This window comes from Nocardioides panacisoli, assembly GCF_039537325.1.
Lineage (GTDB): Bacteria > Actinomycetota > Actinomycetes > Propionibacteriales > Nocardioidaceae > Nocardioides > Nocardioides panacisoli.
The window spans coordinates 1-89,418 of record NZ_BAABAH010000018.1; the positions used below are offsets into that span (position 1 = coordinate 1).

The 89,418-nt window shown below is 72.2% G+C and carries 88 protein-coding genes and 1 pseudogene; 37 read left to right on the plus strand and 52 right to left on the minus strand.

Features of this window, described 5'->3' with window-relative positions:
• The first annotated feature begins 195 nt into the window (after positions 1-195).
• Complete coding sequence (locus ABD709_RS18785) at positions 196-531, plus strand: helix-turn-helix domain-containing protein (RefSeq protein WP_344778312.1); 336 nt, start codon at positions 196-198, stop codon at positions 529-531.
• On the opposite strand, the gene ABD709_RS18790 is transcribed toward ABD709_RS18785, so the two are convergent.
• Both ABD709_RS18790 and ABD709_RS18795 read right to left on the minus strand, forming a co-directional pair.
• On the minus strand, positions 497-1,120 hold the full coding sequence (locus tag ABD709_RS18790; protein WP_344778314.1) for a ClpP family protease: 624 nt from the start codon (positions 1,118-1,120) through the stop codon (positions 497-499). The genes ABD709_RS18785 and ABD709_RS18790 overlap by 35 nt on opposite strands.
• Positions 1,117-1,740 carry an ATP-dependent Clp protease proteolytic subunit gene (locus ABD709_RS18795; protein WP_344778316.1) on the minus strand — a complete coding sequence of 208 codons (624 nt, stop codon included), beginning with the start codon at positions 1,738-1,740 and terminating at the stop codon, positions 1,117-1,119. Before ABD709_RS18795 ends, ABD709_RS18790 begins: the two co-directional genes overlap by 4 nt.
• A 151-nt stretch (positions 1,741-1,891) precedes the next feature.
• Between ABD709_RS18795 and ABD709_RS18800 the strand changes: the two genes are divergently transcribed.
• Positions 1,892-2,233: a cupin domain-containing protein gene (locus ABD709_RS18800; RefSeq protein WP_344778318.1), complete on the plus strand. Its 342-nt coding sequence runs from the start codon at positions 1,892-1,894 to the stop codon at positions 2,231-2,233.
• A gap of 3 nt (positions 2,234-2,236) precedes the next feature.
• On the opposite strand, the gene ABD709_RS18805 is transcribed toward ABD709_RS18800, so the two are convergent.
• Complete coding sequence (locus tag ABD709_RS18805) at positions 2,237-3,118, minus strand: LLM class F420-dependent oxidoreductase (protein WP_344778320.1); 882 nt, start codon at positions 3,116-3,118, stop codon at positions 2,237-2,239.
• A gap of 105 nt (positions 3,119-3,223) precedes the next feature.
• On the opposite strand from ABD709_RS18805, the gene ABD709_RS18810 reads away from it, so the two are divergent.
• The 4 genes from ABD709_RS18810 to ABD709_RS18825 are packed head-to-tail and all read left to right on the plus strand — an operon-like array spanning position 3,224 to position 5,528.
• The gene (locus ABD709_RS18810) at positions 3,224-3,550 is read left to right on the plus strand and encodes a WXG100 family type VII secretion target (protein ID WP_344778322.1); all 327 of its coding nucleotides are present in this window, start codon (positions 3,224-3,226) and stop codon (positions 3,548-3,550) included.
• A 1-nt stretch (position 3,551) separates the two neighbouring features.
• Positions 3,552-3,845, plus strand: a complete 294-nt coding sequence (locus ABD709_RS18815; protein ID WP_344778324.1) for a WXG100 family type VII secretion target — start codon at positions 3,552-3,554, stop codon at positions 3,843-3,845.
• A gap of 2 nt (positions 3,846-3,847) precedes the next feature.
• Positions 3,848-5,191: a WXG100-like domain-containing protein gene (locus ABD709_RS18820; protein WP_486348522.1), complete on the plus strand. Its 1,344-nt coding sequence runs from the start codon at positions 3,848-3,850 to the stop codon at positions 5,189-5,191.
• A 16-nt stretch (positions 5,192-5,207) separates the two neighbouring features.
• The gene (locus ABD709_RS18825; protein ID WP_344778328.1) at positions 5,208-5,528 is read left to right on the plus strand and encodes a hypothetical protein; all 321 of its coding nucleotides are present in this window, start codon (positions 5,208-5,210) and stop codon (positions 5,526-5,528) included.
• Between the two features lie 22 nt (positions 5,529-5,550).
• Here the strand turns inward: ABD709_RS18825 and ABD709_RS18830 are convergent, their stop codons facing one another.
• From ABD709_RS18830 to ABD709_RS18880, 11 genes are all read right to left on the minus strand, one after another.
• Positions 5,551-6,420 carry an SCO6745 family protein gene (locus tag ABD709_RS18830; RefSeq protein WP_344778330.1) on the minus strand — a complete coding sequence of 290 codons (870 nt, stop codon included), beginning with the start codon at positions 6,418-6,420 and terminating at the stop codon, positions 5,551-5,553.
• Complete coding sequence (locus ABD709_RS18835; protein WP_344778332.1) at positions 6,410-6,841, minus strand: PaaI family thioesterase; 432 nt, start codon at positions 6,839-6,841, stop codon at positions 6,410-6,412. Before ABD709_RS18835 ends, ABD709_RS18830 begins: the two co-directional genes overlap by 11 nt.
• A gap of 9 nt (positions 6,842-6,850) precedes the next feature.
• The gene (locus tag ABD709_RS18840) at positions 6,851-7,453 is read right to left on the minus strand and encodes a GNAT family N-acetyltransferase (RefSeq protein WP_344778335.1); all 603 of its coding nucleotides are present in this window, start codon (positions 7,451-7,453) and stop codon (positions 6,851-6,853) included.
• A 42-nt stretch (positions 7,454-7,495) separates the two neighbouring features.
• The gene (gene helR, locus ABD709_RS18845) at positions 7,496-9,640 is read right to left on the minus strand and encodes an RNA polymerase recycling motor ATPase HelR (protein ID WP_344778337.1); all 2,145 of its coding nucleotides are present in this window, start codon (positions 9,638-9,640) and stop codon (positions 7,496-7,498) included.
• Between the two features lie 177 nt (positions 9,641-9,817).
• A complete protein-coding gene (locus ABD709_RS18850) occupies positions 9,818-10,648 on the minus strand; it encodes a bifunctional allantoicase/(S)-ureidoglycine aminohydrolase (protein ID WP_344778339.1) in 831 nt (276 codons plus the stop codon).
• Positions 10,649-10,650: 2 nt separating this feature from the next.
• A complete protein-coding gene (allB, locus tag ABD709_RS18855; RefSeq protein WP_344778341.1) occupies positions 10,651-11,991 on the minus strand; it encodes an allantoinase AllB in 1,341 nt (446 codons plus the stop codon).
• 49 nt (positions 11,992-12,040) lie between these two features.
• The gene (locus ABD709_RS18860) at positions 12,041-12,892 is read right to left on the minus strand and encodes a fumarylacetoacetate hydrolase family protein (RefSeq protein WP_344778343.1); all 852 of its coding nucleotides are present in this window, start codon (positions 12,890-12,892) and stop codon (positions 12,041-12,043) included.
• The gene (locus ABD709_RS18865) at positions 12,889-14,031 is read right to left on the minus strand and encodes a glycerate kinase (RefSeq protein WP_344778345.1); all 1,143 of its coding nucleotides are present in this window, start codon (positions 14,029-14,031) and stop codon (positions 12,889-12,891) included. The genes ABD709_RS18860 and ABD709_RS18865 overlap by 4 nt, the downstream gene beginning before the upstream one ends.
• Before the next feature lie 10 nt (positions 14,032-14,041).
• Positions 14,042-15,817 (minus strand): glyoxylate carboligase, encoded by a 1,776-nt coding sequence (gcl, locus tag ABD709_RS18870; protein WP_344778347.1) that lies wholly within the window; start codon positions 15,815-15,817, stop codon positions 14,042-14,044.
• Between the two features lies 1 nt (position 15,818).
• A complete protein-coding gene (locus ABD709_RS18875; RefSeq protein WP_344778349.1) occupies positions 15,819-16,766 on the minus strand; it encodes a 2-hydroxy-3-oxopropionate reductase in 948 nt (315 codons plus the stop codon).
• A gap of 16 nt (positions 16,767-16,782) precedes the next feature.
• Positions 16,783-17,604 (minus strand): hydroxypyruvate isomerase family protein, encoded by an 822-nt coding sequence (locus ABD709_RS18880; protein ID WP_344778351.1) that lies wholly within the window; start codon positions 17,602-17,604, stop codon positions 16,783-16,785.
• Between the two features lie 110 nt (positions 17,605-17,714).
• On the opposite strand from ABD709_RS18880, the gene ABD709_RS18885 reads away from it, so the two are divergent.
• From ABD709_RS18885 to ABD709_RS18910, 6 genes are all read left to right on the plus strand, one after another.
• Entirely contained in the window at positions 17,715-19,247 is a 1,533-nt protein-coding gene (locus ABD709_RS18885; protein ID WP_344778353.1) for a PucR family transcriptional regulator, read from the plus strand.
• Between the two features lie 155 nt (positions 19,248-19,402).
• Entirely contained in the window at positions 19,403-21,331 is a 1,929-nt protein-coding gene (uraD, locus tag ABD709_RS18890; protein WP_344778355.1) for a 2-oxo-4-hydroxy-4-carboxy-5-ureidoimidazoline decarboxylase, read from the plus strand.
• Positions 21,328-22,785, plus strand: a complete 1,458-nt coding sequence (locus ABD709_RS18895; protein ID WP_344778357.1) for a xanthine dehydrogenase small subunit — start codon at positions 21,328-21,330, stop codon at positions 22,783-22,785. The genes uraD (ABD709_RS18890) and ABD709_RS18895 overlap by 4 nt, the downstream gene beginning before the upstream one ends.
• Positions 22,782-25,100: a xanthine dehydrogenase molybdopterin binding subunit gene (gene xdhB, locus ABD709_RS18900; protein WP_344778359.1), complete on the plus strand. Its 2,319-nt coding sequence runs from the start codon at positions 22,782-22,784 to the stop codon at positions 25,098-25,100. Before ABD709_RS18895 ends, xdhB begins: the two co-directional genes overlap by 4 nt.
• On the plus strand, positions 25,097-25,918 hold the full coding sequence (gene xdhC, locus ABD709_RS18905; protein WP_344778361.1) for a xanthine dehydrogenase accessory protein XdhC: 822 nt from the start codon (positions 25,097-25,099) through the stop codon (positions 25,916-25,918). The genes xdhB and xdhC overlap by 4 nt, the downstream gene beginning before the upstream one ends.
• Positions 25,915-27,222, plus strand: coding sequence for a guanine deaminase (locus ABD709_RS18910; protein WP_344778363.1), 1,308 nt, complete (start codon positions 25,915-25,917; stop codon positions 27,220-27,222). The genes xdhC and ABD709_RS18910 overlap by 4 nt, the downstream gene beginning before the upstream one ends.
• Positions 27,223-27,269: 47 nt before the next feature.
• Here ABD709_RS18910 and pucL read toward each other — a convergent pair whose 3' ends face one another.
• From pucL to aceB, 6 genes are all read right to left on the minus strand, one after another.
• Positions 27,270-28,187, minus strand: a complete 918-nt coding sequence (gene pucL / locus ABD709_RS18915; RefSeq protein ID WP_344778365.1) for a factor-independent urate hydroxylase — start codon at positions 28,185-28,187, stop codon at positions 27,270-27,272.
• Position 28,188: 1 nt separating this feature from the next.
• Positions 28,189-28,518 carry a hydroxyisourate hydrolase gene (gene uraH / locus ABD709_RS18920; RefSeq protein ID WP_344778367.1) on the minus strand — a complete coding sequence of 110 codons (330 nt, stop codon included), beginning with the start codon at positions 28,516-28,518 and terminating at the stop codon, positions 28,189-28,191.
• The gene (gene uraD / locus ABD709_RS18925) at positions 28,515-29,021 is read right to left on the minus strand and encodes a 2-oxo-4-hydroxy-4-carboxy-5-ureidoimidazoline decarboxylase (protein WP_344778369.1); all 507 of its coding nucleotides are present in this window, start codon (positions 29,019-29,021) and stop codon (positions 28,515-28,517) included. The genes uraH and uraD (ABD709_RS18925) overlap by 4 nt, the downstream gene beginning before the upstream one ends.
• Before the next feature lie 103 nt (positions 29,022-29,124).
• Positions 29,125-29,592 (minus strand): helix-turn-helix domain-containing protein, encoded by a 468-nt coding sequence (locus ABD709_RS18930; RefSeq protein ID WP_344778371.1) that lies wholly within the window; start codon positions 29,590-29,592, stop codon positions 29,125-29,127.
• A 9-nt stretch (positions 29,593-29,601) separates the two neighbouring features.
• Entirely contained in the window at positions 29,602-30,867 is a 1,266-nt protein-coding gene (locus ABD709_RS18935) for a DUF6986 family protein (RefSeq protein ID WP_344778373.1), read from the minus strand.
• Entirely contained in the window at positions 30,864-32,453 is a 1,590-nt protein-coding gene (gene aceB / locus ABD709_RS18940) for a malate synthase A (RefSeq protein WP_344778375.1), read from the minus strand. Before aceB ends, ABD709_RS18935 begins: the two co-directional genes overlap by 4 nt.
• An 82-nt stretch (positions 32,454-32,535) precedes the next feature.
• On the opposite strand from aceB, the gene ABD709_RS18945 reads away from it, so the two are divergent.
• Together ABD709_RS18945 and ABD709_RS18950 are read left to right on the plus strand one after the other, a co-directional pair.
• Positions 32,536-33,306 (plus strand): IclR family transcriptional regulator, encoded by a 771-nt coding sequence (locus ABD709_RS18945; protein ID WP_344778377.1) that lies wholly within the window; start codon positions 32,536-32,538, stop codon positions 33,304-33,306.
• Positions 33,307-33,385: 79 nt separating this feature from the next.
• A complete protein-coding gene (locus tag ABD709_RS18950) occupies positions 33,386-34,753 on the plus strand; it encodes an MFS transporter (RefSeq protein WP_344778379.1) in 1,368 nt (455 codons plus the stop codon).
• On the opposite strand, the gene ABD709_RS18955 is transcribed toward ABD709_RS18950, so the two are convergent.
• The 3 genes from ABD709_RS18955 to ABD709_RS18965 form a co-directional block, all read right to left on the minus strand.
• Complete coding sequence (locus ABD709_RS18955; RefSeq protein WP_344778381.1) at positions 34,713-36,086, minus strand: wax ester/triacylglycerol synthase family O-acyltransferase; 1,374 nt, start codon at positions 36,084-36,086, stop codon at positions 34,713-34,715. The two genes, ABD709_RS18950 and ABD709_RS18955, sit on opposite strands and share 41 nt — an antisense overlap.
• The gene (locus ABD709_RS18960; protein WP_344778383.1) at positions 36,083-37,465 is read right to left on the minus strand and encodes a WS/DGAT/MGAT family O-acyltransferase; all 1,383 of its coding nucleotides are present in this window, start codon (positions 37,463-37,465) and stop codon (positions 36,083-36,085) included. The genes ABD709_RS18955 and ABD709_RS18960 overlap by 4 nt, the downstream gene beginning before the upstream one ends.
• Before the next feature lie 93 nt (positions 37,466-37,558).
• On the minus strand, positions 37,559-38,038 hold the full coding sequence (locus ABD709_RS18965) for a DUF2505 domain-containing protein (RefSeq protein WP_344778385.1): 480 nt from the start codon (positions 38,036-38,038) through the stop codon (positions 37,559-37,561).
• Positions 38,039-38,095: 57 nt separating this feature from the next.
• Between ABD709_RS18965 and ABD709_RS18970 the strand changes: the two genes are divergently transcribed.
• The gene (locus ABD709_RS18970; protein WP_344778387.1) at positions 38,096-38,704 is read left to right on the plus strand and encodes a TMEM175 family protein; all 609 of its coding nucleotides are present in this window, start codon (positions 38,096-38,098) and stop codon (positions 38,702-38,704) included.
• Between the two features lie 2 nt (positions 38,705-38,706).
• On the opposite strand, the gene ABD709_RS18975 is transcribed toward ABD709_RS18970, so the two are convergent.
• Complete coding sequence (locus ABD709_RS18975) at positions 38,707-39,147, minus strand: nuclear transport factor 2 family protein (protein ID WP_344778389.1); 441 nt, start codon at positions 39,145-39,147, stop codon at positions 38,707-38,709.
• 92 nt (positions 39,148-39,239) lie between these two features.
• On the opposite strand from ABD709_RS18975, the gene ABD709_RS18980 reads away from it, so the two are divergent.
• Positions 39,240-39,368 (plus strand): hypothetical protein, encoded by a 129-nt coding sequence (locus ABD709_RS18980; RefSeq protein WP_344778391.1) that lies wholly within the window; start codon positions 39,240-39,242, stop codon positions 39,366-39,368.
• On the opposite strand, the gene ABD709_RS18985 is transcribed toward ABD709_RS18980, so the two are convergent.
• From ABD709_RS18985 to ABD709_RS18995, 3 genes are read right to left on the minus strand one after another with little or no spacing between them, the layout of a single operon-like run.
• On the minus strand, positions 39,350-39,814 hold the full coding sequence (locus ABD709_RS18985) for a GNAT family N-acetyltransferase (RefSeq protein ID WP_344778393.1): 465 nt from the start codon (positions 39,812-39,814) through the stop codon (positions 39,350-39,352). The genes ABD709_RS18980 and ABD709_RS18985 overlap by 19 nt on opposite strands.
• Positions 39,815-39,861: 47 nt before the next feature.
• Positions 39,862-40,221 (minus strand): MmcQ/YjbR family DNA-binding protein, encoded by a 360-nt coding sequence (locus ABD709_RS18990; protein ID WP_344778395.1) that lies wholly within the window; start codon positions 40,219-40,221, stop codon positions 39,862-39,864.
• 13 nt (positions 40,222-40,234) lie between these two features.
• The gene (locus ABD709_RS18995; RefSeq protein WP_344778397.1) at positions 40,235-40,885 is read right to left on the minus strand and encodes a VOC family protein; all 651 of its coding nucleotides are present in this window, start codon (positions 40,883-40,885) and stop codon (positions 40,235-40,237) included.
• A 103-nt stretch (positions 40,886-40,988) separates the two neighbouring features.
• On the opposite strand from ABD709_RS18995, the gene ABD709_RS19000 reads away from it, so the two are divergent.
• Positions 40,989-41,960: an aldo/keto reductase gene (locus ABD709_RS19000; RefSeq protein WP_344778399.1), complete on the plus strand. Its 972-nt coding sequence runs from the start codon at positions 40,989-40,991 to the stop codon at positions 41,958-41,960.
• A gap of 9 nt (positions 41,961-41,969) precedes the next feature.
• On the opposite strand, the gene ABD709_RS19005 is transcribed toward ABD709_RS19000, so the two are convergent.
• Both ABD709_RS19005 and dnaB read right to left on the minus strand, forming a co-directional pair.
• Positions 41,970-42,770, minus strand: a complete 801-nt coding sequence (locus tag ABD709_RS19005; RefSeq protein WP_344778401.1) for a GNAT family N-acetyltransferase — start codon at positions 42,768-42,770, stop codon at positions 41,970-41,972.
• An 11-nt stretch (positions 42,771-42,781) separates the two neighbouring features.
• A complete protein-coding gene (gene dnaB, locus ABD709_RS19010) occupies positions 42,782-45,205 on the minus strand; it encodes a replicative DNA helicase (RefSeq protein ID WP_344778478.1) in 2,424 nt (807 codons plus the stop codon).
• Positions 45,206-45,752: 547 nt separating this feature from the next.
• Here dnaB and ABD709_RS19015 point away from each other — a divergent pair.
• Together ABD709_RS19015 and ABD709_RS19020 are read left to right on the plus strand one after the other, a co-directional pair.
• Complete coding sequence (locus ABD709_RS19015; protein WP_344778403.1) at positions 45,753-47,123, plus strand: MATE family efflux transporter; 1,371 nt, start codon at positions 45,753-45,755, stop codon at positions 47,121-47,123.
• Positions 47,120-47,674 (plus strand): hypothetical protein, encoded by a 555-nt coding sequence (locus ABD709_RS19020; RefSeq protein ID WP_344778405.1) that lies wholly within the window; start codon positions 47,120-47,122, stop codon positions 47,672-47,674. The genes ABD709_RS19015 and ABD709_RS19020 overlap by 4 nt, the downstream gene beginning before the upstream one ends.
• 73 nt (positions 47,675-47,747) lie before the next feature.
• On the opposite strand, the gene ABD709_RS19025 is transcribed toward ABD709_RS19020, so the two are convergent.
• The 6 genes from ABD709_RS19025 to ABD709_RS19050 form a co-directional block, all read right to left on the minus strand.
• On the minus strand, positions 47,748-48,344 hold the full coding sequence (locus ABD709_RS19025) for a hypothetical protein (protein WP_344778407.1): 597 nt from the start codon (positions 48,342-48,344) through the stop codon (positions 47,748-47,750).
• A gap of 196 nt (positions 48,345-48,540) precedes the next feature.
• Positions 48,541-48,987 (minus strand): 50S ribosomal protein L9, encoded by a 447-nt coding sequence (gene rplI, locus ABD709_RS19030; RefSeq protein ID WP_344778409.1) that lies wholly within the window; start codon positions 48,985-48,987, stop codon positions 48,541-48,543.
• 21 nt (positions 48,988-49,008) lie between these two features.
• Positions 49,009-49,245: a 30S ribosomal protein S18 gene (gene rpsR / locus ABD709_RS19035; RefSeq protein ID WP_344778411.1), complete on the minus strand. Its 237-nt coding sequence runs from the start codon at positions 49,243-49,245 to the stop codon at positions 49,009-49,011.
• A gap of 73 nt (positions 49,246-49,318) precedes the next feature.
• Positions 49,319-49,855 (minus strand): single-stranded DNA-binding protein, encoded by a 537-nt coding sequence (locus tag ABD709_RS19040; protein WP_344778413.1) that lies wholly within the window; start codon positions 49,853-49,855, stop codon positions 49,319-49,321.
• Positions 49,856-49,948: 93 nt separating this feature from the next.
• Positions 49,949-50,236, minus strand: a complete 288-nt coding sequence (gene rpsF / locus ABD709_RS19045; protein ID WP_344778415.1) for a 30S ribosomal protein S6 — start codon at positions 50,234-50,236, stop codon at positions 49,949-49,951.
• Between the two features lie 162 nt (positions 50,237-50,398).
• Positions 50,399-52,444, minus strand: a complete 2,046-nt coding sequence (locus ABD709_RS19050) for an FHA domain-containing protein (RefSeq protein WP_344778417.1) — start codon at positions 52,442-52,444, stop codon at positions 50,399-50,401.
• A 116-nt stretch (positions 52,445-52,560) separates the two neighbouring features.
• Here ABD709_RS19050 and ABD709_RS19055 point away from each other — a divergent pair, with 116 nt between their 5' ends.
• Positions 52,561-53,358, plus strand: coding sequence for a deoxyribonuclease IV (locus ABD709_RS19055; protein WP_344778419.1), 798 nt, complete (start codon positions 52,561-52,563; stop codon positions 53,356-53,358).
• Here the strand turns inward: ABD709_RS19055 and ABD709_RS19060 are convergent.
• The gene (locus ABD709_RS19060) at positions 53,355-54,596 is read right to left on the minus strand and encodes an MFS transporter (RefSeq protein ID WP_344778421.1); all 1,242 of its coding nucleotides are present in this window, start codon (positions 54,594-54,596) and stop codon (positions 53,355-53,357) included. The genes ABD709_RS19055 and ABD709_RS19060 overlap by 4 nt on opposite strands.
• Positions 54,593-55,168, minus strand: coding sequence for a helix-turn-helix domain-containing protein (locus tag ABD709_RS19065; protein WP_344778423.1), 576 nt, complete (start codon positions 55,166-55,168; stop codon positions 54,593-54,595). Before ABD709_RS19065 ends, ABD709_RS19060 begins: the two co-directional genes overlap by 4 nt.
• A gap of 112 nt (positions 55,169-55,280) precedes the next feature.
• Here ABD709_RS19065 and ABD709_RS19070 point away from each other — a divergent pair, with 112 nt between their 5' ends.
• The 3 genes from ABD709_RS19070 to ABD709_RS19080 all read left to right on the plus strand — a co-directional run bounded on the left by ABD709_RS19070 (position 55,281) and on the right by ABD709_RS19080 (position 59,314).
• A complete protein-coding gene (locus tag ABD709_RS19070) occupies positions 55,281-56,960 on the plus strand; it encodes a PQQ-binding-like beta-propeller repeat protein (protein ID WP_344778425.1) in 1,680 nt (559 codons plus the stop codon).
• A gap of 133 nt (positions 56,961-57,093) precedes the next feature.
• Positions 57,094-58,233 (plus strand): lipid II:glycine glycyltransferase FemX, encoded by a 1,140-nt coding sequence (locus ABD709_RS19075; protein ID WP_344778427.1) that lies wholly within the window; start codon positions 57,094-57,096, stop codon positions 58,231-58,233.
• A 4-nt stretch (positions 58,234-58,237) separates the two neighbouring features.
• Positions 58,238-59,314, plus strand: a complete 1,077-nt coding sequence (locus ABD709_RS19080; RefSeq protein WP_344778429.1) for an alanine racemase — start codon at positions 58,238-58,240, stop codon at positions 59,312-59,314.
• Here ABD709_RS19080 and ABD709_RS19085 read toward each other — a convergent pair.
• Complete coding sequence (locus tag ABD709_RS19085) at positions 59,272-60,705, minus strand: glycosyltransferase family 87 protein (RefSeq protein ID WP_344778431.1); 1,434 nt, start codon at positions 60,703-60,705, stop codon at positions 59,272-59,274. The genes ABD709_RS19080 and ABD709_RS19085 overlap by 43 nt on opposite strands.
• A 12-nt stretch (positions 60,706-60,717) precedes the next feature.
• Entirely contained in the window at positions 60,718-62,982 is a 2,265-nt protein-coding gene (locus ABD709_RS19090; RefSeq protein ID WP_344778433.1) for a transglycosylase domain-containing protein, read from the minus strand.
• 121 nt (positions 62,983-63,103) lie between these two features.
• Here ABD709_RS19090 and ABD709_RS19095 point away from each other — a divergent pair, with 121 nt between their 5' ends.
• Together ABD709_RS19095 and ABD709_RS19100 are read left to right on the plus strand one after the other, a co-directional pair.
• Entirely contained in the window at positions 63,104-63,682 is a 579-nt protein-coding gene (locus ABD709_RS19095) for a helix-turn-helix transcriptional regulator (RefSeq protein WP_344778435.1), read from the plus strand.
• Positions 63,679-64,764, plus strand: coding sequence for an inositol-3-phosphate synthase (locus ABD709_RS19100; RefSeq protein ID WP_344778437.1), 1,086 nt, complete (start codon positions 63,679-63,681; stop codon positions 64,762-64,764). The genes ABD709_RS19095 and ABD709_RS19100 overlap by 4 nt, the downstream gene beginning before the upstream one ends.
• A gap of 46 nt (positions 64,765-64,810) precedes the next feature.
• Here the strand turns inward: ABD709_RS19100 and ABD709_RS19105 are convergent, their stop codons facing one another.
• Complete coding sequence (locus tag ABD709_RS19105; protein ID WP_344778439.1) at positions 64,811-66,133, minus strand: adenylate/guanylate cyclase domain-containing protein; 1,323 nt, start codon at positions 66,131-66,133, stop codon at positions 64,811-64,813.
• A 34-nt stretch (positions 66,134-66,167) separates the two neighbouring features.
• Complete coding sequence (locus tag ABD709_RS19110; protein ID WP_344778440.1) at positions 66,168-66,638, minus strand: SRPBCC family protein; 471 nt, start codon at positions 66,636-66,638, stop codon at positions 66,168-66,170.
• Between the two features lie 68 nt (positions 66,639-66,706).
• Between ABD709_RS19110 and ABD709_RS19115 the strand changes: the two genes are divergently transcribed.
• The gene (locus tag ABD709_RS19115) at positions 66,707-67,297 is read left to right on the plus strand and encodes an SHOCT domain-containing protein (RefSeq protein WP_344778441.1); all 591 of its coding nucleotides are present in this window, start codon (positions 66,707-66,709) and stop codon (positions 67,295-67,297) included.
• 1 nt (position 67,298) lies between these two features.
• Here ABD709_RS19115 and ABD709_RS19120 read toward each other — a convergent pair whose 3' ends face one another.
• Positions 67,299-68,720, minus strand: a complete 1,422-nt coding sequence (locus tag ABD709_RS19120) for a CCA tRNA nucleotidyltransferase (RefSeq protein ID WP_344778480.1) — start codon at positions 68,718-68,720, stop codon at positions 67,299-67,301.
• Positions 68,721-68,826: 106 nt separating this feature from the next.
• Here ABD709_RS19120 and ABD709_RS19125 point away from each other — a divergent pair, with 106 nt between their 5' ends.
• From ABD709_RS19125 to trxA, 7 genes are all read left to right on the plus strand, one after another.
• Positions 68,827-70,980 carry a DUF6049 family protein gene (locus ABD709_RS19125; RefSeq protein WP_344778442.1) on the plus strand — a complete coding sequence of 718 codons (2,154 nt, stop codon included), beginning with the start codon at positions 68,827-68,829 and terminating at the stop codon, positions 70,978-70,980.
• Entirely contained in the window at positions 70,977-72,641 is a 1,665-nt protein-coding gene (murJ, locus tag ABD709_RS19130) for a murein biosynthesis integral membrane protein MurJ (protein ID WP_344778443.1), read from the plus strand. Before ABD709_RS19125 ends, murJ begins: the two co-directional genes overlap by 4 nt.
• A gap of 72 nt (positions 72,642-72,713) precedes the next feature.
• The gene (locus ABD709_RS19135) at positions 72,714-74,654 is read left to right on the plus strand and encodes a protein kinase family protein (RefSeq protein ID WP_344778444.1); all 1,941 of its coding nucleotides are present in this window, start codon (positions 72,714-72,716) and stop codon (positions 74,652-74,654) included.
• Complete coding sequence (gene sigM / locus ABD709_RS19140; RefSeq protein ID WP_344778445.1) at positions 74,644-75,345, plus strand: RNA polymerase sigma factor SigM; 702 nt, start codon at positions 74,644-74,646, stop codon at positions 75,343-75,345. Before ABD709_RS19135 ends, sigM begins: the two co-directional genes overlap by 11 nt.
• A 35-nt stretch (positions 75,346-75,380) precedes the next feature.
• On the plus strand, positions 75,381-76,139 hold the full coding sequence (locus tag ABD709_RS19145; RefSeq protein WP_344778447.1) for a hypothetical protein: 759 nt from the start codon (positions 75,381-75,383) through the stop codon (positions 76,137-76,139).
• A 28-nt stretch (positions 76,140-76,167) separates the two neighbouring features.
• The gene (gene trxB / locus ABD709_RS19150; RefSeq protein ID WP_425575193.1) at positions 76,168-77,187 is read left to right on the plus strand and encodes a thioredoxin-disulfide reductase; all 1,020 of its coding nucleotides are present in this window, start codon (positions 76,168-76,170) and stop codon (positions 77,185-77,187) included.
• A gap of 77 nt (positions 77,188-77,264) precedes the next feature.
• Positions 77,265-77,597: a thioredoxin gene (gene trxA, locus ABD709_RS19155; RefSeq protein ID WP_344778451.1), complete on the plus strand. Its 333-nt coding sequence runs from the start codon at positions 77,265-77,267 to the stop codon at positions 77,595-77,597.
• A 60-nt stretch (positions 77,598-77,657) separates the two neighbouring features.
• Here the strand turns inward: trxA and ABD709_RS19160 are convergent, their stop codons facing one another.
• A complete protein-coding gene (locus ABD709_RS19160; RefSeq protein ID WP_344778453.1) occupies positions 77,658-78,305 on the minus strand; it encodes a GNAT family N-acetyltransferase in 648 nt (215 codons plus the stop codon).
• A gap of 76 nt (positions 78,306-78,381) precedes the next feature.
• On the opposite strand from ABD709_RS19160, the gene ABD709_RS19165 reads away from it, so the two are divergent.
• Both ABD709_RS19165 and ABD709_RS19170 read left to right on the plus strand, forming a co-directional pair.
• Positions 78,382-79,596, plus strand: a complete 1,215-nt coding sequence (locus ABD709_RS19165) for a pyridoxal phosphate-dependent aminotransferase (protein WP_344778455.1) — start codon at positions 78,382-78,384, stop codon at positions 79,594-79,596.
• A 114-nt stretch (positions 79,597-79,710) separates the two neighbouring features.
• The gene (locus ABD709_RS19170) at positions 79,711-80,484 is read left to right on the plus strand and encodes a lysophospholipid acyltransferase family protein (RefSeq protein ID WP_344778458.1); all 774 of its coding nucleotides are present in this window, start codon (positions 79,711-79,713) and stop codon (positions 80,482-80,484) included.
• A gap of 47 nt (positions 80,485-80,531) precedes the next feature.
• Here the strand turns inward: ABD709_RS19170 and ABD709_RS19175 are convergent, their stop codons facing one another.
• From ABD709_RS19175 to rpmH, 8 genes are all read right to left on the minus strand, one after another.
• Positions 80,532-81,527, minus strand: coding sequence for a ParB/RepB/Spo0J family partition protein (locus ABD709_RS19175; protein WP_344778460.1), 996 nt, complete (start codon positions 81,525-81,527; stop codon positions 80,532-80,534).
• A complete protein-coding gene (locus ABD709_RS19180; RefSeq protein ID WP_344778462.1) occupies positions 81,524-82,462 on the minus strand; it encodes a ParA family protein in 939 nt (312 codons plus the stop codon). Before ABD709_RS19180 ends, ABD709_RS19175 begins: the two co-directional genes overlap by 4 nt.
• A 184-nt stretch (positions 82,463-82,646) precedes the next feature.
• Positions 82,647-83,438, minus strand: coding sequence for a 16S rRNA (guanine(527)-N(7))-methyltransferase RsmG (gene rsmG / locus ABD709_RS19185; protein ID WP_344778464.1), 792 nt, complete (start codon positions 83,436-83,438; stop codon positions 82,647-82,649).
• 19 nt (positions 83,439-83,457) lie between these two features.
• On the minus strand, positions 83,458-83,973 hold the full coding sequence (locus ABD709_RS19190; protein ID WP_344778466.1) for a Jag family protein: 516 nt from the start codon (positions 83,971-83,973) through the stop codon (positions 83,458-83,460).
• Complete coding sequence (gene yidC / locus ABD709_RS19195) at positions 83,970-84,968, minus strand: membrane protein insertase YidC (RefSeq protein ID WP_425575194.1); 999 nt, start codon at positions 84,966-84,968, stop codon at positions 83,970-83,972. The genes ABD709_RS19190 and yidC overlap by 4 nt, the downstream gene beginning before the upstream one ends.
• A 33-nt stretch (positions 84,969-85,001) precedes the next feature.
• A complete protein-coding gene (gene yidD / locus ABD709_RS19200; RefSeq protein WP_344778470.1) occupies positions 85,002-85,271 on the minus strand; it encodes a membrane protein insertion efficiency factor YidD in 270 nt (89 codons plus the stop codon).
• A 16-nt stretch (positions 85,272-85,287) separates the two neighbouring features.
• Positions 85,288-85,632, minus strand: coding sequence for a ribonuclease P protein component (gene rnpA / locus ABD709_RS19205; RefSeq protein WP_344778472.1), 345 nt, complete (start codon positions 85,630-85,632; stop codon positions 85,288-85,290).
• Positions 85,633-85,649: 17 nt separating this feature from the next.
• Positions 85,650-85,787: a 50S ribosomal protein L34 gene (gene rpmH, locus ABD709_RS19210; protein ID WP_344778474.1), complete on the minus strand. Its 138-nt coding sequence runs from the start codon at positions 85,785-85,787 to the stop codon at positions 85,650-85,652.
• A 495-nt stretch (positions 85,788-86,282) separates the two neighbouring features.
• Between rpmH and dnaA the strand changes: the two genes are divergently transcribed.
• Both dnaA and dnaN read left to right on the plus strand, forming a co-directional pair.
• Entirely contained in the window at positions 86,283-87,776 is a 1,494-nt protein-coding gene (gene dnaA / locus ABD709_RS19215) for a chromosomal replication initiator protein DnaA (protein WP_344778482.1), read from the plus strand.
• Between the two features lie 373 nt (positions 87,777-88,149).
• Positions 88,150-89,289 carry a DNA polymerase III subunit beta gene (gene dnaN, locus ABD709_RS19220; protein WP_344778476.1) on the plus strand — a complete coding sequence of 380 codons (1,140 nt, stop codon included), beginning with the start codon at positions 88,150-88,152 and terminating at the stop codon, positions 89,287-89,289.
• Positions 89,290-89,304: 15 nt separating this feature from the next.
• Here dnaN and ABD709_RS19225 read toward each other — a convergent pair.
• A pseudogene (locus tag ABD709_RS19225) lies at positions 89,305-89,418 on the minus strand (IS481 family transposase); the annotation flags it as partial.

Genomic DNA, 89,418 nt, shown 5'->3' on the forward strand with positions numbered 1-89,418 from the left:
GGAGCGTTAGCGTGAGTCATTGAGGACCTTCGGTGAAGAGGTTGGTGTGGTAACCCCTCCGTACCGGAGGTCCTCGCTATTCGTCTACGCCTCGCCGTTCACAACCTGCCGGGGAACTACAGCTAGCGGAGCCCCGTTGTTCGCCTGCGGCGAACGCTCCTGCCGCAACGGAGCGGTGCGGCCTAGCGTGGGTCCATGGGCGACCTGATCCCGTTCCCGCAGCAGACCCCGCCGGCGCGCGAGCCGGAGCCGGCGCCCGCGCCGCTGTGGCGGGAGGCCGTCGGCCGGGAGCTGCGCGAGGAGCGGCAGCACCAGGAGCGGACCCTCGCGGACGTCGCCGGCGACGCGGGCGTGTCGACGCAGTACCTCTCCGAGGTCGAGCGGGGCCGCAAGGAGCCGAGCTCGGAGGTCCTCGAGGCCGTCGGCGGCGCGCTCGGGCTCGGCCTGCTCGACCTCACCGCCCGCGTCGCGCGCCGGCTGCACGAGGCCCGGCGGGTCACACCACGCGGGCCGCTGGCTCTGGCTGCCTGAGCTTCCGGCTCTCCAGGACCGCGTCGACCACGCCGTACGCCACCGCGTCCGCCGCACCGAGCACCAGGTCGCGCTCGGTGTCGTGCCGCACCTGGTCGGTGCTCCGGCCGCTGTGCAGGGCCAGCAGCTCGACCAGCTCGGCCCGCTGGCGGGCGATCTCCTTCGCCTCGACCTGCAGGTCCGGCAGCGCACCGCGGCTGCCGCCCGAGGGCTGGTCGAGGACGATCCGCGCGTGCGGCAGGACCGTACGGCGACCCGGCGCGCCCGCCGCGAGCAGCACCGCGGCGGTGCTGGCGGCCTGGCCGACGCAGGTCGTCGCGACCTGCGCGCGGATGAACTGCATCGTGTCGTAGATCGCGAGCATGGCGGTCGGCTCGCCGCCCGGGCTGTTGAGGTAGAGGTTGATCTCGGTGTCCGGGCTGTCGGACTCCAGGTGGAGCAGCTGCGCGATGGCCACGTTGGCGACGCCGTCGTCGATCGGCGTCCCGATGTAGACGATCCGGTCGGAGAGCAGCCGGCTGTAGATGTCGACCGCGCGCTCGCCGTGCAGGGTCTTCTCGACGACGGACGGGATCGTGTAGCTGCTCATCGGACGCCCGCCCCACTGAGGCCGAAGGCGGCGTTCCGGTTCGGCGTGACGGAGTGGACGTCGGTCAGCACGGCGTCCACGAAGCCGTAGTCACGGGCCTCGTCCGCGGTGAACCACCGGTCCCGCAGGGAGTCCTCGCCGATCCGCTCGACCGACTGCCCGGTCCGCTCGGCGGTGATCCGCAGCATCCGATCGTTGACCCGCGCGAGCCGCGCGGCCTGGATCTCGATGTCGCTGGCGGCACCGCCGAAGCCCGCCGAGCCCTGGTGCAGCAGCACCTCGGCGTTCGGAAGGACGAACCGCTTGCCCGGCGTGCCCGCCGTGAGCAGGAACTGTCCCATGCTGGCCGCGAGCCCCATCGCGAGGGTCGACACGTCGTTGGGGATCAGCTGCATCGTGTCGTAGATGGCCATGCCGGCCGTGACCGATCCGCCGGGCGAGTTGATGTAGATGCTGATGTCGCGGTGCGGGTCCTCCGCGCTCAGCAACAGGAGCTGGGCGCAGATCCGGTTCGCGATCGGGTCGTCGACCTCCTGGCCGAGGACGATGATGCGCTGGTGCTGCAGCTGGAGGGTGAGCTGGTCGTCGAGCGGTCCGGAGAGCTGGGTGGTCTGGGTCATGCACCGAGCCTGACTGCGCGCCCGCGCCGGTCCCAAGCGATTCACCCGAGGGCGGATCTGCCCTCAGCAGAGGGCCGGAGACGGAGGTGCCGCGCGGTACGGTCGTCCGGTCGCGGGAGGCTCGTCCCGCCGTCTCCCGAGAGGTTCTGCCATGAGCGACCCGGTGCAGACCAACCCGCACCTCTACCACGTCCTGTTCGAGAACGACCGCGTCCGCGTGCTCGAGTACCTCGACGAGCCGGGCGACCAGACGACACCGCACCAGCACCCCGACTCGGTGATGGTGACGCTGAGCGCGTTCCAGCGGCGCCTCCGGTCCGGGGACGCGGAGGTGGAGGTCGAGCTGCCGGCGTTCCAGGCCAGGTGGCTCGACGCCCAGGAGCACTCCGGCACCAACATCGGCGACACGCCGACGCACACGATCTTCGTGGAGCTCAAGGAGCCCGCGCCGACGGGCGGGGACGGCCCCGCCACGCTCGGCCCGAGCTCCTGACGGTCAGACCTGCGCGAGCCGCGGAACGATCCCCTCGACGACGCGCTCGGTCCACGCGACCGGGTCCTCGTACGTCGGCGGCGTCGTCTCGACGAGCGTGATGCCGAGGTCGGCGTACGCCTCCATCTCCTTGAAAAACGCGTCGGGGTCGTCCAGCGTCAGCGGTCGGTAGAGCATCGTCTTCTCGATCGCGTCGTAGTCGGTGCCGAGCCGGTCGCAGTGGCCACGCAGCACCTCGAGCTTGTGCCGGATCGTCTCCAGGCCCTCCGGGCCGGCCATCGCGAACAGGTTGCAGGCCTGGGCGTACTGCGCGACCATCCGCAGCGTCTTCCGCTCGCCGGCGCCGCCGATCAGGATCGGCACCGTGCCGCCGACCGGCTTCGGCAGGCAGATGGTCTCCGCGAGCCGGTAGTGCTTGCCCTCGAAGGGGCCGTCGTCGTCGGACCACATCTGCCGGAAGATCTGCAGCGCCTCCTCGAGCCGCTCGAAGCGCTCGGCCATCGGCGGGAACGGCACGCCGAGACCGACGTGCTCCCGCTCGTACCAGGCCGCCCCGATGCCCAGGACGAACCGGCCACCGGACAGCACGTCGAGCGTGGTCGCGGTCTTCGCCAGCAGCCCGGGGTGCCGGTAGGTCACGCCGGTGACCAGCGTCCGGAGGCCGATCCGCTGGGTGATGCCGGCGAGGTAGGCGAGGGTCGTGTAGCCCTCGAGCATCGGCTCGAACGGTCCACCGATGTTCTCCATCTGGAACCAGTGGTCCATCACCGAGAGCACGGCGACGCCGCCCTCGTCGGCGATGCGTGCCGTCTCGCCGAGCCGGTCGGTGATCGTCGTCTCCCACTCGGGGTGGGTGAAGGTGAAGTAGTGGATGCCCAGGTCCATGCTGACTTCCTACACCCGGCACCGTGAGCCGGAGCCGCGAGGCCGGTTGGATTCAGCACGTTCCGGACGGGGTATCACGGCCTCGGACCCTCGGGAGGAACGCGGATGAACGACCTGAACGACCTCGCGGTCGACTATCCCGCCATGCAGGCGGCGCGCGACGAGCTCGCGACCATCTCCGAGACCCTGCGCACCGAGCACAAGAGGCTCTCCGACGACATGGCCGCCTTCCTCGACGGCGACTGGGCCGGCCGGGCCGCCGACTCCTTCCGCACGCACTTCGAGGAGTGGGCGCACGCGGCCGACACGGTCCTCGTCGGACTGGGCAACGAGGCGGCGCTGATCGACGAGACCATGCGCCTGGTCCGGGCCCACGACGAGCACATCGTGGGCGACCTCGACCGGCTCGTGCAGCGCCTGGGACTGGTCTGACGTGGGCTACAAGGTCGACCTGGACCTCCTCGACCAGCGCATCGCCCAGATGGAGCGCTTCGAGGCGGCGCTCGACCGCGAGCTCGCGCGCCTCGACGAGGCGGTGTCGAAGCTGCACGACACGTGGTCGGGACTGGCCGCGCAGGCGCAGCGCGACGCGCACGAGAGGTGGCGCCAGGGGGCCCGCGACATGCGCACGGCGCTGGGCGGGCTGCGGGCCGCCGCACGCATGGCGCACGGCAACTACCACGGCGCGATCGAGGCCAACCGCACCATGTGGGAGCGCGTGCAGTGAACATGGTCGCGGTGGACGGCGGCGGCTACACCGCGGCCTGCGACTCGCTGTACGACGGCAACCACGCGGTGTTCAACGCGCTCGACGCCCTCTCCGACGCGCTCGCCGGCTCGGCGAGCATGGCGGGCGGCGACCAGTGCGGCGCCGAGTGGGCGAAGGGCTACGACCAGGCCGCTCCGCAGCTCGTCGACGCCGCCCGGCAGCTCGCCGACGGGTTCGCCAAGGCCGCGAACCTGACCAACACCTCGCTGTCCAACCACGACGCCGCCGACGGCGGGTCCACCCTCGACGAGAACCGCTACTACACCGGCCCTCCCGACGACCCCGATCCCGCCCACTACACCGAGAACCTCTACTTCACCGTCCCCTCCGCGACCGGCGGCGGGACCGACGAGCCAAGCTGGTGGCACTGGCTGGCCAGTCACATGGAGGGCTGGTTCTGGCCGAGCGCCGACACGGACCGGATGCGCGCCGTCGGCGCCGCCTGGCGGACCTGCGGCGGGTCGGTCCAGCTGGCCGGGTCCTACGCGACCTCCGCGTCCTCGTCGCTGAGCATCGAGCAGTCGCCGGAGATCGGCCTCGCCACCAAGAGCCTCGAGGCCCTCGACAGCCACTGCAACGACATCGGCTCGGCGATGATCGACCTCGGCAACGCCTGCGACGACTACGCGAGGCTCGTCGACGAGAAGCACCAGGAGATCGAGGACGAGCTGACCAGCTTCCTGGAGTGGACGGCGGGCATCCAGGTCGTCGGCGGGATCATCTCGATCTTCACGGCCGGTGTCGCCGAGGCCCCGACGCAGGCGGTCGAGGCGGCCGAGGTCGCGAACGCGGCGAGCAAGGTGGTCAACGTCATCAAGGGCCTCTTCACCGCGGTCAAGGGCCTCGAGACCGTCGCCGCCCTGCTGGAGCGGATCAAGACACCGCTCGCCGCGCTCGGCCGGCTGCTCGGAGGCGAGCGGGAGATCGTCGCCGTCGAGCGCGCGGCCGCCGAGGCAGAACGCACCGCGCTCCTCGACGAGCTCGAGGCCAACGGCATCAAGTTCTCCAAGGACAGCGTCGTCAGCGTGTTCCACGACGCCGACGGCAAGATCGTGTTCCTCGAGCAGGGGAACGAGCGCGCCGGCCTGCAGCACATCCTCAGCCACGCGGACGACTTCGCGAAGGCGGGGGTCCCGAAGGAGGACATCCCCGACCTGCTGCGGGCCGCCCTCAGCGAGGGCAAGGTCGTCGGCACCCAGGGCCGCGACCGCCCGATCTACGAGGTCGTCGTCGACGGCGTCACCCGGAGGGTCGCCATCACCGTCAGCAAGAATGGGTTCATCGTCGGCGCCAACCCCGCCTGAGTCAGGAGACAGCTGCATGCCCGAGCGCACCGTGCTCATCTACGCGGACTGGAAGGCCTGGCCGACGTGGACGGTCACCGACTCCGGCAGCGTCGACAACCCCTCGCCCAGCGACCTCGGCCTGTCGGACGAGCTGTCCGCCGACCTCGTCGCGTGGGCCGACGAGTACGACGCGATCTTCGACGAGGACTACCCGCCCGACACCGCGTTCCCGTCGGAGGAGGCCGAGCGCTCCTGGATCGCCCGCGGCCACGAGCTCGCCCGACGGGCGGCGGCCGAGCTCGGGCCGGCCACCGAGGTTCGCTACCGGTCCGGCGGCGAGCACCTCGCGGTCTGACCCGGACGCGGACCCTGCATGTTCAGCTGCTCAGGTCCAGTCCCATCGGCGACCGGACCGGGATCTCGCCGGCCGCGACGACGGCGGCGGTGACCGGACGGAGGGCCGCCACGAGTGCGTCCAGCTCGGCGTCGTCGAGCTGCTCGTACGCCGACCACGCCGCCGCGTCGGTGCGGTCCTCGACGTCCCGCTTCGCCGCCCGGCCGGCGTCGGTCAGCGTGCCGGCGTCGTCGACGTACCCGCGCTCGCGCAGCCCGGCCACGAGCGCGTCCCACTCGTCGGGGCCGAGGTGCCGGGCCGCGGCGTAGGTGTCGGCCGGCGTGCCGCTGGCGATCGCATGGAAGACGTGCGCCGCGCGACCGCCGATACCGGCCGCGAGCAGTGTTGCGACATGTCCGTCGCCGCGGTGCTCGCGGAGCAGGGTCGCTGCGTGCCAGAGCCGCGCGAGGGGCTCGTCGGGCTCGGGGAGCGAGCGGTTGGCCGCGAACAGCGGACGACCTTCCAGGGGCGCCGCGGCAGCCGCGCGGGCCGCGATCTCGGCGGCACGCTCGATCTCCGGTGCCGACGCCTGCTCGCCGAGGTGGCGACGTAGCGCAGCGACCGAGCCCTCCGACCGGGCAGCGAGCGCCGCCTCCGGCGGCGCGAACCCCCAGGCGTCCGGCAGCGCCCGCGCCACGTGGTCGAACGTGAAGTTGTAGAAGAGCGCATGGACGAGCTCGGGGCCGGTTGCGCCGAGCGGCGCGGCCCTGCCGGCGAAGTACCCCATCCAGAAGCCGCGGTAGCCCGCGGCCTTCAACGCCGCCAGCGGTTCGGGGGAGAAGTAGGTCACCGCGTGGACGGGCTCCAGCAGCCGCCACAGGACGCGGGCCCCTCCGACCCGCTCACGACCCATGGCGCGCACCCCAGTCCTCTCGCCGCACGAGGACGGCCGTCCCCATCGCCACCGCGCACACCGCCGCGCCGGCCGGCCCGACCATCTCCAGGGTCGCCGAGCACACCGCCTGCCGGGCCGTGTGGTGGGTGACCGTTCCCGTCGCGCGCAGCGTGCCCTCGCGAGCGGGCAGCACGTAGTCGATGGTCAGGCCGCGGGTCAGGATGCCCGGACCGAGGACGGTGCCGGCCGCGAAGGTGAGGACGTTGTCGGCCGCATAGCTCAGCACCCCGCCGTGCACGTACCGCTGCTGGTTGCGGTGGTGCTCCTCGATGTCGATCTCCAGGGTGGCCGTGCCCTCGTCGAACGCCGTGAGCCGGGCCCCGATCAGCTGGCTGAACGGCTGCTCGGCAAGGACGTGCTGGGCGAGGGAGAGCTCCATCCGCTCAATCTAGAGGGATCGGCCCCGCCACTCGCGGGCGAGGAGGGCGAAGTCGATCTCGGTGCCCCAGCGCCCCTTGAACCACTCGTTCTCGACCAGGACCGCCTCCTGGCGCATGCCGAGCTTGCCGAGCACGTTGGCCGAGGCCAGGTTGTCGGCGTCGATGCGCGCCGTGACCCGGCGCAGGCCCAGCCCGTCGAACGCGAGCCCGAGCAGCGCCCGGGCCGCCTCGGTCGCGTAACCGTGGCCGTGGAAGTCCGGATTGATGACGTAGCCGATCTCGCCGTTGCCGTGCCGCTCGCTGTGCCAGAACAGCACGAGGTCGCCGATCAGCCGGCCGGTCTCGGCGAGCACGACGGCGAGCGCGAGCACCTGTCCCTCCTCCGTCAGCTCGGAGCGGATCCGGTCGGGGTTCGCGAGTGCCTCGGCGAGCTCCTCGAGGCTGCGCGGCTCGGGCGGGATGTAGGCGCACACGTCCTCGCGGGAGAGGTAGGCGTGCATGGCCTCGAGGTCGGCGACCGGGTCGATCGGCCGCAGGAGCAGCCGCTCGGTGGCGATGGGATAGGCGGGCGCGAGCCCTGCTCGGCGTACGTCGTCCGGCACGTCACGCATTCCACACGATTTCGACCCGCCCCGCCGCCCGGTTTCCGCCGGTCAGCCGAGCACCACGAGCTGCTGGGTGGCGCGGGTCATCGCGACGTAGCGGTCGACCGCCCCCTCGATGCCGGTGCCGAAGGCTTCCGGGGCCACCAGCACGACCAGGTCGAACTCGAGGCCCTTCGCGAGCTCCGGGGTGAGCGAGCTGACCCGCGGCGTCGCCCGGAAGCCCGGGTCCCCGATGACGCAGGCCGTGCCGTCCGGGTGCGCGTCCAACCAGGCGCCGACGACGTCGCCGAGCTCGGCGATCGATCCGTGCCGCACGGGCACGCCGCTGCTCCGGATCGAGGTCGGGACGTTGGCGTCGGGCAGGACGGCGCGGATCACCGGCTCCGCCTCGGCCATCACCTCCTCCGGGGTGCGGTAGTTGACGGACAGCGCGGCCAGTCCGACGCGGTCGAACCCCACCCGCTCGAGCCGCTGCTGCCAGGTCTCGCCGAACCCGTGCCGGGCCTGCGCCCGGTCGCCGACGATCGTGAAGCTGCGCGACGGGCAGCGGCGCAGCAGCATCTGCCACTCGGCGTCGCTGAGCTCCTGCGCCTCGTCGACCACCACGTGCGCGAACGGGCCGGCGAGGAGGTCCGGATCCAGCGTAGGTACGACCTCCTCGTCGTCGAGTGCCGCCTGGAGGTCCTCGCCACGCAGCATCGACATCACCATCATCTCGGAGTCGTCGGTCGCGATCAGGTGGTCGACGACCTCGGCCATCTGCTCCCGCTCGGCGGCCAGCACCGCCTCGCGACGGCGGCGGTGCCGGGACGCGTCGGGGTCGCCCAGCCGCTGCCGGGCGGCGTCGAGCAGGGGCAGGTCCGGCACGGTCCACGCCCCGACGTCGGTGCGCTGGAGCGCGCGGACCTCGTCGTCGTCGAGCCAGGGCGCACACATCCGCAGGTAGGCCGGCACCGACCACAGGTCCCCCACCAGGTCGGCCGGATCGATCAGCGTCCACGCCTTGTCGAGCGCAGCGACCAGCTCCTGGCTCCGGGCCAGCGCCCGTCGGACCAGGTCAGCGGGGGCCTCCTCCTCGTCGAGCTTGCCCGCCACGATCGTGGCGAGCGCGTCCCAAATGTCGTCGCGCGCCTCGTTGTGCGGGGTGCCCGGGTCGACGGCCTCGAACGCCTCGGCCCAGTCGGCCGTGCTCACCCAGACGTCGCCCCAGGGGGTCTCGACCTCCATCCCCTCGGTGGGCAGCTCCTCGTAGAGGCGGACGGCGGGCTCGATCGCGTCGACCATCCGTGCGTCGGCCTTGAGCCGGGCGACCTCGGGGTCCGGCTCCTCCGCGGCCGCGCCGCCCTCCGGCAGCAGGTCGCGCAGGGTGCAGGTCTGCACGCCCTCCTCGCCGAGGCTCGGCAGCACGTCGGCGACGTAGGCCAGGTAGGGACGGCTCGGGCCCACGAACAGCACGCCTCCCCGGCGGTGCCCGAGGCGCGGGTCGGCGTACAGGAGGTACGCCGCGCGGTGCAGCGCCACGACGGTCTTCCCCGTGCCGGGACCGCCGTCGACGACGAGGGCGCCGCGCGAGCCGGCGCGGATGATCGCGTCCTGGTCGGACTGGATGGTGCCGAGCACGTCGCGCATCTGGGGCGAACGGCTGGCACCGAGGCTGGCAATGAAGGCCGACTGGTCGTCGAGCGCGGCGTTGCTCTCCAGGCCCTCCGGGGTGAACACCTCGTCCCAGTAGTCGGTGACCCGGCCACGGGTCCACCGGTAGCGACGCCGGCTGACCAGGCCGAGAGGGTGAGCGTGGGTCGCCGCGAAGAACGGCTCCGCCGCGGGCGACCTCCAGTCGACCAACAAGGGACGCCCGGCTGGGTCAACGGGATCGGTGAGCCCGAGGCGCCCGATGTAGAGCGGTTCCTCCTCGCCCTCCGCCACGACCCGGCCGAGGCACAGGTCGAGGCTGAACCGGCGCAGCAGGCGCAGCCGCGCAGTCAGCCGGTGCACCTCCTGGTCACGCTCGAGGGCGGCCTGGCCTTTGCCGCCCGGTTCCTTGCGGGCGGTGTCGAGACGCTCGGTCAGGTCGGCGACGGTGTGCTCGAGGCTCTGCGTCATCGCCGCGAAGTGCTGGGCGTCGGCGGCGATCAGGGTGGGGTCGGCCTTGGCGGCCAGGTGCGGGGGAAGGGCGAACGCGGGTGAGGTCACGAGTTCCTCTCGGCGGGTGCGGTCCGGTGAGCGACCCGGATTCTCGCCCCGCACCGGGGCCTTGCGGCAAGCCCCCTGTGCCGCTATACCTTGTAAGTGGAGGAGCCGGTCACGGCTCCTCCGTTGCTGTGTACGGGTCGGATTCCGTCGCCCGCGACCCACCCGGGCACGGGACGATCAGCCGAGCTGGCCCCTCAGCTTCGCGTGCCGGTTGACGTCCTTGTAGAGCAGGTAGCGGAACCGGCCGGGACCGCCGGCGTAGCAGGCCTGCGGGCAGAACGCCCGCAGCCACATGAAGTCGCCCTCCTGGACCTCGACCCAGTCCTTGTTGAGCAGGTAGACCGCCTTGCCCTCCAGCACGTAGAGGCCGTGCTCCATGACGTGGGTCTCCGGGAACGGGATCGCACCGCCGGGCTCGAAGTTGACGATGTTGACGTGCATGTCGTGCCGCACGTCCGACGGGTCGACGAAGCGCTGCGTCGTCCAGGCACCGTCGGTGCCGGGCATCTCGCCGCCCTCGACGTCGACCTCGTTGGTCACGAACGGCTCGGGGACGTCGATGCCGTCCACGCGGTCGTAGGCCTTGCGGATCCAGTGGAACGTCGCCGTCTCGGTGGTCTGGTTGTGCAGGGTCCACGCGCAGCCCGGCGGCAGGAAGGCGTAGCCGCCGTGGTCGAGCTGGTGCTTGTCGCCCTCGACGGTGAGGGTCAGCCCGCCGTCGACCACGAACAGCACGCCCTCGGCACCCGGGTCGAGCTCGGGCTTGTCGCTGCCGCCGCCGGGCTGCACCTCGACGATGTACTGCGAGAAGGTCTCGGAGAAGCCGGAGAGCGGCCGCGCGAGCACCCACAGCCGGGTGCCCTCCCAGAACGGCAGCGCGCTGGTGACGATGTCGCGCATCGTGCCGCGGGGCAGGACGGCGTACGCCTCGGTGAAGACCGCGCGGTCGGTGGTCAGGTCCGTCTGGCCGGGGAGCCCGCCCTTCGGGGCGTAGTAGCGGGGGCTCATGGTCAGGCTCCTCCTCGGGTCAGCAGCCGGCCGCGTGGCTCGGCATCGAGATCGATCCGCTCGCCGCGCAGCCAGGTCGACCGTACGACGCCCGCGAGCTCGCGTCCGTCGTACGGCGTCACGGCGTTCTTGTGGTGCAGCCTGGCGACGTCGACGATGAACGTCTCGTCCGGAGCCAGGACGCAGAAGTCGGCGTCCCGGCCGACCTCGATCCCGCCCTTGCGGCGCATGCCGGTCTGGGCCGCCGGCGCCTGGCTCATCCAGCGTGAGACGTCGGTGAGGGCGAAGCCGCGGCGGCGCGCCTCGGTCCAGACGGCGGAGAGGCCGAGCTGGAGCGAGGAGATGCCGCCCCAGGCGACGCCGAAGTCGCCGGTGTCGAGGGCCTTGAGGTCCGGCGTCGACGGCGAGTGGTCGGTGACCACGAGGTCGACGACGCCGTCGCGCAGGCCCTCCCAGAGCAGCTCGCGGTTGGCGGTCTCGCGGATCGGCGGGCAGCACTTGTACTGCGTCGCGCCGTCCGGGATGTCCTCGGCGGCGAAGGTCAGGTAGTGCGGGCAGGTCTCGGCCGTCACCGCGACGCCATCCCGCCGGGCCGAGGCCAGCAGCGCCAGGACGTCGGAGCTGGACACGTGCAGCACGTGCACCCGGCAGCCGGTCCGGCGCGCAAGCTCGATCACCTGCGCCACGGCGAGGTTCTCGGCGTCGCGCGGTCGGCTGCGCAGGAAGCCGTCGTAGTGCGCGCCGTCGGGGTTGGGCGCGGTCTCGATCGCGTGGCTGTCCTCGGCGTGGACGATCAGCAGCCCGCCGAAAGAGCTGATCTCGGTCATCGCCGCCTCGACCTGCGCGGGCGCCAGCGGCGGGAACTCGTCGACGCCGGAGTGCAGCAGGAAGCACTTGAAGCCGAACACGCCCGCGTCGTGCAGGCCGCGCAGGTCCGGGACGTTGCCCGGGATCGCGCCGCCCCAGAACCCGACGTCGACGTACGCCTGGGGCTCGGCGGTCTTCCGCTTCACCTCCAGCGCCGGTACGTCGCAGGTGGGCGGGATGCTGTTGAGCGGCATGTCGACGATCGTCGTGACACCGCCGGCGGCCGCCGCGCGGGTCGCGCTCGCGAAGCCCTCCCACTCGGTGCGGCCGGGATCGTTGACGTGCACGTGGGAGTCGACGACGCCCGGCAGCAGCACCTCGTCGTCCGCGAGCTCGAGCACCATGGCCCCGGACATCCCGGCGTCGTAGGGCTCGACGGCGACGATCGAGCCGTCCCGCACACCGACCGATCGCGGCGCCTCGCCGTCGGCGGTGATGGTCCGCCGGGCCCGGACCACGAGGTCGAGGTCGGTCATCTGTGCTCCTGTCGTCGTGCGGTGTCGGCTCATTCTGCGCTCGCGGGCCTCACGGTGCGACGACCTCGTTCCGCTGCCGCCCGAGACCGGCGACCTCGAGCTCGACGACGTCGCCGGGTCGCAGGTAGGGCTTGGGCTCCGGCCGTCCCGCGGCGACGCCGCCCGGCGTGCCGGTGAGCACGACGTCGCCGGGCTCGAGCGTCATCAGCGCGGACACCGCGCAGAGGAGCTCGGCGACACCGAACGCCATCGTCTTCGTGCTGCCCGACTGCCGCAGCTCGCCGTTGATCCACAGCTCCAGGGTGAGCCCCTGCGGGTCGGGGACCTCGTCGGCGGTGACCAGCCACGGCCCGAGCGGGGTGAAGGTGTCGCAGCACTTGCCCCTGGTCCAGGTGGGCCCGGCGGCCAGCAGGTCGCGCTCGGTGACGTCGTCGGCGGCGACGTAGCCGGCCACCGCCGCCAGCGCCGCGGCCGGGTCGGCGCAGTGCCGCAGCCTGCGGCCGAGGACCACCCCGAGCTCGACCTCGTGGTCGGTCGCGACGCTGCCGGGCGGGAGCTCGATGTCGTCGTAGGGCCCGGTGATGCCGGAGGCCGGCTTGAGGAACACGACGGGCTCGGCCGGCAGCGCGAGCCCCGCCTCGACCGCGTGGTCGCGGTAGTTGAGCCCGATCCCGACCACCTTGCCGGGTCGCGCGATCGGCGGGCCGACCCGCGTCCCGGCCGCCACCTCCGGAAGCGTGCCGGAGCCCAAGGCGTGCCGTACGGCGCTCAGCGCCACCGGGTCCGCCAGGAAGCCGGCGTCGACCTCGTCGGCCACCGACGACAGCTCGCGCAGGAGGCCCGCGTCGTCGAGCGCGGCCGGCCGCTCCTGCCCGCGCGGCCCGACCCGCAGCAGCCTCATCGCCGCACTCCGGCGGCCGGCACCGGGAGGTGGCCGGCTGCGATCCGCGCACCGAGGTCGTCGAGGAGGACGGCGGCGTCGCTCAGGCAGCGCTGGAGGTCGGGCTCGACGTCGGTGAGTGCGTACGCCGACCCGATCCCGGCGTCGCGGAGCCGGCCGGCGCCGAGCAGGTTGGTGCCGCAGACCGCGACGACCGGGATGCCGGCCGCGCGGGCGGCAGCGGCGACGCCTGCCGGGGCCTTGCCGTGCAGGGTCTGCTCGTCGAGCGCGCCCTCGCCGGTGACGACCAGGTCCGCGCCGGAGAGGCGATCGTGGAAGCCGACCAGGTCGAGGACCAGGTCGATGCCGGGCCGCAGCCGCCCGCCGAGCAGGGCGAGCGCGGCGAAGCCGACGCCGCCGGCGGCACCGGCTCCCGTGGTGTCGGTGAGATCCTGACCCGTGATCCTGGCGACGACGTCGGCGAACCGCCCGAGGGCGGCGTCGAGCCGGGCCACCTGCCCGGCGTCGGCGCCCTTCTGGGGGCCGTAGGTCGCCGCGGCGCCGGCGGGACCGGTGAGCGGGTTGTCCACGTCGCACGCCACGACCAGCTCGACGTCCGCCAGCCGTCGGGCCAGCGGACCGAGGTCGATCGTCGCCAGGTCCGCGAGAGCCGCGCCGCCGTCGGGCAGCTCCTCTCCGGCAGCGTCGAGCAACCGGGCACCCAGGCTGCGCACCAGGCCTGCGCCGCCGTCGGTGCTCGCGCTGCCGCCGATGCCGAGCACGATCCGCCTGCAGCCCGCGTCGATCGCCGCTCCGATCACGTCGCCCGCGCCGCGGCTGCTCGCCGTCAGCGGCGCCGGGCCGTCGGGCAGCCGGCCCAGCCCGCAGGCGTCGGCCAGCTCCACGACCGCGACGTCGCCGCGGCGAGCGAACCCGGTGGCGACGGGGTCGCCCGTCGGCCCGGTCGCGGTGACCGGCGCCGGCTCGAAACCAGCCGCCAGCGCGGCGGCGAGGGTGCCCTCGCCGCCGTCGGCCACCGGCACCGACCTCAGGTGGACGTCGGGACGCGCGCGGCGTACGCCGGAGGCGACGGCGGCGGCGACCTGCGCCGCGGTGAGCGACCCCTTGAACTTGTCCGGGGCGATGAGGACGGTGACCACGGGCCGGTCCTCAGTCCAGCAGCGCGATCGCGGTCGGCGCGTCGACGCCGCGCGCGGCGAGGTCCTCGAACTCGACCACGCCGTCGATCTCGGTGCCCATCGACACGTTGGTGACGCGCTCGAGGATCACCTCGACGACGACGGGGACGCGGTACTCCGCCAGCATCGCCTTGGCCTTCTCGAAGGCCGCGCCGAGGTCCTCGGGGTCGGTCACCCGGACGGCCTTGCAGCCCAGCCCCTCGGCGACCTTGAGGTGGTCGACCCCGTAGCCGCCGACCTCGGGACTGTTGACGTTGTCGAACGCGAGCTGCACGCAGTAGTCCATCTCGAACCCGCGCTGCGCCTGGCGGATCAGCCCCAGGTAGGAGTTGTTCACGACCACGTGGATGTAGGGGATGTTGAACTGCGCACCCACGGCCAGCTCCTCGATCAGGAACTGGAAGTCGTAGTCGCCGGACAGGGCGACGACCTGGCCGTCCGGGTCCGCGGTGGCGACGCCGAGCGCCGCGGGCAGCGTCCAGCCCAGGGGGCCCGCCTGGCCGGCGTTGATCCAGTGCCGCGGCTTGTAGACGTGCAGCAGCTGCGCCGCCTGGATCTGGGAGAGCCCGATCGTGCTGACGTAGCGGGTGTCCGCGCCGAAGGCGCGGTTCATCTCCTGGTAGACCCGCTGCGGCTTGATCGGGACCTCCGCGAAGCTGGTCCGGCGCTGCAGGCTCTGCTTGCGCTCGCGGCACTCCTCGGCCCAGGTGGTCCGGTCCGGAAGCCGGCCGTCGGCCGCCCACTCCTTCGCGACCTCGACGAGGACGGCGAGCGCGGCTCCGGCGTCGGACACGATCGAGTAGTCCGGCGCGAAGACCCGGCCGATCTGGGTCGGCTCGATGTCGACGTGGGTGAACGTGCGGCCCTCGGTGTAGGTGCCGACCGAGCCGGTGTGCCGGTTCGCCCAGCGGTTGCCGATGCCGAGCACGTGGTCGGCCGCCAGCATCGTGGCGTTGCCGTAGCGGTGCGAGGTCTGCAGCCCGACCATGCCGGCCATCAACGGGTGGTCGTCGGGGATCGTGCCCCAGCCCATCAGGGTCGGCACGACCGGGACACCGGTGACCTCGGCCAGCTCGACCAGCAGGTCGGCCGCGTCGGCGCTGACGACGCCGCCGCCGGCGACGATCAGCGGCCGCTCGGCCTCGACCAGCATCGCCAGCGCACGCTCGGCCTGGCCCCGGGTGGCGGTGGGCCGGCTGACGGGCAGCGGCTCGTAGGTGTCGATGTCGAACTCGATCTCGGCGAGCTGCACGTCGATCGGCAGGTCGACCAGCACCGGGCCGGGCCGCCCCTCGCGCATCAACCAGAACGCCTTCTGGAACGTGCCCGGCACCTGCGCCGGCTCCATCACGGTGACCGCCATCTTGGTGAGCGGCCGGGCGATCGCGGCGATGTCGACCGCCTGGAAGTCCTCCTTGTGCAGCTTCGCCACCGGCGCCTGCCCGGTGATGCACAGGATCGGGATCGAGTCCGCGGAGGCGGAGTAGAGCCCGGTGACCATGTCGGTGCCGGCCGGGCCGGACGTGCCGATGCAGACGCCGATGTTGCCGGCCGCCGCCCGGGTGTAGCCCTCGGCCATGTGCGAGGCCGCCTCGACGTGGCGAGCGAGGACGTGCTCGAGCCCACCGTGCCGGCGCATCGCGCTGTAGAACGGGTTGATGGCGGCGCCCGGCAGCCCGAACAGCTGGGTGGCGCCCTCCTTCTCCAGGATCAGGACGGCGGCGTCGACCGCGCGCATGCGTGTCATGTCAGGACTCCTTGCGTCGGTGGTCGAGGAGGTCGCCCTGGCGACCGTCACGAGACCCGGTGGGGCGGCCGCTCAGGCGCTCGACGCCACGCAGCAGGCCGGAGTGGTCGAGGCCGCCGTCGCCGTTGGCGCGAGCGGCGGCCATCAGCTGGGCCACGAGCGAGCCGAGCGGTACGACGACCCCGGCCTCCCGCGCCGCGGCGGTCACGATGCCGAGGTCCTTGTGGTGCAGCTCGATCCGGAAGCCGGGCTCGAAGGACCGGGTCAGCATGTTGGTCTTCTTCTGGTCGAGCACGGCCGATCCGGCCAGCCCGCCGCCGAGGACCTCGAGCGCCGCGGCGGTGTCGACGCCGTACGCCTCCAGGAAGACGACCGCCTCGGCCAGCGCCTGGATGTTGGCGGCGACGACCAGCTGGTTGGCGGCCTTGACGGTCTGGCCGGAGCCGCTGGGCCCGACGTGCACGACGGTCCTGCCGACCACGTCGAGGAGCGGCCGCGCCTCGGCGAAGTCCTCGGCCGAGCCGCCGACCATGATCGAGAGCGCGGCGTTCCGGGCGCCGGCCTCGCCGCCGGAGACCGGTGCGTCGAGCAGCTTGAAGCCGCGCTCGTGCGCCTGCTCGGCCAGCGTCGTCGTGACGTCGGGCCGGATGCTCGAGAAGTCGATGATCAGGGTGCCCGGCTTGGCGCTGTCGAAGACACCGCCCTCGCCGGTGAGGACCGCCTGGACGTCCGGCGAGTCGGGCACCATCACGCAGACGACGCCCGCGTCGGCGACCGCGTCCTGGATCGACGAGGCCGCCCGGCCGCCGGCCGCGACCAGGGCCCCCGTCCGGCCGGGAGTGCGGTTGTAGCCGGCGACGGCGTGGCCGGCCCCGGCCAGGTGGACGGCCATCGGGCTGCCCATGATCCCGAGGCCGATGAAGGCGATGTTCGACGTGGGGTTCGACACGGGAGAGGTCCTCTCGTCAGTGGGTGGCTGCAGCGGCGCCGCGACGCTCGCGCGGCAGCCAGCCGAAGCTGTCGGTGGTGGTCGTGGCGGGCTTGTACTCGAGGCCGACCCAGCCGGCGTAGCCACCGGCCTGGAGCGCCGCCAGCTGGCGCTCGAGCGGCAGGCTGCCGGTGCCCGGCTCGTTGCGGCCGGGAGCGTCCGCGACCTGGACGTGCGCCACCTTGTCGGTGTGCCGGTCGAGAACGGCGTCGACGTCGTCGCCGTTGACCGCGAGGTGGTAGAGGTCGGCGAGCAGGCCGATGTTCGGCTCGCCCGCGCGGTCGACGACGGCGAGCGCGTCCGCCGCGGTCAGCAGCGGGTAGCGCTCGGCCCCGCTGACCGGCTCGACCAGCACGGTGCCCCCGATCCGGGCAGCGGCGCGGGCGGCGAGCACGAGGTTCTCCGTGCCGAGCTCGTCCTGGGCCTCGGGAGCGAGGCCGTCGACCCGGTTGCCGTAGAGCGCGTTGAACGCCCGGCACCCGAGCCGCTCGCCGATCCCGACGACGACGTCGACGTTGTCGCGGAACTCCGCCGACCGGGCCGGCCAGGAGACGAGCCCCCGGTCGCCGCCGGGCATGTCACCGGCGAAGAAGTTCAGGCCGACCAGCTGCACCCCGGCGTCCGAGATCGCGCTCACCAGGGCGTCCACGTCCCTGTCGGCCGGAACCGCCTCCGCGAACGGCCACCAGAGCTCGAGCGCGTCGAACCCGGCGGCCCGGACGGCGGCCGGGCGCTCGAGCAGCGGCAGCTCGGTGAAGAGGATCGAGCAGTTGACCTCGAAGCGGAGCGAGTGGCTCATCACGCGCCTTTCTAGCACCATTTCCGTATCGCGGAAGCAAGTTTCTGGATTACGGAACGCGACAGTAGGCACGTGACGCCGGACACGTCAAGCCCTGTAGATTCATCCAAGTGCTGCTGGCGGACCTGCTGGACACGGCGCACCTCGAGCTGCGGCTCCGGTACGAGGCGCCGGGTGGCCTGCAGCGACCGGTCGGCCGGGTGGTGACGACCGACCTCCTCGAACCGGGCGGCTACCTGGCCGGGAGCGAGCTGGTGCTGACCGAGCTCGCCTGGCGGCGAAGCCCGGACGACAGCGAGACGTTCGTCAGGTCGATCGCGGAGCGCGGCGTCAGCACCCTCGTCACGGGCACCGTGCTGTTCGGGCCGGCCCCGGAGGACCTGGTCGAGGCGTGCCGGCGGCACGGCGTGACCCTGATCGAGGTCCCGCCGGGGGTGGCGTTCATCGACGTGACCGACCACCTCACCAGCGTCGACGCGGCTGAGAGCGGCAGCCGGCTCTCGGCGGGACTCGTCCGCCAGCGGGAGCTGCTCGGGTCGATGGCGGCCGGCCGCAGCCTGCCCGAGATCGTCGCCCGGGTCGCCCGGGAGATCGGCCACGACTGCCGCGTGCTCACGCCGACGGGGCGGTTCGTCGTGGTCGGCGACCACGAGCTCGGCCAGCCCGCCGTCGACGGGATCGTCCACGAGTTCCTGTCCGCGACCGTCCTGCCCGCCGTGGTGCGCACGGGGGACGAGACCCACAGCCTGTTCGCCGTCGGGTCGGGCCTCGGTCACCGACCGACCGGCTGGATGCTCGTCGTCGACGGGGACCACCACGAGTGGCCGCGCGAGCACGTGGACGCCGTGGGCGACCTCGGTGCGATCGTGGCGCTGGACCGGACCCGCCACGACGAGCGGCTCCGCGCGGTCCGTCCGATCGCCGCCGACGTCCTGGCCCTCGTCGAGGCGGGCGCCCCGACGCCCGAGGTCGCGAGCCGGCTGCGCCAGGCGGGTGCCGACCCCGAGGCGGCCCTGGTCGTCCTCGCCGCCGACCTCGGCGCGATCGCCGGCGACGATGCGGCCGGGCTCGTGGAGGACGTCGCGCTGACGATCGGCACACCGGTGGTCGCGGCGGACCGCGAGGGCCGGGTGGTCGCACTGCTGCCGGACGCGCCCGACCTCGTCAGGCGGGTGCGGGCCGCTGCCGCGCGACTGGCCGCCGGGCTGTCCCGGGACGAGCGGCTGGCCGTCGGGGTCAGCGGCGCCACCGGTGTCACGGCGCTGTCCGGTGCCCTGGACGAGGCCCGGTTCGCCGTACGCGCGGCGCGGGCGGGCGGCGGGCAGGTGTCGGTCGTCGGCTCGGAGGAGGTGACCTCCCACGTGCTGCTCCTCGCCGCCGTGCCGGACGACGTACGGCGCGCCTACGCCCTCCGCGTGCTCGGCACCCTCGTCGAGCACGACGTCCGGTCCGGCACCGACCTGGTGGAGACGCTACGGACGTTCCTGGGCTGCTCCGGGTCCTGGACCCGGACGGCGGACGCGCTGCACCTGCACGTCAACACGGTCCGCTACCGGGTCCAGCGGGTGCAGGAGCTCATCGGCCGCGACCTCGCCCGCTTCGACGACCGGGTCGACGTCTACCTCGCCCTCGAGTCCCTCTGATCGGACCTCGACAGCACCGACCTTTGTGCGATCGCACGAACCGCCGGCCCGGATCGGATCGAACTTCGGAGGTTCCGCGGGTGCCGGGCGTCCCTGCGTCCGGCGCACGCTGTGAGCCGGGTCACTCCGCAGACCCCCGCCAAGGAAGGTGCCCGATGAAGCGATCACAGCCCCCCACCGCCGCTGCCCAGCGCCCCCAGCACCCGGTCGACGAGGTGCTCCCGGTCCCGAAGCTCGCGGTCTACGGCATGCAGCACGTGCTGGCGTTCTACGCGGGCGCGGTCATCGTGCCGATCCTGCTCGCCAGCTCGATCGGGCTCAGCACGGGCCAGCTGATCCACCTCATCAACGCCGACCTGTTCACGTGCGGCATCGCCTCGATCATCCAGTCGGTCGGCTTCTGGAAGGTCGGCGTGCGGCTGCCGCTGCTGCAGGGCGTCACCTTCACCGCGGTCTCGCCGATGATCGCGATCGCGGTCGCCGCCGGCGGCGGGACCGACGGCCTGCTGGTGATCTACGGCGCGGTCATCGTCGCCGGGCTGGCGACCTTCCTGGTCGCCCCGTGGTTCAGCCGGCTGATCCGGTTCTTCCCGCCGGTCGTGACCGGGTCGGTCATCACCATCATCGGTCTCGCGCTGCTGCCGGTCGCCGCCGCGGACGCGACCGGCGGCGCCGGCCCCGCGTCCGACCCGACCAGCGGCCGGAACCTGGCCTACGCCGTCGGCACGCTCGCGCTGATCGTCGTGATCCAGCGCGTCTTCAAGGGCTTCCTCGCCACCATCGCGGTGCTCGTCGGGCTGGTGACCGGCACCCTGGTCGCCTGGGCGCTCGGCGACGCCCACTTCACCTCCGTCGGCGACGCGTCCTGGGCCGGCGTCACCACGCCCTTCTACTTCGGCTGGCCGCAGTTCTCCTTCGCGGCGATCGTCTCGATGATCGTGGTCATGATGATCACGGCGGTGGAGACCACCGGCGACGTGTTCGCGACCGGTGAGATCGTCGAGAAGCGGGTGGGCCGCGAGGACATCGCCCGGGCGCTGCGCGCCGACGGCCTCGCCACCAGCATCGGCGGCGTCCTGAACTCCTTCCCCTACACCTGCTTCGCCGAGAACGTCGGCCTGGTGCGGCTCACCCGCGTGAAGAGCCGCTGGGTGGTCGCGACCGCGGGCCTGTTCATGATCCTGATCGGGCTCGTCCCGAAGGCCGGTGCGGTGGTGGCGGGGATCCCGGCACCGGTGCTGGGCGGCGCTGCCCTCGCGATGTTCGCGACGGTCGCGGTCGTGGGCTTCCAGACGCTGTCGAAGGTCGACTTCCACGACCACCGCAACGTGGTGATCGTGGCGACCAGCGTGGGCCTCGCGATGTACGTGACCGCACAGCCGGACGTCTCCAAGGCCGTGCCCGACTGGGCCGAGATCATCTTCGGCAGTGGCATCACCCTGGGCAGCCTGACCGCGATCGTGCTCAACATCGTGTTCCACCACATCGGCTTCAGCTACGGCCCGGCGGTCGCCGGCCAGCCGGGCGACACGGTGCGGCTGGACCAGGTCAACCAGATGGGCCGCGAGGAGTTCGTGGAGACCTTCGCCGGCCTGTTCCAGGGCCCGCGCTGGATGGTGGAGGCGGCCTGGGAGAAGCGGCCGTTCGCCGACACCCACGCACTGCGCCGCTCGTTCCAGGAGGCCCTCTTCTCCGGGTCGACCGAGCGGCAGCGCGAGCTGATCGAGGCCTACCCCCAGCTCGGCTCCGACCTGGTCGCCGACGGCCTGAGCGGCGAGGCGTCGCTGCGCGACCAGGCCGCGCGCGGGCTGACCAGCCTCGCCGAGTCCGACCAGGACGCACTCGCCCAGGTCACCCAGGCCTACCGCGAGCGGTTCGGCTTCCCGCTCGTCATCTCCGTCCGCGACGCGGACTCCTTCGACCGTATCCTGGAGGAGGGCCGTGAACGCCTCGGCAACTGCGAGACGCAGGAGCACGCCGCCGCACTGATCGAGATCGCGAAGATCGCGGGACATCGGTTCGACGACTTCCTCCAGGTCGCGAACCCGATCCACACCGCACGCACCCGAGGGATCAAGCGATGACGAGCAGCCCCTCCGTCCGGGTCAACGGCGACCAGGTGGCCCTGGCCGGCGTACCTCCGCACACCACCACCCTCGACTGGCTGCGCGGCTGCGGCCTGACCGGGGCCAAGGAAGGGTGCGCGGAGGGCGAGTGCGGCGCCTGCTCGGTCCTGGTCGCCCGGCCCGGCACCGACACGCCCACCGAGTGGACGGCTCTCAACGCCTGCCTGGTGCCGGCCGCCGCCCTCGACGGCCAGGAGATCGTCACCGCCGAGGGCCTCGGCGACGTCAGTCGTCTGCACCCGGTGCAGCACGAGCTGGCGACCCGCGGCGGGTCCCAGTGCGGCTACTGCACGCCCGGCTTCGTCTGCAGCATGGCGGCCGAGTACTACCGTCCCGGGCGCGGGACGGCGACCGCCGACGAGCACCACACCGCCGATGCCGAGCACGGCCCCAACGGCTTCGACCTCCACGCGCTGAGCGGGAACCTGTGCCGGTGCACGGGCTACCGCCCCATCCGCGACGCGGCGTACGCCCTGGACGCGCCGACCGACGACGACCTGCTCGCCGCACGGAGCTCGGCGGAGCCGCCGGCGCCGGTCGCGACGCGGTACGCCGTCGGCGGCGCGGAGTTCGTGCGCCCGGCGGACCTCGCCGAGGCTCTCGAACTGCTGGCCGCGGACCCCGAGGCGCAGGTGGTCTCGGGATCGACCGACTGGGGCGTCGAGGTGAACCTCCGCGGCGCCCGCGCGGCCACGGTGGTCGCGGTGGACCGCCTCCCCGAGCTGCGCGAGCTCGAGGTCGGGGAGGACGTGATCCGGCTCGGCGCCGCGCTCTCCCTCAGCGAGATCGAGCGGCTGCTGGCCGGCCGGGTCCCGCTGCTGGACGCGATGTTCCCGCAGTTCGCGTCGCGGCTGATCCGCAACGGCGCGACGCTGGGCGGCAACCTCGGCACCGGATCGCCGATCGGCGACGCCCCGCCGGCGTTGCTCGCCCTGGACGCGAGCGTCGTGCTGACGTCGCGGAGCGGCGACCGGGCGGTGCCGCTGGCCGACTACTTCACCGGCTACCGCACCACGGTCAAGGCGCCGGACGAGCTGATCCGCGCGGTGGAGCTGCCACTCCCGCTGGCCGGGATCACCGCGTTCCACAAGATCGCGAAGCGTCGCTTCGACGACATCTCCAGCGTCGCCGTGGGACATGCCCTCGACGTCGTCGACGGCGTGGTCCGCCGCGCGCGGATCGGCCTCGGCGGCGTGGCCGCGACCCCGCTGCGCGCCGTCGCCACGGAGGACGCCCTCGTGGGGCGGCCGTGGACCGAGGCCACCGTCCGCGCAGCCGCCGAGGTGCTCGCCGGCGAGGGCACGCCGATGGACGACCACCGGGCGAGCGCGTCCTACCGGTCCGCGATGCTCGGCCAGTCGCTGCTCCGCCTGTTCGCCGAGCACGTCGAGGCAGAGGAGGTTCCTGCATGAGCGCCCTCTCCGAGCGCCCCGAGAACGCCGCCGTCGGCCTGCCGCTCCAGCACGAGAGCGCGACGCTGCACGTGACGGGCGCGGCGCTCTACACCGACGACCTGGTGGGCCGGACCCGCGACGTGCTGCACGCCTGGCCCGTGCAGGCGCCGTACGCCCGTGCCCGGGTGCGTGAGCTCCGCACCGAGCCGGCGTACGACGTGCCGGGCGTGGTGCGCGTGCTGACCGCCGCCGACGTGCCGGGCGTCAACGACGCCGGCATCAAGCACGACGAGCCGCTGTTCCCGACCGAGGTGATGTTCCACGGTCACGCGTTGTGCTGGGTCCTCGCCGAGACGCTCGAGGCCGCCCGGCTGGGTGCGGCAGCGGTGCAGGTCGACTACGAGCAGCTGCCGTCGCTGGTCTCGGTGCGCGACGCGATCGGGGCCGGCAGCTTCCAGGGCACGCCACGGCGGCTCGAGCGCGGCGACGTCGACGCCGGCTTCGCCGCGGCGGCGCACGTCTTCGAGGGCGAGCTCGAGTTCGCCGGCCAGGAGCACTTCTACCTCGAGACGCACGGATCGCTGGCGCTGGTCGACGAGGCCGGGCAGGTGTTCGTGCAGAGCAGCACCCAGCACCCGTCGGAGACCCAGGAGATCGTCGCGCACGTCCTCGGCGTCCCGAGCCACGAGGTCACCGTGCAATGCCTGCGGATGGGCGGGGCTTTCGGCGGCAAGGAGATGCAGCCGCACGGGTTCGCCGCGATCGCGGCGCTCGGCGCGCGGCTGACCGGCCGGCCGGTCCGGCTGCGGCTCAACCGGACGCAGGACATGACCATGTCCGGCAAGCGGCACGGCTTCCACTCCCGGTGGCGGGTGGGGTTCGACGACGGCGGGTGCCTCGTGGCCCTGGAGGCGACCCTGACCGCGGACGGCGGGTGGAGCCTCGACCTGTCCGAGCCGGTGCTGGCACGAGCCCTGTGCCACGTCGACAACGCCTACTGGATCCCCAACATCAGCGTGCAGGGCCGGATCGCGAAGACGAACAAGACCTCGCAGACCGCGTTCCGCGGCTTCGGCGGGCCCCAGGGGATGCTCGTCATCGAGGACATCCTCGGCCGCTGTGCTCCGCTGCTCGGCCTCGACGCGGGCGAGCTGCGCCGCCGGAACTTCTACCGGCCGGGCCAGACCACGCCGTACGGCCAGCCGGTCCGGCACGCCGAGCGGCTCGACGCCTGCTGGGACGGCGTGCTCACCTCCGGTGACGTCCGGCGTCGGCAGCAGGAGATCGCGCGGTTCAACGCCGGCAGCCCCCACCGCAAGCGCGGACTTGCGATGACGCCGGTCAAGTTCGGCATCTCCTTCAACCTGACCGCCTTCAACCAGGCGGGCGCGCTGGTGCACGTCTACAAGGACGGGTCGGTGCTGATCAACCACGGCGGCACCGAGATGGGCCAGGGCCTGCACACCAAGATGCTGCAGGTCGCCGCGACCACGCTCGGCATCCCGCTGTCCCGGGTCCGGCTGGCGCCGACCCGCACCGACAAGGTCCCCAACACCTCCGCGACCGCCGCAAGCTCCGGGGCCGACCTCAACGGCGCCGCGATCAAGAACGCCTGCGAGCAGATCAAGGCGCGGCTGGCCGAGGTCGAGGGCGGGGACCGGCTGACGTGGGAGCAGCTGGTCAACACCGCCTACCACCAGCGGATCCAGCTCTGGGCGGCCGGCTTCTACAAGACCGAGGGCCTGCACTGGGACGCCGCCGCCATGCGCGGCCAGCCGTTCAAGTACTTCGCGTACGGCGTCGCCGCCGCGGAGGTCGAGGTGGACGGCTTCAGCGGCGCCTACGCCGTGCGCCGGGTCGACATCGTGCACGACGTCGGCGACAGCCTGAGCCCGCTGGTCGACATCGGCCAGATCGAGGGCGGGTTCGTCCAGGGTGCCGGCTGGCTGACCCTCGAGGACCTGCGCTGGGACGAGAGCGACGGGCCGCACCGCGGCCGGCTGGCGACCCAGGCGGCCAGCACCTACAAGCTGCCGAGCCTCTCGGAGATGCCGGCGGAGTTCAACGTGACGCTGCTGGAGAAGGCGCACGAGGACGGCGTCGTCTACGGCTCCAAGGCGGTCGGCGAGCCGCCGCTGATGCTGGCGTTCTCGGTCCGCGAGGCGCTCCGGCAGGCGGCCGCCGCGTTCGGCCCGGCCGGCACCAGCGTCGACCTCGCGTCTCCGGCCACGCCGGAGGCGGTCTACTGGGCGCTCGATGCCGCTCGCAAGGCGGACCCGGACCCCACCGTGGACGGCGTCGCCCGCCGGCAGCCCGAGGAGGTGTCGTCGTGACGACGTGGCTGAAGGCGGTCCAGGGACTGCGGGAGCGGCGCGAGCCCGGGGTGCTCACGACGGTGACCGCCGTCCGCGGGCACGCCCCGCGCGACGCCGGGGCCAAGATGGTCGTCTCCGCCGAGACGACCTGGGGGACCGTCGGCGGCGGCAACCTCGAGGCCGTCGCCGTGGAGCGCGCGCGGGAGATGATCGCGTCCGGCAGCACCGAGCCGGTCGCGTTCGAGACGTCCCTCTCCGACAAGGCGCGCTACCAGCACGGCGTCCAGTGCTGCGGCGGCGAGGTGACGCTGCTGCTCGAGCCGCTCCCGGTGGTGCCCTCCGTCGCGATCTTCGGCATGGGCCACGTCGGCGTCGAGCTGGCACGCATCCTGGCCCGCCACGACCTCGAGCTGCACCTCGTCGACTCCCGGTCCGAGCACCTGGCCGACGACCAGCTGGCCGTCCTCGCGGACGCGGTCGCCGGCGTGCACCCCCACCAGGTGCCGGTGCTGCCCGAGCTCGTCATCGGCGAGCTGCCGCCCGGCAGCCACCTGCTCGTGATGACCCACGACCACGCCGAGGACATCGCGCTGTGCGACGCAGCGCTGCGCGACGGCCGGGCCGCCAGCATCGGGCTGATCGGGTCGTCGGCGAAGTGGAGCCGGTTCCGGGGCCAGCTCGCCGACCAGGGCCACACCGCCGACGCGATCGACCGGATCACCACGCCCATCGGCCTCCCCGACCTGGCCGGCAAGGAGCCCGCCACGATCGCGGTCTCCGTCGCCGCGCGCCTGCTCCAGCTCTTCACCGCCGACCGCACCGAGGTCACCACATGACGCTCTTCCGAGGGACCCTCCTCGACACCCCCGCCGACCCGTTCACCGGCGGCGCGCTCCGGGTCGACGTCGATGGCGGGCTGCTGGTCCGCGACGGCGAGATCGTCGCGCGCTCGGCGTACGACGACCTGCGCCGCGCGCACCCCGACGAGGACGTCGTCGACCTGCGCGGCGGCCTGGTGCTGCCCGGCTTCGTCGACACCCACGTGCACTTCCCGCAGGTACGCGTGATCGGCGGCCTCGGCATGCCGCTGCTCGACTGGCTCGACAGGTGCGCGCTGCCGGAGGAGGCGCGGATGCAGGACCCGGCGTACGCCGCCGCGGTCGCGCCCGAGTTCGTCCGTGGGCTGGCGTCCGCCGGCACCACCAGCGCGCTGGTGTTCGGCGCGCACTACGCGCCCGCGGTCGACCTGCTCTTCGAGGAGGCCTCCGCGCAAGGACTGCGGATCACGAGCGGACTCGTCGTGAGCGACCGGCGGCTGCGCGACGACCTGCTCACCACGCCGGCGCGCGCGCACGCCGAGTCGCTCGCGCTGGCCGACCGCTGGCACGGCGTGGGGCGCAACCGCTACGCGGTGATCCCGCGGTTCGCGCTCTCCTGCAGCGAGGAGCTGCTCGCCGCGTGCGGCGCGGTCCTGGCCGAGGTGCCGGGTGCGATGTTCACGTCGCACGTCAACGAGAACGAGCGCGAGATCGCCGAGGTGGCGCGGCTCTGCGGCACGCACTACACCGGCTCCTACGACCGGCACGGCCTCTGCGGCCCGCACAGCGTGCTCGCCCACGACGTGCACCCCACCGATCCGGAGCTCGAGCTGATGGCCGAGCGCGGCACGACCGTCGCCCACTGCCCGACCAGCAACGCCACCCTCGGCAGCGGCCTGTTCCCGCTCGCCCGGCACGTGGCGCACGGCGTCCGCGTCGCGCTCGGGTCGGACGTCGGCGCGGGCACCGGGTTCTCGCTGCTCAAGGAGGGCCTGCAGGCCTACTTCGCCCAGCAGCTCCTCGGCCCCGACGGCTACCCGCTCGGACCCGCCCACCTGCTGCACCTCGCCACCGCGGCCGGCGCCCAGGCGCTCGGCCTCGGCGAGGTCGGCGACCTCTCGGTCGGCAAGCGGTTCGACGCCGTGTGGCTGCGGCCCGCCGACGGCACGCCGCTCGCCGTCGGGCTGGCCCACGCCGCCGACGGCGAGGACGCGCTGGCCCGGGCCTTCGCGCTCGGCACCCCCGCCGACGTCGGCGGGGTGTGGGTGGACGGCGCGCTGGTCGGCGAGACCGCCGCCGTCCGCGCCGTCGCCGGCGGCTGAGGTCCACCCCCGTCGAGGCCCACTCGAGCGGTGGGAGGGGGTGCGGGTCAGCAGAACCCGGGGGTGCCGAGCCAGGCGTTGCCCGGCTCCGACGCCTCGTCCCGGACCACGGAGGCCTCGATCAGGCCGTAGGGCCGGTCGGCCGCATAGAAGACCTCGCCGGGGTTCTCCATCCCGAACGGCGAGAGGTCGGAGAGGAAGTGGTGCTTGTTCGGCGCGGAGAACTTGACCTCCGCGACCTCCGGGTGCTGCTCGAGCACCGCGGTGCCCATCCCGTGCAGCGTCTGCTGCAGGGCGAGGCTGTGGATCTCGGCGAACCGCTGCAGCAGCAGGGCGCGGATGGCGTCCCACGACTTCGTCCAGTCGATGCCCTGCGCGATCGCGTCGGTGTCGTAGCGCCAGCGGACGACCAGCGAGGTGGCCAGGATCCGGTCGGTGGTCTCCGGGAGGGTCGTGTACTCGTCCTTGAGGAAGCCGTGGAACTCCGACCCGGTCGACTTCAGCACGACCAGGTCGCTGATGCCGGAGACGACCTGGACGACGCGGTCGTCGCCGCGCCCGTCGACGGTGACCACGGCGGTCCGCACGCCCTGGCCGGACCGCACGAACGCGTGGTCGTGCTCGACGCCGTCGACCGGGATCCGGTCCCAGGTGTACTCCTCGACCTCGATCCGGGCGCCGTCGGCGGCGGGCGCGGCCTCGAGGAATCGATCGGCGAGCAGGGTGGCGAACTCCTCCGGGGAGGCGATGCCGTGCTTCTTGGCGAACGCGAAGACGGTGTTCTTCTGGGTGTCGGTCGGCAGCACGTCCCTCTGGTCGCCGCTGGTGTGGGCGTCCTCGAAGCGGCCGCGCAGCGCCGTGGAGACGTTCAGGTCGCGGATCTGGTGGCGCGGGGTGTCGCGGTAGACGCGGACGACCCGGTTCTCGGCTTTGCCGTACTGGTTGGGTCCCAGGCGGATGGGCATGTCAGCTCCCTCGGTAGGTGGAGTAGGCGAACGGGCTCAGCAGGAGCGGCACGTGGTGGTGCCGCTCGTCGGTGACGGCGAAGGCGATGGTCACCTCCGGGAAGAAGCAGGCCTGGCCGGTCGCCTCGGCGTACGCCGCGACGTCGAACCGGAGCTCGTAGGTCCCGGGCGGGGCCTCGTCGGGCCCCAGGTCGGCGATCCGGCCGTCGTCGTCGGTCTGCGCCTCGGCGAGGACGGCCTGGTCGGGGGCGGTTCTAGAGAGCCGGACCGGTACGCCGCGCGCGGGCCGGCCGAGGGCGGTGTCGAGGACGTGGGTGGTGATGGCGCTCATCGCTTCGTCTCCTCCGTCAGCACGCGCTCGAGCCGCAGCAGCGCGATCTTGCGCAGCTCGTCGGCGACGACAGCGGCCTCGGTCTCGCTGTCATGGTCCAGCCGCTCGCGGAGATCGGCGAGCACCTCCTCGGCGCCGAGGCCGGTCGCGCAGATCAGGAAGACCCGGCCGAAGCGCTCCTCGTAGGCCCGGTTGCCCTCGGCCAGCTCCTCCTGGACCGCGGTGGTGGTCGCGACACCCGACTGCTCGTGCTGTGACCAGGCGGCCTCGGTGTGGGTGCCCCGGGCGCGCTCGCCGATCCGGGGATGGGCGGCCAGCGCGCGGTCGACCTCGTCGGTGGTGAGGTCGCGCGCTGCCTGGTCGGCGACGCGGAGCGCGGCCCCTCGGTCGGCGTACGGCCGGCCGGCGAGGACGGCGTCGGCCCACCGCGGCACGTCGCAGCAGGCGAGCAGGACGGGCCGCAGCTCGGCTGCCGGCCCGGCGTTGAAGTGGTCGAGACCCATGACTCACGTCTTTCGCTATACGGAAGGACACTTCCGGATGACGAAGAGCGTGCCATGTGCACCCGGTCACGTCAACAGTTTGTTGAATCCGCTTCCGCCATCCTCAGCCGCGTTCGCGGTTGAGGTAGTTGTAGACCGTGAACCGCGTGACGCCCAGGGCCTCGGCGACGATCTCCGGTGACTTGCGGTAGTCGAAGGCACCCCGCTCCTCGAGGAGGCGTACGGCGCGCTGCTTGTCGGCCCGCGGCAGCGCGCGCAGGTCGCCGCCCAGCTCGGCGGCGACCTGGGCCAGCAGGCCCTCGAGACCGCCGGGCGCCGGGGCCGGCGGCACGTGGCCCTCGAGCTGCACCTGCAGCGTCACCCGGTCGGCGCCGTGCTCGAGCGCCGCGTCGACCACGTCCGCGAGCGCGGCGAGCAGGACCGAGCGCTCCCCGCTGATGGAGGTGCCGAGCGGGCCGAAGACGCAGTCCAGCCCGGCCGAGCGCGCGGCCTCGAGCGCCGCGGTGGCGTGCGGTGGCGGGTCGTCCTCGCCACGGAACGGCTCGGTGGTGAACTCCGCGTCGAGTCGCATGGAAGGAGGCTAAGGCGTGCGCCGTGCCAGCCGCGCGAGCCCGTCGGCGTCCACACCGACCATGGCGTCGACCTCCGCGCCGTCGACGGCGCCACACTCGACGCCGCGGAGCACGAAGGCGGCGATGGCTGCTGCGGTCGCCGGCTCGTCGAGGAAGCCGGAGTCCCCACCGTGGACGTAGGCGCGCAGGCGGGTGGCGGCCTGCGGCAGCCCCTCCCGGAAGAAGGCGTAGGTCGCCGCGTAGCGGCTCGGCAGCTGCGCGGGGTGCAGGTCCCAGCCCTGGTAGATCCCCTGGGCCAGCGATCGGCGTACGAGCCGGAAGTGCAGGCGCCAGGCTGCGAGCACCGCGTCGCGGTCGCCGACCGGGAGGATGTTCGTGGACCCGTCGCTGACCAGGACACCGGTGCCGGCGGCGGCCACCTGCATCACGGCCTTGGCGTGGTCGGCGACGGGGTGCTCCATGCTCTGGTACTGCGCGGCGACGCCCAGCGACGCCGAGTAGTCGTAGGTCCCGTAGTGCAGGCCGGTGCAGCGTCCGCCCGCGGCGTGCACCATCCGCGCGACCAGGGCGGTGCCGTCGGCACCGAGGATCGACTGCGGCGTCTCGACCTGGATCTCGAACGGCAGCCTGCCGGCGGCCAGCCCGTGCGCGCGCTCGAGGGTCTCGAGCACCACGACCATGGCCTCGACCTGTGCCACCGAGGTGACCTTGGGCAGCGTCACCACGAAGCCGTCCGCCAGCGCGCCGCGAGCAGCGAGCTCGCCGAGCACCAGGTCGAGGGTGCGGACCGATCGCCGCCGTGTCGGCGCCTCCAGGCACTTGACCCGGACGCCGTGGAACGGCGGCGCGGTGCTGTCCAGCACGCTCGCGGCCAGGGCGGCGGCCGCGGCGCGGGCGGCGGTGTCCTCGTCGTCGTCGGGTCGTACGCCGTACCCGTCCTCGAAGTCGATGCGCAGGTCCTCGACCGGCTCGGCCGCGAGCTTCCGGCGTACCCGGTCGTGGACCTCGTCGGCGAGACCGTCCTCCACGCCGACCGCGGCCGCGAGGCCGGCCGGCGTGCGGGCGTGCTCGTCGAGCACGTCGAGCGCTGCCACCCCCCAGGACGCCACCCCGTCCCGGACGTAGCGGTCGGCGGGGACGTAGACCGTGTGCACCGGCTGGCGGACGCCGCGGTCGCCGGGGTAGTCCCGCGCGAGCTCGGCGTCCGCGGTGGCGAGCCGGCCCTCGAGCTCGGCGAGCAGGGCGTCGGTGCCGACGCCCTCGGCGGTGCTCACGAGCCCACCACCGCCTCGTAGGCCGGGAGGGTGAGGAAGTCGGCGAAGTCGTCGGCGAGCGCGACCTCCTCGAAGATCCGGCGCGCGTCCTCGAACCGGCTGCCGGCGAAGTCCTGCTCCGCCAGGATCCGCGCGAGCTCCTCGTCGAGGACGCTGCGCACGAGGTCGGCGGTGACCGTGGTGCCGTCGTCGAGCTTCGAACCGTTGTGCACCCACTGCCAGATCTGGGAGCGCGAGATCTCGGCGGTCGCGGCGTCCTCCATCAGGTTGTGGATGCCGACCGCGCCGAGCCCGCGGAGCCAGGCCTCGAGGTAGAGCAGCGCCACCTCGACGTTGTTGCGCAGGCCCTGCCGGGTGATCGCACCGGGCGTCGACGCCAGGTCCAGCAGGTCCCCCGGCGTCACGTCCACGTCGTCGCGCTGCCGGTCGAGCTGGTTGGGGCGGTCTCCGAGGACCGCGTCGAAGATCTCGCGGCAGACGGGCACCAGGTCCGGGTGGGCCACCCAGGAGCCGTCGAAGCCGTCGGCCGCCTCGCGCTGCTTGTCCTCGCGGACCTTCGCGAACGCCTTGGCGTTGACCGCCTCGTCGCGCCGGTTGGGGATGAACGCCGCCATCCCGCCGATCGCGAAGGCCCCCCGCTTGTGGCAGGTCTTCACGAGCAGCTGCGCGTAGGCACGCATGAACGGCGCGGTCATGGTGACGTCGGAGCGGTCGGGCAGGACGAACTCCGGGCCGGAGTCGCGGAAGTACTTGATGAGGCTGAACAGGTAGTCCCAGCGGCCCGCGTTGAGGCCGGACGCGTGGTCGCGCAGCTCGTAGAGGATCTCCTCCATCTCGAAGGCGGCGGGGATCGTCTCGATGAGGACCGTCGCCCGCACGGTGCCGTGCGGGATCCCGAGTCGCTGCGAGGCGGAGGTGAAGACGTCGTTCCAGAGCCGGGCCTCGAGGTGGCTCTCGGTCTTGGGCAGGTAGAAGTACGGGCCGCTGCCGGCGTCGATCAGCGCCTGGGCGTTGTGGAAGAAGTAGAGGCCGAAGTCGATGAGGGCCCCGACCACCGGCTTCCCGTCGACCAGGAGGTGGCGGTCGTCGAAGTGCCAGCCGCGCGGGCGCATCACGATGGTGGCGAGCCGCTCGTCCTCGCGCAGCCGGTAGCTCTTGCCGTCGGGGGTGTCGAGGGAGACCGTGCGGCGCACGGCGTCGTACAGGTTGACCTGTCCGCCGACCACGTTGGGCCAGTGCGGGGTGGAGGCGTCCTCCATGTCGGCGAGCCAGACGCGCGCGCCGGAGTTGAGGGCGTTGATCGTCATCTTCCGGTCGGTCGGGCCGGTGATCTCGACCCGGCGGTCCCTGAGGTCGGCGGGTGCGGCCGCGACCGTCCAGTCGCCGTCCCGAACAGCCGCGGTCTCGGGCAGGAAGTCGAGGCGGCCGGTGCGGGCGACCTCGTCGCGGCGCCGCCGGCGCGCGAGGATCAGCTCGTCGCGGCGGGCGCCGAACTCCCGCTGGAGGTCGGCCACGAAGTCGAGGGCCTCCGGCGTGAGGATCCGCTCGCCGCCGTCGACGCGCTCGCCGGTCAGTGTGATCGCCATTGCGGGTTCCTCCTCGACTTCCGTATGCCGGATAGTATTGTTCTTATCACGGAAGAAGCAACGAGTCCCCGAGGAGGCGTCGATGACCGAGGCCAGCACCGCTGCCGCCCGTCGCGGCACCGGAGGCGTGCAGTCGATCGAGCGCGCGTTCGGCCTGCTGGAGACGCTCGCCGACGCCGGCGGGACGCTCGGCCTCTCCCAGCTGGCCCAGGAGTCGGGCCTGCCGCTGCCGACGATCCACCGCCTGCTGCGGACGCTGGTCGACCTGGGCTACCTCCGCCAGGAGGCGTCGCGGCAGTACGTCCTCGGCCCTCGGCTGATCCGGCTCGGTGAGGCGTCCTCGCACATGCTCAGCGTCTGGGCACGACCCCACCTGTCCCGGCTGGTCGACGAGCTCGGTGAGTCCGCGAACCTGGCGATGCTCGACGGAGACGAGATCGTGTACGTCGCCCAGGCGCAGTCGCGCCAGTCGATGCGGATGTTCACCGAGGTCGGGCGCCGGGTGCTGCCGCACTGCACCGCGGTCGGCAAGGCGATCATGGCCGGGATGCCGGCAGCCGACGTCCGCGAGATCCTCAAGCGCACCGGGATGCCGCACCACACCGACACGACGATCACCGACCCGGACGTGTTCGCGAGCGAGCTGGCGACCGCCGCCGAGCGCGGCTACGCGGTCGACGAGGGCGAGCAGGAGGCGGGCGTGCGGTGCGTCGCCGTCGTCGTGCCGGACGCACCGGCCAGGCTGGCCATCTCCGTCTCCGGGCCGGCCGGCCGGATGACCGACACGCTGGTCGACCGCGCCGTGCCGCTCCTCCTCGAGGCCGGACGGGCCCTCTCCGCCGACCTGCGCTGAGCCGCGCGCCCGGCGGGACGCGGTGTCGGCACCGCGTGCCAGCCTGGACCAGGTGCCGGGCGCGAACCAGCGGACCCCCGTGCCGGCCACGTCTCGGTGGCTGGTGCTGCTCGTCATGTGCACGGGCTACTTCCTGGTGCTGCTCGACGTCACGGTCGTCAACGTCGCGCTCCCGCAGCTCGGCGACCGGCTCGGCACCGGGGTCGCCGGGTTGCAGTGGGTGGTCGACGGCTACGCCGTGCCGCTTGCGGCGCTGCTGCTGGTCGGCGGCAGCCTGGGCGACGTCGTCGGGCACAAGCGCGTCGTGCTCGGCGGTCTCGTCCTGTTCGGCCTCGCCTCACTGGCGTGCGGGCTGGCGCCGACGACGGGCGTCCTCGTCGCGGCCCGGGTGCTGCAGGGCGTCGGGGCGGCGCTGCTGCTGCCGGGGACGCTGGCGATCATCGCCGACACCTTCCCCGATCGCCGCGAGCAGGCGAGGGCGATCGGCATCTGGGCGTCGGTGGGCAGCGCCGCCCTGCCGGCCGGCCCGCTGCTGGGCGGGGCGCTGGTCGAGGGCCTGGGCTGGCGCGCGGTCTTCCTCGTGAACGCGCCGATCGTGCTCGTGGCAGCGGTGCTCGCCGTCCGGGTGGTTCGCGACCGGCCACCGTCCGGCACGACGGACCGCGGTCCGGACTGGCCGGGCAGCGCGACGGCGGTGGTCGCTCTCGGCGCGCTCGTGCTGGGCATCGTCGAGCTCGGCCACCGCTCGACCGGCTTCGGCCTGGTCGCCCTGGCCGCTGCCGCGGTGGCCGTGGGTGGGTTCCTCCTGGTCGAGCACCGCAGCCCGCACCCGATGCTGCCGCTCGACCTTCTCCTGCGACGGCAGTTCGTCGCAGCGAACGCCGTTGCCGGGGCGATGAACCTCGGCACGCTCGGCACCCTGTTCCTGATCACGCTCTACCTGCAGACGGTGCAGCAGCGCAGCCCGCTCGGGGCGGGGGTCGCGCTGCTGCCGCTGTTCCTTCCCCTCACGGTGCTGGCGCCGTACGCAGGTCGGCTGGCGTCGCGCCGCGGGCCGCGGCTACCGATGGTGCTCGGGCTCCTCGTCGGCGCAGTCGGCGTCGCCCTTCTGCTGACCGCGTCGGTGCGGTCGGCGTACCCCGTGCTGCTGCCGGCGCTGCTGGCCTGGGGCGTCGGCCTGGGCCTCCTCACGCCGGCGGTCGTGGCCGCGGCGATCGCCGCCGTCGGGCCGGAGCGGTCCGGGCTCGCCTCGGGCGCGAACAACACCGCACGTCAGGCGGGTGGCGCGCTCGGGATCGCGATCTACGGCGCGGTAGCCGGGCCGCCCGACTCCGCGGGCTCGTTCGTGGCCGGGATGCACGCGATGGCGACGACGACGGCGGTCCTGTGGCTGGCAGCCGCCGGCGTCACGCTCGGTTGCGTCGGGCGCGGGGAGCGGGACCGGTGACCTCCTCCGCGGCTGTCGCCGCCAGGAGCCCGAGCTCGTCGACGGTCTCCTCGAGCAACCGGCGCGGGTTCTCGACCTGGAGCGGGTCGACCACGAGGCCGATGAAGACCGAGCCGGCGTAGCTGAAGATGGACAGGCCCAGACCGATCGATCCCGACATCGGTACCCAGCCGATCGTGCCGCGCAGGGTGTGCCCGCCCAGGGTGACAGGTCCTCGGGGCCCGGCGACGTTCGTCATCACGCCGCCCGCCTTGGCGGCGAAGACCCCGACCACGAGGCGCTCGATCGCGTACGGCGCCCGGCCGACCGCGTCGAGGATCCCGAAGGACACCACCGCGTCCCCGGAGCTCTTGATCCGGCCCATCCGGCGGGACATCTCCTCCAGTCGCTCGCGAGGTGTGGACCTGCTCAGCGGCAGGCTCAGGTAGACCAGCCCGAACCGGTTGCCCAGCGTCGCGGGCAGCGGCTCGTCGAGCGGATGCAGGTTGAACGGCACCACCACACGTACGTCGCGCGGGCGTGCGTCGGCACGCTCCCGCTCCGCCCGCAGGGCACCGGACACCGCAGCGAGCAGGACGTCGTTCACGGTGGTGCCCGTGGTGTGGGCGATCCGCTTCACGCGCGCGAGCGGGATCGGGTCCGACCAGACGACCTCCTTCTCCCGCCCGGTGCGACGAGCGAGGAACGCACGGTCGGGAGGCAGGGCCGTCAGCCTCGCCATCGCCTCGGTGTCCGACGCTCCCTCGGCTGCGAGGTCGAAGAGGTGCCCGGGGTGCCGCGCGATGTCGACGACCTCGTGGGTGACCATCGCCGCCGCTCCGGCCAGCAGCCCGTGGTGCCTGGACCGATCCTCAGGTGCGACGCCCACGTACTCGTCGCCGTCGTCGGTCAGCGAGAGCAGCACCCGGGTCAGCGCGATGCCGTCGGCGATGCAGTGGTGCATCCGGAAGAAGAGAGCGGTGCCGCCCCGGTAGCGGTCGACCACGTAGAGCTCCCACAGCGGGCGAGCGCGGTCGAGCGGCTCGGTCAGGTACGACCTGACGAGGGCCTCGAGCTCACGGCGCCCCTGCGGGGCCGGGAGCTTGACCTGGTGCAGGTGCCGTGCGAGGTCGAAGTCGGGGTCGTCCTCCCACCACCACGTACCGCGCGCGTGGGTGACGCGCTGCCGGAAGCGTGGGAACCGTGCCACCAGGCGGTCGGCCAGCACGTCGCGCAGCTCCGCCAGCGGGATCACGTCCTCGAACCACAGCACGCTGTTGACGACCATGAGGTTCGTCGGTGAGTCCATCCGCAGCCAGGCGGCGTCGGCCGGGCGCATGCGCTCGCGTGTCATCGGACACCTCCTGCCACGCGCGCGGCGATGACGAGCTCGGCGAAGGCGTTGAGGAGCCCGTCCCGCAGGACGTCGATGTCCGGGGTGGACCCCTCGTCGGCGGTGATGCCGAAGTAGAGGCTCTCTCCGTAGGACGTCACGGCGAAGCCGGTGCGCAGGCGATCGGCGATCGGCACGTAGGGGTACGTCGCGACCATCGGCCGCCCGGCCAGGTGCAGCTGCTCCCTGGGGCCGGGGACGTTGGTCGTCACGGTCGTGAGGAACTGCTGCGGCACGCGGAAGACGAGTCGGAGCCCGGCCATGAGCGCGGGCGGTGGCAGCCCGTCGCCGAGCGCGGTCATCAGCTCGCCGGCCTCGGCCTCGTGGGTGTGCTTGAGCCGGCGCATCCGCTCCGCGACCGCCTCCAGGCAGCGCACCGGATCGGGCTCGTCGACCGGGAGGTCGAGGAGGATCGCCGACACCCGGTTGTCCATCGCGCCGTGCTGGTCGGGTCGGCGTACGGAGACGGGCACCAGCGTGCGCACCAGGTGCGCCGTCGGCTCCTCGCCCCGGACCACCAGCAGCTCGCGCAGGGCCCTGGTCTCCGCGGCGACGACGACGTCGTTCACCGTGCACCCGTACGCCGCCCTGATGGCGAGCGCGTCGGCCAAGGGGACCTCGGCCCAGCGATAGCCCCGGCTGGCACCGATCGGGCCCAGGATCGAGGACCGGCCCACCGGGCGCAGCGCGGCCAGGTAGCGCAGGACGCCCGTCGACGTCCGCGCCTGCCCGGCGAGCTTGCGCGGGTGCCGGACGGCGCCGAGGACGGCTCCGGTGAGGGCCGCGGCGTCCTCGCGTACTGCCCGCGCGACGAGCGCCCGGGCGCTCGGCAGACGTCCGGGGGCGACCGTCGCGGGTGTGTCCGTGCCCGGGGCCGGGTCGGCGCCGAACAGCCTGGTCAGCAGGTCGGTGCCCGCGATGCCGTCGACCACGCTGTGATGGACCTTGCTGACGAGGGCCCAGCGGCCGTGCTCCAGCCCCTCCACCACCCAGTCCTCCCACAGCGGGTGGTCGTGGTCCAGCGGTTCGGACATGATCCACCCGACGTGCTCCGCGAGCTCACGATCCCCGCCCGGTCGGGGCAGCGCCGAGCGGCGCAGGTGGAGCTCGATGTCGAAGGCCGGGTCCTCGCGCCAGACCGGGCGCCCGAGGTTGCCCGGCACGCGCAGCATCCGCTGTCGGTAGCGCGGCACCCGGTCGAGCTTCCTCGCGATCTCGGCCCGTACGGCGTCGAACGCCGGGACCGGTCCCTCGAAGATGCCGACGCTGCCGATGTGCAACGCCGCGTTGCGGTCCTCGATCTGGAGGAACGCGGCGTCCAGCGCACTCATTGTCTCCATGCCGGCCCACCTCCCTACTGCCATCCTTCGCAGGAAAGGGCGCGGACGGGCAGGGCCCTAGGTCCCCGGAACCAGTGGCAGGACGCCCTGACCTCAGCCCCGGTCGGCGAGCCAGCGGACGCCGACCGCGTGCTCCTTCTCGAGGCCCTCGGCCGTGAGGTCGCAGACGAGCTTCTCCAGCTTGCCGCCGACCAGCGGCACGCCGGCCTTCACGTCGAGGTCGTAGGTCAGGACGCTCCCCGCGGCACTGGCGGTGACCGTCGCCGAGCCGCTGATCGAGATCGGCTTGCCGGGGCTGTCCACGACGTAGCCCGCCTCCTCGCCGCGCCAGGTCTGGCGCACGATCGCCTGGGTGCTCTCGCCGACGAACCTCTTGGCGAACGACGGGACGCCGACGACGTCCTGCTGCTGGTCGGTCACGACCTCCACCACGTCACCGATCCTGTCGACGGTGGTCCTGCTCTCGCGGGCGCCGGTCGCGGCGGCCACCTGGTCCCAGAACGCGGGGTCCTGGAGCATCGCCAGGACGGTCGGCACGGGGGCGGCGTACGCCAGCTCACGGGTCAGGTTCATGCGGGGATTCTCGCGTGTCGGGCGCTGGGATCAAGCCTGCGGCGCGAGGCTGGCGTCGTGGCGGGCTACAACACGCTGTCGGGACGGGACCTCGAGCGCATCCGGGTGCTCGCCGACGGCGTCTTCGCCGTGGCGATGACCCTGCTCGTGCTGGACCTGCGACTGCCGGCCGGCGAGGTCGCGGACAGCGGGGCACTCCGGGACCAGCTGGGCGAGCTCGGACCGGAGATCGCCGCCTACGCGCTCTCGTTCACGATGCTCGGCACGTTCTGGCTGGCAGTGCACGCCGTCCTCGACCAGGCGCGCGGCTCCGATCGCACGCTCGCGTGGTCGGTGCTGACCTTCTTGTTCTTCGTCACCACCCTCCCGTTCTCGGCGTCCGTGCTCGCCGACCACGCCCACCTGCGGCTCGCGGTGGCGCTCTACTGGGCCAACCTGGCGATGCTCGGCGCTGGCCTGGCCTGGCAGCTCTGGCACGTGTCCCGCGCCGGCCTGGCCGAGGAGGGCGAGGCGCTGGTCCTCGTACGGCGACGGCTGGTGCTCGCGCAGGCGCTGTACGCCGCTGCCGCCCTGCTCGCCCTGCTGTCCCCTGTCGCGGCCATCGCCGGCCTGGCACTGGTCCAGCTCTTCTTCATGGTGTCGCCACGGCTGCCGTGGCGCACCTGAGGTCACCCCTTCAGGTGCTGCGAGAGGTCCCCGACCTGGTCCATGAAGATCGTCCGCGACGCGAAGCACCATGCGGCGTCGACGACGTGGAACGTGTCGTGGTACCGCCCGGTCACGATCGGCTGGAGCGGCAGGCCGGGGGTCGCCTGGAGCACGCAGTAGCTGGAGCGGCAGGTTGCCGTGCCCGCGTCCTCGTCGACCTCGATGATCGCGTTCGTGGTGAGGTGCTTCGTCCTCGGAGTGCCGTCGTCGTGGAGCCGGGTGGTCGCCTCGTACAGCGCCCGCACGGCCCGGACGCCCTGGAACCGGGTCGACGGCGGACCGTCGGGGACGCCGTGGATCGTGGCGTGCTCGAAGAGCGCGGCCACCCCGTCGAAGTCGCCGCGGTCGATGCGCTCGGCGTAGGTGTAGATGAGGTTCTCGATCACGCGGCTGGCGTCCACCGAGCGAGCATAAGGAGGCGTGGCAGTAAATCGACGGAGGTCAGCATCCCTGCCACTGTTGGCAGGAATGGATCTGCCGAAGAATTGCTGCCATGACTCTCGTGATGCTGATCGTCGCCATGACCGTGCTCACCGGCCTCGGCTGGGCCGGAGCCGCGCTCTACGAGTACCTCGAGCGGGGTGTCCCGAGCGGCCCGGGCGCTCACCACTCCTTGAAGTAGAACAGCGAGGACACCGGGGCACCCGGCTCCCGGTCGGTGTACCCGTGCCGCTCGTAGAACCGGCGGGCGTCGATGTCCTCGCCGTCGACGTTGATCTCGAGGACCGTGCCGTCGTTGGCCGACACCCAGGCCTCCGCCGCCGCGAGCAGCTTCGTGCCGAGGCCACGGCCGCGGTGGGCCGGTGCGACGTACAGCTCGTCGAGGAGCCCGACGGGGCCGGTGTACCAGACGTTCGGGCGCAGCGTCACCAGCGCGATGCCGACCGCGGGGTCGCCGGCGAGGAAGGCCGCGACGCTGTCCCCCACCAGCAGCTCGGCCAGCCGGGCCGCGATCGCGTCCGGCCCCGGGGTCGGGGTGGCGAACTCGCGGTTGAAGGCGTCGAGGAGCTCCGCGGCCACCGGTGCCTCGGCGACCGTCGCGCGCACGACTCGTGTCCGGTCACTCATCGTCGAGCTCCGTGACCAGAGCAGCGGCCATCAGGGCGTCATCCCTCTCAACCAGGTCCGTCCGGGTGGGTCAGGTCGTAGGCACGTGCGCACTTCTGGGGGACGACCATCCGCCAGGCGTCGACGACGAGCTCGCGCGCCTCGCCGGGGTCGAGCGCGGCCAGGTCGGCGTGCACCCAGTTGAAGCGGAGGTCGGACTCCCTCGGCATCGCGAACTTGTGCGGCGCCCCGCCGACGAGTGCCGCACGCTCCTCCTTCGGGAACGCGAAGCCCATCACCGTCTCGTCGAGCGAGAAGGCGACGTACACGATCTGCTTGACGCGGAACTTCAGCCGACCGCGGACGTAGACCTCGTAGGAGCGCTCGAGCTCGCTCCCGAGCGGTCGGACGTCGTCGAGCACCGCCATCGCGCGGCCCTGCTCAGACCGGCGCCCGGAGCATGCAGAACTCGTTGCCCGACGGGTCGGCGAAGTGCCGCCACGGGAGCTCGCCCCAGTCGAAGTGCAGCTCCCGGCCGCCGCGCTCGACGATCGCCGTCGCCACCGCGTCGGCGTCCTCGCCCGGCTCGAGCCGCACGTCGAGGTGGATCCGGTTCTTGCCCTCGCCCTTGGGCGCGGCCTCGGGGCGGAGCTCGAGCAGCGGGCCCCGGTGCGAGGGATGCCGGAGGCCGACGACCGGACCCGGGTCGACGGGCTCCCAGCCGGTGAGCCACGACCAGAACCGCCGGTCGCGCTCGGGGTCGGCCGCTGCGAGGACGATCGTGGCGAGCGGGCTGTCGTCGGCGTACGCCGATCCCGCCGGCAGCTCGGTGAACGGGTTGCCGCCGGGGTCGGTCAGCTCCAGCTCGGTGTCCGCGTCGTCGACGATCTCCAGGTGCAGCCGCTGCGGCCCGGTCGGCGGCTCGGCCACCCGCTGGAAGCACAGGTCCAGCACCGGCCCGTCCGGGACGGCCAGCCGCGTCTCGTACCCGGCCTCCTCGTCGGTCAGCGGCTCGGTCCCGAGCTCGGACTCCCAGAACCGGCCCACCGCCTGCGGGTCCACGGCATCGAAGACGACGTTCTCCAGCTGCACCACGCCACCGTAGGCGAAACCACCGTCCGAGCGCCCCCGGCTTTCTTCGGGGCGCTCGCTAGGTTGGACGGCGCAACTGGACCCGAGCGGACGGCGGTGCGAGATGGACTACGTACGACTGGGCAGCACCGGCCTGGAGGTCTCGCCGATCTGCGTCGGCTGCATGTCGTGGGGCGATCCCGCGAAGGGACGACCCTGGACGCTGCAGGAGAACGAGGCGCGGCCGCTGATCCAGCAGGCGATCGAGGCCGGCGTCAACTTCTTCGACACCGCCAACGTGTACGCCGCCGGCAGCAGCGAGGAGATCACCGGCCGCGCATTGGCCGACTTCGCGCAGCGCGACAACATCGTCCTCGCCACCAAGGTGCACGGGCGGATGAGCGACGGCCCGAACGGTCAGGGCCTGTCCCGCAAGGCGATCCTGCAGGAGATCGACAACTCGCTGCGCCGGCTCGGCACCGACTACGTCGACCTCTACCAGATCCACCGCTTCGACCCGGTCACGCCGGTCGAGGAGACGATGGAGGCGCTGCACGACGTGGTGCGGGCCGGGAAGGCTCGCTACCTCGGCGCCTCGTCGATGTATGCCTGGCAGTTCTCCAAGATGCAGTACGCCGCCCTGCTCAACGGCTGGACGCCGTTCGTCAGCATGCAGAACCACTACAACCTGCTCGCGCGGGAGGAGGAGCGGGAGATGCTCCCGCTCTGCGCCGACCAGGGCATCGGCGTCATCCCGTGGAGCCCGCTCGCCCGCGGGCGGCTCACCCGTCCGTGGGACGAGAGCACCCAGCGCTCCGAGAGCGACGCCTTCGGCCAGAGCCTCTACCTCGACAGCGACCGGCAGATCGTCGAGGCGGTGCTCGACGTGGCCAAGGAGCGCGGCGTTCCCCCTGCGCAGGTCGCCTTGGCCTGGGTCAGCTCGAACCCCACGGTCACCGCCCCCATCGTCGGGATGAGCAAGCCGCAGCACCTCGACGACGCGCTCGCCTCCCTCGACATCGAGCTCACCGACGACGAGATCGAGCGGCTCGAGGCGCCGTACACCCCGCGGCTCCCGTCCGAGCTGCCCCGCTGACCTCGGCCGTCAACGGCGCCATTCGTAGGGCGTCGTCGTGGACACCTTGGAAAATCCGTAGCGCTCCAGGATCGGCCGGGAGTACTCGGTCGAATCGGAGTGGATGAGCGCCTTGCCCGCGCGGAGCGCCGACGACGCACGGGCCGCCGTCAGCGCGCGGTAGATGCCGCGGCCGCGCCACTCCTCGAGCGTCGAGCCGCCCCAGATGCCCGCGAAGTCGGTGCCCGCGACCGGTTCGAGGCGTCCGGCCGACACGACCCGCCCGTCGGCCTCGGCGACCCAGAGCTCCATCCCGTCGTCGAGCGCGAGCCGGCGGAGCAGCGCGTCCGACATCTCGGCGGCCTCGTCCTCGGAGTCGCCGAAGGCCCGCGCGCTCATCGCGCACATCGCCCGCACGTCCGCCTCCTCCTCGATCCGGCGCAGGGAGACTCCGTCCGGGAGGGGTACGTCGACCGCGAGGCGCTCGGCCTCGCCGATCATGATCGACTCCGGCTCCTCGGGGGAGAAGCCGTGATCCAGCAGCACCTGGTGCAGGCCGGGAGCGTGGTCGTGCGAGCGGGTCTTCCACTCGACGCGGGTGATCGCGGGATCCGCCTCGAAGCGGGCCACCGCCGCACCGACCAGCCGGACGATCTCGTCGGCGTCCGCGCCTCCGAGGTCGCGGTAGGTCACGAAACCCCGCCCACCGGCGAAGGTCACCAGGCGGAGCGGCCCCAGCACGACCACCGACAGCGCGCCCGGTGTCTCCGCGTCGGTCCGCAGCTGTTCGTCGTAGGCCGCGAGCAGCCGACCACGATCGTCGTCGGTCACCGGGTCGGCGCTCACTGCGCCATGTCGACGAAGCGGCTGTAGTGGCCCTGGAACGCCACGGTGATGTCCCGCGTCGCCCCGTTGCGGTGCTTGGCCACGATCAGGTCCGCCTCGCCCGGCCGGGTCGACTCCTTCTCGTAGACGTCGTCCCGGTGCAGCAGCACGACCATGTCCGCATCCTGCTCGATGGAGCCCGATTCACGAAGGTCGCTCATCATCGGCCGCTTGTCGGCGCGCGCCTCGGGGCCACGGTTGAGCTGCGACAGCGCGATGACGGGGATCTCGAGCTCCTTGGCAAGGAGCTTGATCTGCCGGGAGAACTCCGAGACCTCGAGCTGGCGGGACTCGACCTTCTTGCCCGAGGACATCAGCTGCAGGTAGTCGATGACCATCAGCTTGAGGTCGTGGCGCTGCTTGAGCCGGCGCGCCTTCGCGCGGATCTCCATCATCGTCATGTTCGGGCTGTCGTCGATGAACATCGGCGCCGACGACACCTTGGCGACGTTGCGGGCGAGACGCTCCCACTCCTCCGTCGACATCTTGCCGTTGCGGATGTGGTTGAGCGGCACCCGCGCCTCGGCCGAGAGCAGGCGCATCGTGATCTCCGAGCGCGTCATCTCCAGGCTGAAGAACACGCTCGCGAGGTTGTTGTCGATCGACGCCGACCGGCAGAGGTCGAGCGCCAGGGTCGAGTTGTGGGTCGGGATCATCGACCGGCCCGCGAGGTAGAGGTGATCGTCGTTGTCGACCTGGACGCACCGGACGGGGACGCTGTGCACGGGCCGCACGGCAGTGATGTAGCGCCGGCCGATCCGGACCGTGGTTGGCGGCCGCTCCTCCTTGTGAAGAGCCTGCTTCCGAGCAAGCCGGAAGACGTCGTCGGTGGTCGAGAAGTTCAAGATGAAGGCCGTCGAGGTCGACTCGTTGCGACCCTTGACGCGCTTCGTCGTTCGCCCGCACTTGTATCCGAGGCTGACCACGAGCTCGTAGACGTCGTCCGCCAATCGGCGGCTGGTGACCGCGAACTGGCACGAGCCCACGCCTCGCACGACCGTCCCGTCGGTGTCCATGAGGCCGGCGAGGAGCTGCCGCCGCTGCGCCTCCGAGCCGCGGAGGTAAGCGGCGGGGATGTGCTTGCTGTTGAGCACCCCGATCTTGCGGAGCAGCGCCGTCATGGTGCCGTGGTCGTCATGGCAGGCGCGGCAGTACGACCGCTTCGCGGTGGCTGGCTCACCGCAGGTGAGGCAGCGCCCACCGTGCGACGAGGGCTCGTCAGGAAGCTTGATCGAGTAGAGCAGCCCGCCCCAGGGTCGTACGTCGAAGCCCTCGGCCTCGATGAACATGGGGATCTCGTCCGTCTCGCACGTGATCCGCGCGCTGGCGCTGTGCCCGTCACCGAGCCACGCGCCGAGGACGTACGGGGGGATCGGGAGCTCGGCCTGCTGTCCCTGGAGGGCGTCCGCGTTGAGCACGGCGTGGTTGCGTCGTCCTTCTTCGCCGACGGTGAGCGTCCGCGAGATCTCCTCGGTCGTCACCACCGACGCGAACGTGTGCTGGTTGCGCGTGCGGTTGTCGTGGGTGTCGGCCGCCCACTTCGACTTTCGCGCGGCCCTCGTCTCAGTGAGCCACTGGTGCTCGGCGTCGGCGACGATCGTGGAGCCGTCGGAGAACTGGACCTCGTAGCACGGCCGGTCGACCATCACGTCGGTCGCGGCGACGACGGTCGTCGGGCGACCCTGGGCGTCGTACAGCTGGTCGCCGACCTCGACCTCGCCCATCGTGGTCCAGCCGGTCGGAGTGGGCAGCGGTGTGTCGAGGGCCAGTGCCTTCCCCATGGCGGGGCGCGCCGCGACGACGATCATCTGGCCCGCGTGCAGGCCGTTGGTGAGCTCGTCGAGGTCGGCGAAGCCGGTGGGGACGCCGTAGATGCCGGCCTCGCGGCTCTCGATCGCCTCGATCTCGTCGAGGACGGAGTCCATGATGTCGCCGAGCGGGACGTAGTCCTCGGACTTGCGGCGGTCGGTGACCGAGTAGACCTCGGCCTGGGCCTCGTCGACGATGTGGTCGACCTCGCCCTCGCCGGCGTAGCCGATCTGGACGATCTTGGTGCCGGCGTTGACCAGCCGGCGCAGGATCGCCTTCTCCCGCACGATCTCGGCGTAGAACCCGGCGTTGGCGGCGATCGGGACGTTGGCGGCGAGCGTGTGGAGGTAGGGCGCGCCGCCGACCTTCTGCAGCTCGCCCCGGCGCTGGAGCTCGCTGGCGACGGTCACCATGTCGGCGGGCTCGCCGCGGCCGTAGAGGTCGATGATCGCGTCGTGGATCGACTCGTGCGCCGGGCGGTAGTAGTCGGCCCCGCGGATCACCTCGAGGGCGTCGGCGATGGCGTCCTTGGAGATCATCATCGCGCCGAGCACGGACTGCTCGGCGGCCATGTCCTGCGGGGGCGTGCGGCCGTCGCTCCGCGGAGCCTGACCCGGCTCGTACGGCGCGGGCCCGTCGCCCCAGCTGTCGTACGGCTCGTCCGGTACCTCGGCCAGACTCACGTCTTCCCCCTCGGACACACGCTCGGACAACGCTGCTCAGGCCACCGTCAGGGCAGGGTCCGACACAACCCCGGAGGGCCGGATCTCACCGCCGCACGACAGACTCGGATGGCGAACCTACGGTCGGCGTACGCCGGTTGGGAAGCGGCGTATCCACAGGGCTTGGGGATAACCCGGGGCAAGAGGTGGACGACACGCGTCGGCCGTGTGCACCGGCTGGGGAGAAAGGTGTGGAGATGGCCCGTCCGACGTCTCGAATTCCGCTTCTGACCTGCGCGGACGCTTCTCCCATGGTGTGGAGCGAAAATTCTGGACAACTTCTTTCGTTCACCCGCCTGTCACCTGGCCGTCCACGCCCGGTGACGGGCCGGGACCCCGGTCCAGACCACTTTCCACAGGACGGCGGCGGTTATCCACCGGGGCGGGAGCGGCGCCCGTGACGAGGGTCCGGCCGACCGCCGACGACCGTGAGATCGGGCGGCTCGCCGTACCGGCGTTCCTCGCGCTGGTCGCCGAGCCGTTGTTCCTGCTCGGCGACTCCGCGGTGGTCGGCCACCTCGGCACCGACCCGCTCGCGGGCCTGGGGATCGCCGGCACGATCCTGCAGACGCTGGTCGGGCTGTGCGTCTTCCTCGCGTACGGCACGACGGCCGGCGTCGCCCGGCAGCTCGGCGCCGGGCGCCGGGCCGCCGCGCTGGCCCAGGGCATCGACGGGCTCTGGCTCGCCGTCGTGATCGGCGTGGTCGTCACCGCGCTCGGGATCGGCCTCGTCGACCAGCTGGTCGCCCTGCTCGGCCCTGGCCCCGGCGTCGCCGGGCCGGCGGCGACGTACCTCCGCGTCGCGCTCCTCGGCGTCACCCCGCTGCTGCTGATGCTCGCGGCGACGGGCGTGCTCCGCGGGCTGCAGGACACCCGCACGCCGTTGGCGGTCGCCGTGGGCGGCAACGCCCTCAACCTGCTCCTCAACGTCGTGCTCGTCTACGGCGCGGGCCCGCTGCCCCGGCTGGGCATCCGCGGCTCGGCGCTCGGCTCCGTGATCGCACAGGCGCTCTCCGCGGCGGTGCTCGTCGCCGTCGTCGTGCGGGTCGCTCGTCGCGAGGGCGCCACGCTCGCCCCGGACCTGCCGGGCATCCGTACCGCCGCGCGGGCCGGCGTGCCCCTGCTCGTCAGGACCCTCACCCTCCGCGCGGCGCTGCTCGTGACGACGTACGCCGTCGTGGTGAGCGCGGGCCGCGGCCTCGGCGGGCAGGCGGTGCCGATCGCCGCCCACCAGCTGGCGATGACGGTCTGGACCTTCCTCGCCTTCGCCCTCGACTCGATCGCCATCGCGGCGCAGGCGCTCACCGGTCGCTACCTCGGCGCCGGCGACGCTGCCGGGACCCGGGCAGTGACCCGCCGGATGGTCGGCTGGGGCGTGGTCTGCGGGGTCGTGACCGGGATCGGTCTCGCGGCCGTGTCGCCCGTCCTCGGAAACCTGTTCACGGCCGACGAGGCCGTCCACCGCGCGCTGGTCCCCGTGCTGCTCGTGGGCGCGCTCGCCCAGCCGGTCGCGGGTGTCGTCTTCGTCCTCGACGGGGTCCTCATCGGTGCCGGCGACGGGCGCTACCTGGCGTGGGCCGGGGTCGTGGTGCTCGCCGGATACGCTCCGCTCGTGCTGCTCACCGCCCACGCCGACCTGCCCGGCGCCGCGTTGACCTGGGTGTGGATCGTGTTCTGCGTCGTCTTCACGGGCGGCCGGGTCGCGACGCTCCTGCACCGGGCGTACGGCGACCGCTGGCTCGTGACCGGCGCGGAGCCCGCTCGATGAGGCAGCCCCTGCTGGCGGTCGCGATCGGACTGGTCATCGTCGCCCTCTACTCGCGCGCCGGCGGCTTCGACCTGCTGCCCGACCCGATCGGCTGGGCGCTCGTCCTCGGGGCGCTCCGCACCATCACCCACCGGGTCGAGCTGTCCGCCCGTTCGGTCCTCTGGGTGCTCGGCATCGGCGCGCTGCTCGCGTCCGCGGTGCTGTGGTGGCCGTCCGTGCACGACTGGTTCGCGGACGCCGATCCCGCCCTGGGCTGGGCGATCGACCTGCCGTCGCTGACCTTCTGCGCCGTGCTGTGCCACGCGCTCTCGGTGCAGGCCCGCGCCGCCGGGGAGACCTTCGCGACCGGCTGGCTCGCCTGGACCGCGATCGGGTTCGTCCTCAGCGCTCTCGCTCCCGCCGTCGTGATCGGCGGTGGCGTCGAGTCGCTGCGCGACCCCGCCGGCATCGTCACCGGGCTGTCCCAGGTGTCGCTGTTCGTGCTCTGCCTCGCCTATGCCGCGCGGGCGTGGGCGGGCGCCGCCGAATCCCCACGGGATGCAGGCGAGTAGTCACCTCCCGTGCGGAGCTCCGCACGGGAAGCGGCGACTCACCCGCATACCGTGATGATTCGGCCCGCTCGCGCTACGGCAGGCGCTTCAGGACCGTCTCGGCCAGGCTGATCGTCTGCGCCTGGGGGTCGCCCTCGTGCTGGTAGCCCGGCTGGAAGGCGAGCTCCACGACCAGCGCGGCGCTGTCGGTGCACGCGATCAGCTCGGCGGCGAACGGGTCGCTGCTCGCCTCGCCCCACAGGGCGCTGGTCGCGCCGTCGACGTCCACGGCCTTCGACGTCGGCAGGCTCGCGGACGGGCACTTGTCGGAGATGCTGACGGTGGCGGCCAGGAAGTTCTTCGCAGCGAATGCGCAGCCGGCGCCGTCGCCGGTGGCGGAGCCCGCCGCGGGCGTGACGCCGTACGCCGTCGCGATGTCGATCTTCTTGACCACGTCGCACGCGGCCGGCAGGCCGCCACCCGTGCCGGTGTCCGAGCTCTCGGGGGCCGACGTCGACGCGGACGCGGTGTCGGTCGACGCCGACGCGGTGTCGGTGGACCGGTCGACCGGCATCGAGCTGCTCGTCGACACGTCGTCCTTGGCCTGGGCGTCGTCGTCGCCGCCGCAGGCGGCGAGGACCGGCGCCAGCGCGAGCAGGGCGACGGGCAGCAGGACGCGGACGGACTTCATCGAGGCTTCCTCCGTGGGGGATCTGAGGCAGGACCGACGTCAACCCTCCCACGGTCGTGCGGCCGCGCCCGGCGCTGCGGTGGCGTGTCGGGGTCTCGAGACGGTCGCTGCGCGACCTCCTCGACCACCGACGAAGGACGGGGGCCGCCCGCAGGCGGCCCCCGTCCAGGGGTGTTGCGTCAGTCGGCCGGTCGGTTCAGGCCGGGATGACGTTCAGCGAGACCGCGGCCGAGACGTCGTCGTGCAGCTTGACCGAGACGGCGTGGTTGCCCAGCGTCTTGATCGGGCCGCCGAGGACGATGGTCCGCTTGTCGATCGACTCGCCGGTGCGCTCGCCGAGCGCGTCGGCGATGTCACCGAGGGTGACCGAGCCGAACAGGCGGCCGCCCTGGCCGGCCTTGACCTTCACGTCGACCGGGGCGTCCTCGAGCTTCGCCTTGATCTCGGAGGCGTGCGTCTCGTCGCGGACGGCCTTGGCCTGCACCGACGCCTTGATCGCGTCGGCCTGCGCCTGGGCGCCGCGGCTCCAGCGGAGCGCGCGGCCCTGCGGCAGCAGGAAGTTGCGGCCGTAGCCGTCCTTGACCTCGACGATGTCGCCGGGGGCGCCGAGGCCCTCGACCTCCTGGGTCAGGATGATCTTCATGTCAGCGTCTCCTTCCGGCGATCAGCGGCCGGCGGCCGTGTAGGGCAGCAGCGCCAGCTCGCGGGCGTTCTTGACCGCGATGGCCACGTCGCGCTGGTGCTGGACGCAGTTGCCGGTCACCCGCCGCGCGCGGATCTTGCCGCGGTCGGAGATGAACTTGCGGAGCAGGGCGGTGTCCTTGTAGTCGACACCGGTCGCCTTCTCCTTGCAGAACTGGCAAACCTTCTTCTTGGGCTTGCGGACGACTGGCTTCGCCATTGTGGTGCTCCTCCTTCAGAGCCCGGCGGCTCAGTCACGGCCGCCGGAATGGTCGGTTTGATGGTTGGTTGGATCAGAAGGGAGGCTCGTCGGAGCCGCCACCCGGGGCGCCCCACGGGTCGTTCGCCGGAGCTCCGCCGCCCGACGGCGCACCGCCGGCGGGGGCCTGCGAGGCCCACGGGTCGTTGGCGGGGGCGCCGCCACCGGAGCCACCGGCCGAGCCGTAGCCGCCGCCACCGCCGGATCGGCCGGCCCGGGTGACCTTGGCCGTGGCGTAGCGCAGCGCGGGACCGACCTCGTCGACGTCGATCTCCATCGCGGTCCGCTTCTCACCCTCGCGGGTCTCGTACTGCCGCGACTTCAGCCGGCCCGAGACGATCACGCGCATCCCCTTGGTCAGGGACTCGGCGACGTTTTCGGCGTACTGCCGCCAGACCGCGCACGAGAGGAAGAGGGCTTCGCCGTCCTTCCACTCGCTGGTCTGCCGGTCGAAGGTGCGCGGCGTCGAGGCGATCCGGAAGTTCGCGACCGCAGCCCCCGACGGGGTGAAGCGCAGCTCCGGGTCGTCGACCAGGTTGCCGACGACGGTGATGACGGTCTCGCCTGCCATGTGGGTGTCTCCCTAGCGATCAGATGCTGTTGGACGTGTGTCGGTCCATCGTGGCCGCGCCCTCCGACATGCGGAAGGGCTCGTCCACAGGTGTCAGCCGACGGGCCGCAGCACCTTGGTGCGGAGGATGGCCTCGTTCAGACCGAGCTGGCGGTCGAACTCGGCGACGGTCGCGGGCTCGGCGGTCAGGTTGATGACCGCGTAGATGCCCTCGGCGTTCTTGTTGATCTCGTAGGCCATCCGGCGGCGGCCCCACACGTCGACGTTGTCGACGGTGCCGCCGTCCTTGCGGATGACGTTGAGGTACTTGTCGAGCGACGGCTCGACCGTCCGCTCGTCAAGGCTGGGGTCGAGGATGACCATGACTTCATAAGCGCGCAAAGCGGTCTCCACCTCCTCTGGACTCAGGCGGCTGCGGACGTTCCGCAGCAGGAGGGCTTCGCTGTACGCCGACACCGGGTGGCGCGGCGGACAGGACAGGCTAGCAACGGCGTACGCCGACCGCCGAATCCGCGGTGCTGCTGGAGATGCTGTCGGAGGGGGCTACTGGAAGACGAGCGGGTCGTCGGTCGTCAGGGACCCGATCGTGAGCTCGGCGATCACGCCCGGCAGCTTCTTCGCCAGCGTGAACGGGACCGTGATGCAGGTGTCGTCGGTGCCGAAGCTCCACCGGTCCTCGAGGCTGCCGAGCTCGGTCCGGCCGTCGACGGCGAGGAACGTCACCGAGAGCGGCGTGCCGTCCTCGACGCCCGTGACGGCGTACTCGGCGTAGATCGTCGACCCGGCCGGGACCTGGTTCTTCGGCGCGGCCTGCGGGTCGTCGAGGCTGCTGGAGCCCTGGCAGTTGCCCTTGCCGTCGGGGCTCCACCCCGCGGAGGTGACGGTCGCGGACGCCGGCACGTCGGTCGGCATCTCCTCCATCGAGTCCAGGAAGGGCGAGGTGTAGGTGGAGCCGGAGTCGGCCGCGTCCAGGATCCCCTGCGCGAAGTTCACCGGGCGGATCCGCGCGGACCCGCCGGTGAAGCTGCCGCCGGCACCGGTCTTGCCGACGGTTCCCTCGGTCACGACGTTGTCGTTGAGGCCGATGATCTCGCCGTCGTCGTTGATGGACGGGCCGCCGGAGTTGCCGGACCCGATCCGCACGTCGCTGTCGATCCAGGCGCGCTCGTCGTCGATCGGCTCGTCACCGAGGAAGGTGGAGACGACGCCACGGGTCACGGTGAGGGCGTTCTGCGTGAAGCCCTCGGTCGTCGCGACGTGCGCGACGCCGGGGAACCCGAGCGCGGTGACGTTGTCGCCGGTGCGTACGGCGTCGCTGTCGCCGATCGGCAGCGGGGCCGGGAGCTTCAGGTCGGCCGGGTCGATCGGGTTCCCGTCCGCGTCGCCGGTGATCTGCATGATCGTGAGGTCGAGCGGACCGTCGGAGGCGACCGCCTGGGCCGTGTACTCCGGGTCGGCCGGCTTGTCGTCCTCGGACGAGGTGAGGGCGATCTGGAACGCCGCCGGTGCCGGGTCGCTGTCCGGGAACAGCGCCCCGGGTGCGTGCGGGTCGCCGACGTGGGCGACCGTGAGGATCTTGCCGTCGGGACTGATGATCGAGCCGGAGCCCTTGCCGAGGACCTCGCCGTTCGCGTCGAGCGCGATGATGAGGACGGTCGCCTGCTTGGCGCGGTCGAGCGCCGCGGCGCTGAGGCCGTTGTGGTCCGGGGAGCCCGCGTCGGTCGCCGAGCTCTTCTCGTCGTCCCCGCTCAGCCACCACACCAGGCCGAGCCCGCCGAGCACGAGGACGAAGGCCGCCGCGATCGACGTCAGGATCAGTGCCGTGCGCTTGCGCTTCTTGCTCGCGAGCGCGCGCTGCGCCTCGCCCGCGGCGACGATCGGCACCAGCTCGATCTCGGCGCCGGCGGTCGGGTGGCCGAGCATCAGGATCGTCGGCTCGTCCCCGAGCTTGCGCTGGGTGACGCGGTCCTCCTCGTCGAACGTGCCGGCCGTGGAGCGGTCGACGTACCACCAGTCGCGACCGCGCATCTCCAGCGTCGCGTGCAGCCGGGAGACCGACGGGTCGTCGAGCACGACCTCGCCCGCGGGGTCGCGGCCGATGCGGACGGTGGTGCCGGCCGCGAAGCGCTTGGACTCGTTGCCGATCCGGACCAGGATCCCGGGGCCCGCGACGACGGCGCCGTAGGGACCCGGCGCACCCGGAGCGGGCCCGCGGCCGGGCAGCACCGTCTGCTCGAGGTTGATCGGCGCTCCCGCGGCGGGCGGAGCAGGCGCCGGGAACGGCGGCTGCTGTGCCGCGCCCTCGACGGCCAGGGTCATCTCGTCGCCGTCGACCGATCCGAACCGCACCGAGGTCGGGCCGCTCACGCGGACCTCGCTCACCCGGGTCCCGTTGACGAACGTGCCGCTGCTGCTGCCGACGTCGACGACCGACCAGCCGTTGCCCTCGGAGCGGATCTCGGCGTGACGTCGCGAGGCAGCGGCCCCCGGCAGCACGATGTCGTTCTCGGGCGCACGCCCGATCGTCACGACCCGAGGCTCTTCGAAGGTGTAGGACCGGCCACCGGCCTCGACGCGCAGCGTGCTCATGGCCCGGATGCTAGGCCCGCGGGGGCCTGCCCAAACGCAACTCCGGAGGTTTTCGTCCCCACGGATGACCGGTGCTGCGAGCGCAGCTGTCCACGGACGCTCCTAGTCTGGGTGCCATGAGCGAGATCCCGATCGGTGCCCACGTCGAGCAGACCGACCCGATCGCCGAGGCCGAGGCGCGCCAGGCGCCGCTGGTCCAGTTCTTCCTGGGCAACCCGCAGAGCTACAAGGGACCGGTGCTGGCCTACGAGGGCGGCGCCGAGAAGCTGCGCGCCGACGCGGAGTCGGCGGGCGTCGACCTCTACGTGCACGCGCCCTACCTGATCAACGTCGCCACCACGAACAACCGGCAGCGGATCCCGAGCCGCAAGCTGCTGCAGCAGCACGTCGACGCGGCGGCCGAGATCGGCGCCAAGGGGCTGATCGTCCACGGCGGCCACGTCCAGGACGAGGACGACCCGGCCAAGGGCTTCGACAACTGGCGCAAGGCCGTCGAGGCGACCGACCTCAAGCTGCCGCTGCTCATCGAGAACACCGCCGGCGGCACCAACGCGATGACGCGCTACCTCGACCGGATCGCCGGCGTCTGGGAGGCGATCTCCAAGGCCGAGGGCTTCGACATGGTGGGGTTCTGCCTCGACACCTGCCACGCCCACGCCGGCGGGAACCCGCTCGAGACGATCGTCGACGACGTCCGCAAGATCACCGGGCGCATCGACCTGGTGCACTGCAACGACAGCCGCGACGACTTCGACTCCGGCGCCGACCGGCACGCGAACTTCGGCGCCGGCCGGATCGAGCCCGACCTGCTCGCCCAGGTGGTCCGCGACGCCGGGGCGCCGGTCGTCTGCGAGACGCCCGGCGGCGCGGCCGAGCACGTCGCCGACTTCGACTGGCTGCGCGAGCGCCTCTAGGCGGCCGCGGCGACCTCGGCGGGCCGGCGGTCGATCTCGCGCCAGCGCGGGTCGACGGCGGGGAACATCGTCACCACGAAGTAGGCCGCGCCCGTCACGAGCATCGCGACGGCCAGGCCGAAGCCGCTGATCAGGCCGCCGCCGAGCAGGCCCCCGAAGGGCAGCAGCGCGAAGCACATCGCGGTGGTCAGCGACGACACCCGGCCCACGAGGCCCGCCGGGATCCGTTCGAAGACCACCGCCCCGATCACCGGGTTGATGAACCCGGACGCGAATCCGCCGGCGACGACCACCGTGCCGATCAGCCACAGCGGGCTGTCGAACGCGAAGACCGCGAAGCGCGGCGCCCCCGCGACGAGGAACGCGACCAGGTAGACGCTGTAGCGCGGGATCCGCGTCGCCCAGGCCGCCGCGCTGATCGACCCGAGGGCCGAGGCGCCGCTCCAGAAGGCGAAGACGAGGCCGAGCGCCGTGGCACCGGCGTGCCCCTGCTTCGCCCACACCGGCATCAGCACCGACGCGTACGCCGCGTCGAGCAGGTTGGTCAGCGCGACCATCACCGCGATGCCGAGCAGGATCCGGTCGCCGCGCAGGAAGTCCCAGCCCTGCCGCAGCTGGCGGCGGTACGGCGTCCCCGCCGCCGCCGCGTCCTCCGGGTCCACCGCCGGACCGCCGAGCCCCACGGTCGCCCACCACACGACGGCGGCGCACACGCCGAAGCTCAGGGCGTCGACGACGAGCGCGTTCGCGGGCCCGACCAGGGAGACCAGCAGCCCCGCCCCGGCAGCCCCGAGCATCGAGGAGGTCCGCTCGACGGTGCTGATCAGCCCGGTCGCGCGCTCCATCGGCACGTCGGCGTCGCGCGCCATGATCGGTACGAGCGCGTGCTTGGCGGCGTCGCCCGGGCCGCGCAGTGCGCCGGCGACCGCCACGAGCGCGAGCAGCACCCCGAAGGGCAGCGCCCCCGCCTCGTGCAGGGCGGGCACCGCCCCGACCGCCAGCACGCTGGCGACGTCACAGGTGATGGCCACCCGCCGCGGACCGATCCGGTCGATCACCGGTCCACCCAGCACCTTCAGCAGCACCATCGGCAGCGTCTCGGCGAGTGCGACGAGGGCGGTGCGGCCGGGGCTCCCGGTCGTGGTCAGGACGAACCACGGGAGCGCGATCATCGACACCCGGGTCCCGACGAGCGAGATCGTCTCGCCCGCCAGCCACCCGTAGAGCGGCCGCCTCATTGCCCGGCGCCCAGCCGCCCCGGCCGCGGGAACGCGGTCAGCTGGACCACGAAGTCCTCGACGCCCTCACCGTCGGCGTCGTCCTCCTCGGTCTCCTCGATCACCGTGACCATCGCCTCGAGGAGCGCACGCGCCCGCTTGGCCGTCAGGCGCAGCCCCCAGTCGCTCAGCGTCGAGGCCCGGCGCCACTCCTCCGGCAGGACCGGCCGCTCCTCCACCGCCCGCTGCAGCTGCTCGGTCATCACCACGGCGACGGCCTGGGCGTAGGCGTCGAAGGTCTCCTCGGCCTCGCGGTCGCCCGGCGGCGGCGTCTCGGTGCGCGTCGCCTGGTGGGCCGCCCGCCACCACCGGTCCCGGCCGTTGCCGCGCTCGTGGTCGTCCTCCACGAACCCGTGCTGCGCGAGCTGGCGCAGGTGGTAGGACGTCGCGCCGGTGTTCAGGCCCAGCCGCGTCGCCAGCGTGGTCGCGGTCGCCGGGCCCTCGGCCCGGAGCAGGCCGAGCAGCCGCACGCGCACCGGGTGCGTGAGGGCCTTGAGCATCGCCGGCGTCGGGGTGATCGAGGTGATGTCCACGTGCTGACCCTAAGACCGCAAAGGAGTGTTTGCAAACATTTCTTTGCAATCTTGGCTCCGCACCTCCCCGCCCGGCGTTTCGCCGTCCCCCTCGGGCGGGTAGGACCCGCGCATGCTCCGTGTCCCGGTGGTGCTCGTAGCCGGCGTGCTGGCCCTCTCGTCCTGCAGCTCCGGCGACCCCGCGGCCGAGCCGCGGACCGGGTCCTCCGCGTCGACGCCCGTCGTCGCACCCCTCGACGTCGCCTGGCACGCGGCCTTCGCCGGCACGCCCTTCGACGAGGTCGACGACAGCCGGGGCGACGCGCTGTGGAGCGGCGACGGCGACGTGAGCATCGTGACCAGCGCGGTGACGACGTACGACGCCGGCACCGGCGAGCGCCGCTCGGTGGTCGACCTGCCCGGCAAGGTGTGCGCGATCTCCCGCGAGGTCAACGCCGACGGCGTCGGCGCGGTGGCGCTCGGCCGGGGCTGCCGGACGGTCGTCGCCGTCGACACCCGGGCCGGGAAGATCGTCGGGCGCTGGGAGACCGGGTCCCAGGTCTACCTGCAGGACGTGTCTGTCGGCGACCGCGTCGTCGTCGCCGCCGACGCCTCGAACGGCGCCTACCGGTTCGACCTGCGCTCCGGGAGGCCGCTGCCCCGGCTCGGGCCCGGCTCCGCGGCAAGCGACGGTGTCCTGGTCGTCGTCGCCTCCGGACCGACGTCGCACCAGGACTTCGAGGTCTACGACCAGGACTCCGGCCGGCTCGTACGGAAGGTCGCCGGCGGCGTGAACACCGACGTCTTCGACATCGTGGACGACCGCCCGCTGCTGGTCGCGGCCCACACCAACGACGTCGGCAACCACGTGATGGACCTGTCCGGACGCGAGGCGGTGCCGAGCGGCCGGGAGATCGACGTCAGCTACCCCAACCTCGGCGGCTACGAGGTGCTCGACGGCACGCTCTTCCTCCAGTACGGCGGCGCGCCGGTCGTCGACGCCTGGGACGGCGACCGGGCGCGGCTCGCGCCGTACGCCGTGCTCCACGCCTCCGAGGCCGTGGTCGGGACGCACGACGGGCGCCTGGTCACGGTCGAGACGTCCGGTGACCCGCTCACCGGTGGCGGGACGGTGGTCCGGGCAGTGGATCCCGACGACCCCGAGGAGCCGATCGTCCTCGGAGCGGCCGGCGTGGACACCGCGGCCCTGCTGCTGTCCACGACGACCGCCGAGGTCGTCGGCGACGTCCTGGTGACACCGGTCGACGACGAGCTCGTGGCACTGACCCTTCCCGACGACGGCGTGCCGCAGTCGGACCTCGACGCGGCTGCGGGGCTCGGCGACGGCGACTACACCCCCGCCGACGCCGCGGACCTCTGTCCCGGCCTGCGGCCGGCGACCCTGGAGGCCGTGGGGATCCGTGCCGGGCGCGGCGGCTACCGCGCCGACTGCGCCCTCCTCGACGTCGACACCGACGCCTTTCTCAGCACCGCCGCGTTCGCCAGCACCGCCGACGGGGACCTCGACCCCGTCGACGTGGCAGAGCACACCTTCGCCAACACGGTGAAGGCGAGCGGGACCAACAACCTCCCCCCGCTGGCGCCGCTCCCCGGGCTCGGCGACCAGGCCGCCTGGGGGGACGGTAAGCAGAACGGCACCGGCCTGCTGGTCCGGGTCGGCAACGTGACCGTCATCGTCCAGGGCACCCGCCTCGCCCTCGCTCGAGGCACGAGCATGAAGGAGGCGCTGCGTGCCATCGGCGAGGACCTCGTCGCCGAGCTCGACCGGCGGCAGGCCGCACGCCTGCGTTGACGACCCGGCCGCGAGAGCTGCAGCTTTCCCAAGGGATGCAGGAAAGGCTGCGCCTCCCAGGACGCACAACCAACGGGAAGTGCAGGTTTCCCTGCATCCCTTGGGAAACCTGCAGCCCGATAGCCTGACCCCCATGCCGAGCGTGCGCCCGATCTCCCCGACCGAGCACCGCGACTACCTCGACTCGATCCCGTCGGCCAGCTTCCTGCAGACGCCGGGGTGGGCACGGGTCAAGAGCGTGTGGCGCAACGAGTCGCTCGGCTTCTTCGGCGACGACGGGCAGCAGGCGGGCGCAGCGCTGGTCCTCTACCGCAAGCTCCCGCGGCTCAAGCGCTACCTGGCCTACCTGCCCGAGGGCCCGGTCCTCGACTGGTCGGCCGACCGGCTCGAGGAGTGGCTGACGCCGCTGGTGCGGCACCTCAAGGCCGAGGGGGCGTTCGCCGTACGCATCGGGCCGCCGGTCGTCACCACCCGCTGGTCCGCCGCGCAGGTCAAGGACGGGATCGCCGATCCCGACGTCCGCCTGCTCGGCCAGGTCCCTCCCACCGAGCGCTCCGCCGAGGGCGCCAAGGTGGTCGCGCAGCTGAGCGACCTGGGCTGGCGCCACCAGGGCGTCGAGGGCGGATTCGCGGCGGGGCAGCCGCAGTTCGTCTTCCAGATCCCCCTCCGGGACGCCGACGGCACCGCGCGCACCGAGGACGACGTGCTCAAGGGGATGAACCAGCTCTGGCGCCGCAACATCAAGAAGGCGGCCAAGGAGGGCGTCGAGGTCCGGGCGTCGGCACCGGAACATGCCAGGGAGGACCTCAAGGCGTTCCACGACCTCTACGTCCACACCGCCGAGCGCGACCACTTCACGCCCCGCCCGCTGGCCTACTTCGAGACGATGTACGACGCCCTGAACGCCGACGCCCCCGACCGGCTCAAGGTCTGGCTCGCCCGCCACGAGGGCGACCTGGTCGCCGCGACGCTCGCGGTCCGGGTCGGCGAGCACGCGTGGTACTCCTACGGCGCCTCCTCCACCGAGAAGCGCGAGGTCCGCGGCTCCAACGCGGTGCAGTGGGAGATGATCCGCGACGCGATCGCCGCCGGCGCGGCGGTCTACGACCTGCGCGGCATCACCGACACCCTCGACGCCGACGACTCCCACGTCGGGCTGATCCAGTTCAAGGTGGGCACCGGCGGCGAGGCCGTCGAGTACGCCGGCGAGTGGGACCTGCCGATCAACCGGGCGCTCTACAAGGCGTTCCAGATCTACCTCGCCCGGCGGTAGCGCGATGAGCCTCACCCTCACCGTCGACGGCCCGCGGTGGCGCAGCCACCTCGAGGCCGTGGCCGCCGCGCATCCCGGCCTGGTTCCCGTCGCCAAGGGCAACGGCTACGGCTTCACGCTCGGCCGGCTCGCCCGCAGGGCGCAGTGGCTGCGCGACCGGGGCCACGACGTCACCGCGCTGGCCGTCGGCACCTACGACGAGCTGCCCGAGGTCGCCTCCCGCTGGGACGGCGACCTGCTCGTCCTCACGCCGTGGCGGCCGTGGGTCGAGCTCCCCGAGCCGGGCCTGCGGCGCCGGGTCGTCCACACGGTCAGCAGGTACGCCGACCTGTGCGAGCTGCTCACCCGCGACCCCGAGGCCCGGCTGGTGCTCGAGCACGTCACCAGCATGCAGCGGCACGGGATGACCGGCCGCGAGCTGTGGGACGCGGGCGGTCTGGTCCGCGGGCACCCGGGGGCGCACGTCGAGGGCGTCGCCCTGCACCTTCCGCTGCAGCACGGCTCGCACCTCGGCGAGGTCAACCGGCTGTTGGTGGACGTCGTCGCCGCCGACCTCCCGGCCCGCGCCGGCACGACGATCTGGGTCAGTCACCTCACCGACGCCGAGCTCGCGGCGCTCCGCGACACCTACCCCGACTTCAGCTTCCGGCCGCGGATCGGCACCCAGCTCTGGCTCGGCGACCGCGACGCCCTCCGGGTCACCGCGACCGTGCTCGACGTGCACGAGGTCGAGCGCGGCGACGCGTTCGGCTACCGCAGTCGCACCGTGCCCAAGTCCGGCCACCTGCTCGTCGTCAGCGGCGGCACCGCGCACGGCATCGGGCTGGAGGCGCCGACCGGCGAGATGTCGGTGAAGGCACGGGCCGCGACCCTCGCCCGCGGTGGGCTCGACGCGATCGGGTTCGTGCGGTCGCCGTACTCCATCGACGGCAAGCAGCGGCTGTTCGCCGAGCCACCCCACATGCAGGCGTCGATGCTGTTCCTGCCCCACGGCAGCCGGGTGCCCGAGGTCGGCGAGACCGTCGATGTGCGGGTGCGCTACACCGCGACGGCTTTCGACCGGGTCGTCATCGAGGGCTGAGCGCCCTCGACCAGCTCGACCACCGGGTCGCGGTCGGGCCGCAGGATGTCGCGGACGACCACGCCGACCAGGTACAGCTCGGCGAGGACCCGCACGGCGATCGCGACCCAGTAGAAGCCGACGTCACCGCCGCCGGTCGGGTTGAGGTAGCCGCCGAGGTACCACCACACGCAGCAGAAGTAGAAGACCTCGCCCGCCTGCCACACGATCTGGTCGCGCCAGCGCGGCCGGGCGAGGACGGCGAGCGGGAGCAGCCACAGGACGTACTGCGGCGAGTAGACCTTGTTGACGAGCAGGAACCCGGTGACGATCAGGAACCCGAGCTGTGCGAGCCGCGGGTCCGCGGCCCCGGGGCTGCGGCGGGCGACGAGCCCGAGCACCAGGACGCCGGCGCACCACGCCCCGAAGAACACCCACGAGACCACGTTGATCGTGTGCGCCGAGGTCGTGGTGTTCGCCGCCTGGTCGATCACCAGCCACACCGAACCCAGGTCGGCGCCCCGGCTGGAGTTGAACTCCCAGAACACCTTCCACTGGTCGCGGCCGGTCAGCAGCGCAGGAGCGTTCGCCACCAGCCACGCGACCCCGGCCCACACGAAGGCGAGCAGGCAGGCGACGTACCTCCGCTGCCGGATGCAGAGCACCAGCACGGCGCCGAGCAGGAAGAGCGGGTACAGCTTCGCCGCGGTGCCCAGACCGATGAGCACACCGGTCAGCACCGGACGATCGCGCGACCACGCCCACAGCGCACCCGCGACGAACACCACGGCGAGCAGGTCCCAGTTGATCAGCCCGGTCAGCACCAGCGTCGGCGAGACCGCGAACGCCGCTGCGTCCCAGGGTCGGCGCGGGTTCACCTTGGCGAGCAGCCACACGCTCAGCAGCGCGAGCGCGCCGAACCCCACGGCGTTGACGAGCTGGAAGATCGAGGTCTCGCGCTGCACGCCCGGGATCCCCCCGAGCTGGTCGACCGGCGTGCGGTAGCGCTCGTCGAGGTCGGGCGACCCGTCCAGCCAGTGCGTGACCCACGCGGTGCCCCAGGCCCAGTAGGCGATACCGACCGGGTACTCCATCACCTCGTAGCGTGCCCGGGTCTGCTCGTCGTCGGAGAACGGCCACGCCAGCTCCGCGAACCCGCGGGGCACGTAGAGCGGGCGCAGGTCCGTGTAGCACATGTGGGAGTAGGCCCAGTTCTGGTCGTGGTCGGTGTCGATCGAGCACGGCGCCTTCTGCACGAGGCCGAGCGCGAACCCGATCGCGGCCAGGACGAGCAGCACCCGGACCGGGCTCCACCACCAGTGGTACGTCGCGCGGTCGCCCATCGGTCCCCCGACCACCTCGCTCAGCGAGCCGACGACCCGGTCGTCCCGGGTGGGGTGGACGTGCGTCATCCGGGCGTGGTCCTAGGCCGCGGGCCGCCGGCGCCGGCCGCGCTGGTGCGGGGTCCGCGACGGCTTGCTGGTCGGCGTGCTGGCCGGCGGCTGCGAGCTCGACGGGGGCGCGCTGCTCGTGCCGCCGCCGTCGCTGCTCGACCCGGTGTCCGTCGGCTCGGTCGGCTGGGTCGGCGTGTTCGTCGGCGTGGACTTCGTCGTCGTCGGGTGCGAGGGCGACGGCCGGTGCGTCGGCGAGGGCGGCGGCGTGTACGGCGCGTGCCCGGTCGTGGGCGCCGTCCCGTCGACGTTCGCCGCCGGCGGGAACTCCTCGACCGGCAGGCCCTCCATGTCCTTGAGCATGATCGCGGTCCAGGTGCGCGCCGGGTAGGAGCCACCGAAGTACTCCGGCAGCCAGCCGTCGAGCTGCTCGTTGCCCTTGCCGCGGACGTACATCACCGCGGTCGACAGCTGCGGCGTGAAGCCGACGAACCAGGCCGACGACACCTGGTCGAGCCCGTTGGTCGCCGTACCGGTCTTGCCGGCGGCGGGCCGCCCGAGCCCCAGGGCGGCGGTGCCGGTGCCGTACTTCACGACGTCCTGCAGGGCGTAGGAGACGTCGGCCGCCACGTCGGCGGAGATCGCGCGGTGCGTGTCGACCTTGTGCTGGTAGCGCGTCTTGCCGTCCGCGTCGACGACCTTCTCGATGATGTAGGGATCGGCCGCCACGCCGCCGTTGGCGATCGTCGCGTAGCCGTTGGCCATGTTGATCGGGCTCACCGTCTGCGACCCGAGCGCGACCTGCGCGTTGGCGTTGAGGCCCTCGGTGTAGGACGGGAAGCCGTAGGCGTTCGCGGGCTTCTTCAGGGGCGGGATCCCCATGTCCTCGGCGGTGTCGACGATCTTCTGCGGGCCGTCGGGGGTCGAGAGCGTCAGGTCGATGTAGCAGGTGTTGATCGAGTCCTCGGTCGCCTTCAGCAGGCTGACCGCGGAGCCGTAGTCGGTGTCCTGCTCGTTGACGAACTCGGTGCCGTCCGGGGCCGTGTACGGCGAGTTGCCGTCGAAGGTGTCCTTGAGGGACCACCCGTTCTTCAGCGCCATCGCGAGGGCGAACGGCTTGAACGTCGAGCCGGCCTGACCCCCCTCGACCGCCCAGTTCAGCTGCGACTGCAGGTAGTCCTGGCCGGCGTAGATGCCGCGCACGGCGCCGGTGCCCGGCTCGACCGTGGCGACGCCGACGTGCAGGTTCTTGTCGCTGAACTCCGCTCCGTCGGGACGCTGCTCGTCGACGCCCTCGGCCGCGGCGTCCATGGCCTTCTGGGTGAACGTCGTGGTCACCTTGAGCCCGCCGCCCTCGATCTCCTCCTCGCTGAAGCCGAGATCGAGCAGCTGCTGCTTCACCATCTGCAGCACGTGGCCCTTCTCGCCGCCGTAGGTGTCGTTCGGCTCCTGCTTCGGGAAGGGCGGAAGCAGCTTCTCGGACTTGGCCGCCCGCCCCGAGTCGACGGTGCCGAGCTTGGCCATCGAGCCGAGGACGTACTGGTAGCGCTGCTTCAGCGCGATCTTCGCCTTCTTGCCGTTGCTCGGGTCGAGGTCGTTCGGGTCGTTGAGGACGGCCGCCAGGACCGCCGCCTGCTTGAGCGAGAGGTCCTTGGCGTCGACCTGGAAGTAGGCCTGGGCAGCGGCCTGGATGCCGTAGGCGCCGCGGCCGAAGTAGATGGTGTTGAGGTAGCCCTCGAGCACGTCCTGCTTGGACAGCTGCTTCTGGATCTTCAGCGAGAGGATCGCTTCCTTGACCTTCCGCTTCCAGGAGCGCTCCTGGGTGAGGTAGAGGATCTTCACGTACTGCTGGGTGATCGTCGAGGCACCCTGGGTGCTGCCGCCGGAGGCGTCGTTGAACGCCGCGCGCAGGATGCCCTTGGGGTCGATGCCCTTGTTGGTCCAGAAGCTCTGGTCCTCGGCGGCGACCACCGCGTCCTTGATGTTCTGCGGCATCTCGCCGTACTCGATCGGGTCGCGGCGCTGGATCGCGAAGTCGCCGAGCTCGGTCTTGCCGTCGTCGTAGTAGACGTGCGTGGTCGCGGTCAGGTAGTCCGCGTTCGGGCTCGGGATGTCGATGCTCTTGTAGAGCACGACGAAACCCCCGACGGCGACCAGGATCATCACCAGGAACCCGATCGAGGCCCACTTGAGGAGCCACAACAGCCGCTGCTTCGGCGTCTTCGGGGTCTTCGAGGCCTTCGCCCCGGCCCCGCGGCCCGTCGCCATCGCGCCCGCTTTCCGCTTCCCACTCGCCACGGGCGGCAAGCGTACGGGGCCGGTCCGCAGGCCTCCATTCGGCGGCCCCGGGGACCCTCGACGGACGCGGCCGATCCATCGGATGTTCGCATTCCACGGATATATCGCTACGATAGGTCGCATGGCACGGCGTGGAGACACCATCGAGCTGGCAGTCCTCGGGCTGCTGCACGAGGGACCCATGCACGGTTACGAGCTGCGCAAGCGGCTGAACCTCATGCTCGGGTGGGGACGGATCCTGTCCTACGGCTCGCTCTACCCGGCGCTGAAGAAGATGCTCCGCAACAACCTGATCGAGGAGCTGTCCGGTGCCGCCGGCGTCGCACCGACGTCGAGGCGCCAGCGGATCGTCTACCAGGTGACCGAGAAGGGGACCGAAGAGTTCTCGCGCCTGATGACGGACGTCGGTCCTGCCGCGTGGGAGGACGACAACTTCGACATCAGGTTCCGGTTCTTCTCCTCCACCGACATGGAGATCAGGCTCCGCGTCCTCGAAGGGCGCCGGTCCCGGCTCCAGGAGCGACTCGATCGCGTGCAGCGCGAGCTCGCGATGACGCAGAAAGAAGTGGACCGCTACGCCGCCGAGCTGCAACGGCACGGCGTCGAGTCGGTCGAGCGCGAGGTCCGCTGGCTCTCGGACCTGATCAATGCCGAACGGGGCACCCCGACCCCCACACCAGACAAGGAAGGACTCTCATGAGTTCGATTCGTGTAGCGATCGTCGGCGTGGGCAACTGCGCCACGTCCCTGATCCAGGGCGTGCAGTACTACCGGGATGCCGACCCCTCCGGCACCGTCCCCGGCCTGATGCACGTCTCGTTCGGCGACTACCACGTCAGCGACGTCGAGTTCGTCGCCGCGTTCGACGTCGACGACAAGAAGGTCGGCAAGGACCTCTCGGAGGCGATCAACGCCTCGGAGAACAACACCATCAAGATCTGCGACGTCCCGACGCTCGGCGTCGAGGTGCAGCGCGGCCCGACGCTCGACGGTCTCGGCAAGTACTACCGCCAGACCATCGAGGAGTCCGGCGCCGACCCGGTCGACGTGGTGCGCACGCTCAAGGAGACCCAGGCGGACGTGATGGTGTCCTACCTGCCGGTGGGTTCCGAGCAGGCCGACAAGTTCTACGCCCAGTGCGCGATCGACGCCGGCGTGGCCTTCGTCAACGCCCTCCCCGTCTTCATCGCCTCCGACCCCGAGTGGGCCAAGAAGTTCGAGGACGCGGGCGTCCCGATCGTCGGCGACGACATCAAGTCCCAGGTGGGCGCGACCATCACCCACCGCGTGATGGCGAAGCTGTTCGAGGACCGGGGCGTGGCCCTGGACCGCACCTACCAGCTCAACGTCGGCGGCAACATGGACTTCAAGAACATGCTCGAGCGCGAGCGCCTGGAGTCCAAGAAGGTCTCGAAGACCCAGGCCGTGACGTCGAACCTCACCGGATCGCTCGCCGGCCTGGTCGACGACAAGAACGTCCACATCGGCCCCTCCGACTACGTCGCGTGGCTCGACGACCGCAAGTGGGCCTACGTCCGCCTCGAGGGCCGCGCCTTCGGTGACGTCCCGCTGAACCTCGAGTACAAGCTCGAGGTCTGGGACTCCCCGAACTCCGCCGGCATCATCATCGACGCGATCCGCGCCGCCAAGATCGCCAAGGACCGCGGCATCGGTGGGCCGATCATCTCGGCGTCGTCCTACCTGATGAAGTCCCCGCCGGTGCAGCTCCCCGACGACGAGGGCCGCGCCCGCGTCGAGGCGTTCATCCGCGGCGAAGAGTAGGCATCGAACCCCGAGGAAGGGCCGGTCCGGGAGGACCGGCCCTTTCTCATGCCAGGGCGTAGGCGCGTTGCTCGCCGAGGCCCTTGAGCTCGAGCCCCTCGACGGGGGTGCAGACGGCGGTGCCGTCCAGGTCGGCGTAGGTCGCGTGGTCGACCAGCACCTGTCCGGCAGCGGCCTTGCCGCACAGCCGCGCGGCGAGGTTCACCACCCCGCCGAGCGGGGTGTAGTCGAAGCGCCCGTCGAAGCCGACCACACCGAGCGTCGCGTAGCCGCACGCGAGGCCGACCCCGTAGCTCAGGTCGTGGCCGCGCCGATGCCACTCGGCGACCAGCGCGTCGAGGTCTCTCCGCAGCTCGGCGACCATCGCGCCGGCGGCGCGTGCGGGCTCGGGGTGGGGCACCGGGTCACCGAAGTAGGCCATGATCCCGTCGCCGGCGTAGCCGCCGATCGTGGCGCCGTGCCGTTGCAGCACCTCTCCCACCGTCCGGTAGTAGAGGTCGAGGTCCGCGACGACCTCCTCCGGCTCGGAGTCCTTCGTGAAGGCCGTGAAGCCGCGCAGGTCGCAGAAGAACACCGCGATGCGCGCGCGGTGCGGCCGCATGACCGCGTCGGCGTCCGCCGACAGGACCGCGTCGGCCACCTGGGGGGTGAGGAAGCGGCGCAGGCCGCCGAGCCGCTCGATCTCGCCGACCTGCTCGGCCACCCGGTCCTCCAGGGTGCGGTTCACCTCGTCGAGCTCGACCCGGGCCGCGTGCTCCGACGCCGCGAGCCGGTCGGCCCGCTCCGCGAGGAGCCCGACGGTCATCGCCACGGCCACGATCGTCGACACGGCTGTCAGCCACTGGAGCGCCGGGTGGGCCCAGCCGTCCTGGAGGAACATCACCAGCCCGCACCCGACCACCGCATCGGCGGCGCCGAGCAGGGCCCAGCGCAGGCGCAAGGCGTAGAACGCGAACGGCAGCGCCTCGAAGTAGAAGACGACGACCACTGCGTAGTGCGGCCCCGAGGCCCAGATGCCCCCGGTCGAGAGGATGCCCATGGACAGGGTGATCACCGTGCCGGTGGCGGGCGTCCACCGCCGGATGGTCCGTCCGGGGAGCACCACCAGCCCGACCGGGATCAGCACGCCGACGACGAGGAGGACGACCGCCATCGCCACCAGCGCGTGCGGGTGCCGCAGCTCGTCCGGGACCAGCAGCCCGAAGAGGAAGGCCATCAGTGCGGCCTGGAGCGCGAGGAAGGTGCCGGCCAGGTAGATCCGCGTCATCGACCGCAACGTCATCGGCCGGACCAGCCCGACCAGTGGTCCGTCCCAGGGCTCCGCGTCGATCGCCTCGACGTCGGCGTCGCTCAGGTCCCAGAACCGCATGCCCGAGGCTAGCGCCGGGGCGCTTCCCGGCGGCTCAGCTTTCGACCTCGGCCTTGATCCGCTCGAGCGTGGTGTCCATTCCCGCCCGCACCTGGGCGTCGAACTTCTCCGGGCCACCCATCGCGAGGCGCTGGAACCGCGCGGAGATCGGGGCGAGGCCGTCGGGCGCCTCGCGGCGGTGCACGACGCGGGTCCCCCCGTCGGGCGTCGCGTCCAGCTGGTAGCTCCAGTGCATCCAGTTGTCCTTGATCCGGAAGGTCAGCCGCCGGGCGGGCTCGAACTCGATCACCTTCGAGTTCGTGGGCCAGAAGAACGGCCCGCTGCGGTTGATGTTCACCGTCTTGGTCCCGAGCGCGACCGGACGCCCCCCGCGCACGAACGTCCTGACGACCTGGGGGCTCCACGCGGCCATCCGCGGAAGGTCGGAGACCAGGGCCCACACCTCCTCCGGCGGTGCGGAGATCTCGATCTCGGCCTGGAGCGGGGCGGCGTCGTACGTCGGCATGCGCCGGACCCTAGCCGTCGGCCCGGCTCGGGCTCGTCCGACTGCGGTAGGAGCGGTAGGAATGGCTCATGTTCCACATCTACACCGATCACTGGTGGCGCAACCCCAAGCACGCGGTCACGACCGAGGCGACACTCGTCGAGGTCGGCGACCCTGAGCACCCGACCGGGAACGTCGTCTCCGGTCCCTACGACCCGACTCCGTCGGGCCGGTTCCAGTCGGTCACGGCCGAGGTCACCGACCCCCGGACGGGTCAGACCGTGCGCGCGACCGGCGAGTTCTACTCGGCGACCGGGAGCTACCAGGTCGGGCAGCGGGTCCGCGTCCGGTGGTCGGCCAAGCGCAAGGCGGTGGAGCCGTGGCAGGCGAACACGGCGCCCGAGGACGAAGTGGCGAACCCAGGTCTCGCACCGGTCGGACCGGTGCCGCTCGGGGGGTCGGCGCTGACCCCCGACCAGGCCGCTCGCGTGCAGCAGGCGCTCGGCGCCCTCGGGCTGGGGGATGCAGGCGTGCGGGTGGTGCGGATGAACCCCGGCGCCGACGGCGGCGTCCCGGACCCCGTCGGGCAGCTCGAGCGACTGGCAGCGCTGCACACGAGCGGAGCACTGACCGACGAGGAGTTCGCGGCCGAGAAGGACAAGATCCTGCACGCCCCCTGACTCAGGAGCGCGCGGCCCACCACTCGCGCAGCGCCGACGCGGCGTCCTCCTGCGACATCGGGCCGTTGTCGAGGCGCAGCTCGAGCAGCATCCGGTAGGCCTCGCCGACCTCGCGGCCCGGGGGGATGCCCAGGATCTCCATGATCTGGTTGCCGTCGAGGTCCGGCCGGATCGAGGCCAGCTCCTCCTCCTGCGACAGCCGGTCGATCCGCGCCTCGAGGTCGTCGTACGCCCGTCGCAGCCGCTCGGCCTTGCGCTGGTTGCGGGTCGTGCAGTCGGCCCGCGTCAGCACGTGCAGCCGGGTCAGCTGGTCGCCGGCATCGCGGACGTAGCGGCGCACCGCGGAGTCGGTCCACTCGCCGGTGCCGTAGCCGTGGAAGCGCAGGTGCAGCTCGACGAGCTGGGTGACGGCGTCGATCTCGTCGCCGGAGAAGCGCAGCGCCTGCATCCGCTTGCGGGTCATCTTCGCCCCCACCACGTCGTGGTGGTGGAACGTGACCGACCCGTCGTCGACGAACCGGCGGGTCCGCGGCTTGCCGACGTCGTGCATCAGCGCCGCGAACCGCGACACGAAGTCCGGGCGGCCCTCGAACCGCTCGGCCTCCTGGGCGACAGCCTGCTCCAGCACGGTGAGGGTGTGCTCGTAGACGTCCTTGTGCCGGTGGTGCTCGTCGCGCTCGAGCCGCAGGGCGGGCAGCTCGGGCAGCACGCGGTCGGCGATGCCGGTGTCGACGAGCAGGGTCAGGCCGAGGCGGGGGTACGGCGCACAGATCGTCTTGACCAGCTCGTCGCGCACCCGTTCCGCGGACACGATCGAGATCCGGTCGGCCATGTCGGTCATGGCAGCGACGACCCCGGGGTCGACGGTGAAGCCGAGCTGCGCCGCGAACCTCGCGGCGCGCATCATCCGCAGCGGGTCGTCGGAGAAGGAGTCCTCCGGTCGGCCGGGCGTGCGGAGCACCTGGTGGGCGAGGTCGACGAGCCCGCCGAACGGGTCCTCGAGCGCGCGGCCGGGCAGCCGCACCGCCATCGCGTTCACGGTGAAGTCACGACGCCCCAGGTCACCGGCCAGCGTGGCGCCGTACTCCACCGCCGGCTTGCGGGACTCCGGGTCGTAGGCCTCGGAGCGGTACGTCGTCACCTCGACCACCCAGTCGCCCTTGCGGCAGCCGATGGTGCCGAACGCGCGGCCCATGTCCCACCAGGCGTCGCCCCAGGACTTGAGGATCCGGTCGGTCTGCTCCGGACGGGCCGAGGTGGTGAAGTCCAGGTCGTTGGAGACCCGCCCCAGCATCGCGTCGCGGACCGGTCCACCGACCAGCGCGAGCTCGTGCCCGGCATCCTCGAACAGGGCGCCGAGCTCGTCGATCACCGGCGCGATCCGGTCCAGCTCCGCGGCGACCGCGCGCTGGACGTCGACCATCCGCAGCGGCTCCCCGGCGGGGGGCGGGGGGGTCGGGGGAAACGGATCGGGCACGACGGGTGAGTCTAGTGAGCGCCCCGCCGACGCCCGCCTCTACCCTCGTGGGGTGGTCCGCCTGCCCTCGTCCCGTTCGCTGCGGGCGGTGCTGGCCGGAGCCGGGCTGCTCACGACGGTGCTCGCGGCCGCCCCCGCGCACGGCGACGACGACGGCGCGACGCCCTACGACGCGCCGCTGCTGATGACGATCGACCGGCTGGACCCGGGCTACGTGCCGGACCACGGGCCGGTGGTGATCAGCGGGACGGTGACCAACCGGACCACCGAGACCTGGCACAGCATCGACGTCTACCCGTTCCTCGACGCCGACGGCGTGCCGATCGAGAGCTCCGGCGAGCTGGCCGACGCGGCGGACTCCGACCCGACGGCGGTCGTCGGCGAGCGGATGGTCGGTCCGGACTGGCCGGTGTCGGTGTCGACACGCGTCGGGGCGCTGCGGCCCGGCGAGACGGCGACGTACACCCTCACGGTCCCGCACGCCGACCTGCCCTCGACCACGCCCGGCGTCTACTGGTTCGGCGTGCACGCGCTCGGCCAGAGCAGCGACACCCCCGCCGACGACGTCGCGGACGGACGGGCCCGGACCTTCCTGCCCTACGTCGGGCACACCAGCGCCGACCCGGTGGACGTGTCGGTCGTCGTGCCGCTGCGCCGGCGGGTGGCCTACACGGCCGCGGGGGCGGTGGCCCGACCGCGGGTGTGGCAGTACGTGCTGTCCGAGAACGGCAACCTCGGGCGGCTGCTGGCGTTCGGGCAGGCCGCGCTCGGCCAGCCGGTGACCTGGCTGGTCGACCCGGCCGTCGCCGATGCGGTCAAGCGGCTGGCCGACGGCAACCCCGCGCGCTCGCTCGCCCCCACGACCGGGCCGGGCCCGGGCAACGGCGGCGGCGACGGGTCGCAGTCCGCGAGCCCGAGCCAGGACCCGGGTGGCAGCGACGCCCAGACCGACCAGGAACCGGACCGTGCTGTCCCCGGGGCCCAGGACTGGCTGGACGTCCTGCAGGCCCAGCTGCGGATCGGCGACCTGCTCACCCTGCCGTACGGCGACCTGGACATGTCCGCCGCGGCCGACCACGCGCCCGACCTCTACAAGCGCGCCCGCGACCACGCCTCCGTGCTCGACGACTGGGACGTGCCCGGCACCCCGGTGATCGGCTCGCCGAGCGGCTACCTCGACGCCAACGCGATGCTGCTCGCCAACGACGACTCGGTCGCGCTGGTGACCGACCAGATGTTCGGCCGCCGCGAGTTCCCCGACGGGCCGCCCGGCGCCACCCGGTTCAACGGGCACCGGCTCGCTGTCGTCGCATCCGGCGCCGGCGCCGGCGGGCCGGGCCCCGACCCGCGGATCGCTCCCGTCGCGCTGCGCCAGCGCCTGCTCAGCGAGGCGGCGCTCCGCGTGCTCCGGGGCGACACCCGACCGCTCGTCGTGACCCTCCCGTCCACCGTCGACGCCAGCGGGGCGGACGAGTTCTGGTCCGGGCTCGACGCCGACTGGCTGCACCTGACCTCGCTCACCGACGCGCTGGCCGGCCGGACCGAGCGGGTCGACGTGAGCAGGCTGACCTACCCCGACGACCAGGCCGACTACGAGCTCGACGCCACCGTCTTCGACGAGGCCGAGGGGCTGATGCGCGACGGCACGTCGCTGCAGCGGATGCTGACGGCGAACGACACCGTCGCGAGCGAGGTCGCCGGCGAGGCCCTGACCGCGACGTCGTACGCCGCCCGCCCCGCGCCGAGCGACGCGACCGGCCGCCTCATCGCGGCGCGACGCTGGATCGCCGGCCGCCAGGCGGCCGTGCGGCTCACCGGCCCGCGGGGCGTCACGCTGTCCAGCGCCGACGGCAGCTTCGCCGTCACCCTCGCCAACCGGCTCCGCCAGCCCGTCACCGTGCAGATCCAGGCCGAGACCGACAGCGGGATCGCGGTCGACGTCGGCGACCCGGTCGAGCTCGGGCCGAAGACCAGGACGACGCAGGTCCTCGACGCGCACACCTCCAAGGTCGGGGTGCACCAGGTGCGGCTGATGCTCACCACCACCGAGGGCGACCAGCTCGGTGCGACGACCCTCGTCTCGATCCGCTCCGGGCAGGTCGGCGAGATCATCTGGGTGATCATCGGCGCCGGCGCCGGGATCCTGTTCGTCGCGATCGGGATCCGCCTGGCGCGCCGGATCCGGCGGGCGCGGAGCGCGTCGTGAGCACCGCGACCGGCGACCAGGGCGGGATCCTCGCCAACAGCGCGATCATGGCGGCGGGCACCGTCGTGTCCCGCTTCACCGGCTTCTTCCGCAGCACCCTGCTCGCCGCCGCGCTCGGCGCCTCGCTGCACGCGGACCTGTTCACCGTCGCGAACACGGTCCCCAACATGCTCTACATCCTGCTGGCCGGCGGCGTCTTCAACGCGGTGCTCGTCCCGCAGCTGATCCGCGCGATGAAGAACGACGCCGACGGTGGCGCGGGCTACGTCGACCGCGTCATCACCCTCGCCGTGCTCTTCCTCGGCACGGTCACCGTGCTGCTCGTCGTGGCCTCGCCGTGGGTGATGGACGTCCTGCTGCCCGGACGGTACGGCGACCCGACCCTCGTCGCCCGGCGCGACTCGGCCATCGACCTCGCGCGCTACTGCCTGCCACAGGTCTTCTTCTACGGCATGTTCGTGCTGGTCGGGCAGGTGCTCAACGCGCGCGGCCGGTTCGGTCCGATGATGTGGGCGCCCATCGCGAACAACGTGATCTCGGTCGGCGTGCTGGTGGTCTACCTCTTCGTCTTCGGCCCGGCCTCGGGCGCGGTCGAGCGCGGCGCGTTCACGCCGTCGCAGGAGGCCCTGCTCGGGATCGGCTCGACCCTCGGCATCGCCGCCCAGTTCGCCATCCTGGTGCCCTACCTCCGGGCGGCGGGCGTGCGGATCACCCCGCGGTTCGACTTCCGCGGCACCGGGCTGGGCTCGACGCTGCGGCTGGGCGTCTGGACCGTGCTGTTCGTCGTCGTCAACCAGGCGGCGTACGTCGTCGTGGTCCGTCTCGCCACCGGCGGCACCGCGTCCGCGTCCGACGGCACGGGCATCACGATCTACTCCAGTGTCTTCCTCGTCGTGATGGTGCCGCACTCGGTGGTCACCGTCTCGCTGGCGACCGCCGTGCTCCCGCGGCTCTCCCGGCAGGCCGCGGACGGGGACATGGCGGCATTCGGGCGGACCCTCACCGACACGGCCCGCTCGGCCATGGTCGTGGCGGTGCCGTTCGCCGCCCTGCTGCCCGTGGTCGCGCACGAGATCGCCCAGGTGATCTGGGGGCACGGCGCGACCGCGAACTCCTACGACCGGTTCGAGCCGACGCTGTCCCTCTTCGGGATCGGGATCGTGTTCTTCACGATCCACTACCTGAGCCTGCGCGGCTACTACGCGCTGGAGCTCAACCGCCTCGTCTTCTTCGTGCAGTGCGCGATCGCCGCGGTCAACATCGTCGTCGCGATCGTGCTGGTCGGGCGGGTCGGCGCCGAGCAGACCTCGCCGATGCTGGTGCTCGCCTACACGGCGGCGTACGCCGTCGGCGCCTGCATCTCCTTCGGGCTGCTGAGCCGACGGCTGCACGTGCTCGAGCTGGGGCCGCTGGCCGGCTTCCTCGGCCGGCTGCTGGTCGCGACGGCGGTGTCCACGGCGGTCGCGTTCGCGGCGGCGTGGCCGATCGGGCGGGGCTTCGACCACCTTCCCGGCCACGGCAGCTGGCCGCTCGCGCTGGTCGAGGGCATGGTCGTCGCGCTGGTCGACGTCGTGGTGTTCGTCGGCGTCTCGCGGGTCCTGCGCATCGACGAGGTCACCTCGGTCATCGGCACGGTGACCGGGAGGCTCCGGCGAGGCTAGGGGACTGAGCCATCCGTGAGATCTGAGCCCACCCGGCCCCTACGATTGGCCGAGGTGATGGAAAGGACTGGGGTGGCGACGTCGACGCGGCCGGGTGACCTGCTCGCAGGCCGCTACCGCTTGGTCGACCTGCTCAGCGAGAGCGCGGGAGGCCGGTTCTGGCGCGCCCACGACCTCGTCCTCGAGAGGCCGGTGGCGCTGCACGTCATCGCCGAGGACGACCCGCGCTCCGACGCGCTCATCGAGGCCGCCGGCGCGTCCGCCCAGGTCCTCGACGCCCGGATCCTTCGCGTGCTCGACGCCGACCACCGCGACGGGCTCTGCTACGTCGTCAATGAGTGGGGCAACGGGATCTCCCTCGACATCCTGGTCCTGCAGGCCGGGCCGCTCGGCCCGCGGCGGGCCGCCTGGCTGGTGGCTGACGTCGCGGCCGCGATCGCCCGGGCGCACCAGGCCGGCGTCGCCCACGGCCGGCTCAATCCCGAGAACGTCCTCATCGACCGGTTCGGCTCGGTGCGGCTGATCGGGCTCTGCGTCGACGCGGCGCTGCACGGCATCCGCACCCGCGACGAGGAGACCGATCGGGCCGACCTGGCCGGCCTGCTCTACTGCGCGCTGACCGCGACCTGGCCCGGGCCGTCGGACTCGATCGTCCCGGCGGCCCCGGTCGCGCACGGCGAGGTGCTCGCGCCCCGGCGGGTGCGGGCCGGCGTACCCCGTGCGCTCGACCAGCTCTGGTGCGAGGTCGTGACGTCCGGGGACCGCCGGCGGCACGGCAACGGCGCCCCCGACCTCTCCTCCGCCGCGGCGATCAGCCAGGCCCTGACCGACTTCCTCGGCGACACCACCGGCCTCCCCGAGGCGCTGGCCGCGTCGATCCCCCCGATCAACGACGTCCAGCCGGTCAACCTACCGAGCGTCGCGGACCCCGTCCCGCACGACTACCCGGACCCCACGGTCCAGGTCGTCGCCCGGGAGGAGCCGGCTGTCCTCGAGGAGCCGGAGCCGGAGCCGGAGCCGGCGACCCAGCCCGTCGACCGGCTCGACGAGCTCGGCGGCGAGGACGCCGACGACCCGCCGATCCCCTCGGTGAGCGACCTGCCGACCGAGGCCGGCATGCCGGTCTTCGGCGAGGACGACCAGGTCGAGTGGCTCCGGGCGCGCAGCACGCCACCGCCGCCCCCGCCACCGTTCGAGGACCCCCCGGAACGACCGCTCTTCTCCCCCGACAACGTACGCCGACCGCGCCCCGACGTGCCGCAGCCGCCGGCGCCGCCACCACCCGCGTCGCCCCGGCCCGTCGCCGCCACCGGGTTCTGGCCCTGGGACGCCGAGGCGGCCGCCGGCCTCCGCAACGGTGACGGCGACGGGACCTCCGAGATCGACACGGTGCCCGGGCGGAGCTGGCTGCGGCTGGCGATCGGGATCGCGGCGGCGCTGCTGCTGCTGATGGGCGTCGTCGTCGCCTTCAACCTCGGCCGGGGCCGGACCCCGCTCGGCTTCGCCACCGACGAGCCGACGCCGACGCCCTCGACGTCGGCCCCGGCGTCGCCCGCGGCCCCCCACCACCTGACCGGTCTCACCGCCACGGCGTTCGACCCCTACGACTCCAAGCGCGAGGAGCACGACGAGGAGGCCGCCAACGCGGTCGACGGCAACCCGCAGACGACCTGGGCGACCTACACCTACTACGACCAGTTCGGCCCCGGCGGCCTCAAGCCCGGCGTCGGGCTCGTCGTCGACCTCGGCCGCAGCACGGAGATCGCCTCGGTCGACCTCGCGCTGGCCGGGTCCCCGACGTCGGTGAGCCTCTACGTCTACGACGCGGGCCCCACCAAGGCCCCGACCGGCGCCCCCGTCGCCAAGGGCAGGTCGACCGGCGACCGGCTCACGCTCACGCCGGCCCATGCCGTCACCGGACGCTATGCGCTGGTGTGGATCACCTCCCTCCCGCCGGTGTCGGGCGGCGGCTTCCGTGGCGAGATCGCGGAGGTCACCGTCGATGGCCGCTGATGCCGGCACGGACGCCGAGCTGCTGTCGGCCCACGTCGACGGTGACGCCGACGCCTTCGGGACGCTGTTCGCCCGCCACCGCGACCGGCTGTGGGCGGTCGCCCTCCGCACGACCGGTGACCCCGAGGTCGCCGCAGACGGTCTCCAGGAGGGGATGATCGCCGCGTTCCGGCGCGCCGGCTCCTACCGCGGCGACGCGGCGGTCACCACCTGGCTGCACCGGATCGTCGTCAACGCGTGCCTCGACCGGCTCCGCGCCCAGAAGGTGCGCCGCGCCGAGCCGCTCCCCGACGACGTCGACGAGACCGGCCGCGGTGCGCTCGTCTCCGCCGCAGACGGCACGGAGGACCCGGCCGAGCACGGCATCCGCTCCGAACGCCGCCGGCAGGTCCTCGACGCGCTGCGCCGGCTCGCGCCGGACCAGCGCGCCGCGCTCGTCCTCGTCGACATGGAGGGCTACAGCGTCGCCGAGGCCGCGGCGATCCTCGACTGCGCCGAGGGCACGGTGAAGTCCCGCTGCTCGCGCGGCAGGGCGCGGCTCGCCGTGCTGCTCCGGCCGCTGATCGACGCCGACCGTGAGACCGACGACACCCCCGTCGCGGGGAACCACGCGAACGACCCGGACGTCGGACCAACGTCGCCCCGGGGCCCGCCCATCGGTCCCGGCCCCCGACCCACTCACCCCCACTGACCCGATCCGCCACCCACTCCCACAGACCGGAAGCGATGACCCCCACCGACGACGCCGACCAGCAGGCGCCGCAGCCGTCCCCCGAGGACGAGGCTGCGGTACGCCGGCTGCTCGCGGGCGTCCGCGAGGCCGGACCGGTGCCGCCGGCGGTCGCCGCGCGCCTCGACGACACCCTCGCCGGACTGGCTGGGGCCCGGACCGCCGACGGTGCCCCCGTGGCCGACGTGGTCCCGCTCGCGCCGCGCCGTCGCCGGCGAGCCGCCGCGCTGCTGGTCGCCGCCGCGGCCGTGGTGGTCGGCGGCATCGCGATCAGCAGCCACGGGAGCAGCGGCGAGGACGCGGGCTCCACGTCGGCCGACTCGGCCGTCTCCCGCGAGCCGGGCGCCGACGCGGAGGTGAGCGGCGCCAAGGACTATTCCGGGGGTGGTGGCGGCGACAGCATCACGCCGCACGACCGGACCAAGGCGCCCACCAGGTCCGATCTCAACGCCCTGAAGTCGGTCGCGTCGGCGCGCGTGCGCCCCGGCCACCTGGTCCCCGACCTGAAGGCGCTGCGGCACGGATTCGCTCGCCAGGTGGGGAGGTCGGCGTACTCGGCGGACGCGCCGGTGGCCCCGGACGGCTTCCGCTGCGCACCGGCCCGCTACGGCCACGGCGTCCTGCTCGGCGTCCGGTACGGCGGTCGCCCGGCCGTGGTGGCCTTCCGCATCCCCAAGGGCGACACCCAGGTGGTCGAGGTCCTGCAGTGCGGCACGGCCGACGTCCTGCGGTCGACGACCATCCCGGCCGGCTGAGGCCACCCCGCGCCGTTCTCGGTCGGGAATGGTCGCGCCTACGATCGGGTTTGAACATCAGGTCCCGCAACACGTCAGGAGCGTCATGACCGAGTCAACCGAGCCGCGCAACGTCATCGTCATCGGCTCAGGCCCCGCCGGCTACACGGCCGCGGTCTACAACGCCCGCGCGAACCTGAAGCCGCTCGTCTTCGAGGGCTCGGTCACGGCCGGAGGTGCGCTGATGACCACCACCGAGGTCGAGAACTACCCGGGCTTCAAGGACGGCATCATGGGCCCGGACCTGATGGACCAGATGCGCGCGCAGGCTGAGCGGTTCGGCGCCGAGCTGGTGGCCGACGACGTGGTCGAGGTCGACCTGACCGGCCCGGTCAAGGTCGTCAAGACCGCGACCGACACCTACACCGCGCACACCGTGGTGCTCGCGATGGGCTCCGCCTACCGCAAGCTCGGCCTGCCCAACGAGGAGAAGCTCTCGGGGCGCGGCGTCTCCTACTGCGCCACCTGTGACGGCTTCTTCTTCCGCGAGCAGCACATCGCGGTGGTCGGCGGCGGCGACTCGGCCGTCGAGGAGGCCACCTTCCTCACCCGCTTCGGCTCGAAGGTCTCCCTGATCCATCGCCGCGACGAGCTGCGCGCCTCGAAGATCATGCAGGAGCGGGCCTTCGCCGATCCCAAGCTCGAGATGGTCTGGAACGCCGAGGTCGACGCGATCAACGGCGACGACGTCCTCGAGTCGCTGACCCTGCGCGACACCGTCACCGGCGAGAAGCGCGAGCTGCCGGCGACCGGCCTGTTCGTCGCCATCGGCCACGACCCGCGCTCGGAGCTCGTCAAGGGCCAGATCGACCTCGACCCCGACGGCTACGTCGTCGTGCAGCCCGGCTCGACGGAGACCAACCAGCCCGGCGTGTTCGCCGCCGGCGACCTGGTCGACCGTCGCTACCAGCAGGCGATCACCGCCGCCGGCACCGGATGCGCCGCCGCCCTGGACGCCGAGAAGTACCTCGCCGAGATCGCCCACGCGGCCGCGACCGCCGGCGTCTGACGGGCGGGAATGCCGCGGGAGGGCACTACGTTCTCCCAGCAGACGTTTCGTTCACCTCAACCGAAGGGTGGCCCGCAGTGGCTGACAACATCTCCGCCGTGACCGACGCCGAGTTCGAGAGCCAGGTCCTCAAGTCCGACAAGCCGGTGCTGGTCGACTTCTGGGCCGAGTGGTGCGGACCGTGCCGCCAGGTCGCCCCGATCCTCGACGAGATCGCCGGCGCGCACGGCGACAAGATCGAGTTCCGCAAGATGAACGTCGACGAGAACCCGGTCACGCCCGCGTCCTACCGCGTGACCGGCATCCCGACGATCAACGTCTACCAGAACGGCGAGGTCGTCCGGACCATCGTCGGTGCCCGGCCGAAGGCCGCGATCCTCAACGAGCTCTCCGAGTTCATCGAGGCCTGAGCACGCCCTCTCCACGACGCCCGTCTCCCGCGAGGGAGGCGGGCGTTCGTCGTCAGCGGGTCAGTTCAGGTCCCGGTGCACCGGGCGGGGGTGGCCCTTCACCGTCACGGCCCCGAGCAGCTTCTCGACGGCCGCCTCTACCTCGTCCTTCCAGCTGACCAGGCTGCGCAGCTCCATCCGCATCCGCGGCGTCGTCGGGTGCGGGCGGTGGGTCTTGAAACCCACCCGCGCCAGGAACTCCTGCGGCAGCAGGCACCCACCGGCGCCCCGGCGGCTGGTCGTGGCGAACGCCTCGACCGCGCGGATGCCGTCCCGCCGGCTCACGAGGTCACGCGCCATCGCCTGGACCAGGAGCCGTCCGACGCCCGCCTCGCCGTAGCCCTCCCCGACCCGGGCGGTCGTCAGCACCACCGCGTCGGGCGAGACGGGTGCCGTCGGAAACGCGCCCGCCCCCGGTACGTAGGCGGCGGGCGCGTAGACGACGTACCCCGCAGCGTTGCCGTCGATCATCGCCACCCGCCCGCACGAGCCCCACTCGCGGAGCACCTCGGAGACCCACGCCTCCTTGACCTCGGCCCGCTGCTCGGCGTCCAGCGCGTCCCGGCGGACCGGATCGAGCTCCCAGAAGAGGCAGGTACGGCACGGCAGGTCGAGCTCGCTCAGCGCCGCGAGGCTGTCGAGGGTCAGCGGGACGGTGGTCCTGGCCACCTCCCCAGCGTAGGCCCGGATATCGCCGCGCGATATGCCCGCGCGCTTTCCGGGCCCGGCTGGGACAATCGCGACCGTGCGCAAGATCCGCCAGAGCAGGAAGCTGCTGAACGTCCGGTACGACGTCCGTGGGCCCATCCTCGTCGAGGCCCAGCGCCTCGAGGCCGAGGGGCACCGCATCCTCAAGCTCAACATCGGCAACCCGGCACCGTTCGGCTTCGAGGCGCCCGAGGCGATCCTCGCCGACGTCGTGCACCACCTGCCCAACGCGCAGGGCTACAGCGACTCCCAGGGCATCTACTCCGCACGCACCGCCGTCGCGCAGTACTACCAGTCGCGCGGCCTGAAAGAGACCGACGTCGAGGACGTCTTCATCGGCAACGGCGTCTCCGAGCTGATCTCGATGGTGCTGCAGGCGTTCGTCGACGACGGCAACGAGATCCTGGTGCCGGCGCCCGACTACCCCCTGTGGACCGGCGCGGTGACGCTGTCCGGCGGCATCCCGGTGCACTACCGGTGCGACGAGGAGAACGGTTGGATGCCGGACCTCGAGGACATCGAGGCCAAGATCACCGAGAACACACATGCGCTGGTCATCATCAACCCCAACAACCCCACCGGTGCGGTCTACAGCAAGGAGATGGTCGCGGCGCTCGTCGACATCGCCCGGCGCCACGACCTGGTCGTCTTCGCCGACGAGATCTACGAGAAGATCCTCTTCGACGACGCGGTACACCACCACGCCGCCTCCGCGGCGGGCAGCGACGTGCTCTGCCTGACGTTCAGCGGCCTCTCGAAGGCCTACCGCGTCTGCGGCTACCGCGCCGGCTGGGTGATGATCTCGGGTCCCAAGGAGATCGCCGAGGAGTTCCTCGAGGGGCTCACCCTGATCGCCAACATGCGGATGTGCGCCAACGTGCCCGCGCAGCACGCGATCCAGACCGCGCTCGGCGGCTACCAGTCCATCAACGAGCTGATCGTCCCCGGAGGCCGGTTCTACGAGCAGTCGATGCTCGCGCACCGTCTGCTCAACGAGATCCCCGGCGTCACCTCGGTGCGGCCGCGCGGCGCGCTCTACTGCTTCCCGCGGCTGGACCCCGAGGTCTACCGGATCGAGGACGACGAGCAGTTCGTCATCGAGCTGCTGCGGGCCAAGAAGATCCTGGTCACCCACGGCACCGGCTTCAACTGGCCGACGCCCGACCACTTCCGCCTGGTCACGCTGCCCGACGTGGAGATCCTCGAGGAGGCCATCGGCAGGATCGCCGACTTCCTCGCGACCCGCCGCTGAGCCGGTGCGGTCGGCCGCCCCAGCCACCCTTTTGTTCGCTCAGGACAGATTTCCGCGCGGAATCTGCCGTCGGGGCTCTGCCGGTGTTCTCGGGTCGCCTGTCACACTCATCTGATGCTCGACATCACGTACCCACCGATCATCGCCACCGCCAAGGTCATGTTCCGCCTGATGCGGCAGCGGGTCGTCGTGACCGGCGCGGAGAACGTCCCCCGCAAGGGCGCCGCACTGATGGCCATCAACCACACCGGGTACGTCGACTTCATCTACGCCGGCGCGGGTGCCGAGCCCCAGCACCGCCTGGTCCGGTTCATGATCAAGAAGGAGATGATGGACAAGCCGGGCGTAGGGCACCTGCTGCGCTCCCTCCACCACATCCGCGTCGACCGCGGGGCGGGCGAGCAGTCCCTGCTGGACGCGAAGGCCTATCTCGAGGCCGGCGAGATCGTCGGGATCTACCCCGAGGCCACCATCTCCCGCTCCTTCGAGATCAAGGAGCTCAAGACCGGCGCCGTGCGGATCGCCGCCGAGACCGGCGTGCCCCTGATCCCCGTCATCGTGTGGGGCGCCCACCGGCTGATGACCAAGGACCACCCCAAGGACTTCTCCCGGAGCCCGAAGACGATCGCGATCAAGGTCGGCGAGCCGATGCAGGTCACCGGCGAGGACCCGGCCGCGGAGACCGCCGAGCTCCGCACCCGGATGGCCGCCCTGCTCGACGAGGTGCTCGCCGAGTACCCCGAGGCCGAGAAGGCCCCCGGCAGCTGGTGGACCCCGGCGCGGCTCGGCGGGTCGGCGCCGACGCCCGAGAAGGCCGCCGAGCTGGACGCTGCCGAGCTCGCCGAACGGGCCCGCCGCAAGGCGGAGAAGGCCGCGCAGAGCGACTAGTCGCTAGAGCGACTTGTCGACACGGCGACCTGTAGCTTTGTCGACAATCAGATCGGACGGTCGGCGCGGTTCCGCGGGTCGATGATGTCGACCAGCCGCTGCAGGTCGCCGGTGTTCGCGAACTCGATGGTGATCTTGCCCTTGCGTTGGCCGAGGTCGATCTTCACCCGCGTCTCCAGCCGGTCGGCCAGCCGGTCGGAGAGGTCGACCAGGCCCGGCGCGTGCGGCTTGGGGCGGTTGGTGCGCTTGTTGCTGCCGTGGTCGCCGACCGCGACGATCTCCTCGAGCCCACGGACGCTGATGCCCTCCGCGACGACCCGCTGGGCGAGGCGGTCCTGGATGTCGGCGTCGTCGACGGCCAGCAGCGCGCGGGCGTGACCGGCCGACAGCACGCCGGCAGCCACCCGGCGCTGGACCGCGGGCCCGAGCTTCAGCAGCCGCAGCGTGTTGCTGATCTGCGGACGGGACCGCCCGATGCGCTGGGCGAGCTCGTCGTGGGTGCACCCGAAGTCCTCGAGCAGCTGCGCGTAGGCCGCCGCCTCCTCGAGCGGGTTCAGCTGCGAGCGGTGCAGGTTCTCCAGCAACGCGTCGCGGAGCATGTCCGCGTCCTCGGTCTGCCGGACGATCGCGGGAATCCGCTCGAGCCCCGCCGCCTGGGCCGCGCGCCAGCGCCGCTCGCCCATGATCAGCTCGTAGCTGCCGTCGCCGACCGGCCGGACGACGACCGGCTGGAGAAGTCCGATCTCGCGCACGGAGTGCACGAGCTCGGCCATGGCCTCCTCCTCGAAGACCTGGCGCGGCTGCACGCGGTTCGGGACGATCCTGGTCGGCTCGAGCTCCGCGAAGTAGGCGCCGTGGACGGGGACCAGGTCCGGCCCGGGACCCGGAGCGTCCTGGACGTCCGCACCCGCGCGCTCGCCGCCCGGCGGGCTCGCGGGCGTGGGGGCCTGGGCCTCCGGGGCGTCGTCCGCCGGGGGAGGAGCGGTGGGGATCAGTGAACCGAGACCTCGGCCGAGGCCACGGCGGGGCGAGGATCCACTCACGTCAGGCTCCCTCGGGTCGCGATCTCGCGCGCGGCTTCCAGATAGCTCAGCGCGCCCGGTGAGGCCGGATCGTAGGTCATCACGGTCTGACCGTAGGACGGCGCCTCGGAGACCCGTACCGAGCGGGGGATCGCGGTCTTGAGCACCTGGTCGCCGAAGTGGTCCCGGACGTCCGCGGCGACGCCGTGGGCGAGCCGGGTGCGGGAGTCGAACATCGTGAGCAGGATGGTCGAGACGGCGAGCTCGGGGTTGAGGTGGGCACGGACCATGTCCACCGTCGAGAGCAGCTGTCCGAGCCCCTCGAGGGCGTAGTACTCGGCCTGGATCGGAATCATCATCTCCGCTCCGGCGACGAGCGCGTTGAGGGTCAGCAGGCCCAGGGACGGCGGGCAGTCGATGAGGACGTAGTCGAAGCGCTCGGGCCCGGCGTCGGCTTCGGAGCCGACCTGCGGGTGGGCGGCGATCGCCTTCTTCAGCCGGCCCTCGCGAGCGACGACGCTGACCAGCTCGATCTCGGCGCCGGCGAGGTCGATCGTCGCGGGGACGACCTGGAGACCGGCGGCGTCCGGACAGTCCTGCATCACGTCGGCGAGCGGCACGCCGTCCACCAGTACGTCGTAGGTGGACGGGGTGCCCTGCTGGTGCGGGACGTTGAGCGCCGTCGAGGCGTTGCCCTGGGGATCGAGGTCGATCACCAGGACGCGCTGCCCGAGCTGGGTGAGCGCCGCCGCGATGTTCACCGTCGACGTCGTCTTGCCCACCCCGCCCTTCTGGTTGGCGACCACGAAGACGCGGGTCTCCTTGGGGCGCGGTGCCGTCGGCTGGTTCCGCAGGTTCTGCCGGACCAGCACGGAGTGCTGGGCGGCCCGCGCCAGGGGCGTCATGTCGTCGTCGTCGGAGGGGTCGTAGGACGCCAGCTCCGCAGCCGTCCGCACTGCGAATCCCTCGGTTTCACGTGAAACGTCGGTGTCCGTTTCACGTGGAACACCGGGCGGCGGGCTCGCAGACGCCTGTGGATAACTCGGGTCGCCCTGTGGACGGTCACGCTCAGCGCCCACCTTGTCACCGGTGGAAAACTCCCGGTCGTTCATGCCCCGCCTCTCGATCCGACCGTCACGGTCACCTCTGCGTCCTCGTCCCGGGCGGCTGCCGTCGACCGCGTGCAGCGGTACGCCGAGCAGACCGTGGAGCCGTTCCGGACCGTGACCCGGAAGTCGGCCACGATACCCGCGCCGGGTCGGCCCAGGTAACCCGCACGACCCGGATCGGCTCGACGTCCGGATACTCCCGCGCCAGGTCTCCGCCGAACACCTCGACCACCGGCTCTCCACATCCCAGGCGCCGGAGCGTCGGACCCGCCGCCGCCACCTCGTCGTCCGCCGAGGAGCCCTTCATCGCCAGCAGTGCGCCCTCCGGCGCAACCAGCGGCATGCACCAGCCGAGCAGCCTCTCCAACGGAGCGACCGCGCGCGCCGTCACCGCGTCGAACCTCGCCGAGCCGTGCAGCGCGTCGGCCCGGTCCCGCCGGACCACGACGTTGCCCAGCCCGAGGGCCTCCACCGCCTCCAGGAGGAAGGTGGTGCGGCGCAGCAGCGGCTCGACCAGGGTCACCCGGAGGTCGGGCCGGGCGATGGCGACCACGAGACCGGGCAGGCCGGCACCGGAGCCGACGTCGGCAACGGACGCGCCCTCGGGGACGGCGTCCGCGAGCAGCGCGCTGTTCAGGACGTGCCGGTCCCAGAGCCGTGGCGCCTCCCGCGGGCCGATCAGGCCGCGCAGGATCCCGTCGGTCGCGAGCAGGCCGACGTACCGCTCAGCGGCGTCGATCCGGTCGCCGAAGAGCGCGACGGCCGCTGGCGGGGGAGGACCGGGGCCGGCGCTCCCGGTGTCCTCCGCGCCGCTCGGTTTCACGTGAAACAGAGCTCGCGGCTCAGTCGTCCGTGGCCGCCGGCAGCACGACGACGTAGCGCCGCGGCTCCACGCCCTCCGACTCCGACTCCAGCCCGGCGGCAGCGACCGCGTCGTGCACGATCTTCCGCTCGAAGGGGGACATGGCGTCCAGGGCGATCGGCTCCCCGGTCTCCTTCACCTTGGCGGCGGTCTCCTCGCCGAGCTTGGTGAGCCGCGCGCGCTTGTCCGCGCGATAGCCGGAGATGTCCAGCATCAGGCGGGACCGCTCGCCCGTCTCGCGGTAGACCGCCAGCCGGGTGAGCTCCTGCAGCGCCTCGAGGACCTTGCCGTCGGTGCCGATCAGCTGGGACAGGTCCGCACCGACGATCGACACGGCCGCCCGATCGGCCTCGACGTCCATGTCCAGGTCGCCGTCGAGATCGGCGATGTCCAGCAGCTCCTCGAGGTAGTCCGCGGCGATGTCGCCCTCGCGCTCCAGCCGATCGACGGTGCTGTCCTCGTTCGTGGCCTGCTGCTCGTCGACCTCGGTGTTCACTGGGTGCCTCCCTGGTTCTTCGGCTTGGTCTGGGGCTTCTTGCCCGGGTCCGGGGCTGGGTTGCCGCCCTTGCGCTGCGAGCGGGTCTGGCGCTGGGGTTGCTGCCGGGGCCGCCGCTCCGGCTCCGCGACCTCGGTGCCGGTGGCCGGCGCGTCGTAGGCCTCGAAGGTCTCGCCGTGCTTCTGCGCCTTGAGCCGGTCCCGCTCCTCCTTCGCCTTGAAGGCGGGCGTGCCCGGAGCGGGGTTGTTCCGGATGACGTAGAACTGCTGGCACATCGTCCACAGGTTCGAGGTGGTCCAGTACAGGAGCACGCCGATCGGGAACGCCACGCCACCGAGGCCGAAGGCCACCGGCAGGATGTAGAGGAGCATCTTCTGCTGCTGGGCGTAGGGGCCGGACATGGCGTCGGCCGGCATGTTCTTGGCCATCAGCTGGCGCTGGGTGGTGAACGTGGTCGCCGTCATGGCGAGCACCAGCACGGCCGCGACGACCATCACGAGCCCGTCGGGGCTGTCGCCCCAGGTCCGGGCCTCCCAGAAGTTGCCGTGCAGCGGCAACCGGCCGAACACGAGCGAGTTGCCGAACTCCTTCGCCTTGGCGACGGTCAGGAAGCCGTGGGCGGTGTCGGCCTTCGTCGCCTGGGAGATCATCCGGAACAGCGCGAAGAAGATCGGCATCTGCAGCAGCAGCGGCAGGCAGGAGGCGAACGGGTTGGTGCCCGACTCCTTGTAGAGCTTCATCGTCTCCTCGGCGAGACGCTGCCGGTCGTGGCCGTACTTCTTCTGCAGCTCCTTCACCTTGGGCTGGATCAGCTGCATGTTGCGGCTGGCCTTGATCTGCCGCACGAACAGGGGGATCAGCGCGGCGCGGATCACCAGGGTCAGGCCGATGATCGACAGCGCCCACGACAAGCCGCCCTCGGGGTCGAGGAACAACCCGAAGAACCAGTGCCACGCAAGCAGCACCGCCGACACGATGTAGTACAGCGGCACCATGATGAAGTGGCCGATGTCGCCGATGGCTCCCACTCAGACTCCTTGGTCCTCAGGTGTTGCTGGAGCCCCGCCGGCTGGCGCCGTGCGGAGCGGTGGCACGTGGTCGACCCCTCCCGGGGTCCAGGGGTGGCAGCGGGCCAGTCGCCGCACGGCGAGCCAGCTGCCCTTGATCGCGCCGTGCAGCTCGATCGCCTGGACGGCGTACGCCGAGCACGACGGGTAGTAGCGGCAGTTCTGACCGAGCATCGGGCTGAGGGCGAACTGGTAGGCCCGGATCACCCCGACCAGGATCTTCCTCACCATCGCCCCAGCTCACGGATCACGCGGCCGGCGCGTGCACCCGGTCGAGACAACGGGCGAGGTCGGCCGCCAGTTCCCCGTAGGACGCGGTCGCGCTGGCGGGCAGGGCCCGCACGACCAGGCAGCCCGACGACGGAAGCGCGTCGCGGACCAGCAGCTCGCGGACGGCATGGCGCAGCCTGCGCTTCACCCGGTTCCGGACGACGGCGCCGCCGACCTGCTTGCTGACCACGAACCCGGCCCGGACCGGACCCGTCCCGGCGACGTAGTGGGTCACCAGGGTGCGCGAGGACGAGCGCCGACCCTCACGGGTGGCGCTCCGGAACCCCGCCGGGTCCGTCAGTCGGTGCGCAGCAGGCAGCACGATCGTGCTCGGCCGCCTCAGACCGAGAGGCTCTTGCGGCCCTTCCGGCGACGGCTGGACAGGATGGCGCGGCCGGCGCGGGTGCGCATCCGCAGTCGGAAGCCGTGCGTCTTGTGGCGACGACGGTTGTTCGGCTGGTACGTCCGCTTGCTCACGATGACCTCATTTTGGTGGCGTGCTGGGAAGGGTCTGACCGGATGACGCACAGCGGCCGACCCATCGCGCAGCGCGTTGCGATCGACCACCCTCGCCCTGGTTGGCGAGTTCGGCGAGGCGTGCGGGCACGCTTCACCACCGGATGACCGCCCAACGGTACGCGCGCGCGAGATCGAGGGTCAAACCCACGCCGCCGCGGTCTCTACAAGCTTCGGAAAAGCCTGTGGATAGCGGCTTGATCCACAGGCCCGGAGGCGGTTAGGTTCGATCTCTCCGGGATTCCCCGCCATTCTCCGACGATGCGGTGCAGGATACGAGGTCGCAGCCTCGGCCACTTTCCCGAACTGGGGGCCTGACCTGCGAAAACGTGTCTCCCAACGCGCGCTGGAGCGGCCTCGGTCCAGCGCCGCCGCACCCATCGGCGCCGAGTTCACAGCCTGTGGACAAACTTGTGGAGCCAGACCGAGCACTGAGAGGAACTGCCCGTGACCGGGATGTCGGACGGACCCGAGGACGAGGGGACGACCCAGCAGGAGACCGAGGCAGGGGACCGGCTCGGCAGCGCGTGGCGCGCCGTCGTCGCCGACCTCCAGGCCCACCAGCGCGCGTGGCTGCAGGTCAGCCAGCCGCTCACCCTGCACGGCACCACCGCGCTGGTCGCGGTGCCCGACGACTTCACCCGCAAGCGGCTCGAGGGGCGGCTGCGCGGCGAGCTCGAGGACGCGCTCTCGGAGCGGATCGGTCACGAGGTGCAGCTCGCGGTCGCCGTCGACGCCTCGCTGCATGCCGAGGGCACCCCCGGAGCCGCGCCGGCGCCCGAGGCCGAGGCGGCGTACGACGACGTCGACATGTCGACAAAGACACTTGACGACACATCGACCTATCGACCCGACCCGCGGCCGGTGTACGAGGCCCCGGAGCCGGAGCTCGGACCGACGCCGACCTCGAGCGAGTCCCGGCTCAACCCGAAGTACACCTTCGAGACCTTCGTCATCGGCTCGTCCAACCGGTTCCCGCACGCGGCCGCGGTCGCCGTCGCCGAGGCACCGGGCCGGTCCTACAACCCGCTGCTGGTCTACGGGGAGTCCGGACTCGGCAAGACCCACCTCCTGCACGCGATCGGCCACTACGTGCGCAGCCTCTACGCCGGCGCGAAGGTCCGCTACGTCAGCTCCGAGGAGTTCACCAACGAGTTCATCAACGCGATCCGCGACGACCGCCAGGAGCGGTTCAAGCGGCGCTACCGCGACGTCGACGTGCTGCTCATCGACGACATCCAGTTCCTGGAGGGCAAGACCCAGACCCAGGAGGAGTTCTTCCACACCTTCAACGCCCTGCACAACGCCAACAAGCAGATCGTGCTCACCTCCGACCGCCCGCCCAAGCGGCTCGAGGCCCTGGAGGAGCGGCTGCGCAGCCGGTTCGAGTGGGGCCTGATCACCGACGTCCAACCGCCGGACCTCGAGACCCGCATCGCCATCCTGCGGAAGAAGGCGGCGATGGACCGGCTGACCGCGCCGCCGGACGTGCTCGAGTTCATCGCGTCGAAGATCCAGACCAACATCCGCGAGCTCGAGGGTGCGCTGATCCGAGTGACCGCGTTCGCGAACCTCAACCGGCAGGAGGTCGACCTGACCCTGGCCGAGATCGTGCTCAAGGACCTGATCCCCGAGGGCGGCGAGCCGGAGATCACGGCGCCGCTGATCATCGCCCAGACCGCGAACTACTTCGGCCTGACGATCGAGGAGCTCACCGGACCGAGCCGCGGCCGGCACCTGGTGATGGCGCGACAGATCGCGATGTACCTGTGCCGCGAGCTCACCGGGCTGTCCCTGCCGAAGATCGGCGCGCAGTTCGGCAACCGCGACCACACGACGGTGATGTACGCCGAGCGCAAGATCAACCAGCTGCTCGGTGAGCGTCGGGCCGTCTTCAACCAGGTCAGCGAGCTCACCAACCGCGTGAAGATGCAGGCCCGGCAGGGCTGAGGACTGTGGAGAAACCCCGTGGTTCCCTCCGAAATACACGGGGAGGATTCGGGGGACGAACCACAGGGGCGCTCCACCGCCGGGTCGCCGTCCACACCCGCTGCTGCGCCGTACCCAGCGCCGTCCCCAGGGGCTGTGCACACGAATTCGGCCCCTGACCTGCGACGAGGGGCGTTGTCCACAGTTTCCACCCACGCTATGACCACTACGGACTTACAACTGGCCAGATCGACGGGAACCGAACTCCCGACTGCCCACCTGTGGACTTCCACGCCGCGTGGCAGGATGCTCCCCACCACATCCGTGTCATTCCCCGCCCGGTCTGCCCCGCCCGCACGCCCCGACCGCCCTGCCTCCTGCTAAGGACCCCACCGTGAAGTTCCGAGTCGACCGCGATGTCCTCGCCGACGCCGTCGCCTGGGCGGCCCGCAGCCTGCCCGTGCGGCCGAGCGCACCGACCCTCGCCGGCCTGCTGATCGAGGCGGGCGACGACGGGCTGGTCCTGTCGACGTTCGACTACGAGACCTCGGCGCGCGCGACGCTCACCGCCGAGGTCAGCGACGAGGGCAAGGCACTGGTGAGCGGCCGGCTGCTGGCCGACATCTGTCGCAGCCTCCCCGACAAGCCGGTCGACGTGATGCTCGACGGTGCCCGCGTCTCGATCACCTGCGGCTCCTCGCGGTTCTCGCTGCAGACGATGCCCGTCGAGGACTACCCGGCGATCCCGGAGATGCCGGCCGCGACGGGCACCGTGTCGAGCGAGGCGTTCGCGCACGCGGTGGCCCAGGCGGTCACCGCCGCCGGCCGCGACGACATGCTCCCCGTGCTGACCGGTGTGCGGATCGAGATCGAGGGCGACACGATCACCCTGCTCGCGACCGACCGGTTCCGGCTCTCGCAGCGCGAGCTCGGCTGGAACCCCGGCACCCCCGACGCCTCCCTGGCCGCCCTCGTCCCGGCGAAGGTGCTCGGCGACACGGCCAAGGCCCTCACCGCCGGCGCGGACATCACCATCGCGCTGTCGGCGACCGGCAGCGGCGACGGCCTGATCGGGTTCGAGGGCAGCGGCCCCGGCGGCGTCCGCCGTACGACGACCCGGCTCCTCGACGGGGAGTTCCCCAAGGTCCGCAGCCTGTTCCCGTCGGAGAAGCTCACCACCGCGAAGATCGACAAGATCTCGCTCATCGAGTCGGTCAAGCGCGTCGCCCTCGTGGCCGAGCGCAACACCGCGGTCCAGCTCGCGTTCAAGGACGGCGCGCTGACGCTCGACGCCGGGTCCGGTGACGAGGCGCAGGCCTCGGAGTCGGTGCCCGCGACCATCGACGGCGAGGACCTGGTCACCGGGTTCAACCCGCAGTTCCTGCTCGACGGGCTCACCGCCATCGACGAGCCCGTCGTCGAGCTGGCCTTCACCCAGGCGTCCAAGCCGGTTGTCATCAGCGGCACGAGCGAGGACGAGGCGGCGGACGCGGGCTTCCGCTACCTGCTGATGCCGCGGCGGCTCCTGAGCTAGGGTGTAGTTCCCCGTGACGTTGTGAACGCGGTCGGCGGGGGCCAGGCCTCCGATGCCGGTATGGGGTCGGTGGTGATTGTAGAAGTGGAGCCAGCCGGCGTAGGTCGCTGAGCGGGCGTCGTCGGACAG

Coding starts and splice junctions, on each gene's coding strand:
- yidC (WP_425575194.1), bottom strand. CDS start 84,968: ATGGTGCCGCTGTACTACATCGTGTCGGCGGTGCTGCTTGCGTGGCAC.
- ABD709_RS19170 (WP_344778458.1), top strand. CDS start 79,711: ATGCTCGACATCACGTACCCACCGATCATCGCCACCGCCAAGGTCATG.
- ABD709_RS18955 (WP_344778381.1), bottom strand. CDS start 36,086: ATGACACGCGAGCGCATGCGCCCGGCCGACGCCGCCTGGCTGCGGATG.
- ABD709_RS19110 (WP_344778440.1), bottom strand. CDS start 66,638: ATGCCGACGTACGACGCCGCCCCGCTCCAGGCCGAGATCGAGATCTCC.
- ABD709_RS19070 (WP_344778425.1), top strand. CDS start 55,281: ATGCTCCGTGTCCCGGTGGTGCTCGTAGCCGGCGTGCTGGCCCTCTCG.
- ABD709_RS18965 (WP_344778385.1), bottom strand. CDS start 38,038: ATGAACCTGACCCGTGAGCTGGCGTACGCCGCCCCCGTGCCGACCGTC.
- ABD709_RS18790 (WP_344778314.1), bottom strand. CDS start 1,120: ATGAGCAGCTACACGATCCCGTCCGTCGTCGAGAAGACCCTGCACGGC.
- trxB (WP_425575193.1), top strand. CDS start 76,168: ATGGTCGCGCCTACGATCGGGTTTGAACATCAGGTCCCGCAACACGTC.
- rplI (WP_344778409.1), bottom strand. CDS start 48,987: ATGAAGATCATCCTGACCCAGGAGGTCGAGGGCCTCGGCGCCCCCGGC.
- ABD709_RS18930 (WP_344778371.1), bottom strand. CDS start 29,592: ATGCGACTCGACGCGGAGTTCACCACCGAGCCGTTCCGTGGCGAGGAC.
- ABD709_RS18945 (WP_344778377.1), top strand. CDS start 32,536: ATGACCGAGGCCAGCACCGCTGCCGCCCGTCGCGGCACCGGAGGCGTG.
- ABD709_RS18960 (WP_344778383.1), bottom strand. CDS start 37,465: ATGGAGACAATGAGTGCGCTGGACGCCGCGTTCCTCCAGATCGAGGAC.
- ABD709_RS18985 (WP_344778393.1), bottom strand. CDS start 39,814: ATGAGTGACCGGACACGAGTCGTGCGCGCGACGGTCGCCGAGGCACCG.
- ABD709_RS19080 (WP_344778429.1), top strand. CDS start 58,238: ATGAGCCTCACCCTCACCGTCGACGGCCCGCGGTGGCGCAGCCACCTC.
- ABD709_RS19145 (WP_344778447.1), top strand. CDS start 75,381: ATGACCCCCACCGACGACGCCGACCAGCAGGCGCCGCAGCCGTCCCCC.
- ABD709_RS18910 (WP_344778363.1), top strand. CDS start 25,915: ATGACGCTCTTCCGAGGGACCCTCCTCGACACCCCCGCCGACCCGTTC.
- ABD709_RS19055 (WP_344778419.1), top strand. CDS start 52,561: ATGAGCGAGATCCCGATCGGTGCCCACGTCGAGCAGACCGACCCGATC.
- ABD709_RS19060 (WP_344778421.1), bottom strand. CDS start 54,596: ATGAGGCGGCCGCTCTACGGGTGGCTGGCGGGCGAGACGATCTCGCTC.
- ABD709_RS18850 (WP_344778339.1), bottom strand. CDS start 10,648: ATGAGCCCCCGCTACTACGCCCCGAAGGGCGGGCTCCCCGGCCAGACG.
- yidD (WP_344778470.1), bottom strand. CDS start 85,271: ATGGTGAGGAAGATCCTGGTCGGGGTGATCCGGGCCTACCAGTTCGCC.
- ABD709_RS18830 (WP_344778330.1), bottom strand. CDS start 6,420: ATGGGTCGTGAGCGGGTCGGAGGGGCCCGCGTCCTGTGGCGGCTGCTG.
- ABD709_RS18795 (WP_344778316.1), bottom strand. CDS start 1,740: ATGACCCAGACCACCCAGCTCTCCGGACCGCTCGACGACCAGCTCACC.
- ABD709_RS19100 (WP_344778437.1), top strand. CDS start 63,679: ATGAGTTCGATTCGTGTAGCGATCGTCGGCGTGGGCAACTGCGCCACG.
- uraD (WP_344778369.1), bottom strand. CDS start 29,021: ATGGGTCTCGACCACTTCAACGCCGGGCCGGCAGCCGAGCTGCGGCCC.
- ABD709_RS18840 (WP_344778335.1), bottom strand. CDS start 7,453: ATGCGTGACGTGCCGGACGACGTACGCCGAGCAGGGCTCGCGCCCGCC.
- rpsR (WP_344778411.1), bottom strand. CDS start 49,245: ATGGCGAAGCCAGTCGTCCGCAAGCCCAAGAAGAAGGTTTGCCAGTTC.
- ABD709_RS19120 (WP_344778480.1), bottom strand. CDS start 68,720: ATGGTCGACGTCCAGCGCGCGGTCGCCGCGGAGCTGGACCGGATCGCG.
- ABD709_RS18825 (WP_344778328.1), top strand. CDS start 5,208: ATGCCCGAGCGCACCGTGCTCATCTACGCGGACTGGAAGGCCTGGCCG.
- uraD (WP_344778355.1), top strand. CDS start 19,403: ATGAAGCGATCACAGCCCCCCACCGCCGCTGCCCAGCGCCCCCAGCAC.
- ABD709_RS18785 (WP_344778312.1), top strand. CDS start 196: ATGGGCGACCTGATCCCGTTCCCGCAGCAGACCCCGCCGGCGCGCGAG.
- ABD709_RS18820 (WP_486348522.1), top strand. CDS start 3,848: ATGGTCGCGGTGGACGGCGGCGGCTACACCGCGGCCTGCGACTCGCTG.
- sigM (WP_344778445.1), top strand. CDS start 74,644: ATGGCCGCTGATGCCGGCACGGACGCCGAGCTGCTGTCGGCCCACGTC.
- dnaA (WP_344778482.1), top strand. CDS start 86,283: ATGTCGGACGGACCCGAGGACGAGGGGACGACCCAGCAGGAGACCGAG.
- ABD709_RS19025 (WP_344778407.1), bottom strand. CDS start 48,344: ATGAAGTCCGTCCGCGTCCTGCTGCCCGTCGCCCTGCTCGCGCTGGCG.
- xdhB (WP_344778359.1), top strand. CDS start 22,782: ATGAGCGCCCTCTCCGAGCGCCCCGAGAACGCCGCCGTCGGCCTGCCG.
- ABD709_RS18880 (WP_344778351.1), bottom strand. CDS start 17,604: ATGAGCCACTCGCTCCGCTTCGAGGTCAACTGCTCGATCCTCTTCACC.
- ABD709_RS18805 (WP_344778320.1), bottom strand. CDS start 3,118: ATGGACCTGGGCATCCACTACTTCACCTTCACCCACCCCGAGTGGGAG.
- ABD709_RS19000 (WP_344778399.1), top strand. CDS start 40,989: ATGGACTACGTACGACTGGGCAGCACCGGCCTGGAGGTCTCGCCGATC.
- ABD709_RS19105 (WP_344778439.1), bottom strand. CDS start 66,133: ATGCGGTTCTGGGACCTGAGCGACGCCGACGTCGAGGCGATCGACGCG.
- ABD709_RS19075 (WP_344778427.1), top strand. CDS start 57,094: ATGCCGAGCGTGCGCCCGATCTCCCCGACCGAGCACCGCGACTACCTC.
- uraH (WP_344778367.1), bottom strand. CDS start 28,518: ATGAGCGCCATCACCACCCACGTCCTCGACACCGCCCTCGGCCGGCCC.
- ABD709_RS18810 (WP_344778322.1), top strand. CDS start 3,224: ATGAACGACCTGAACGACCTCGCGGTCGACTATCCCGCCATGCAGGCG.
- ABD709_RS18800 (WP_344778318.1), top strand. CDS start 1,892: ATGAGCGACCCGGTGCAGACCAACCCGCACCTCTACCACGTCCTGTTC.
- ABD709_RS18860 (WP_344778343.1), bottom strand. CDS start 12,892: ATGAGGCTGCTGCGGGTCGGGCCGCGCGGGCAGGAGCGGCCGGCCGCG.
- ABD709_RS19115 (WP_344778441.1), top strand. CDS start 66,707: ATGTTCCACATCTACACCGATCACTGGTGGCGCAACCCCAAGCACGCG.
- ABD709_RS19095 (WP_344778435.1), top strand. CDS start 63,104: ATGGCACGGCGTGGAGACACCATCGAGCTGGCAGTCCTCGGGCTGCTG.
- dnaB (WP_344778478.1), bottom strand. CDS start 45,205: ATGGCCGCCGAGCAGTCCGTGCTCGGCGCGATGATGATCTCCAAGGAC.
- gcl (WP_344778347.1), bottom strand. CDS start 15,817: ATGACACGCATGCGCGCGGTCGACGCCGCCGTCCTGATCCTGGAGAAG.
- ABD709_RS18835 (WP_344778332.1), bottom strand. CDS start 6,841: ATGGAGCTCTCCCTCGCCCAGCACGTCCTTGCCGAGCAGCCGTTCAGC.
- ABD709_RS19085 (WP_344778431.1), bottom strand. CDS start 60,705: ATGACGCACGTCCACCCCACCCGGGACGACCGGGTCGTCGGCTCGCTG.
- allB (WP_344778341.1), bottom strand. CDS start 11,991: ATGACCGACCTCGACCTCGTGGTCCGGGCCCGGCGGACCATCACCGCC.
- ABD709_RS19020 (WP_344778405.1), top strand. CDS start 47,120: ATGAGGCAGCCCCTGCTGGCGGTCGCGATCGGACTGGTCATCGTCGCC.
- ABD709_RS19040 (WP_344778413.1), bottom strand. CDS start 49,855: ATGGCAGGCGAGACCGTCATCACCGTCGTCGGCAACCTGGTCGACGAC.
- ABD709_RS18980 (WP_344778391.1), top strand. CDS start 39,240: ATGACTCTCGTGATGCTGATCGTCGCCATGACCGTGCTCACCGGCCTC.
- aceB (WP_344778375.1), bottom strand. CDS start 32,453: ATGGCGATCACACTGACCGGCGAGCGCGTCGACGGCGGCGAGCGGATC.
- ABD709_RS19050 (WP_344778417.1), bottom strand. CDS start 52,444: ATGAGCACGCTGCGCGTCGAGGCCGGTGGCCGGTCCTACACCTTCGAA.
- ABD709_RS18990 (WP_344778395.1), bottom strand. CDS start 40,221: ATGGCGGTGCTCGACGACGTCCGACCGCTCGGGAGCGAGCTCGAGCGC.
- ABD709_RS18895 (WP_344778357.1), top strand. CDS start 21,328: ATGACGAGCAGCCCCTCCGTCCGGGTCAACGGCGACCAGGTGGCCCTG.
- pucL (WP_344778365.1), bottom strand. CDS start 28,187: ATGCCCATCCGCCTGGGACCCAACCAGTACGGCAAAGCCGAGAACCGG.